This window comes from Streptomyces caeruleatus, from assembly GCF_001514235.1.
Taxonomy (GTDB): Bacteria; Actinomycetota; Actinomycetes; order Streptomycetales; family Streptomycetaceae; genus Streptomyces; species Streptomyces caeruleatus.
Map to the genome: position 1 here is coordinate 225,889 of NZ_KQ948929.1, position 115,343 is coordinate 341,231.

The 115,343-nt window shown below is 72.4% G+C and carries 84 protein-coding genes and 5 pseudogenes (2 of these 89 only partly in view); 43 read left to right on the forward strand and 46 right to left on the reverse strand.

Going from position 1 to position 115,343, the window contains the following annotated elements; all coding sequences use genetic code 11:
* The 4 genes and pseudogenes from AQJ67_RS19335 to AQJ67_RS19350 all read left to right on the forward strand — a co-directional run.
* On the forward strand, positions 1-691 hold the 3' portion of the coding sequence (locus tag AQJ67_RS19335; protein WP_062720248.1) for an HAD family hydrolase. It extends 14 nt beyond the left edge of the window; only the last 691 of its 705 coding nucleotides appear in the window; its start codon lies beyond the left edge, outside the window; its stop codon occupies positions 689-691.
* Positions 692-741: 50 nt separating this feature from the next.
* Positions 742-1,425: pseudogene (locus AQJ67_RS19340) on the forward strand (GAF and ANTAR domain-containing protein); the annotation flags it as partial.
* Between the two features lie 847 nt (positions 1,426-2,272).
* Entirely contained in the window at positions 2,273-3,262 is a 990-nt protein-coding gene (locus tag AQJ67_RS19345; RefSeq protein ID WP_062720249.1) for an esterase/lipase family protein, read from the forward strand.
* An 82-nt stretch (positions 3,263-3,344) separates the two neighbouring features.
* A complete protein-coding gene (locus tag AQJ67_RS19350; protein WP_062720250.1) occupies positions 3,345-3,839 on the forward strand; it encodes a peptidylprolyl isomerase in 495 nt (164 codons plus the stop codon).
* Positions 3,840-3,954: 115 nt separating this feature from the next.
* On the opposite strand, the gene AQJ67_RS19355 is transcribed toward AQJ67_RS19350, so the two are convergent.
* Positions 3,955-5,670: an IlvD/Edd family dehydratase gene (locus AQJ67_RS19355; protein WP_208614997.1), complete on the reverse strand. Its 1,716-nt coding sequence runs from the start codon at positions 5,668-5,670 to the stop codon at positions 3,955-3,957.
* 47 nt (positions 5,671-5,717) lie between these two features.
* On the opposite strand from AQJ67_RS19355, the gene AQJ67_RS19360 reads away from it, so the two are divergent.
* Together AQJ67_RS19360 and AQJ67_RS19365 are read left to right on the forward strand one after the other, a co-directional pair.
* A complete protein-coding gene (locus AQJ67_RS19360) occupies positions 5,718-6,434 on the forward strand; it encodes an IclR family transcriptional regulator (protein ID WP_062720251.1) in 717 nt (238 codons plus the stop codon).
* Between the two features lie 53 nt (positions 6,435-6,487).
* Positions 6,488-7,501 (forward strand): zinc-dependent alcohol dehydrogenase, encoded by a 1,014-nt coding sequence (locus AQJ67_RS19365; protein ID WP_062720252.1) that lies wholly within the window; start codon positions 6,488-6,490, stop codon positions 7,499-7,501.
* Positions 7,502-7,580: 79 nt separating this feature from the next.
* Here the strand turns inward: AQJ67_RS19365 and AQJ67_RS19370 are convergent, their stop codons facing one another.
* On the reverse strand, positions 7,581-8,378 hold the full coding sequence (locus AQJ67_RS19370; RefSeq protein ID WP_208614998.1) for an ABC transporter permease: 798 nt from the start codon (positions 8,376-8,378) through the stop codon (positions 7,581-7,583).
* Positions 8,375-8,980, reverse strand: coding sequence for an ABC transporter ATP-binding protein (locus AQJ67_RS19375; RefSeq protein ID WP_062720253.1), 606 nt, complete (start codon positions 8,978-8,980; stop codon positions 8,375-8,377). The genes AQJ67_RS19370 and AQJ67_RS19375 overlap by 4 nt, the downstream gene beginning before the upstream one ends.
* A gap of 241 nt (positions 8,981-9,221) precedes the next feature.
* Here AQJ67_RS19375 and AQJ67_RS19380 point away from each other — a divergent pair, with 241 nt between their 5' ends.
* The 5 genes from AQJ67_RS19380 (at position 9,222) to AQJ67_RS19400 (ending at position 13,914) form a co-directional block, all read left to right on the forward strand.
* Positions 9,222-10,256 carry a polyprenyl synthetase family protein gene (locus tag AQJ67_RS19380; protein ID WP_159058796.1) on the forward strand — a complete coding sequence of 345 codons (1,035 nt, stop codon included), beginning with the start codon at positions 9,222-9,224 and terminating at the stop codon, positions 10,254-10,256.
* Positions 10,250-10,780, forward strand: a complete 531-nt coding sequence (locus AQJ67_RS19385; RefSeq protein WP_244190518.1) for an NUDIX hydrolase — start codon at positions 10,250-10,252, stop codon at positions 10,778-10,780. Before AQJ67_RS19380 ends, AQJ67_RS19385 begins: the two co-directional genes overlap by 7 nt.
* Positions 10,777-11,187: a hypothetical protein gene (locus tag AQJ67_RS19390; RefSeq protein WP_244190519.1), complete on the forward strand. Its 411-nt coding sequence runs from the start codon at positions 10,777-10,779 to the stop codon at positions 11,185-11,187. Before AQJ67_RS19385 ends, AQJ67_RS19390 begins: the two co-directional genes overlap by 4 nt.
* Positions 11,184-12,323: an NAD(P)-dependent alcohol dehydrogenase gene (locus tag AQJ67_RS19395; RefSeq protein WP_208614999.1), complete on the forward strand. Its 1,140-nt coding sequence runs from the start codon at positions 11,184-11,186 to the stop codon at positions 12,321-12,323. The genes AQJ67_RS19390 and AQJ67_RS19395 overlap by 4 nt, the downstream gene beginning before the upstream one ends.
* Before the next feature lie 79 nt (positions 12,324-12,402).
* Positions 12,403-13,914: an aldehyde dehydrogenase family protein gene (locus AQJ67_RS19400; protein ID WP_244190520.1), complete on the forward strand. Its 1,512-nt coding sequence runs from the start codon at positions 12,403-12,405 to the stop codon at positions 13,912-13,914.
* Here the strand turns inward: AQJ67_RS19400 and AQJ67_RS19405 are convergent.
* Positions 13,885-14,994, reverse strand: coding sequence for a terpene synthase family protein (locus AQJ67_RS19405; protein ID WP_159058797.1), 1,110 nt, complete (start codon positions 14,992-14,994; stop codon positions 13,885-13,887). The two genes, AQJ67_RS19400 and AQJ67_RS19405, sit on opposite strands and share 30 nt — an antisense overlap.
* A gap of 238 nt (positions 14,995-15,232) precedes the next feature.
* On the opposite strand from AQJ67_RS19405, the gene AQJ67_RS19410 reads away from it, so the two are divergent.
* From AQJ67_RS19410 to AQJ67_RS19420, 3 genes are all read left to right on the forward strand, one after another.
* Entirely contained in the window at positions 15,233-17,206 is a 1,974-nt protein-coding gene (locus AQJ67_RS19410; protein WP_062720256.1) for a glycoside hydrolase family 97 protein, read from the forward strand.
* A 72-nt stretch (positions 17,207-17,278) separates the two neighbouring features.
* Positions 17,279-18,241, forward strand: coding sequence for an alpha/beta fold hydrolase (locus AQJ67_RS19415; RefSeq protein ID WP_062720550.1), 963 nt, complete (start codon positions 17,279-17,281; stop codon positions 18,239-18,241).
* A 160-nt stretch (positions 18,242-18,401) separates the two neighbouring features.
* Positions 18,402-19,172, forward strand: a complete 771-nt coding sequence (locus AQJ67_RS19420; RefSeq protein ID WP_062720257.1) for a DUF4328 domain-containing protein — start codon at positions 18,402-18,404, stop codon at positions 19,170-19,172.
* A 51-nt stretch (positions 19,173-19,223) separates the two neighbouring features.
* On the opposite strand, the gene AQJ67_RS19425 is transcribed toward AQJ67_RS19420, so the two are convergent.
* The 4 genes and pseudogenes from AQJ67_RS19425 to AQJ67_RS19440 all read right to left on the reverse strand — a co-directional run.
* Positions 19,224-19,583, reverse strand: coding sequence for an antibiotic biosynthesis monooxygenase family protein (locus AQJ67_RS19425; RefSeq protein WP_062720258.1), 360 nt, complete (start codon positions 19,581-19,583; stop codon positions 19,224-19,226).
* Between the two features lie 76 nt (positions 19,584-19,659).
* Positions 19,660-20,391 (reverse strand): hypothetical protein, encoded by a 732-nt coding sequence (locus AQJ67_RS19430; protein ID WP_159058798.1) that lies wholly within the window; start codon positions 20,389-20,391, stop codon positions 19,660-19,662.
* Positions 20,392-20,476: 85 nt separating this feature from the next.
* Positions 20,477-20,887 carry a hypothetical protein gene (locus AQJ67_RS19435; RefSeq protein WP_062720260.1) on the reverse strand — a complete coding sequence of 137 codons (411 nt, stop codon included), beginning with the start codon at positions 20,885-20,887 and terminating at the stop codon, positions 20,477-20,479.
* Between the two features lie 70 nt (positions 20,888-20,957).
* Positions 20,958-21,341, reverse strand: a pseudogene (locus tag AQJ67_RS19440) (sensor histidine kinase); the annotation flags it as partial.
* A 61-nt stretch (positions 21,342-21,402) separates the two neighbouring features.
* Here AQJ67_RS19440 and AQJ67_RS19445 point away from each other — a divergent pair.
* Positions 21,403-22,449 carry an endonuclease/exonuclease/phosphatase family protein gene (locus tag AQJ67_RS19445; protein ID WP_062720261.1) on the forward strand — a complete coding sequence of 349 codons (1,047 nt, stop codon included), beginning with the start codon at positions 21,403-21,405 and terminating at the stop codon, positions 22,447-22,449.
* Between the two features lie 124 nt (positions 22,450-22,573).
* Positions 22,574-23,149, forward strand: coding sequence for a dihydrofolate reductase family protein (locus tag AQJ67_RS19450; RefSeq protein ID WP_062720262.1), 576 nt, complete (start codon positions 22,574-22,576; stop codon positions 23,147-23,149).
* A 19-nt stretch (positions 23,150-23,168) separates the two neighbouring features.
* On the opposite strand, the gene AQJ67_RS19455 is transcribed toward AQJ67_RS19450, so the two are convergent.
* Both AQJ67_RS19455 and AQJ67_RS19460 read right to left on the reverse strand, forming a co-directional pair.
* Positions 23,169-24,098 carry a hypothetical protein gene (locus AQJ67_RS19455; RefSeq protein ID WP_062720263.1) on the reverse strand — a complete coding sequence of 310 codons (930 nt, stop codon included), beginning with the start codon at positions 24,096-24,098 and terminating at the stop codon, positions 23,169-23,171.
* A 76-nt stretch (positions 24,099-24,174) separates the two neighbouring features.
* A complete protein-coding gene (locus AQJ67_RS19460; RefSeq protein ID WP_062720264.1) occupies positions 24,175-26,007 on the reverse strand; it encodes a glycosyltransferase family 4 protein in 1,833 nt (610 codons plus the stop codon).
* 68 nt (positions 26,008-26,075) lie between these two features.
* Here AQJ67_RS19460 and AQJ67_RS19465 point away from each other — a divergent pair, with 68 nt between their 5' ends.
* Complete coding sequence (locus AQJ67_RS19465; RefSeq protein WP_159058799.1) at positions 26,076-28,625, forward strand: CHAT domain-containing protein; 2,550 nt, start codon at positions 26,076-26,078, stop codon at positions 28,623-28,625.
* A 7-nt stretch (positions 28,626-28,632) separates the two neighbouring features.
* Here AQJ67_RS19465 and AQJ67_RS19470 read toward each other — a convergent pair whose 3' ends face one another.
* From AQJ67_RS19470 to AQJ67_RS19495, 5 genes are all read right to left on the reverse strand, one after another.
* Positions 28,633-29,376 (reverse strand): hypothetical protein, encoded by a 744-nt coding sequence (locus AQJ67_RS19470; RefSeq protein WP_079056043.1) that lies wholly within the window; start codon positions 29,374-29,376, stop codon positions 28,633-28,635.
* Between the two features lie 97 nt (positions 29,377-29,473).
* Positions 29,474-34,324, reverse strand: a complete 4,851-nt coding sequence (locus AQJ67_RS19475) for a TIR domain-containing protein (RefSeq protein ID WP_079056044.1) — start codon at positions 34,322-34,324, stop codon at positions 29,474-29,476.
* Between the two features lie 124 nt (positions 34,325-34,448).
* A complete protein-coding gene (locus tag AQJ67_RS19485; RefSeq protein WP_208615001.1) occupies positions 34,449-34,829 on the reverse strand; it encodes a VOC family protein in 381 nt (126 codons plus the stop codon).
* A 104-nt stretch (positions 34,830-34,933) separates the two neighbouring features.
* Complete coding sequence (locus AQJ67_RS19490; RefSeq protein WP_062720269.1) at positions 34,934-35,941, reverse strand: MerR family transcriptional regulator; 1,008 nt, start codon at positions 35,939-35,941, stop codon at positions 34,934-34,936.
* 3 nt (positions 35,942-35,944) lie between these two features.
* Positions 35,945-36,643, reverse strand: coding sequence for a HEAT repeat domain-containing protein (locus AQJ67_RS19495; RefSeq protein WP_062720270.1), 699 nt, complete (start codon positions 36,641-36,643; stop codon positions 35,945-35,947).
* Between the two features lie 171 nt (positions 36,644-36,814).
* Here AQJ67_RS19495 and AQJ67_RS19500 point away from each other — a divergent pair, with 171 nt between their 5' ends.
* A complete protein-coding gene (locus AQJ67_RS19500; protein ID WP_062720271.1) occupies positions 36,815-37,825 on the forward strand; it encodes an NAD-dependent epimerase/dehydratase family protein in 1,011 nt (336 codons plus the stop codon).
* Between the two features lie 23 nt (positions 37,826-37,848).
* On the opposite strand, the gene AQJ67_RS19505 is transcribed toward AQJ67_RS19500, so the two are convergent.
* Together AQJ67_RS19505 and AQJ67_RS19510 are read right to left on the reverse strand one after the other, a co-directional pair.
* Positions 37,849-38,961 (reverse strand): sensor histidine kinase, encoded by a 1,113-nt coding sequence (locus AQJ67_RS19505; protein WP_062720272.1) that lies wholly within the window; start codon positions 38,959-38,961, stop codon positions 37,849-37,851.
* Positions 38,954-39,700, reverse strand: a complete 747-nt coding sequence (locus AQJ67_RS19510) for a response regulator transcription factor (RefSeq protein ID WP_062720273.1) — start codon at positions 39,698-39,700, stop codon at positions 38,954-38,956. Before AQJ67_RS19510 ends, AQJ67_RS19505 begins: the two co-directional genes overlap by 8 nt.
* A gap of 123 nt (positions 39,701-39,823) precedes the next feature.
* Here AQJ67_RS19510 and AQJ67_RS19515 point away from each other — a divergent pair, with 123 nt between their 5' ends.
* The 3 genes from AQJ67_RS19515 to AQJ67_RS19525 are packed head-to-tail and all read left to right on the forward strand — an operon-like array spanning position 39,824 to position 41,963.
* Positions 39,824-40,519, forward strand: coding sequence for a glycosyltransferase family 2 protein (locus AQJ67_RS19515; RefSeq protein WP_062720274.1), 696 nt, complete (start codon positions 39,824-39,826; stop codon positions 40,517-40,519).
* Positions 40,516-41,202 carry a TIGR04282 family arsenosugar biosynthesis glycosyltransferase gene (locus tag AQJ67_RS19520; protein WP_062720275.1) on the forward strand — a complete coding sequence of 229 codons (687 nt, stop codon included), beginning with the start codon at positions 40,516-40,518 and terminating at the stop codon, positions 41,200-41,202. The genes AQJ67_RS19515 and AQJ67_RS19520 overlap by 4 nt, the downstream gene beginning before the upstream one ends.
* Positions 41,199-41,963, forward strand: a complete 765-nt coding sequence (locus tag AQJ67_RS19525; RefSeq protein ID WP_062720276.1) for a class I SAM-dependent methyltransferase — start codon at positions 41,199-41,201, stop codon at positions 41,961-41,963. Before AQJ67_RS19520 ends, AQJ67_RS19525 begins: the two co-directional genes overlap by 4 nt.
* A gap of 316 nt (positions 41,964-42,279) precedes the next feature.
* Here AQJ67_RS19525 and AQJ67_RS19530 read toward each other — a convergent pair whose 3' ends face one another.
* Complete coding sequence (locus tag AQJ67_RS19530; protein ID WP_062720277.1) at positions 42,280-43,521, reverse strand: molybdopterin-dependent oxidoreductase; 1,242 nt, start codon at positions 43,519-43,521, stop codon at positions 42,280-42,282.
* Between the two features lie 114 nt (positions 43,522-43,635).
* Here AQJ67_RS19530 and AQJ67_RS19535 point away from each other — a divergent pair, with 114 nt between their 5' ends.
* Positions 43,636-44,976 carry a hypothetical protein gene (locus AQJ67_RS19535; RefSeq protein WP_107122929.1) on the forward strand — a complete coding sequence of 447 codons (1,341 nt, stop codon included), beginning with the start codon at positions 43,636-43,638 and terminating at the stop codon, positions 44,974-44,976.
* On the opposite strand, the pseudogene AQJ67_RS45325 reads toward AQJ67_RS19535, so the two are convergent.
* Positions 44,948-45,182, reverse strand: a pseudogene (locus tag AQJ67_RS45325) (histidine kinase); the annotation flags it as partial. The gene AQJ67_RS19535 and the pseudogene AQJ67_RS45325 overlap by 29 nt on opposite strands.
* Before the next feature lie 422 nt (positions 45,183-45,604).
* Between AQJ67_RS45325 and AQJ67_RS46845 the strand changes: the two are divergent.
* A pseudogene (locus AQJ67_RS46845) lies at positions 45,605-45,709 on the forward strand (DNA-binding response regulator); the annotation flags it as partial.
* Positions 45,710-45,875: 166 nt separating this feature from the next.
* On the opposite strand, the gene AQJ67_RS19540 reads toward AQJ67_RS46845, so the two are convergent.
* The gene (locus AQJ67_RS19540; RefSeq protein WP_244190538.1) at positions 45,876-47,012 is read right to left on the reverse strand and encodes a PP2C family protein-serine/threonine phosphatase; all 1,137 of its coding nucleotides are present in this window, start codon (positions 47,010-47,012) and stop codon (positions 45,876-45,878) included.
* Positions 47,013-47,123: 111 nt separating this feature from the next.
* Here AQJ67_RS19540 and AQJ67_RS19545 point away from each other — a divergent pair, with 111 nt between their 5' ends.
* On the forward strand, positions 47,124-49,820 hold the full coding sequence (locus AQJ67_RS19545; protein ID WP_208615002.1) for a SpoIIE family protein phosphatase: 2,697 nt from the start codon (positions 47,124-47,126) through the stop codon (positions 49,818-49,820).
* A 61-nt stretch (positions 49,821-49,881) separates the two neighbouring features.
* Positions 49,882-50,733 (forward strand): phosphotransferase enzyme family protein, encoded by an 852-nt coding sequence (locus tag AQJ67_RS19550; protein ID WP_062720279.1) that lies wholly within the window; start codon positions 49,882-49,884, stop codon positions 50,731-50,733.
* Between the two features lie 58 nt (positions 50,734-50,791).
* Here the strand turns inward: AQJ67_RS19550 and AQJ67_RS19555 are convergent, their stop codons facing one another.
* The 8 genes from AQJ67_RS19555 to AQJ67_RS19590 form a co-directional block, all read right to left on the reverse strand.
* Positions 50,792-52,075 carry a diaminobutyrate--2-oxoglutarate transaminase gene (locus AQJ67_RS19555; protein WP_062720280.1) on the reverse strand — a complete coding sequence of 428 codons (1,284 nt, stop codon included), beginning with the start codon at positions 52,073-52,075 and terminating at the stop codon, positions 50,792-50,794.
* Between the two features lie 65 nt (positions 52,076-52,140).
* On the reverse strand, positions 52,141-53,142 hold the full coding sequence (locus tag AQJ67_RS19560; RefSeq protein WP_062720281.1) for a TauD/TfdA family dioxygenase: 1,002 nt from the start codon (positions 53,140-53,142) through the stop codon (positions 52,141-52,143).
* Positions 53,143-53,174: 32 nt separating this feature from the next.
* A complete protein-coding gene (locus AQJ67_RS19565) occupies positions 53,175-53,384 on the reverse strand; it encodes an MbtH family protein (RefSeq protein WP_062720282.1) in 210 nt (69 codons plus the stop codon).
* A 105-nt stretch (positions 53,385-53,489) separates the two neighbouring features.
* The gene (locus tag AQJ67_RS19570; protein ID WP_062720283.1) at positions 53,490-69,962 is read right to left on the reverse strand and encodes a non-ribosomal peptide synthetase; all 16,473 of its coding nucleotides are present in this window, start codon (positions 69,960-69,962) and stop codon (positions 53,490-53,492) included.
* Positions 69,963-69,964: 2 nt separating this feature from the next.
* A complete protein-coding gene (locus AQJ67_RS19575) occupies positions 69,965-70,249 on the reverse strand; it encodes an acyl carrier protein (protein WP_062720284.1) in 285 nt (94 codons plus the stop codon).
* 119 nt (positions 70,250-70,368) lie between these two features.
* Complete coding sequence (locus AQJ67_RS19580) at positions 70,369-72,081, reverse strand: acyl-CoA dehydrogenase family protein (protein WP_062720285.1); 1,713 nt, start codon at positions 72,079-72,081, stop codon at positions 70,369-70,371.
* Positions 72,078-73,760 (reverse strand): acyl-CoA dehydrogenase family protein, encoded by a 1,683-nt coding sequence (locus AQJ67_RS19585; RefSeq protein ID WP_062720286.1) that lies wholly within the window; start codon positions 73,758-73,760, stop codon positions 72,078-72,080. Before AQJ67_RS19585 ends, AQJ67_RS19580 begins: the two co-directional genes overlap by 4 nt.
* Positions 73,757-75,511 (reverse strand): fatty acyl-AMP ligase, encoded by a 1,755-nt coding sequence (locus AQJ67_RS19590; protein WP_079056046.1) that lies wholly within the window; start codon positions 75,509-75,511, stop codon positions 73,757-73,759. Before AQJ67_RS19590 ends, AQJ67_RS19585 begins: the two co-directional genes overlap by 4 nt.
* Positions 75,512-75,650: 139 nt before the next feature.
* Between AQJ67_RS19590 and AQJ67_RS19595 the strand changes: the two genes are divergently transcribed.
* From AQJ67_RS19595 to AQJ67_RS19630, 8 genes are all read left to right on the forward strand, one after another.
* Positions 75,651-76,610 (forward strand): ABC transporter ATP-binding protein, encoded by a 960-nt coding sequence (locus AQJ67_RS19595; RefSeq protein ID WP_079056047.1) that lies wholly within the window; start codon positions 75,651-75,653, stop codon positions 76,608-76,610.
* Entirely contained in the window at positions 76,607-77,491 is an 885-nt protein-coding gene (locus AQJ67_RS19600; RefSeq protein WP_208615003.1) for an ABC transporter permease, read from the forward strand. The genes AQJ67_RS19595 and AQJ67_RS19600 overlap by 4 nt, the downstream gene beginning before the upstream one ends.
* A gap of 66 nt (positions 77,492-77,557) precedes the next feature.
* Positions 77,558-78,745, forward strand: coding sequence for an LLM class F420-dependent oxidoreductase (locus tag AQJ67_RS19605; protein WP_062720287.1), 1,188 nt, complete (start codon positions 77,558-77,560; stop codon positions 78,743-78,745).
* Complete coding sequence (locus tag AQJ67_RS19610; RefSeq protein WP_062720288.1) at positions 78,732-79,442, forward strand: thioesterase II family protein; 711 nt, start codon at positions 78,732-78,734, stop codon at positions 79,440-79,442. Before AQJ67_RS19605 ends, AQJ67_RS19610 begins: the two co-directional genes overlap by 14 nt.
* A 62-nt stretch (positions 79,443-79,504) precedes the next feature.
* Complete coding sequence (locus AQJ67_RS19615; RefSeq protein WP_062720289.1) at positions 79,505-80,329, forward strand: SDR family oxidoreductase; 825 nt, start codon at positions 79,505-79,507, stop codon at positions 80,327-80,329.
* 74 nt (positions 80,330-80,403) lie between these two features.
* A complete protein-coding gene (locus AQJ67_RS19620) occupies positions 80,404-83,067 on the forward strand; it encodes a non-ribosomal peptide synthetase (RefSeq protein WP_208615004.1) in 2,664 nt (887 codons plus the stop codon).
* A 56-nt stretch (positions 83,068-83,123) separates the two neighbouring features.
* Positions 83,124-83,660: a VOC family protein gene (locus AQJ67_RS19625; RefSeq protein ID WP_062720290.1), complete on the forward strand. Its 537-nt coding sequence runs from the start codon at positions 83,124-83,126 to the stop codon at positions 83,658-83,660.
* On the forward strand, positions 83,653-84,456 hold the full coding sequence (locus AQJ67_RS19630) for a MerR family transcriptional regulator (protein WP_062720291.1): 804 nt from the start codon (positions 83,653-83,655) through the stop codon (positions 84,454-84,456). Before AQJ67_RS19625 ends, AQJ67_RS19630 begins: the two co-directional genes overlap by 8 nt.
* A gap of 13 nt (positions 84,457-84,469) precedes the next feature.
* Here the strand turns inward: AQJ67_RS19630 and AQJ67_RS19635 are convergent, their stop codons facing one another.
* The 8 genes from AQJ67_RS19635 to AQJ67_RS19670 form a co-directional block, all read right to left on the reverse strand.
* Complete coding sequence (locus AQJ67_RS19635) at positions 84,470-85,252, reverse strand: endo alpha-1,4 polygalactosaminidase (RefSeq protein WP_062720292.1); 783 nt, start codon at positions 85,250-85,252, stop codon at positions 84,470-84,472.
* Entirely contained in the window at positions 85,249-85,911 is a 663-nt protein-coding gene (locus AQJ67_RS19640; protein ID WP_062720293.1) for a spherulation-specific family 4 protein, read from the reverse strand. The genes AQJ67_RS19635 and AQJ67_RS19640 overlap by 4 nt, the downstream gene beginning before the upstream one ends.
* Positions 85,908-86,825 (reverse strand): NAD-dependent epimerase/dehydratase family protein, encoded by a 918-nt coding sequence (locus AQJ67_RS19645; protein ID WP_062720294.1) that lies wholly within the window; start codon positions 86,823-86,825, stop codon positions 85,908-85,910. The genes AQJ67_RS19640 and AQJ67_RS19645 overlap by 4 nt, the downstream gene beginning before the upstream one ends.
* A 6-nt stretch (positions 86,826-86,831) precedes the next feature.
* Positions 86,832-87,545, reverse strand: a complete 714-nt coding sequence (locus AQJ67_RS19650; protein WP_062720295.1) for a nucleotidyltransferase family protein — start codon at positions 87,543-87,545, stop codon at positions 86,832-86,834.
* Between the two features lie 31 nt (positions 87,546-87,576).
* Positions 87,577-88,578: a GDP-mannose 4,6-dehydratase gene (locus AQJ67_RS19655; protein WP_062720296.1), complete on the reverse strand. Its 1,002-nt coding sequence runs from the start codon at positions 88,576-88,578 to the stop codon at positions 87,577-87,579.
* 95 nt (positions 88,579-88,673) lie between these two features.
* Positions 88,674-90,089 carry a hypothetical protein gene (locus tag AQJ67_RS19660; protein ID WP_062720297.1) on the reverse strand — a complete coding sequence of 472 codons (1,416 nt, stop codon included), beginning with the start codon at positions 90,087-90,089 and terminating at the stop codon, positions 88,674-88,676.
* Entirely contained in the window at positions 90,086-91,612 is a 1,527-nt protein-coding gene (gene pelF, locus AQJ67_RS19665) for a GT4 family glycosyltransferase PelF (RefSeq protein ID WP_079056048.1), read from the reverse strand. Before pelF ends, AQJ67_RS19660 begins: the two co-directional genes overlap by 4 nt.
* 48 nt (positions 91,613-91,660) lie before the next feature.
* The gene (locus AQJ67_RS19670; protein WP_062720298.1) at positions 91,661-93,784 is read right to left on the reverse strand and encodes a hypothetical protein; all 2,124 of its coding nucleotides are present in this window, start codon (positions 93,782-93,784) and stop codon (positions 91,661-91,663) included.
* A 467-nt stretch (positions 93,785-94,251) separates the two neighbouring features.
* Here AQJ67_RS19670 and AQJ67_RS50720 point away from each other — a divergent pair.
* Positions 94,252-94,431, forward strand: a pseudogene (locus AQJ67_RS50720) (hypothetical protein); the annotation flags it as partial.
* Positions 94,432-94,436: 5 nt separating this feature from the next.
* Here the strand turns inward: AQJ67_RS50720 and AQJ67_RS19675 are convergent.
* The 3 genes from AQJ67_RS19675 to AQJ67_RS19685 form a co-directional block, all read right to left on the reverse strand.
* Complete coding sequence (locus AQJ67_RS19675) at positions 94,437-94,850, reverse strand: cytidine deaminase family protein (protein WP_062720299.1); 414 nt, start codon at positions 94,848-94,850, stop codon at positions 94,437-94,439.
* Between the two features lie 85 nt (positions 94,851-94,935).
* Positions 94,936-96,177, reverse strand: coding sequence for an FAD-dependent monooxygenase (locus AQJ67_RS19680; RefSeq protein WP_062720300.1), 1,242 nt, complete (start codon positions 96,175-96,177; stop codon positions 94,936-94,938).
* Positions 96,174-97,568: an MFS transporter gene (locus tag AQJ67_RS19685; RefSeq protein ID WP_062720301.1), complete on the reverse strand. Its 1,395-nt coding sequence runs from the start codon at positions 97,566-97,568 to the stop codon at positions 96,174-96,176. Before AQJ67_RS19685 ends, AQJ67_RS19680 begins: the two co-directional genes overlap by 4 nt.
* Positions 97,569-97,655: 87 nt before the next feature.
* On the opposite strand from AQJ67_RS19685, the gene AQJ67_RS19690 reads away from it, so the two are divergent.
* The 3 genes from AQJ67_RS19690 to AQJ67_RS19700 all read left to right on the forward strand — a co-directional run bounded on the left by AQJ67_RS19690 (position 97,656) and on the right by AQJ67_RS19700 (position 102,346).
* The gene (locus AQJ67_RS19690) at positions 97,656-98,285 is read left to right on the forward strand and encodes a TetR/AcrR family transcriptional regulator (RefSeq protein WP_062720302.1); all 630 of its coding nucleotides are present in this window, start codon (positions 97,656-97,658) and stop codon (positions 98,283-98,285) included.
* A 74-nt stretch (positions 98,286-98,359) separates the two neighbouring features.
* A complete protein-coding gene (locus AQJ67_RS19695) occupies positions 98,360-99,274 on the forward strand; it encodes an amidohydrolase family protein (RefSeq protein WP_062720558.1) in 915 nt (304 codons plus the stop codon).
* Between the two features lie 120 nt (positions 99,275-99,394).
* Positions 99,395-102,346 (forward strand): type 1 periplasmic-binding domain-containing protein, encoded by a 2,952-nt coding sequence (locus tag AQJ67_RS19700; protein ID WP_062720303.1) that lies wholly within the window; start codon positions 99,395-99,397, stop codon positions 102,344-102,346.
* 132 nt (positions 102,347-102,478) lie between these two features.
* On the opposite strand, the gene AQJ67_RS19705 is transcribed toward AQJ67_RS19700, so the two are convergent.
* Genes AQJ67_RS19705 through AQJ67_RS19720 form a run of 4 tightly spaced genes read right to left on the reverse strand, consistent with a single transcriptional unit; the run spans position 102,479 to position 106,411 of the window.
* The gene (locus AQJ67_RS19705) at positions 102,479-103,693 is read right to left on the reverse strand and encodes a beta-ketoacyl-[acyl-carrier-protein] synthase family protein (RefSeq protein WP_062720304.1); all 1,215 of its coding nucleotides are present in this window, start codon (positions 103,691-103,693) and stop codon (positions 102,479-102,481) included.
* The gene (locus AQJ67_RS19710) at positions 103,690-104,010 is read right to left on the reverse strand and encodes an acyl carrier protein (protein WP_062720305.1); all 321 of its coding nucleotides are present in this window, start codon (positions 104,008-104,010) and stop codon (positions 103,690-103,692) included. The genes AQJ67_RS19705 and AQJ67_RS19710 overlap by 4 nt, the downstream gene beginning before the upstream one ends.
* 41 nt (positions 104,011-104,051) lie before the next feature.
* Positions 104,052-105,641, reverse strand: coding sequence for an MFS transporter (locus tag AQJ67_RS19715; protein WP_244190522.1), 1,590 nt, complete (start codon positions 105,639-105,641; stop codon positions 104,052-104,054).
* A complete protein-coding gene (locus AQJ67_RS19720) occupies positions 105,638-106,411 on the reverse strand; it encodes a thioesterase II family protein (RefSeq protein WP_244190523.1) in 774 nt (257 codons plus the stop codon). Before AQJ67_RS19720 ends, AQJ67_RS19715 begins: the two co-directional genes overlap by 4 nt.
* A 365-nt stretch (positions 106,412-106,776) precedes the next feature.
* Here AQJ67_RS19720 and AQJ67_RS19725 point away from each other — a divergent pair, with 365 nt between their 5' ends.
* The 4 genes from AQJ67_RS19725 (at position 106,777) to AQJ67_RS19740 (ending at position 110,428) form a co-directional block, all read left to right on the forward strand.
* Complete coding sequence (locus AQJ67_RS19725; RefSeq protein WP_062720306.1) at positions 106,777-108,201, forward strand: Gfo/Idh/MocA family protein; 1,425 nt, start codon at positions 106,777-106,779, stop codon at positions 108,199-108,201.
* 73 nt (positions 108,202-108,274) lie between these two features.
* Positions 108,275-109,114, forward strand: a complete 840-nt coding sequence (locus AQJ67_RS19730; RefSeq protein WP_079056049.1) for a DUF1206 domain-containing protein — start codon at positions 108,275-108,277, stop codon at positions 109,112-109,114.
* A 28-nt stretch (positions 109,115-109,142) separates the two neighbouring features.
* On the forward strand, positions 109,143-109,595 hold the full coding sequence (locus tag AQJ67_RS19735) for a hypothetical protein (RefSeq protein ID WP_062720308.1): 453 nt from the start codon (positions 109,143-109,145) through the stop codon (positions 109,593-109,595).
* A gap of 389 nt (positions 109,596-109,984) precedes the next feature.
* Complete coding sequence (locus tag AQJ67_RS19740; RefSeq protein WP_062720309.1) at positions 109,985-110,428, forward strand: subtilase-type protease inhibitor; 444 nt, start codon at positions 109,985-109,987, stop codon at positions 110,426-110,428.
* Positions 110,429-110,481: 53 nt separating this feature from the next.
* Here the strand turns inward: AQJ67_RS19740 and AQJ67_RS19745 are convergent, their stop codons facing one another.
* Both AQJ67_RS19745 and AQJ67_RS19750 read right to left on the reverse strand, forming a co-directional pair.
* The gene (locus AQJ67_RS19745; RefSeq protein ID WP_062720310.1) at positions 110,482-111,126 is read right to left on the reverse strand and encodes a response regulator; all 645 of its coding nucleotides are present in this window, start codon (positions 111,124-111,126) and stop codon (positions 110,482-110,484) included.
* On the reverse strand, positions 111,123-112,346 hold the full coding sequence (locus AQJ67_RS19750; protein ID WP_062720311.1) for a sensor histidine kinase: 1,224 nt from the start codon (positions 112,344-112,346) through the stop codon (positions 111,123-111,125). The genes AQJ67_RS19745 and AQJ67_RS19750 overlap by 4 nt, the downstream gene beginning before the upstream one ends.
* 231 nt (positions 112,347-112,577) lie before the next feature.
* Here AQJ67_RS19750 and AQJ67_RS19755 point away from each other — a divergent pair, with 231 nt between their 5' ends.
* Complete coding sequence (locus AQJ67_RS19755) at positions 112,578-113,147, forward strand: GlcG/HbpS family heme-binding protein (protein WP_208615005.1); 570 nt, start codon at positions 112,578-112,580, stop codon at positions 113,145-113,147.
* A gap of 118 nt (positions 113,148-113,265) precedes the next feature.
* Here AQJ67_RS19755 and AQJ67_RS19760 read toward each other — a convergent pair whose 3' ends face one another.
* On the reverse strand, positions 113,266-113,862 hold the full coding sequence (locus tag AQJ67_RS19760; protein ID WP_244190524.1) for a TetR/AcrR family transcriptional regulator: 597 nt from the start codon (positions 113,860-113,862) through the stop codon (positions 113,266-113,268).
* A 96-nt stretch (positions 113,863-113,958) separates the two neighbouring features.
* Between AQJ67_RS19760 and AQJ67_RS19765 the strand changes: the two genes are divergently transcribed.
* Positions 113,959-115,343, forward strand: the 5' portion of a protein-coding gene (locus AQJ67_RS19765; RefSeq protein ID WP_062720313.1) for an FAD-binding oxidoreductase. The gene runs 205 nt beyond the window's last position; the window shows 1,385 of its 1,590 coding nt (coding positions 1-1,385); the start codon lies at positions 113,959-113,961; the stop codon falls past the right edge of the window.

Below are 115,343 nucleotides of genomic sequence, written 5' to 3' on the forward strand. Positions count from 1 at the left end.
CACCGACGCGGAGGCCGTGGTCTTCGACTGCGACGGTCTCCTGGTCAACACCGAAGACTGCTGGACCGTGGCGGAAACGGCGATCTTCGCCGGACACGGCCTGCCCTTCGGCCCCGTACAGAAGGCCCTGGTCCTCGGCCGCACCCTGGAAGCCGCGGGGCAGGCCATGGCCGACCACTTCGGGCGGCCCGGCGCCGCCGCGGAGATCTGTGCCGAACTCGTCGAAAGGGTGCGCGGCGAGCTCGCCCGGGGCGCCACGGCCCTTCCCGGAGCAGTGGAGTTGGTGCGCGCCTGCCGGACGCGTGTCCCCATAGCGGTGGCCAGCAACAGCCCACGCGAGCTCCTGGACCTCGCCCTCGAATCGGCCGGGCTCATGGACTGCTTCACCCACACGTTCGCCGCCGACGAGGTGCGCTCCCCCAAGCCCGCACCGGACCTCTACCTCACGGCCTGCGCCGCACTCGGCGCCGCCCCGAACCGCTCCGTCGCCTTCGAGGACTCGGCCACCGGCATCACCTCCGCACGCACCGCCGGCCTCCACGTGGCCGTCGTCCCGTCCCTCCCCGGGAGCGACCTCGACCACGACTGGCTGGGCACCAGCCTGGCCGATCCCCAGCTGCTGGGCTGGGCGAGGGGGCTGGGCCGCCGGGACTCCCTGGCCCGCCGGCCACTCGCACCGAGGCTTGCGTGACATGCTGGGTAGACGACTGGACCCGGGCGCACCCAGAGGTGGAGGACGCGATGGACTGGGCTCGGTTCGCGGAGGACATGGCGGCGATGGCGCGGGACCTTCTCGCCCAGGAGTCCGTCGATGCCACCCTGGAACGGATCACCCGCTCGGCGACGGAGCTGGTGGAGGGCTGTGACGCGGCCGGCATCCTGGTCCTGACCGGCGAGAAGGTCCATACGCTGGCCCCCAGCGACGAACTGGTCACGGCGAGTGACCAGCTTCAGGAGCGGTTGAGGGAGGGGCCCTGCTTCGACGCCGCCCGTACCAAGGAGGGCGAGCGGGTCTTCCGTATTCCGGACTTCACCCGGGAGCAGCCGCGCTGGCCGGCCTTCGCCCCGCAGGCCAACCAGCTCGGGGTGGGCAGCATGATGGGTTTCCTGCTGTACACCGCGGACGAGGAACTCGGGGCCCTGAACGTCTACTCCCGCAAGCCGGGCGCGTTCACCGAGGTCAGCGAGCTGGCCGGCTGGCTGCTGGCCTCCCACGCCGCCGTCGCCTTCTCCAGCGCCCGCACCCACTCCCAGATGGAACGGGCGGTCGCCACCCGCCACATCATCGGCGAGGCCATGGGCATCCTCATGGGCAGCCACCACCTCACCGAGCAGCAGGCGTTCGACACGCTGCGCCGGTACTCGCAGGAGAACAACGTCAAGCTCCGTGAGGTCGCCCGCCGGATCTGTGAGTACGGCAGCCTGTCATGGCCCGCGGGCGGCTCCCCCAGCTCGTGGTCTGAACCAGAGGAGCCTGGCCGGGCCGGCCCCCAAGGGGAACGCAGCTCAGCCCGGCCTAACCGCCAAGTCCCCAGCCTCACGGGTTTCACGCGGTCCGACCGCAGGCATTGTCGGCTCCCGGACCGTGCCTCAGCCGTGAGGTGGCTGTCAGCGACGTCTCACCAGGGCGCGCCGGCCCGCTTCTCGGAGGACGAGGTCGGCGGTCTCCTCGGCGGTGAGGGCCGCGCTGTCCGGCCACCATCCGGCGTCGCCGAGCTCGCGCCGCATCCCGGCTTCGAGATCCTCGTAGCCGTCGAAGGCGAACTGCTCGGAGAGGAAGAAGTCCAGCTGCTCTCGGTCGGGGCTCACCCAGTCGATCACGGGGGTGAAGCCCGCGTCGGAGAAGTGTCCGCCAGGCTGCACAGGTTGCGGTTGCAGAGCTCCACCTGCCGCGCCGCCTCCTCGGCGGGTTCCCCGAGGGGCCCGACGCGACCGCTGACGATCAGCCTGCCGACGAGGGCCGGGCCGAGTGCGGCAGGCGTTCGGTGAGGAGCCGGGTCCCCGTCGGCTTCCCCGGCGATCCGCCCGCTGGTCACCGTGCAGAAGGACGTCATGGAGCACCACGGGCAGAAGCTCTTCTACTTCACCGACGCCGACGGCTACGTCATCGCCGTCACACAGAAACAGACCTGGTAGCCCCGCGGCAGAGCCGCACGAATGAAAGCCGCTACTCGGACGGAGGTCTCGGGTGCGGTTCGGCCACGGAGTCGGCCGGCGCTCCCCGAGGATCTTGGTCGTCCGTTCGTGACCGACCCTGACGAGGAGCGGAAGTATGTCCCATCGCCCTGCCCGACCCGTGCCGCGTTCCCGCCTGATCACCTGGTGGGCGACGATCGGGGCCGTCACGGCTCTGGCACTCGGTCTCCCGGGCACCGCGGGCGCGGCTGCCGGCCCGATCCCGCCCCCGGGGGCCGTCGCCGCCCCCGCGGCCCTCATCCGGGGAACCCTCCAGCCGGACACCCCGCCGCCGGGCGCCAACGACTGGACGTGCCGGCCGACCGCCGCGCACCCCCGGCCCGTCGTCCTGCTGCACGCGACCCTGACGAACGCTCACATGAACTGGGGCATGCTGTCGCCCCAGCTCAAGGACGAGGGTTACTGCGTCTTCGCGCCGAACTACGGCGGCAAACCGGGAGTTCCGTTCAAGGCGACCGGCCATGTCCCCGACTCGGCCCGCGAGATCGCCCGCTTCGTCGACCGGGTGCTCAAGGCGACCGGTGCCCGGCAGGTCGACCTGGTGGGGCACTCCCAGGGCGGCGGCGTACTGCCCCGCTGGTACCTGCGCTTCGAAGGCGGTACCAACCCGGCGAAGCCGTCGCGCAACAAAGTACGCAGGCTCGTCGGACTGGCCCCGTCCAACCACGGCGCCTCCGTGTCCGGTCTGGGCACCCTCACCACCGCGCTCGGCCTCAACGCGACCGTGTCCGCCGTGGCGGGGCAGGCGTACGCGGACCAGATGGTGGGGTCCGAGGTGAACAGGAAACTGGACCGGGGCGGCGACACCCAGCCGGGCGTCGACTACACGGTCATCGCGACCCGGTACGACGAAGTGGTCACGCCGTACTCCAACCAGTTCCTCACGGCGGGGCCGGGCGCGAAGGTGCGCAACATCACGATCCAGGACGTCTGTCCCCAGGACCTCTCCGAGCACATCTCGATCGCCTACGACTCCAACGCCATGCGGCTCGTACTCAACGCCCTGGATCCCGCGCACGCCGAGCCCGTGGACTGCCGGCTCTCGGCACCCCTGCTGGGCGGCTGAAACGTCGGCCGCTCACCCGGTTCGCGGCGTGCCACACCCCGCCGGTTCGACCTGGGCCCGCCTCTTGTGGAGAATCAAGGTCATGAGCGAGAACGTCTTCTTCAAGGTTTCGGCTGGTGGCAAGGACCTCGGCCGCATTGTCTTCCGGCTGTTCGACGACGTCGTGCCCAAGACGGCACGCAACTTCCGTGAGCTGGCGACCGGTCAGCACGGCTTCGGGTACAAGGGTGCCCCCTTCCACCGGGTCATCCCGGAGTTCATGCTCCAGGGCGGTGACTTCACCAACGGCAACGGCACCGGTGGCAAGAGCATCTACGGTGAGACGTTCGCGGACGAGAACTTCCAGCTGAAGCACGACAGGCCGTTCCTGCTCAGCATGGCCAACGCGGGCCCGGGCACCAACGGCTCGCAGTTCTTCATCACCACCGTGGTGACGCCGTGGCTGGACGGCAAGCACGTCGTCTTCGGCGAGGTCGTCGAGGGCGAGGACGTGGTCAAGGCCGTCGAGGCGCTGGGCACCCGCTCCGGCTCGACGAGCACGAAGATCGTCATCGACGACTGCGGCGTCGTCGTCTGACCCAGCCGTAGCGCATATCCGGTCCACTCAGGTCCGTCAGGCCCGCACCGCGGGGGCCTGACGGACCTGTTCCTTTCCCGTTCCTCTTCCCGGCCGGTCGGCGGGCCGTCCGGGGTCAGTGCGACTCACGGCTCACCTCCGAACCGCTGGATCCGAGCAGGAAGTCGAGGTCGGCGCCGGTGTCGGCCTGGAGGACGTGGTCGACGTAGAGACGTTCCCAGCCGCGCCGCGGACGGGCGTAGGCGTCGACCGTGGCCGCGCTCGGGCTTCTGCGGGCGAGCTCGTCGGCGGGTACGTCGACGTCGATACGGCGGGCCTCGACGTCCAGGACGACGAAGTCCCCGGTGCGGACGAGGGCCAGCGGTCCGCCCGCCGCCGCTTCCGGCGCCACGTGCAGGACGACCGTGCCGTACGCCGTGCCGCTCATCCGGCCGTCGCAGACGCGGACCATGTCACGGACGCCCTGTTCGAGGAGCTTCTTCGGCAGGGGCATGTTGGAGACCTCGGGCATGCCCGGGTAGCCCTTGGGGCCGCAGCCGCGCAGGACGAGGACGGAGTCGGCGTCGATGTCCAGGTCCGGATCGTCGATGCGGGCGTGGAAGTCCTCGATGGAGTCGAAGACGACGGCCCGGCCGCGGTGGCGCAGCAGGTGCGGGGACGCGGCGGCCGGTTTGACGATCGCGCCGTCCGGGGCGAGGTTGCCGCGCAGGACGGCTATACCGCCCTCGGCGACCAGGGGTTCGGTGCGGGTGCGGATGACGTCCGTGTCCCAGATCGGGGCGTCGTCGAGCGCGTCGACCAGGGGTTTGCCGGTGACGGTGAGGGCGTCGGGGTCGAGCAGGTCGCGGACCTCGCGCAGGACGGCGAGCAGGCCTCCGGCACGGTGGAAGTCCTCCATGAGGAAGCGGCCGGCCGGCTGGAGGTCGACCAGGACCGGGACCCGCGAGCCGATGCGGTCGAAGTCGTCGAGGCACAGGTCGACGCCGAGCCGGCCGGCGATGGCCAGGAGGTGGACGACGGCGTTGGTGGAGCCGCCGACGGCGGCCAGGGCGACGATCGCGTTGTGGAAGGACGCCTTGGTGAGGAAGGAGCCGGGCCGCCGGTCGGCGCCCACCATGTCGACGGCCAGGCGGCCGGTGTGGTGCGCGGCCTCCAGCAGCCGGCTCTCGGGTGCCGGGGTCCCGGCCACACCGGGGACGACCGTGCCGAGGGCCTCGGCGACCAGGGCCATCGTGGAGGCGGTGCCCATGGTGTTGCAGTGGCCCCGGCTGCGGATCATCGCCGACTCGGAGCGGGTGAACTGCTCCTGCGAGAGGGTGCCCGCGCGGACCTCCTCCGACAGTCGCCACACGTCGGTGCCGCAGCCGAGGGGCGTTCCGCGGAACGTCCCGGTCAGCATCGGCCCGCCGGGCACGACGACGGCGGGCAGGTCCACCGAGGCGGCGGCCATCAGCAGTGACGGGATGGTCTTGTCACAGCCGCCCAGCAGGACGACGCCGTCGATGGGGTTGGCCCGCAGCATCTCCTCCGTGGCCATCGCGGCCATGTTGCGCCAGAGCATGGCGGTGGGCCGTACGTTCGTCTCGCCGAGCGAGACCACGGGCAGGTCCAGCGGGATGCCGCCCGCCTCGTACACGCCGTCGCGGACCGAGGAGGCGACCTCGTCGAGATGGGCGTTGCAAGGAGTCAGGTCCGAGGCCGTGTTGGCGATGGCGATCTGCGGCCGGCCGGTGAAGGCGTCGGCGGGTACGCCTCTGCGCATCCACGCGCGGTGGATGTAGGCATTGCGGTCCTGACCCTCGTACCAGTGTGCGCTGCGCAGCCTCACCATGGGACCTCTTCCAGCAGTCGGTACGGAGGTCTACAGTCTGGAACGCCATGGAGCATACGCAGCCGCACGGCGGATCGACAGACCCCGGCGACGGCCCGCCAACTGCCGTCGACGGCAACCGTCTTGTGGGCTCGGACCGGGTGATCGCCGTCCTGAAGGAGCTCGCCCGGTATCCCGGCGGTGTGGGGCTGGAGGAGCTGACGCGGGTCGTCGCCAGCCCCAAGCCGACCGTTCACCGGGCGCTCGGTGCGCTGCGGCGGCCCGTACTGGACGCGCTGGCGCGACGGTTCGGCGAGACCGCGCACTGCGCGGTGCTCGACGGCCGCGAGGTCGTCTACCGCGCCAAGGTGGACCCGCCCACCGGCGCCGTCCGGCTGACGTCGGCGATCGGCGGGCGCAACCCCGCGCACACCACCGCCGTCGGAAAACTGCTGCTCGCCCGGCGGCTTTGCACCGTGGAGCAAGTCGAGGCGTGGATCGGCGGCTCCCCGCTGGAGCGTCGTACAGCACGCTCCCTGTGCACGGCCGCCGCGCTGCACCGCGAACTGACGGCCACGCGCGAGAGGGGCTACGGCATCGACGACCAGGAGAACGAGACCGGCGTCAACTGCCTCGCGCTCGCCGTCTATCCCACCTCGCCCACGGTCCCGGCGGGGGCCGTGAGCGTCAGCGCCCTGGCCTACCGGACCCCGCTGGACGCCCTCGTCGACGCCCGTGACGAGATACGCGCCGTACTCGGCCCGCTCGGCGAACCCGGCTCCTGACCTTGGAGAGCGACCGTCGTGTCCTTCATACGCCGCACCGCGGAGGTCGTCTCATGCGCGCGTTCGTCCTGACCGCCCCCGGCGCATACGAGGTCCAGGAGCTTCCGGCGCCGGTGGCCGGGCCCGGTGAGGTCGTCGTCGACGTCGAGCGGGTCGGCGTGTGCGGCACCGACATGGAGTTCTTCACCGGTGCCATGGCCTATCTGCATCAGGGACACTCCCGCTATCCGATGCGGCCGGGGCACGAGTGGGCCGGGCGGGTGGCGGCGGTCGGCGCCGGTGTCGACGCCGGCTGGACCGGACGCCGTGTCATGGGTGACACGATGCTCGGCTGCGGCAGCTGCCGACGCTGTGTCCGGGGCCGTCAGCACGTGTGCGAGCAGCGCCAGGAGGTCGGGATCCGGGGGGCGCGGGCCGGGGCGCTCGCGGAGCAACTCGCGGTACCGGCAAGGTCGTTGCATGCCCTGCCCGACTCGGTCGACGCCGTACTCGGCGCGCTCGTGGAGCCGGGCGGCAACGCCCTGCGCGCGGCCCGGGCGGCCGCCGCCGGGGCCGGGGACCGTGCTCTCGTCCTGGGGCCCGGGACCATCGGCCTCCTGGTCGCGATGTTCCTGCGGGCCACGGGCGCGGAGGTCCATCTCCTGGACCGTGCCGATGCCTCCCCCATGTTCGCCCGGGAACTGGGATTCGAGCACGTGTGGGACGAGCACTCCCTTCCGGATCTGCCCTTCGACGCGGTCGTCGACGCCTCCAACGCGGCCCATCTGCCGCGGAAAGCCCTGGAGTTGGTCGAGCCGTCCGGCCGTCTCGTCTACATCGGGCTGGCCGGCGAGCCGAGCCGGATCGACACCCGTACGCTCGCGCTGAAGGACGTGACGGCGGTGGGCATCCTCTCCGCCTCCCCCGGCCTGGACGCCACCATCCAGGCCTACGCTTGCGGAACGGTCGATCCCCGCCCCCTCGTCGCGGCCACCGTCGGCCTCGACGAGGCCGGCCCCGTCCTCGCGGGCGCGCGACCGGAGGGCGCCGGTCCCGGCCCCAAGGTCCATGTTGACCCCCGGCTCTGATGTCCACGTCCCGCCGACAGGCGTCCGGCACCGGCACCGGCACCGGCACCGGCACCGGCACCGGCACCGGCAGTGAACGTCACCGGACGAACTCAGCCGCCGTCCACGGCTCCCCCGGTCCGACCCGGGTGCGGACGCGATGGCGGAAGACGAGCAGGCTGGCGAGGGTCGCGCCCGCGAACCAGGTCAGCTGGACACCCAGGTCCTGCAGCGGAACCGCGGTGGAGAATCCCGCGGCGGTGCCGGTCTGCATGGCTCCGTACGAGGGCAGCCAACGGACCAGCGGGCTGTCGGCTTCGGAACTCATGACGGGATTCTGCAGCGCGAGATCGATGATGCTGGTCATCACGATGGCGAACATGCCCTCGACTTCTCGCGTCAGCACGGAGCCGAACCCCACGCCGAGGGCGCCGTAGGTCAGGGCGGCGCAGAACAACGCGGCGAACAGCACCAGGGGTTGCCTGGGTGACAGCGTGAGGAACGTGACCGCGGTGGCGTACGCCGAGACCGCCGCGGCTGCCAGGGCGAGAGCGGCCACTTTGGCGAGGACGAGGTGCGGCCAGGGGTAGCCGGCCAACGCCAGGCGCCGGTCGAAACAACTCCGCTCGAAGGTCGCCGCGAACATCATGAACCCCGCGATCAGGGTGACGGCGTTGAGTGCCCCGCTGATCGCGGTCAGCTCGTTCCCCGCAGGCGTCAACCACTGACCGGTGGCCCGCAGACGCACCGGCGACGGCGTCTCAGGCATCGCCAGATACGTCAGGGACGTCCACAGGGGCAGGAAGACGGCGACGAGCGCCAGGGCGAACCGGTTGCGGGCGTGTTCGATCAGCGCGTATCGAGTCGCGGTGACGAGCAGGGCCAGATGACCCGTCACTGGGCGTCCACCGCCCCCGGCCGGAGCAGCCCGCCGCTCAGCGTCCACAACTCGTCCAGGCGCTCGGTGTCATAGGCCAGATGGGAGACGACGAGGATCGAACGGCCGGCATCCCGCAACCGCGCGGCGAGCTCCCAGAATCTGCGGTAGGTGTCCCAGTCGAAGCCCTGATAGGGCTCGTCCAGCAGCAGCACCTGCGGGTCATGCATGAGGGCCAGGGTGAGATTGAGTTTCTGCCGGGTTCCTCCGCTGAGTTCGCCAGCCCTTTCGTCCACATGGGATGCCAACCCCAGGGCGCTCATGATCCCTTCGGCATGGCGGACATGCGTGAGACGAAAAGCCGCCCTGAAGAAATGGAGGTGCTGTCGGACGGTCAGCGCGTCGTTGAGAACCGCGCGCTGAGGGCAGTAGCCGAAACGGCCCCTGTGGTGGACGGTGCCGTGACCCGGCCGGAGTTCACCGGCGAGAATCTTCATCAACGTGGTCTTTCCCGCGCCGTTCTCCCCGACGATTCCGGCGACGACCCCAGGCCGCAAGTGGAGGTCGACGCCGCGTAGGACGGTACGCCGACGGTAGGAGTGACGTACATCCCTGACCTCCACCAAACGCCTCCAGCTTGCTCAGCTCTCCCGTTCGTTTCTCCTCGCATTCACGCATGTCGTCAATGCGGCGCTCGGTGAACCCGCCGGCCGCCTCTGCCCGGAATTCCGCACCGGCGCACGCCTGACGATTATCCGATTCATGGTCCGTCCAGTTTTGTGCCACTGCCCGGTGAGCATGTCATTTCGCGATGCCTCAGGAGGTCACATGGTCGCGCCGGCAACGGCTTCGCAGCAGCTCGACATGACCGCAATCCGACTCACCGTGGAAGACGCCCTCTTCGCATTCCTCCAGCAGAAGGAATCCGGTCCGGACGGCCCCTTGCTGGGAAAGATGTTCGACGTGCTACGGGAATTCCTCGGGGGCGGCGGCAAGCGGGTACGGCCGCTCTACTGCTGTCTCGGCTGGAGTTCGGTGGCGAACGCTCCGATCGACTCCACGGTGCTTCGGGCAGCCGCGGGTCTTGAGCTGTTCCACACGTTCGCCCTCGTGCACGACGACTTGATCGACGGGTCGGAACGCCGGCACGACCGCCCGACCGCTCACCGCGTCTTCGCGGCGCACGGGCCGCAGGAGCGGGCCGCGTGGTTCGGGGAGAGCGCGGCCGTTCTGCTGGGTGACCTGTGCGAGGTCTGGGCGGCCGAACTGCTGGGCGGTCTGGGGGGCGGGGCGGAACAGGCGGTGGTCCGGGGCATTCTGGATCGCATGCGCGGCGAGCTGGTCCTGGGCCAGTACCTCGATCTGCTCGCCTCGGGTGACGACTGCGGCAGTGTGGACAGCGCGCTGCGGGTGATCCACTACAAGACCACGAAGTACACCGTGGAGCGCCCGATGCAGATCGGTGCCGCGCTGGCGGGCGCCGGCCCGGCTCATCTCGACGCCTGTGCCGCCTACGCCAGGCCGCTGGGCGAGGCCTTCCAGATGTACGACGACCTGGAGGACGTGGTCGTGGGCGGCAGCGGAGCGGGCACGGACGGGGGTGATCTGCGGGAGGGCAAGCACACGGTGGTCCTGGCGCTGGCCATGCGGCATGCCCGGCCGGAGGCGGCGGAACGCCTGCGCAAGCTGGTCGGTGACTCCTCCCTGAGCGAGCAGGACCTGGCGGAGGCACGTGCGTTGATCGCCGCGACGGGAGCGCCGGACATGGTCAAACGGATGGTCCTGGAACGCCGTCAACAGGCCCTGACCATTCTGGAAGGCGCTCCCTTCCACCCTGTCGCCAAGGAGGCCCTCAGACGGCTCACGGACCTCGCCGTGCCCGGGGTCCGGCAGTGGTGAGGCCCCTGGTGGCCGAGGCGGGCGAGCAGGTGGAGCTGGAGCAGGTGGAGCAGGTCGACACCGACGATCGTGTGCTGCGGATCGTGCGGCGTGACGACGCGGTGCGCGAGGGCTGGCTGCACCGCGTGGCCGGTGTGGTGTGCCGGGACGCCCAGGGCCGGGTTCTGGTCAACCGGCGGTCGGCGGACGTCCCTTGGTTCGCGGGCAAGTACGCGCCACTGATCGCCGGAGCGGTGCGGCCCGGGGAGAGCTACGCGCATGCCGCGAGCCGTGAGCTGCGTGAAGAACTCGGTGTCCGGGCCTCGGTGCGGCACTTGTTCAAGTTCATCTGCTCAGGCGCCGTCGGCCCGTACTGGTTCGGGATTCATGAGGCGGTGCTGACCGACGCCGTGGTGCCGGACTCGCGGGAGATCGCGTGGAGCGGCTGGCTGACGCTCGCCGAGTTCCGGAGCGCGGCGACCCACTGGCCGCTCGTGCCGGATGCCGGGGACGCGTTCGAGCGCTACCTCACGAGGGGTGAATGATGCCTTACTTCGACGACGCGTCCGAGGTCTACCAGTACCTGGGCGGGGTCTTCCGGGCGGCGGACTCCCACCCGGAGGTGGGGCCCCGGCTTCGGGCCTCCCGGCTCACCTTCCGTATCGACTACTTTTCTCCGGCGGCCATCCTGACGGTCCGGATGCTGCCGGAGGGGATCGAGGTCGTCGAAGGGGCGACGGACGTACGGCCGGACGTGCGGTTGGCCATGTCCGCCGACAACGGTGACCGCTTCTGGCGCGGCGAGTACAACGCCGCGGTCGGCCTCGCCACGGGCGAGGTCCGTGCCCGGGGGCCAGTGAGCAAGCTTCTCGGTCTGTTGCCCCTGGCCAAGCCGGTCTTCCCGCTCTACCGGGAGATGATCGCCGCCAAGGACCGGAAGGCCGGGCGGTGAAGCAGACCCTGAGTGCGCGTCGGACCGCGACGGCGTCGGTCGCCCTGCAGCACGCACCCGGCGGTCCCTTCTGTCTGGAAACCGTGGAGCTCGGCCCGTTGGCCGCCGACGAGATCCTCGTACGGACGGCCGGGGTGGGCGTGTGCCACACGGACTGGACGGCGGCGGCCGGCACGGTACCGCTGCCGACGCCCTTCGTCCTCGGGCACGAAGGCGCCGGGACCGTGACGGCGGTGGGTGCGCAGGTGAGCACTCTGGCCGTCGGCGACCAGGTCGTGTTGAGCTTCGACGCGTGCCGGTCCTGCCCGCAGTGCACGGCGGGCCATCCCGCCTACTGCGTCCTGTCCGCCGCCCTGAACTACACCGGCACCCGACCGGACGGCACGACGACGATAAGTCTCAAGGGACGTCCCGTGCACGGCAGTTGGTTCGGCCAGTCCTCCTTCGCCACGCACGCCGTCGCCAGCGTCCGCAACGCCGTCAAGGTCCCGCCCGGCCCGGACGGCCTGCCTCTCGACATCCTCGGTCCGCTCGGCTGCGGCCTGCTGACCGGCGCCGGAACCGTCTTCCGCGTACTGCGCCCGAGCCCGGGACAGAGCATCGTTGTCTTCGGGCTCGGCACGGTCGGGCTGAGCGCCGTCATGGCCGCCGCCGTGGCCGGCTGCGATCCCCTCGTCGGCGTCGACCCCAACCCTGTTCGCCGCCACCTGGCGGAGGCTCTGGGGTGCACGCACACCCTCGACCCCGCGGCGTCAGAGGACATCGGGTGGTCCCTCGCGGAGATCACCGGCCTGGGAGCGGACTTCACGGTCGACACGGTCGGCTCCGGGACGGTCGTCCGCCAGGCGCTCGAAGCCCTGCGCACTCCCGGTTCCTGCGCGACGCTCGGCCTCCAGTCCCTGGAGAACGACATCACCATCGATCAGGGCCACCTCCTGATGGGCCGCACCCTGACCGGCGTGATCGAGGGAGACGCGGAGCCGCGCGTACTCATCCCTCACCTCATCGAGCTGTGGCACCAGGGGCGCTTCCCGTTCGACCGGCTCGTCGAGCGTTTCCCGTTCCAACGCGTCGAGGACGCCGTGGACGCGGCCCGCAGCGGGAAGGTCGTCAAGCCCGTGCTCGTCTTCGACTGACCGGACGGGACGGCGTCCGCTCCCCCCTCATCCCGCACCACGACCGTGTCCGCGACCGAACGGGCAGGAGGCCCCGCCAGTGCAGGAAGTTCCGCACGCCCTGATGTACATCGACGGAAAGTGGATCGACAGCCCGGACCGCTACGAGATCCACAACCCGGCGACGGAAGAACTCGTGGCGACCCTCGCCAAAGGCCGTCGTGAGCACGTCGACCAAGCGGTCGCCGCCGCGCGGTCGACGTACGAGGAGAGGACCTGGCGTGCCACACCGCCCGCGGAACGGGCAGCCGTGCTGCGCGAAGCGACCGACCGCCTGGTGCGCCGTTCCGAAGAGCTGGTCCAGACGCAGGTCAGGGAGAACGGCGCTCCTGTGCGGCTGGCCGAGGCACTGCACATCGGGACGTCACTGGCCCATCTCCGCTACCAGGTGTACCTGGTGGAGCGCTACGACTTCGAACGGCCCTCGGCCATGCTCTCGCCCGTGCTGGCGGCCGGGCTGGTCCGGCGCGAGCCCCTCGGTGTCTGCGCCGCCATCGTGCCGTGGAACTTCCCGCTGGTGCACGCGGGCTGGAAGGTCGTCCCCGCACTGGCCGCGGGCAACAGCGTCGTCATCAAACCCGACGAGCGGGCCCCGCTCACCATCGTGGAGCTCGTACGCGAACTCGAAGCCGCGGGCCTCCCACCCGGAGTCCTCAACCTCGTCACGGGCGACGGCCCCGAGGTCGGGGGACGGCTCGTCGAGCACCCGGACGTCCGCAAGATCGGCTTCACCGGTTCCACCCGGGTCGGCCACGACGTACTGCGCCGAGCCTCGGGCGGTTTCAGGCACCTCACGCTGGAGTTGGGAGGCAAGTCGGCCAACATCGTCCTGGAGGACGCCGATGTCACGACCGCCGTGGACGGGGCCCTGTTCGCGTGCATGGCCTTCTCGGGTCAGATCTGCGCGGCCGGAAGCCGGCTGCTGCTCCCCGACTCCCTGCACGACACGTTCGTGGACAAGTTGCTCGAACGAGTCGGGGCCCTGCGCATCTCCGACCCGCTGGACCCGCTGACCGACCTCGGCCCGCTCATCTCGCGGGCCAACCGGGATCACGCGCTGGCCTGTGTGTCCTCCGCCGTCGGCCAAGGCGCCCGCATCGTCCACGGCGGCAAGGTGCCGTCCGGTCCGGGGTTCACTCGCGGGCACTGGATGGAGCCCACCGTCCTCACCGACGTCACCCCGGACATGCGGATCGCCCATGAAGAGGTCTTCGGGCCGGTCCTGGCGGTCATGCGGTACCACACGGTCGAGGAGGCCGTGGAGATCGCCAACGGTACCGAGTACGGTCTGGCCGCCGGTGTCTGGAGCCGCGACAACCAAGCCGCACTCGACATCGCCGAGCGCCTGGAAACCGGTGTCGTGTGGATCAACGACTGGTACGCGCTCCCGCCCCACTTCCCCCTCGGCGGCTGCAAGGAGAGCGGGATCGGCCGGGAGAGCGGCGAGCACGCCCTCGACGAGTACACACAGCCGAAGGCCGTCTCGATCGACCTCTCCGGCGGGGTGGAGGCCAAGCTGTACTCACTGCTGCTCGGTACGCAGTCCCCCTGAGGCCTTCCCGGCCTGGTCCCACCACCACGAGATGCTCGGATACGGCAGCGGATCGGCGTCGTCGCTCGAAGGCCGGTCCGCCCAGCAGCCGGAGAGCGGGGCGACACCACTCGCCGCTGCCGCGTTCGAGGGCGTCCCCGTATGGCGCGGAGCCGTCAGCCCCCATTCCACGTGCCCGCGCAGGGCCTGGCCCAACTGCTCCAGAACGTAGCGAAGCGGCACCGGGGCGCCGACCAGAAGCTGCTCCCGCAGCCTCAGGAACAGCCGCATGACGCGGTCCCGTACCTTCATCGTCTCCTCGACGGCATGCTGGACGGAGAGCCCTCGCGTCACCTGCAGAACGTTGATCAGATTCAGGTCGTGCACGGATTCCTTGCGGTACGAGAACAGGTCGTTGTCGAGGGCACCGACCATTCCGGCGCTCTCCAGGCAGGCCAGCACCGCCGGGGACTGCCACGCGTCGTCCGTCAGCGGCTCGGACCCGCACATTTCGATGAGCACGATGGTGAGGTGGCCGGCCACATCGTCCAGCCGAACGGACATGTACTGGTCCTCGGTGAGGGGGACGGGGCCGTGCAGGGCGTTGATGCCGCGGACGGCGCCCGCGAAGCAGCGCCTCATCTCGTGGGTCAGTCGGCCGACCCGGCCCGGAGTGCTCTCCTTCCTGAGCCGGTTCATCACGTCGACGAGGGCCAGCGTGTACGGGTCGTCCGCCCCGGTGACCCGGTAGCCGGGCGATTCCATGACCCGCATGACGCGTCCCGCCTGCTCGATGATCCCGCCGAAACCGCCTGCCGACGGGGAACCGTCGAACAGCAGGTCCTCCGCGAGCAGCACCAGATGGGCGAAGCACGTCAGCGTCCGGAAAACGTTCTCGTTCTCCGGCTGCGGAACGAGCCAACCCATCAGCCGGTGCACCTCCGCCTCCCGGATCCGGGCGAGGGTCGTCGGGTCGCCACACAGCCCGTGGGACGTCATCCACTCCACGGCGTCAGCCCCTGCCGCTTCGGCCAGCGGGCTGCACGCTGCCGGCAGGGGGCAGTAGAACGGCGGAAGGCTGAACTCGCGTGCATTCTGCATGGCCACAGCGTCCCGTCGCCGGCTCGACGTCGGCAGAGCGCACGGACTCACTTGGTTGAGTAGTGCTACGAACGTGCACCACGGCCGAGTTCAAGAACATCTGCTGAAGCTCGGCGTCTTGACCCCGCCTCGCAACGGCGCGTACAACATCCCCCAGCAGAAAGCGTTTACTACAACATGTCTTCGCCCCGATCGAGCCGCGCACCGCCGCGGCACTCAACGGAGAGGCCCCAGCACGATGAGAACCTCACAGGACCGAGACGAGTCCACGGCCGGCAGAGCGGGCGACTCGGCGGCGCTGTCGCGGCGGAGGATGCTCAAGGGCACGGCCGTCGGCGTCGGGATGGCGGCCGTGGGGGTCGGCGCGGCCGGCCAGGCCCACGCGGTAGAGGCGCGGCGCTCCTGCGACGCGACCGCCCGCATGGCCGGCAACTCCATCACCCTCTCCCTGGTGAACGGCACCCTCCACTGGTCGGCCGAGCGCCACGGCAGGACGGTCGTCGCCACCTCCGCCCTGGGCCTCCGGCTGAGCGACGGGACCGTCCTCGGCGAGGACGTGACGGTGACGGGAAGCCGGAGGGAGAACGTCCACCGCGTCTGGTCGCCCGCGTACGGGCGGGACGCGCGGGCCGTCGACCACTACCAGGAGCAGCGCTGGGACCTGCGGGACAGGCTCTCGGGGATCCGGTTCGGGGTCCGCGTCCGGGCGTACCGGACCGGCGTCGCCCTATGTTACGTACTGTTGGACGAGGGCACGGCGACCATCGCCGACGAGCTGACGACGTTCGTCTTCCCGGACGCCACCACCGTCTACAGCGCCCGCGACGAGAACGCCTACGAGCTGGTCGCGCCCGACGCGATACCCGTCACGGGAGCGTCCGGCACCGACAACGGCCCTCTCACCGACCTGCCGCTCACCGCCACGCTCGCCAACGGGCTCATCGCCTGTGTCTGCGAGTCCTCGCGGGTGAACTTCCCGCGGCTGATGCTGAGTTCGGTGCCGGGGCAGCCCAACACCCTGTCGGCCTTCCTCATGGAGCACACCGCCCGCGGTACCGGCCCCGTCGAGCCGACCACGACCGTCACCACGCCGTTCGCCACGCCCTGGCGCGCGCTCGTCATCGGCTCCACCGACGCCGAACTCGTCGACAACGCCGAGCTGGTGCTCAACCTGGCGCCGGAGAGCGTCCTCGAGGACACCTCGTGGATCAAGCCGGGCAAGGTCTTCCGCTGCGAGCTCAGCACCGCCGCCGGTACGGCGGGCGTCGACTTCGCGGTGGCGCGCGGCCTTCAGTACATCGAGTACGACGCCGGGTGGTACGGCCCGGAGTTCTCCACCCTCGACGCGACGAAGCCCATCGCCGCCATCGATCTGCCGTCGGTGATCTCGTACGCCACGAGCCGGGGCATCGGAGTCTTCCTCTACGTCAACCGGCTCGCCCTGACCGACGCGGACGCGCTGTTCGGCCTGTACAAGAGCTGGGGCGTCGCGGGGATCAAGCTCGGCTTCATCAACGACGGCACGCGGTCGATGACCGACCAGATCGTCGAGTGGGCCGCGAGGGCCGCCAAGTACGAGCTGCTGATCGACATGCACGACGACGTCCGGCCGTTCGGCTTCGAGCGGACCTATCCGAACTACGTCAGCCTGGAAGGCGTCCGGGGCAACGAGCAGTTCCCGTCCGCCACACACAATGTGACGCTGCCCTTCGCCCGCAACGTCGGCGGGCCGATGGACTACACGATCTGCTACGGCCAGTCGCGCAACAAGACGACCAACGCCCACCAGATGGCGATGGCCGCGGTGTACTATCAGCCCCTCAACTTCCTTTTCTGGTACGACAAACCGTCCAAGTACAACAACCCCGCGAACTGGCCCGGGCTGCCCTGGTTCAACGCCGTCCCCACCACCTGGGACGAGAGCCGGACCCTGGCCGGGGCGATCGGCGAGTACGTGGCCGTCGCCCGGCGCGACGGCGGCACCTGGTACCTCGGGGCGATGACGAACGAGACGTCCAGGACCCTGTCGCTCCCGCTGTCCTTCCTCGGCGGCGGAACGTACACGGCGACGATCTACTCTGACGGGACGCCGGGCACCAACCCGTACCAGACGCCCGTCGTGGTCAGCACCCTGAGTGTCACCTCGGAGACCACGCTGGACGTGGCCATGGCCCCGGCCGGCGGCCAGGCGGTCATCATCAGGCCGAACTGAGACTCCGCGGCCTCCTGGCCGGCCTCGTACCTGCTCCCCCGCTCGAAGATCACGACACGTACGCTCGTGTCCATGGTTGAGCATCGGACAGTTGACGTGAACGGCATTCGGCTGCACATCGCCGAGCAGGGCAGCGGACCGCTGGTGGTGCTGTTGCACGGATTCCCGGAGTCGTGGCACTCCTGGCATCACCAGTTCGGTCCGCTGGCCGACGCGGGCTTCCGGGTGGTCGCCCCGGACCAGCGCGGATACGGGCGCAGCGACCACCCCGAGGACGTGGACGCGTACACCATCCTCCATCTGGTCGGCGATGTCGTCGGACTGATCCACGCCCTGGGTGAGGAGAAGGCATACGTGGTCGGGCACGACTGGGGTGCGCCGGTCGCCTGGCACACCGCGCTGCTGCGGCCCGACATGGTGCTCGGGGTGGCCGGGCTGAGCGTGCCGCCGCCGTTCCGGGGGACGCGTCCTCCGCTCGCGACCATGGAGGAGCGGTTCGGCGGCCGGTTCTACTGGAACTACTTCAACCGTCCCGGGGTCGCCGACGCCGAGTTCGCGCGGGACACCCGTACTACCCTGCGGAAGTTCTTCTACTCGGCGTCCGGCGACGCCCCCGGCACCGCCGAGGGCAGGCAGCCGCTGGTCGACCCCGAGCGCGGCTGGCTCGCGGCGATGCCGGATCCCGAAGTGCTGCCGGCGTGGCTCACCGAGGACGACCTCGACGCGCTCACCGAAAGCTTCTCGCAGGGCTTCACCGGAGCCCTCAACTGGTACCGCAACCTCGACCGCAACTGGGAACTGACCGCCGCGTGGCACGGCTCCGTCGTCACCTCACCCGCCCTGTACATCTACGGCGACCGCGACCTGGTCCCCGCCTTCCCCGGCACCCCCGAACTCATCGAGAAGCTCCCCGAACTCATGCCCAACCTCCGGCGCGAGCCCCTGGAGCTGGCGGGCTGCGGGCACTGGACCCAGCAGGAACGCCCGGACGAGGTGAACGCGGCGCTCATCGAGTTTCTCAAGGGTTGCTCGTGACGGATGCTCACAACCGGACGAGGACCACAGGGCGGACCGCAGCTGATTGCGGTGGACGTACGGGGGTGGTGAGCCGTATCTTCCGCATACCGTGCGCGAGGTTCTGGGGAGGACCGCGCACGGTTCTGTTGGATACCTGACACGGGGGGACTACTCCACCATGCTGTGCACGCGATGCCGCCGCTTCGAGGCGGCACCGGACGGGGTCGTCTGCGCCCACTGTGCCGCGGCCGGGGCGCCGCTCATGGCACCGCCGCACGGCCACAACGCCTGGCTGAGCTCGCCCGTCGGCCTCGGCAGGGCCGTCGCCGCACTGCTCGGCCTGGTCATCGCCACCGACCTGTTCGCGGTCTGGGCGGACGTCATGTCGTACGACGTGCTGGGCGCCCTCATGGACGGCGAATACAGCGAGGCCGTGCAGCGCAGGGCCGATCGGGCGGACTCGCTCTACGCGGCGGCCGGTGTCGCACAGACGGTCGCCCTTCTGGCCACAGCGGTCGTCTTCCTGGTCTGGTTCCACCGGGTGCGGGTCAACGCCGAGGTGTTCGATCCGTTCGGGCACCGCAAGAAGCGCGGCTGGGCCGTGGGCGCCTGGTTCGTGCCGTTCGTGAACCTGTGGTTCCCCCGCCGTATCGCGGTGGACATCTGGGATGCCAGCAGCCCCTGGGACAGGGGCCGGCCGCACGGGCTCCTGAACGGCTGGTGGACGGCCTGGGTGATCAGCCTGCTGGCCGGCCGGCTCGCCTCCACCTCGTACCGCAACGCCGAGACGGCTCCGGAGATTCGGCGAGCCATGGGGCAGGTCCTGTTCGCTGACGTGGTCGACATCGTCGCCGCCGTCCTCGCCATCCTCTTCGTCCTCGCGCTGACCAGGATGCAGGACGAGAAAGCCCGCAGCGGTCCGGGCTCGGCCGCGCCCGTCTCCTCCTGACCTCGGGTTCGCCCGACCTCGGGTCGGCTCGGCGCTGGGAGCCGTCGGCAGCTACGAATCCGCCGGGCGGGTAAACCCGTAGGCACGCTCGACCTTGGCCACGTGGAGCGAGAACGAGGCGTACCAGTGCTCGCGTCCGTACGCACGGGCCAAGGCGTGCTCCGCGTGCTCCCGCCAGGCGGAGATCGAGTCCTCGTCCCTCCAGTACGACACCGTGACGCCCAGGCCGTTGGCACCGCGAGCGGCATCGACGCCGAGGAATCCCGGCTGGTCGGCAGCCAGTTTCATCAGGCGCTCGTCCGTGTCCCGATAGCCGTTGTCTCCGGCGGTCCGCACGGCGGTGAAGACCACGGCGTAGTAGGGCGGGTCGGGCAGTGACGCGGGCGTGGGATCGGGCGCGGGATCGGTCACGGGGGTCCTCCAGCCGACCGTTGACGATGTGTACGCCTGGTCCATATATCGACAGGGCGAGGTGCTGACAACACCCTCATCCGCCCACCAGACCACCCAAGTCCTCGTGCCCCACGCCTGGTGCGCTGAGCGCCAGCCAGCCGTGGCCGCGTACCCGGGTGCCGGCGCCGACGCGGTTGGGGTCCAGGGAAAGATGGGAGGAGGCGGTGAGGGCGTCCGCCGTGCCCTCGTCGGGGTGGGCGTCGTCGTGCTCCGGGTCGAAGTCCTCGTCGTCGACGCGCAGGTCTTCCCATGGCAGCGGCTCGCCGACCCACTCGGGGTCGTCCTCACGCGCGTACCGGCGTCGGATGCGGCCCTGCTCTGCGACCGCCCAGATGTTCGAGCCTCCCGCTTCGTCCTCGAAGAACATCTGGGCCGCACCGCAGTGGGCGCTCAGCCGTTCCAGCGCGCTCATCCACTCGTCCCAGTCGACACCGACCGCGACGTCGAGGTTCCCGGTGATCAGCCGCCAGCCGTCCAGTTCCGGTGTGACGAACACCGGATACGCTCCTCGTCTGTTCGGCAGCAGCGCCACGTCCGCTCCTTCCCCGAGCGTGACGGGGAAACGGTCATGCAGGTCCAATGCTGTGAACAGGCCCTCGTAGCGCTCGCCGGGAACCGCGTACCACCAAGTCTCCGAGGAGAGCGGGGCAGGTTCTTCGTAGCAGGCCTTCAGCAGATCCCGGCGGGCGAGCAGCGTCCTGTCGCGCTCGCCCAGACGGTCGGTGAATCCGGCTTCCAGCAAGGCACCAAGCCTGTTCTCGATCATGAGTCAGCAGCATAGAGCGGGTCACTGACAAGGGGTCTCCGCTGGCACGCCACTGACAGCGGAGTCGGAGAGGCGCTTGGCCGGTTCAGCAGGAGCCGACCCATTCGATCTTCTCGACATGGCGCTCGATGAAGCTGGCGCTTTCACCGGGCTCCACGAGGGGACTGTCCGTCTTGTGGTAGGTCAGGCAGTCGGTGTGCTTCGTGTTCGGGGACGACGGATAGTGGAACGTGTACCGGACGTGGTCGGCGCCGGGGTAGCGCTTGCCGTTGTTGAAGACCGCCTGAGTGGAGAACTCGCCTCCGTACCAGTTGCCGGCCGTCTTGAAGACGATGTCCGAGTTGACGCTCGTCGTCCGGTAGAAGCAGACGTAGCCGGACGGGCAGCCGTAGAGCGTCGCGGACGGGCTTGCCTGCGCGGAACCGGTTCCGGCCAGGCCGGCAGCCATGGCGAGCGCGCCTGCTGCGGCGAGGACGCCGAAAGTTCGGTTGGACATGAGTTCCCCCCTCATGGCGGTGGCTGAGTTCGCCCATCGTCCACCGGGCTCGGGCGCGGGGTGAACCTGCCTATTCAGAGGTTCCGGTGCGCGGACGCCGGTGGTAACGCTCAAGGGCGTCGGGCGCGCGCACGCCGGCTTCGGCTGTCGCCGCGAGTTCCACCGTGATGCGGAGCCCGCCCTCGGAGCGTGCGGTGAGGGTGAGGGTTCCGTCGTGTGCGTGGGTGATGGTCCTGACGATCGCCAGGCCGAGGCCGACGCCCGCGTGGTCGGTGTGTACGCGTTCGGTGCCCCGCTGGAAGGGTTCCGTGAGGGTCGAGGCCAGCTCTGGAGTCAGCTTCTCGCCGGTGTTTTCGACCGTGAGCGTCACGGTGTCCGGGCCGGCGCGGGTGGTGACCCGTACGGTGCCGTCTTCGGGCAGGTTGTGGACGACGGCGTTGTGGAGTCGGCGCGTATCGCCGGCGTATCGAAAACCGCATACGTGCCGGCGACGCCGTGCTGCCTTGACTGGCGTTATGACTCGACTCATCCGCCGGGACACCGGCTCCGGTGGCCGGCGTGCGCGCATCAGCCGGGTGGTCCGCAGCGGCTTCCGGCCGGGGCCCTGGAAGCGCGAGCTGGTGCTCGCCGTGCCGGCGCTGCTGCTCGGACTGCTCCTGCTTCTGCACACGCAGGTCACGGACCGCGGGGGCCTCGGCAGCCTGGTGGAGACCTTCCTGCCCTCGTTCGGGCTGTTCGTCCCGGTGCTGCTGGCCGCGGCGTTGTGGCGCCGCTCCGCCTCCGCGGTGGTCGCGCTGCTGCTGCCGGTCCTGGTGTGGCTGCACCTCTTCGGCGGGCTGCTCGGCGACAGGTCGCACTCCGGCGGCGACCTCACGGTCGTCAGTCACAACGTCGGCGCCGACAACCCCGACCCGGCCGGCACCGCCCGTGACCTGGCCGCCTCCGGGGCGGACGTGCTGGCCCTCGAAGAGGTGACCGAGGACGCCAGGGGCGCGTACGAGAAGGTGCTGGCGCAGGCGTACCGGTATCACACGGTGCAGGGCACGGTCGGGCTGTGGAGCAAGTCGCCGTTGTCGGACTCCCGGGCGGTCGACATCGAGCTGGACTACGGGCCGCTGGCGGACACCAAGCCGGCCGACGTCAAGCTGGCCTACGCCCGGGCGCTGCGCACCACGGTGGCCACGCGGAAGGGTCCGCTGGCCGTGTACGTGGCCCATCTGGGGTCGGTACGGGTGTTTCCCCGCAACGGCTTCTGGACGGACAGCCGGGATCGTGGCGCGCAGGCGCTCGGCAAGGCCCTCGCCGAGGAGCGGAACGAGCGGGTGGTGCTGCTCGGCGACCTGAACGGCACGACGGACGACCGGGCGTTCGACGGCCTCACCTCGCAGCTGCGCTCGGCCCAGGAGGAGGCCGGGGACGGCTTCGGCTTCAGCTGGCCGGCGACGTTTCCGGTGGCGCGGATCGACCACATCCTGGTCCGCGGTGTGGAGACCACGAGCTCGTGGGTACTGCAGGCCACGGGAAGCGACCATCTGCCGGTGGCGGCCGGAATCAGCTGGTGAACCGATCAGCTCGACCACGCGGACGGGCCGTTCGGGTGTCGGCGCCGCCTGTACTCCGCGCGGCGATGAGTTTCGGCAGCACCCTGGGTCTACGCAGCGAGGAACCGCTCCCGAGGAGGACGACATGACCGCCACCTACACCTTCGACGTGTTCTCCAGCCTCGACGGCTTCGGCGCCGCGGGCGGCGACTGGACCGGCTACTGGGGCAAGCAAGGGCCCGAGCTGCTCGACCACCGCCTTGCCGTGTACGACGAGGAGCAGCGGATGGTGCTCGGTGCCCACACCTATCGGGCCTTCGCGCGGATGCTGGCCGAGAGCACCGAGGAGTCCGACGTGCGTGACCCCTGGGTCACCCGGATGAGGAATCTGCCGACGACGGTCGTGTCGACGACCCTGGAGGGCCCTCTCGACTGGCCGGACGCGACCCTCGTGAGCGGTGACGCCGTCGATGTCGTCGCCCGGCTCAAGGAGGAGTCCGAAGTACCGTTGCGCTCGCACGGCAGCCTGTCGTTGAACCGGGCGCTGATGGCCGCCGGTCTGGTCGACCGCCTTCAGGTGACGCTCTTCCCCGTGGTCACCGGTCGGACCGGGTTGGACCCGGTCTTCCGGGGCGCGGCCGACTTCGACCTGGAGCTGCTTGAGCACCGGACGCTCGACGGGCACATCCAGGAGCTCGTCTACCGGCCCGTCCTCCATTGACGTCCCGGCTCGGCCGCCCTCACAGCGTGTAGGTGATCTTCTCTTCCCGTATCAGCTCTTCCAGTTCGTCGTCCGACAGCGGGTGCAGAGTGTTCAGGAGTCGACGCAGCCCCGGCTCGTCCAGGCTCTGGCTGGTGACCTCGACCTCCGTGTTCCCGCGGCGGCGGACGAGGGTGACGTCGTGGCCCCCGCCGGGCAGGTCGCGGAGCGTGGCCTTCTCACCCTGTGCGTTCACCGTGCAGGTCACGCCCCGCTCCTCGGGCTCCGGGCATCGCAGCGGTGTCTGCTCGGACGATGAGCGCACCACGAGGCCCACGTAGCCCAGCTCGTAGCCCGCCCGGACGGGGCCGTAGTCCACGAAAAAGGAGGCCGGGCCGACCTCGGCGCGGGACACCTCCATGCCCGGTGGCGTGGCTCCCAGGTACAGCAACTCCGGGTTCTCCCGGTACCGTGCGACCTCCGCGTCGTACTCGCGCTCCCGCGCCTGCGCGGGGCCGACGAAGCCGCCGTAGGCCACCCCGGCCGCGAGCACGGCCAGCGCCCCCAGCCGTACCCCCCGGCTGGGCACGAAGAACGCCGCGGCCACGGCGTACGGCATTCCGGTGAGGGCGATCCGGGTACTGGCGCTTCCCAGGTCGACGTCCGCGCCGTAGGCGGCCAGACCTGCCGCGACGCCTGCCGTGCCGAGGACGAACACCAGTACCGCCCAGCCGAGCCGGCGCGACGCGGAGGCGCACAGCGGGACCAGGGTCCTCGCCGGCAGACCTGCCGCGGCCAGCAGGAGCACGGTCAGCGGTACACCGAGCAGGAAGACCGGCACCGTCGCACCGGCACCCCCGCCCCACGCCGACGCCACCACCCCGAAGCCGAGCACCGGCACCATGGCCGCCGTCATGGCCCAGACCAGGAGGAGGTGCAGGGCCGTCAGCGTCGCTCTACCGCTTGTCATGGCGGGGAGCCTGTCAGCCCGGCGTCCCGGGGAGCATGAGTACTCGTACTCATGTCCTGAGAATGTTCCCCCGCTGTCAGCGCTTGAGTTCTTCCAGCAGCCGGGTGGCCGCCATGGCCCAGGTCCGCTTCTCGGTCAGGGCCGCCCGCACGGTGGCGGCGCCGTCGAACGCGGCGTCCAGATTGCCGAGGACCATCGTGATGGCGATGCGCCAGTCGTCGACGTTGGCGTCCTCGTGCCGCTTTCCGTTCCGCACCGGCACCACGAGCCGGTTGATCATCTCGGGCATGTCCTGGGAGAGCAGTTTCTCCAGCAGCAGGCCCAGACCGCTGGCGCCGCTGATCAGGACGGGGGTGCCTGAGGTGATCGCCTCCAGGCCGGCCAGGCCGAACCCCTCGACCCGTGAGGGCATCAGGACCAGGCTGGAGGTGCGCAGGTCGTCACGGATGGCCTGCAGGTCGTCGGTGAAGTTCCGGGGCAGGACCTTGACCGCCGGGCAGTCGGCGATGTCCTCCAGCCGCTCCTTCAGCGCCCTGCCCTCCCCGGGCTTCGCCCCGCGGACCAGGAGTTCCACCTCACGGTGCGGGCTGCGACCGCGCATGGCCGCGCCGACCGCGCGCGCCGCCAGGTCGACTCCCTTGATCCCTTCGTCGGAGAGCCGGCCGAAGAGCAGGATCCTGGGGGTGCCCGGCGGTCGGGTCCTAGGCGCCCTGCTGAATTCGTCGGGGCCGTCGAAACCGGGGTCGAGCTGGACCGGGGACGGGATCCCCGCCTTCTCGTGCACATGACGGCCGAACCAGTCGTACAGCAGCGGCCCGACACACACCGTCAGCTTCGCGCCCCGTGCCAGCGCTTCCTCCGCCTTCCCGCGTTCCTCGGCCACCGCCGCCTCGTCCACGGTGGTCCCGGGCTCGTGCTGCTTGTGGAACGGGGTGTCGTCGGCGGACATGTGGATGAAGTGCACCCGCTGCGCGTTCGGGAAGTAGCCCTGCATCACGCGCGCGTAGCGGCCGGTGACCCAGCTGTGGCCGACGACGATGTCCGGCTCCACGCCGCGGGGCAGGTCCGGCTTCTGCATCAGGGCTTCGTCGCGGGGCCGCCCCGGGTCCACCGGTGCGGCGACCAGCCGTACGTCGTACGCGTCGGCGTCCGCCGTCTCCTTCGCCGAGGGCTCGGGCACCAGGCAGTACGTCTGCAGTCCCAGGGCGGCGAACGCCTGGCACAGATAGCGGCTGAACGCGCTCAGCCCGCCCTTGGCGGGCAGCCACTCGTCGGCGACCACCAGCACCCGCTGCCCCGAGGAGCCCTTGGCCGCGGCGGTTTCGGACGTGTCCGGCTCCGGCGCCGGGGATTGCGGTGCGGGGGCTCTGGGCGTCGGGGACTTCGGCGTCGCCTGCTCCGGTGGGGCGGCCTGTGCCGGAGCCCCGGTCGGCAGGGGCTCCGGTCCGGCGTCCGCGCCGTCCAGCTCCGTCTCCTCGGTCCACTCCGCCTTGTTCCACACCACGGGCGAGCTCACCCACTCGCTGCCGAGGACGGGGCCCAGCAGCGCGGCGGCCTCGGTGGGGGTCTCGCTGTCGATCCGCGCCACGGCGCCCGTCTCCCGGTTGACCAGTTCGACGCGGACCGAGCCGGCCACCGCGGGCGGAGCCGACGCCAGCCATCGGACGATCTCCTGGGACACCCGGCCGAGTTCGCGCTCGCCGTCCTCCCCCGCCGCGCCGAACGCGTGGACCACGACCGAGGTGACGGCGTGTCCGCCCGCCTGCTCGGGGCCACGGTCGCCCAGGTCGAATCCGGGCGTCGCCGGGAGTCCCGTCTCGCGGAAACGTTCGTAGAGGACTTTGATCTGTTCGCTGATCAGGCCCGAGGCGGACTGGACGATCAGAGACACGAGCACCGGGTCGACCATGCCCTGATGATGTCAGAGAACCACGCTTTCGCCCTCCCTTCGCGGACTCGTCGTGATTGCATGCACACGTGGCATCACGTCCCGGAACCCCGCTCCTGGAAGCCCTGTTGGCACCTCAGGCCGTGTTCCGCGGCATGCCGGGCGAGCCGGCGGACCCCGAGATCTGGGAGCGCGCGGCCCGGGCGGCGAGCGGGCTGCACAGGCTCGGGCGGTGGGGCGAACTCGCCGGGTTCTACGGCGATCTGGCCGACGACGCGTGGCGGGAGGGCCGGTACCGGCGGAGCCTTCGGTTGCTGCTGGCCGCCCGTGTGGTCGCCGTACGGGCGGGCGACGAGGCGAAGGTCGTCTCCGTCACGAGCCTGTTGGCCATGCGCCACCGGCTGCGGGGCGGCTTCGTGGTCGCCGAGACGTGGGATCACGCCCAACTCGCCCTTCCCCTCGACGAGTCGACGGCCAGGGCGCACGCGGTCGCCAGGCGTGAACTGGCCACGCTCCGCGGGCTGACCGGCGAGTACCAGGAGGGCATCGCCTTGTGCGAGCAGGCGCTCCAGGTGTGCCGCGCCTTCGCGGACCGGCCCCAGATGGTCCTGATCCACGTGCAGGTCCTGCTCGAACGCAGCCTGGGCGAACGGTTGTCGGGCCGGCTGGACCTGGCGCTCGCGACGCTGGCCGAGGCGCGGGCCCTGGCCGAGGCGCACGAGGGCGAGGTGAACGATCTGACGCGCGGCATGATCGCCGTACGCGAGGCGCGGCTGCACGTCATGGTCGGAGACCCGCGGACGGGCCTTGCCGCATATCTGCGCGCCGAGGACCTGTTCACCGGGGTGAGTGCGGACAACCTCGTGATCACCCGGATTTCCCGGATCGACTGTCTGCGCGCGCTGGGCCGCACCGAGGACGCCCTGGCGCTGGCCGACGAACTGGCCGAGGAGTGCGAACGGGCCGGTGAGCACTCCCGGCTCGGTCAGATTCTGCTGGAGCGGGCCGACATCCAGTACGCGAGCGGGGACTTCGCCGGAGCGGCCGCCACCGCACGGCGTGCGGGGCGGGGGCAGCGGGACGACGACTCCCTCGAAGGACTGCGCCGACGGCGGCACCTGGCGCGGGCCCTGCTCGCCTCCGGCGGGGACCAGCGTGAGGCGGCAGGCCATCTGGGCGTGATCCTGGAGACCGCCTGCCGCCCGGACCGCCGGGATCTGGCGCGCACCTGGCAGGCGCTCCACGAGGCGCTGTCGATCTCCGACGAGTCGGTGCTGCCCTCCGCCGTCTGGTTCGCCGCCGGGCGGGGCGCGCTCATCGGTGCGGAGCTGCAACGCGACCTGCTGAGCGCCCCTGAGGCCCGCTGGGGTGTGCACGCGGAGCGCGAGGAGGTGTACGCCGCGGCGATCCGGCTGCACGCCGCCGTCGAGGATCACGACGCCGTCGCCCAGGTCATGGAGCTGGGCCGGGCCGATGTGCTCAACCGGGTACTGCTGGACGGGAGTTCGCTGACCCGGCCGCTGACCGACCTGCCGCTGCTTCCCCCGTCGGCCGGCGACGACCGGCTGCAGGACCTGTTCGAGCTGGGCTCGGACGTGGCGCGGGTGCTGGCGGGCGGGAACGCCGACGAGATCGCTGTTCTGCCGCTGCCGGGCGGGCTGCCGTCGCCCGAGGAACTGGACGCGCTCGCGGACGTCGTCGTGATGGTGCAGCTGGGCCACGGCACCGCGGGGTGGTGGTCGTCGACGGCCGTGCGGGAACGGGGCGGCCGTTGGCGCGCGACGGTGGAGCCGGTGCCCGCGCGGCCGGCCCCGTGGATCGGGCGGATGGCCGCCGGTACGCCGCTGCCGCCGCGAGGCGTGGCCCGCGCCGTGTGGCAGGCGCTGGGCGAACTGCTGCTGCCCGCCCCGGAGATCTGGCAGGGCACGCCCGAGGCTCCGAGGTCGGTCGTGATCTGCCCGGATCCCCGGCTGTGGCATGTGCCGTACGGTGCCCTCCTGCGCGGCGACACCGCGCTGGTGGACGTGGCGGAGGTGACGCTGACGCCGAGCCTGCGCACCCTGTGCCTGGTCCACGGCCGGGCCCGGCAGCCTGCTCCTTCGGGGAGTGGTGCGGGGGCGGCGGGCAGCCTTCTGGACGACGCGCTGCCCGCGTACGCGCGGGAGCGGGCGGCGTTGGACACTTGGCCCGGCGGGCACCGGCCGCTCGGCGGCCTGGCCGACGTGGCGGAGCTTTTGGCCCCGGCCCTGCTCTACGTCAGCGGTCATGGCGCCGCCCCGGGCGACACGACGCTGGGCCCGGCCGGGGTGACCCTGGACTCGCTGGCCACTCTGCCGCTGCCCGAACTGCTGCTGCTCGTGGGCTGCTGGAGCGCCACCGCGGCCAGCCGCTACGGGCGGGACCCGTTGAGTCTCGCCGTCGGCGGCCTTCTCGGCGGCGCGCGGACCGTCGTGGCCGGTGTGGGCCGGGTCGGTGAGCAGGCCGCCGCCCGTATCGCCGCGCAGACCCTGCGGTACGTCGCCGAGGGGATGCCGGCGCGGTCGGCGCTGCGGGCGGCCGCGCGGGCGCTGCGTGACCGGCATCCCGAGCTCGGTCCGTACGACTGGGCCGGCATGTGTGTGATGGGGGCCGGAGACTGATTGCGGGTCAGCCGGCCGCGGCGGGACGCAGGCCGGGCCGGGGTTCGAAGGCGGATGCCGAGACGTCCCGGGCGAGCGTGGTCCCCTGCACGCCGTACGTGGCAATCGCGTCGACCCGCAGGATGAGGCAGAAGCGCTCGGTGCTCGCGAGCCGGTCGGACAGTTCCCGGTAGGAGCGGCGCAGGTAGACCATCGCCGCGTGGTTGGTGACGGCGCTCTGGCCGCAGACGACGAACACGGGCCGCGTCGCCGACAGCGGGCGGAACTTGGCGACGAGTACGTGCTCGCACCGCCCGCGGTCCCACGGGAAGGTCTCCTCCCCCACCACGAAGGCCATGGAGTCCGGCCGGTCGCTGAAGGGCCGCACCTCGACGCCGGGGAGGTTGTGCTGCAGATGCCCGGCGGTTCGTACGTTGGAACCGTTCTCGGGGCCGCCGATGCAGAACTCCGCGCACGGTCCGTTGCTGTCGCGGAAGTCGCCGCTGACGCGCATCGACACCGCGCAGTCCAGTTCACGGGCCAGGACGACGGCCTCGACCATGGCCTGCACGTCGTGGTGCGCGGCCACGCCCGGCCGGTCCCACTTGTGGTTCATGACGACGATGCACGTCTCGCCCGGCCGCATCCCGAAGAACCGTGCCTTTCGGTGCAGCGCCCGCGTGTTCCGCCCGCGCTGCCACAGCCAGACGAACCCCGCGCTGAGCATGCTGGTGAGCAGCCCGATCGCCACGTTCAGCGTGACCCCCGCCACCGCCGCCCCCTCCGTCGGTCCACCTTGTGACGTCGTCGTCCGACGTCGTATCGGTGTCACGTCATTCTCCCGGTTCGACCGGGTGTCTTCCAGAGTGCTACAGGTCAGAGTGCTGGAGGTCCCTGAAGAGATGCGGCCAGCCGCCCTCCGAGGCCGCCCGTCGACGCTCGTCGAGGATCTTGTGCACCGCCTTCTGCACCTGGGAGCCGAACCCCGGCTGTGCGGCGACGGCGTCGAGCGCGGTCTGCACCCGGGGGCTGCGGCTGACCGGCACGTAGTGCAGCAGGCGCGCCGCGAACCTGTCCTCCAGGAGCGGCAGTTCGTCGAGGAGGCGCAGGTGTCCGGCGACGCCGCAGCCCGGTACGACGGCCCGCATGGCGGCGCGCCACGCCCGGGCCACCTTCTTGCGGGGCGCCGATCCCAGCCTGCTGTCCTTGAGGCCGTGGCCCATGCGGAACAGCAGGTCGAGAGCCGCGTCGCCGGTGAGCGGGTCTGTCCGGATGCCGCCGACGATCATTTCGGAGATCTCGATGAGGCCGTCCTCGTCGACCGGCTCCGTGAACGCGAGGCGGAGCATCTCCTCGACGTCGTCCACCGTGCCGTGCACGCCGTACCACCACAGGCACCAGCGCCGGGCCCTGCGTCCGTCCTCGCCCACGCAGTCGATGGCGGCGGTGCCTTCGGTGCCTGGGGTGGTGTCGGCGCCGCAGACGCCGCGCAGCAGCCGCAGGGCCTCGTCGGGCGGGTACGCGTCGCGGGTCAGACCGGCGCCGACGAGTTCGACGAGCCAGCCGACGGCGGGGCCGTCGGGGACTCGGCGGATCCAGCCGGACAGTTCGGCCCAGTCGAGCGGGACGGTGGCGCCCGTCCGTGCCACCGCGGCGAGGCGCGAGGTGAGGGATCTCAAACCGGTGCGGGTCTGCTGGTTCATCGTGCGGGGCCGGGTCTCGGGCACCCGGGCCCGCAGGTCGGTGAGAGTGGACCGGGTGAGGCGGTCGAGGGTGCCGACCTCAAGCGTGACGTTCTGGGCGAGCAGGGTGCGCAGCCGGTCGAGTTCGCCGGTCCGCAGCAGGAGGTCGGCCAGCACGCCGGTCTCGTGCGCGGTGGGGGTGTGCCGTCCGAAGGGGTCGGCCCACGTCGTGATGTCGGCGCCGGACACCCGGAAAGCGCCCGGCAGTTCCTGAAGCACCTGAGCGGCCTCCGGGATGCCCGCGGCGGCGCCGCGCACGAGCAGGGGACGCAGACAGTCCCTGATCTGCCAGACCCGCTTCGGATGGACGGTCCCGGCCGTCCACGACCTGGCCGCCCGGCCGGCGACGTCGGCGACGTACGGCAGCGGCAGGTCCAGTTGACCGAGCGCCGTACGGACGACCTTGGCCCGGGCCGCCGCGAGGTTGTCGTCCTCCCCCATCACGAGCATGCCGTCCCGGAGCCACTGCACGGCCAGATCGCGGACGGCGCCGCCGACGGGGGTGTCGGAGCCGAGCAGCCTGACCAGGGCGCCGTGCGACAGGTCGGTGACGTGCTCGCGGCGGGTGATCCGGGCCAGCAGGTCCACGACCGGCGCCGGGTCGGACTCGGCCGGGCCGGCGGTGGCGAGGGCGGTGAGGAGCGCCCCGAGCAGCGAGCGGTCGGCGGCGGTGGGCTCGGTGCCGGACCGGAGGCGGGAGACGAGTTCCGTGAGTCTGCCGACCAGTTCGGGCAGGTCCAGGGTGTGCAGGTGCGGCAGCAGTACGGCCGTGTGCGCCCTGATGAGGACGGTCGAGGTGACGGTGGTGTCCCCGATCATGGCGTTCGCCCAGTCGGCCCACCGGCCGGGGTCGGTGTCGTCCTCGGCCAGGGTCGCCATCCTGGTCAGCATCTGGGCGACGTACTGGAACCCGGAGCGGTCCAGGGCGGCCGCGGCCACCTCGGTCATGAGCGGTGCCGCCTGCTCCGGCTCCCAGCGCAGCAGGGTGACGAGGAACCTGGCCAGTTCGCCGCGGGTCGACAGGAACTCCTCGCCCGCGACGGCGCGTTCGACGAGCTCCAGTGCGGCGACCGTGTCGAGGACCTGCGCCGAGTCCCTGGGCAGCAGTCGTTCCAGGACCTCCAGTGCGGTGATCCAGGCCAGGTCGGAGCGGCGGGAGGCGGTCGTGAGCACGGCGATGTCACGGGGGCCGTAGGGCCGGGCCGGTGAGGGCAGCAGGGCCAGGAACTGGCGCAGGGCGGGCAGCGGCAGCTCGTCGGCCGAGCCGAGGAGACGCAGCAGGTCCGGGGTGTGCTCGTCGGTCAGCAGAGAGCTCTGGGCGCACACGGACAGGACCGCGCGGCGCAGTCCGTAGCGGACGACGGGGCGATCACCGGGCGAGCCCCGCGCGTCGTCGGGGGCCGGGGCGAAGTCCCGCAGCAGTTCCGCCAGCACCTGCCCGGCGGCCGGCGCGGCGCTCTGCGGCCGGTCCGCGCACAGCCACGCCTGTTCGAGGACGGCCAGCAGGAAGTAGTCGTCACCGGGCAGGCCGCGCAGATGGCGCACCAGGGCGCTCAGTCCGGCGCCGCCGTGCCGCTGGACGAGGGCGCGGCTCGCGGCGTACTCGAAGAACGTCTGGTGGAAGAACTGGAAGACGCCGCCCGCGAGTTGGCCCACGCCCCGGCCGACCAGAAGGGCGATGTCCCGGCCGAGGTCCTGGGAGGTCAGGGAGTCGGGCAGGCGCACCCGGTCGACGCGCGCCTCGGGGAGGCCGGTGCGGAGCATCTCCAGGGCCAGGGCCATGGCGGCGGCGCCGAGGTCGCGTTCCTGTTCGCGCTGGTGCGCGTGTTCGTGTTCGGCCCGGCTTCCGGCGCGGTCCCAGGAGCGGCGGTCGCGGGTCACCCGGTGGTCCCAATAGGCCTCGTACAGGCCGGTGGTGTCGACCACGTCGGGTACCCGGGCCGGGGTGTAGATCTCGAACAGCATGCGCAGGGTCAGCGGGCGCAGGCACAGCGGGTTGAGGGAGATGTCCCGGGCCGCGATGCTCAGCATTTCGGTGATCAGATCCTCGCGGATCTCGGGATCGCTGCCGAAGAAGGCGCTGTGGGCCAGGACAGCGCGGTCGAACTCGCTCGTCGCGTACGCGTCCGGCCCGCGCTCGGTCGAGTAGTCGGACAGCTCCCGGTGCCGCCACGACGAGGGCAGTTCCTTCGCCTCCGCCACTCTGGACGTGACGACGACCGCGGCGTCCGCCGCCGCCGACTCCACGACGGTGACCAGCGTGTCCCACGCGGAGTCGCTGTTCACGACGACGTCCACGGTGTCGACCAGAACGGTGACGGTGCGTCCGTCCCGCCGTGCCTGTGCGATCGAGGTGAGGAGCATCTCCTGGTCGACCCGGGTGGCGCCGGTGTCGTCGGGCACCAGCCAGGTCGCCTTGAGGAAGAAGACCTCTCCGCCCTGCTCGCACCGGCGCCCGGCCAGACTCCACAGCAGGCTGGTCTTGCCGCAGCCGGCGTCGCCGGTGACGACGAGCGGGGTGTCGCGGTCGGCGTCGAGCAGTTCGAGCAGTTCCTCCTCCAGGTCTCGGGTGACGTACAGCCCCGCCTCGAACTGGCTGTGCTCGCCGTCGGCGAAGATCGTGCCCGAGACGGTTCCGGCAGCGCGGCGGGCCCGGGCGCTGAGCCGCTGGAGCCGGGGCAGCGGATCGTCGGGCCGGAATGTCAGTACGGCGTCCCGCGCGGTCTCGGCGGTGGCCGGTGAGGTCGGGGCGGGCAGCGGGGCACGTGCCGGAGGCGCGGCGGAGGTGACGCGTGCGGACAGGTCCGGGTCCGGCGTGCCGCGCAGGTCAACGGGTGACAGCAGGGCGACGCTGCCTGTGGCCTCGCCCTCCACCAGCAGGGGTACCAGTCGGCTGCGCGCGGTCGCGTGGTCGAGATCGTGGACGACGAAGTCACGTTCGGCGGTCTTGGCGGAATCGGCCAGATAGGCCGGGCTGACGACGGCGAACACCCGGCCGCCGCCCTCCACATGTTCCCGCACGGTGCGGTGTCCTGGTGTGCCCGAGTCGGGTTCCAGGAAGACCCGGTGGCCGGCCTCGGCGAGAATGGCGTGCACCCGTCTCGCCCAGCTCCTGTCTTCCGGTACCCAGCTCAGCATGATCGCGGGGCCGTGCGTGGGGCCGGGGACGACGGCCGCGAGGTCCGCGATCCAGGGATGCGGCCCGTTCTTCACGGCACTCGCGATCTCGGCCGCGGTGAGGCCCCGGCCGACCGCTCCGGCCATGTCGTCGTGGATGCCGACGAGCCGTCCCTGTACGTCGACGAGGGGCGCCCCACCCGATCCGCGCGCCGTGCGGACGTTCCGGTAGTGGATGTGGGCGCCCCCGGAGTCCGACTGCGTCACCGCCGGGACCGCCGCGCGCAGGCGTGTGCCGAGCGGGTGGTGCAGGAGGAGCAGCGGGAGGCCGGCACGAAGGTCGTAGGGCGCCGGGTCCAGCGCGTAGTGCCCGCGCGGAACGGCAGAGCCCTCGCAGCATTCCGCGGGCGGCACCGGTCGATCGGTCCGCAGCAACGCGAATCCGGCCTCCGTGTCCGGTCCTCCGCCGAGGAGTTCCGTCAGCCGCACCGTAATCCCCGCCCCGCACACCCCCGCCGCCGTACGCCGGTGGAAGTCGAAGCGGGCCACCGCTGAGCCCGTCGGTCTCCCCGACGCAAGGGCGTGGCGCAGCACATGACCGGCGGTCAGGACCACATCGGGCTGGACGAGCACACCCGTGCCGACGGGCCGTCCCTCCACCTCGACGACGGCGACCCGCCGCCGGGCGTCGCCCACGGCCCGGGCCAGCTCCCCCGCATCGACCCGTCCGGCCGACGCCCTGGTGACCGCCTCCAGGTCGGGTACGTCCAGGATCTCGGCGAGCGCTCCCTCGGCGTCCCCACCGGGGACGCTCCGCCCGTCCCCGTCCCCGTCCCCTGAACGAAGGCCCCGATGATCCAAGACGAGCCCTCCGGTCGACGACGTTGGAGCACGCGCTCCTTGCGGGGATCGTACGGAATCCCCAGGCCGTGGGGAGGGAGTTCATGGAGTGCGGCTGCTGTCGCCGGGAGGTCGCGCGGGCGCGCTAGTCACTGCTGCCCTCCTGGTAGAGGCAGAAGGGATGGCCGGCCGGGTCGATCAGCACTCTGACGTTGTCCTGCGGCTGGTGGTCACTCTCCCGTGCGCCGAGTTCGAGCGCGTGCGCCACGGCCTCTCGCAGATCCACGACCTCGAAGTCGAGGTGCATGGTGATCCGTTGAGCGCCTGCCTGGGCCGGCCAGACGGGAGGGACGTATCCGTCCGAGAGTTGGAAGGCGATGTAGGCCACGCCCTCTGGCGGTGCGATGGCCGCCCCCTCCGCGTCTTCCTTGGCGATCTCCCAGCCCAACAGCTCCGAGTAGAAGCGTGCCAGGGCTTGCGGATCGGGCGCTTCGAGCACGATGCCCCACCAGTCGTGTCGGGACATCCGAGGGGTGCTGGGTTCGTGGCTGGGTCGTCCGCGCATGTCGGTGAGTATTCCCGGATGCTTCGCCTTCTGCCCCGGCCGGCAGCAGGTTGAACGGGGCTGCGTCATTGTGCCTCCCGCAGCTGGAGAAGGTACGTCGCGGTCACCGCGACAGCGCGGTCCCCGTCGTGCGACAGCTCCACCAGGGCATGTGACGCCCTCGCCCCCGGGATGCCGGCCAGGGCCTGGGTCAGCCGTCCGCGGGCAGGTGCGTCGGTCGCGTCGTCGGCGAGGCGATCGACGAGGCGGCTCGCGAGCTGGTCCGCCGCCTCGGGGGCGCTCGCGAGCAGGCTGAGTGCGTCGGCCGCGTCGGTGTCGTTCCTTCCCGCCACGATCATGTCGAGGAGTGCGGGGACGGCGTCGGCCGCGCCACGTGTCCCGAGGGCCACGGCCGCATAGCCGCGGACCACGGCGTCGGGGTGCGCGAGGGCGTCCCGCAGGTGCGCGTTCGCCTCCCCGTCCGGCATCTCGACGAGGGCCTGTACGGCGCGTTCGCGCACCGCGGGCGTCGGTGAGCCGAGGGCCTCGGCCAGCAGATCCGCGCCACCGCCGCCGTCCGACCGCGCCAGGGCCCATCGAAGGGCTCCGGCGACGTTCGGCTCGCTCTCGTTCAGTGCCGCCTCGACCAGGGCCTCGACCGGCACCGGAACATCGTCGGCCGCGGAGAGGGCGGCCCGCTGGCGCGCGTGGGCGCTCTGGGACTGAAGTGCCTGGAGGAGTGCGACGACCTGGAGGACGTCCTCCCAGCCGGCGGGGTCCGCGGCATCGATCCGGCGTAGGCGGGTGAGGAGTTCGGTCTCGGCGGCGACGCGTTCGCGGGTCTGGCGGATGAGGTCGCCGACGAGTGCGGAGGGGGTGAAGCCGGGGTCGTCGAGTGCGCGGCCGATCTCGCGCAGCGACAGACCCAGCGACCGCAGGCTCTCGATGTGGAAGATCCGCTGGATGTCCGCCGCGGAATACTCCCGGTAGCCGGAGCCGGTACGGCCCGAAGGACGCACCAGCCCCAGCGACTCGTAATGCCGGAGCATGCGGGCACTGACCCCGGACCGTCGCGCCATCTCACCGATCAACACGCCCTATTGTCCCTCCTGGCCGGACCCGCCCATGGCCACGACCCGCTTCGCCTCCTCGATCGCGTACTCGAATCCGGTGTCCGGGTCGCGCAGCAGCCGTTGTGTGGCGAGCGCGTGCGCGCGTGCGCGTGGGTCGGGCGCCGTCGTCGTCGCGGTGTGCAGGGCCGGCGCGATCACTTCGCCCAGGGCGACCAGTGCCCGGCTGAGGCTCAGCTGGGTTTCCCGGCCACCGCGTCCGAGCTGGGTCGCCAGGACCGTGGCCAGCGCGGGCTCCTCTCCTTCCGGTACGAGGACGACCGCGGCCCGCCAGGCGCTGCGTGCGACCTCGTCGTCGGCGTCGGACAGGAGTGCCGGTGTGATCGCCGGCCACGCCCGCGGGTCCCCGATCTTGGACAGCGTGTGCAGCGCCTGGCTGCGTGCCTGCGCGCGCTCGGCGTGGACTTCGCGGAGCAGCGCCGGAAGTGTCACGGACAGCGGGTGGCGGGTGAGCGCCCAGGTCAGCATGTCCCGGACGAAGAACTCGGGCTCGATCGCGCATCGTTCGACGAGCTTGTCGACGAAGCGCGGGTCGGGTTTCGTGCCGACCGCGAGTGCGGCCCGCAGCCGTACGGACGAGCGGCCGTCCTCCAACTCCTGGAGCGCTCGTACCGCGCCCGCGGCCGTGCCCGTGCCCGTGCCCGCGTCCTGTCCCGTGATCGTCATCTCGACCACCTCCTCGACAGGCAAGTGAAGGCCTTGTCACCGTGTCAAGGTCAAACAGAACCGGCGTCCATGACGGCCCGGCCTGTCCGAACGTCCTCGCATGCCTTACGGAGTCATGACGTACGGGCGTGGAACGGGGGCGCGGCGCCCGTACGGACCTAGCGTGGGCGTATGCGTGTACTGGTCACCGGCGGTGCCGGGTTCATCGGCTCCCATGTGGTCGAGGCACTGGCGGTGCGCGGGCACGAGCCTGTCGTGTTCGATGTGCGGGTCGATCCAGGCGCCGACGTGCGGGACGCGGTCGCCGTCGGTCGCGCTCTGCGCGGCGTGGACGCCGTGTGCCATCAGGCCGCGATGGTGGGGCTCGGCGACGGGGTCGCCGACGCGGCCGAGTACGTCTCGCGCAACGACCTGGGGACCGCCGTACTGCTCGCCGCCATGGCGGAGGCGGGCGTACGGCGTCTCGTGCTGGCCGGGTCGATGGTCGTCTACGGGGAGGGGCGGTACGCGTGCCCGCGGCACGGTGTCGTACGGCCCGGACCGCGTGCCGTCGCCGACCTCGACGCGGGCCGGTTCGAGCCGACGTGCCCGGTGTGCGGGGACGACCTCTCCCCCGGTCTGGTCGGCGAGGACGCCCCGGCCGATCCGCGGAACGTGTACGCGACGACCAAGCTCGCCCAGGAACACCTGGCCGCCGCCTGGGCCCGCTGTACCGACGGATCGGCGGTGTCGTTGCGCTACCACAACGTGTACGGCCCCGGAATGCCCCGCGACACCCCGTACGCCGGTGTCGCCTCCTTCTTCCGTTCGGCGCTCGCCCGGGGCGAGGCACCGCGTGTGTTCGAGGACGGGCGGCAGCGGCGGGACTTCGTGCATGTGCGGGACGTGGCGGCGGCCAACGCGGTGGCGTTGGAGGCGGCGGCCGCCCGGGGTGCGCTCACGGCGTACAACACCGGCAGCGGTGAGCCGCACACCGTCGGAGAGATGGCACGGGCGCTGGCCGTCGCCCACGGCGGGCCCGATCCGGTCGTCACCGGTGAGTACCGGCTCGGGGACGTACGGCACATCACGGCGGACTCGTCGCGGCTGCGGGACGCTCTGGGCTGGAAGCCGGAGATCGGCTTCGAGGAGGGCATGACGGAGTTCGCGCATGTGGGGATGCGCGGGGCCCAGAGCCCCTGATAGACCGGTGGTGCTGCCCGTGTTCAGGAAGCGGCGGCGGGCAGCACCACCTCGAAGCGGCAGCCGCCGGGGATGTTGCGTACGGTGGCCCGGCCCCGGTGTGCCTCCACGATCCCGCGGACGATGGCGAGGCCCAGGCCCGCGCCGGCCGGGGGCGTCCGGGCGTGTGTGCCGCGCCAGCCGGTGTCGAAGACGCGCGGCAGGTCGTCCTCCGGGATGCCGCCGCAGCCGTCCGTCACCGACAGCACCACGCCCTCGGGGGAACGCTCCACCGCGATGGCGACCGTGCCGTCGGCCGGGGTCCGGCGGATGGCGTTGACCAGGAGGTTGCCCAGCACCCGGCTCATCTCCTTGCCGTCCACCTCCACCGGCACCGGCTCGACACGGCCGCCCACCAGCCGCACCCCGTGCTCCCGGGCGAGCGGGTCGGCTCCCGCCAGCGCGTCGCCGACCAGGTCGTACAGGGAGATCCGGGCGAGGGTGAGGGGGAGCGTGCCGGCGTGGATGCGGGAGAGTTCGAAGAGGTCGCCGACCATGTCGTTGAGGCGTTCGACCTCGGTGCGCATCTGCTTCAGATAGCGGTCGGGGTCGGCGGCGACGCCGTCCTCCAGGGCCTCCGACATGGCGCGCAGGCCGGCGAGCGGAGTGCGCAGGTCGTGCGAGATCCAGGCGACGAGTTCCCGCCGGGAGGTCTCCAGCGCGCGTTCCCGCTCCCGGGACTCGGCGAGCCTGGCGCTCGTGGCGGCCAGTTCGCGGCTGAGCGTGTCCAGTTCGGCGGTGGCCGGCTCGGCGGGGGCGGTGAACGCGCCGCCGTCGCCGAAGGAGCGTGCGGCTATGGCGAGTTCGTGGCTGCGGGCGACGACCCAGCGGCCCAGCAGCAGGGCCGTGGCCAGGGAGACGACGGCCGCCATGGCGACGACGGTCGTGACGACGGTCAGGTCGTGCGGGGAGAGGAACATCGCCCAGGCGACGGCCAGTGTGCCCGCGAGCATCGCGACGACGCCGACCGCCGCGATCACGGTGAGGGAGGCGGTGAGCGAGCGGCGCCGGATCAGCCGTAGGACGCCCGCTCCGGTCAGACCGGTGGCGGCCGCGCCGGCGAAGGCGTACAGGGCGATGAGCAGGGTGTCACGCATGATCGGCCTCCCCTCCCGTGGGCTCGAAGCGGTAGCCCACGCCCCACACGGTCTGGATCAGACGGGGCCGGGCCGGGTCGTCCTCGACCTTGCCGCGCAGGCGGCGGACGTGGACCGTGACGGTCGACAGGTCGCCGAAGTCCCAGCCCCACACCTCGCGCATCAGGTCCTCGCGACCGAACGCCCGCCCCGGATGCCGCAGGAAGAAGGAGAGCAGGTCGAACTCCCTGAGGGTGAGGGCGAGTTCGACGCCGTGCTTGGTGGCCCGGCGGGCCGCCGGGTCGAGGGCCAGGCCCGCGGCGCGCAGCCGGTGCCCGGTGTCGGAGGCCGGGCGGCTGCGGCGGAGCACCGACTCCACGCGCAGCACCAGCTCGCGCGGACTGAAGGGTTTGGTGACGTAGTCGTCGGCGCCGACCTCCAGGCCGAGGATGCGGTCGTCCTCGTCTCCGCGGGCGGTGAGCATGATGACCGGCACGGGGCCGTGTCCGCGGATGCGGCGGCACACCTCCAGGCCGTCCATGCCGGGCAGCATCAGGTCGAGGACGACCAGGTCCGGCCGGTGCGCGGCGGCACGGGTGAGGGCGGTCGGACCGTCGTCGGCCCGCTCGACGGCGTAACCGGCGCGGTCCAGGTAACCGGCGACGACCTCGGCGACGGTCGGATCGTCGTCGACGACCAGGATCCGGGGGGCCTCTTCGCGAGCTCGCGCCCCCGCGGGTTCGTACGGCTGTTGCTGCATGCCCCCAGCCTTGCACCGCGCCGCCCGCGATGCCGGGCCCGACCGTCACCTCGGCCTTCGACGTCCGCGTTTCGTAAGGAGCGGGAGTCCGGTATGTCCCCTTCGCGTTCGTAGGGTGAAACCGTGACGACGACACCTTCCGACGTCGATGTGGTGCTGCCCTGCCTGAACGAGGCCGAGGCCCTTCCCTGGGTCCTCGAACGGATCCCGCCGGGCTGGCGCGCACTCGTCGTCGACAACGGTTCCACGGACGGCTCGGCCTCCCTCGCCCACGCGCTCGGCGCGACCGTCGTGCACGAGCCGCGCCGGGGCTTCGGCGCCGCCTGCGACGCCGGGCTGCGGGCCGCCACCGCCGACGTGGTGTGCTTCTGCGACTGCGACGCCTCCCTCGACCCGTCGCTGCTCGTCCCGTTCGTGCGCGAAGTGCGGGGCGGCGACGCCGATCTGGTGCTGGGGCGACGGCGCCCGCAGGGGCGGGGCGCGTGGCCCGCGCACGCCCGTGTCGGCAACCTCGCGCTCGCGCGGATGCTGCGCCGCCGCACCGGACTGCGCCTGCACGACCTCGGTCCGTTGCGCGCCGCCCGCCGGGAGCCGCTGCTCGCTCTCGGGCTGACCGACCGGCGCAGCGGCTATCCGCTCCAGATGGTGGTGCGCGCCGCCGACGCCGGCTGGCGGATCGCGGAGCACGACGTGCCGTATCTGCCGCGCTCCGGGGCCTCGAAGGTGACGGGCACCTGGCGGGGCACGTGGCAGGCCGTACGGGACATGAGTCGCGTGCTGGGCGAGACGCCCGCGCATGGGGGAGGAACCGTCCGTTGAGTGCGTCGACCACGGTGCTCGTCATCGCCAAGGAGCCGCGACCGGGCCGGGTCAAGACCCGGCTCACCCCGCCGTTCACGCCCGAGGAGGCGGCCGGGCTGGCCGAGGCGGCCCTCGCCGACACGCTGCACGCGGTGGCGGCCGTGCCCGCCGCCCGCCGGGTCCTCGTCCTCGCCGGGGCGCCCGGCCCTTGGCTGCCGCCCGGCTTCGACGTCGTACCGCAGTGCGCGGGCGGCCTGGACGAGCGCCTGGCGGACGCCTTCGCACGCTGTGCCGGTCCGGCGCTGCTCGTCGGGATGGACACCCCGCAGGTGACACCCGGCCTGCTCGACGTCGACTTCGCCGACTGCGACGCCTGGTTCGGCCCGGCCGAGGACGGCGGCTTCTGGGCCCTCGGACTGGCCGATCCCGACCCCGGTCTGCTGCGGGGCGTGCCCATGTCGACCGCCGTGACGGGCGCCCTGCAGCGCGATCGGCTGGTCCGCGCGGGGCTGCGGGTGCGCGACCTGCCGCGGCTGCGCGACGTCGACACCGCCGCCGACGCCCACGCCGTGGCCGCGCTGGCCCCGCACAGCCGCTTCGCGGTGCGCCTGGCCCGGTGCATGGCGCTCGTGCCACCCGACTCCCCTCGGGATGCCGGGCCGGCCACGCGGCCGACCACACCCCCGGCCGGCCCTCGATGAGCACCGTGCCCGCCACCGCTGCCGCCTGGGCGACCGCCGACCCCTACGCGGCCGCCCTGCGCCGCGGTCACGGCCCGCTGTTCCTGCGCCGTGCCGACGGCTGGCTGCTGCCGCTGGAGGTGGAGCGCTGGTGCGCCCGGGCCGACGCGGTCGACCGGGAGGTGCTGGACCGGTGCGAGGGCACCGTGCTGGACGTGGGGTGCGGGCCGGGCCGGCTGGTCGCCGAACTCGCCGCCCGGGGCCGGGCCGTTCTCGGCATCGACGTCAGCGCGGCCGCCGTCGACCGCACCGTGCGCCTCGGGGGCCCGGCGCTGCGGCGCTCGGTCTTCGAGCCGCTGCCCGGCGAAGGCCGCTGGGCCACCGTCCTGCTCATGGACGGCAACATCGGCATCGGCGGCGACCCGCGCGCCCTGCTGGACCGGGTGGCCGTGCTCCTGCGCCCCGGCGGCCTGCTCATCGCCGAGACCGCCCTCGTGGACGTCGACGAACGCGCCCAGGTGCAGGTCGTCGGCCCCACCGCCACCGGCGAGGCCGACGCCCACTTCCCCTGGGCCCGACTCGGCACCCGGGCGTTGCTCCGGTACGCCCGGGGCTGGGAGCCGGTCGGTCAGTGGACGACGGGCGGACGGTGCTTCGCCGCCCTGCGCAGCCGCCGCAGTCGCACCGCCAGCAGCAGCGCCGAGGCACCGAAGAGAACGGCGGTGATCAGCAGCCAGCGGGCGAGGAACATGTCCGCCGGCAGCCCCGTGGCGGACCGGTAGCGCCGCTCCACCATGCCGCTGATCAGCGGGAACCACACGAGCAGGAGCAGCCCGGACAGGGCCGCCGGTACGCGCACGTACGGTACCCAGTCCCGGCGCCGGACCGCGCCGAGCCCTCGTACGGCCGCCCGGTCCAGGGCCGCGTACAACGGCAGCAGCACGAGGTCGTGCAGCAGCGCCGCGCCCACGAACCACAGCGCCACGCCGAACCAGTCGTCCGCGAGCAGCCGCACCCCGGCGTAGGCGGCGAGTGCGAACGAGCCGGCGAGCAGCAGGAGTTGGAAGGGGCTTCCGAGAGGGATCGGCGGTCGGCGCATCACAGGTCTCCGAAGGTCATCCGGGCCACCCACTTGGTGTTGAGCACACCGGGTGCGGCGGGCACGATGATCCGCGCCGGGTAGCCGTGGTCGGGGGACAGCTCCTCGCCGTTGACGTACAGGGCGAGCAGGGAGCGCGGGTCGGCCACCTGGTTGGCGCGCAGGGCGGCTTTCCGGAAGGCGCCGCGCCGCTGGAGGGACTCGACGAACAGGTCGGGCGGGTCGTCGTCGTACCCGACGAGCGCCGCGAGGTCACGCAGCCGTACCCCGCGCCACCACTGGTCCGACGTCGACCAGCCCTCGACGCAGGCGATGGGCAACGCCGAGCTGTGCAGGGGGAGTTCGAGGAGTTGGGAGCGGCTCAGGCGGACCGTCCCGGTGCGCCCGGCCACCACGAGCTGCCAGGTGTCCGGGCCCGTCTCCGCCGCGTCGATGCCGGCGTACGCGGCGGTCTTGTTGATCTGGAAGCCGTTCGGCCCGCTGCCGGGTTCACGGCCGCCGTGCGGTGCGAGGAGCGCGGTGCGCCGCAGCGGGCCGTCGAAGTTCTGCCCCGCCGTGGTGGCGAACAGCAGCAGCGAGCCGCCCCCGACGAACCACAGGGCGCCGCGCCGGGAGACGGTCGGGTCGGCGGGGCGCGGTGACACCAGGTCGTTCCCCTCCTCCCGCAGGTGCCGCAGATTGCGCAGCGCGATCGGCATCTTCAGCGCCGCGTGGGCGACGAAGGCGGCGAAGAACACCCAGGCGCCGTAGAAGTGCAGGGGGTAGAAGGAGCCGGGGAAGACGTAGTCGAGCTGGACGTTGAGCACTCCGGTCACGAACTCGAACAGCGCGCCGCCGACCAGGAGCAGCAGGGAGATCCGCTCCAGGGCGTGCGCGAGCGAGCGGGCCGGGGGCAGGGCGAACAGCCTCGGTACGACGGACCACAGCTTGGCGAGCAGGACGGGGATCAGGCTGACGCCGAGGGTGACGTGGACGCCCTGGTTGAGCCGGTACAGCCAGTGCGGGTTCGTGGGCCAGGCGAACAGGTAGAAGCCGAGGATCCCCTTGTCCGGGGTCTTGTCGTTCACCGGCGACAGGCCCGGGTTGTAGGCGGCGTACGAGACCAGGCCCGTCACGAACAGCACGGTGATGCCGACGAGCAGGACCAGGCCCAGCACCGAGGTGAACCAGGGGCCGCGCAGCGGGCTGCGCCAGAAGCCGGGTGAGGAGGGGAACCGCGGATCGCGTGGATCGTCTCGCATGGCCCGACCGTAGGCCCCGGCCACCCCGGGAGCGGGTGCGTGAACGATGACGAAACGCTGACGTCCGGCCCGGACGGCGGTCCGCGCCCGCCCCGTCGGCCTAACGTTCCGGGCGTGACCCGCTCCTCACGCCGTGACCTGTACGCCTCCGTGGCCGCCATGCTCCTGGTGACGGCAGCCGTGCTGCTCGGACGCCGCATTCAGGCGACCAGTCACACGTTGTTCGTCAACTGGCCGCCGCTGCTGGCGACTTGGTACCCCCATATGGGCCCGGGCACTCCGGCGGCCGTCGCCGTGGCGATCGGCACGGTGGCGTACGGGCCCACCCTCGCGGCTCGTCTGCGCTGGCGGAGTCTGCTCCCGCTGGCCTGGGCCACGGCCCTGGCGTGGATCCTCTCCCTCGCCCTGGTCGACGGATGGCACCGCGGCATCGCCGGCCGGCTCACCACCCGCCACGAGTACCTCCAGGTGATCGACCGCTTCGACGACATCCCGGCCACCCTGCGCGGCTTCACCGAGCACATCCTGCTCGGCTCGCCCGACCACTGGCCCGCCCACGTCGCCGGTCACCCGCCCGCCGCCCCGCTCACCTTCGTCCTGCTCGACCGGATCGGGCTGGGCGGCGGGGGCTGGGCCGGGCTGTGGTGCATCGCTGGCGGGGCGACGGCCTGTGTGGCCGTGCTGGTCACGATCCGCGCCCTGGCCGACGAGGCGCTCGCGCGCGGGGCGGCCCCCTTTCTCGTGCTGGCGCCGGCCGCCGTGTGGACGGGAACCTCGGCCGACGCGTACTTCGCGGCGGTGGCGGCGTGGGCGGTGGCACTGCTGGCACTGGCGGTGACCGGACGGTCCTTGTGGTGGGCCGGGGCGTCCGGTCTGCTGTTCGGCCTGGGCTGCTATCTGTCGTACGGCCTCACGCTCGTCGCGCTGATCGGGGCGGCGGCGCTGTGGCTCGGCCGGCACGGGATCCGGCAGCGGCCGGTGCTGCTGGTGGCGCTGTTCGCCGGACTGGCCGTCGTCCCGGCGCTGTTCACGATCGCCGGGTTCGACTGGTGGGAGGCGTACCGCCTCCTGGTGACGCGCTACCACCAGGGCGTGGGCGGCATCCGTCCCTACGGCTACTGGGTGTGGGCCAACCTGGCGTGCGCCGTGCTCATCACGGGCCTGGCGACGGCTGCGGGGCTGCGGCGAACCGGTGCGGTGCTCGTCCGTCCGCGTGCCGGCGGCCCCGGCCGGACCGCCGCGGCCCGCCTCGCTCTCCTCGTGTCCGCCGCCCTGCTCGCCCTGCTGGTCGCCGATCTGTCCGGCATGAGCAAGGCGGAGACGGAACGGATCTGGCTGCCCTTCACCGTGTGGCTGCTACCCGCGTGCGCGTTCCTCACCCGCCCCCGGGCATGGCTCGCCGCCCAGGCCCTGCTCGCGCTGCTCCTCAACCATCTGCTGCTGACCGGTTGGTGACGAGCGGCGCCCACCACACCAGCGTGGTGCCCCCGTCGTCCGGCCTGCTCAGCTCCAGCTCCCCGCCCGCTGCCGCGCCCGCTCCGCCATGTTGCGCAGCCCGCTGCGGCGGCCGTCGGCCGGGATGCCGACGCCGTGTCGGTGACCGTGAGGCGCACCTGGTATGCGTTGGCCGTGAGGGCGACGTCGGCGCCTCGCGGGTGCCGCGGGCCGCGTCCAGCCGGGCCTGGAGCTCCTCCAGCAGCTCGTCCAGCCTCAGCTGCGGCAGCCGTACGCGGGCTTCTGGAGGCTCCTCGGCGCTTCCCACCTGCGTCTCCTCCGGCCCCGTGGGCGGTCCGACACCGGCCGCTCCGGTCCCTTCACGCTACCGGCCGGTGCCACGCGACGGCACGGGGCGGAGACCGGGGCCGAGGGCAGCGACAGCCGCTGAGGCCGTCCGGGCCGGGACCGGGGACCGTCGGCGCTTGGCGTCGACCTCCGCGCGAGGGACAGTGGAGGCAGGAGCGGCACCGATCCCCCGCGGTGTCGCTCCGTCCGTCAGCGGGCCGTCTGCGGTCCGAGCGGTCGGCATCGGGCAAGGTACCCCGTGCGCCCGGTCAACCACGTCCTGGACAGCGGGGACATCGTCATCTCCCGTCTGCCGGCCAAGCCGGGCGTCCAGCGCCGGGTCCGGGCCGCGGTCCTGGCCTCCCATCTGGAGCGGCCGGACAGCGGCGGGCGCCCCGCGGGGTGAGTGCGTGTCGCACTCCGAGCGGGAGCCGGCCGACGTCCAGCGTGAGCACTGGTGCCGGGCACGGTCGTGACACGCTGTTCCTCGCACGCGAGGGGTTCCCGTGCCGGCCACCGACTTCAGCCCGGTTGACCTCATCCAGGTGAGCGGACACCGGCGGCACGGGAGGTCAGCCCTCGGCCCCGACCGCTCCCCGGTCCTGCGCCCCCGCGCACCTCAGCGCGAGCGCGGCGATGTCGTCGTCGAGTCTTCCGCCGCTGTGCCGGAGCAGATCCCGGTGCAGGCGGTCGAGGAGCTCGCGGGGCTGTTCCGCGCCCTGGCGGCGCATCCAGTCGGGCAGGGGGAAGAACTGGCCCGAGTGGTCGCGGGTCTCCGAGACGCCGTCCGTGTAGAGCAGGAGCTGGTCGCCCGGGGTGAAGGAGACCATGTCGACCCAGTAGCGGTCACCGATGAGTGCCGCGAGGTTGAGGGGCGGGGAGGGGGTGCTGGGCTCGACGAGGCGGACCTTCCCGCAGTGGGCGATCAGTGGCGGGGGGTGCCCGCAGTTGAGGAGTCGTATGTGGCCGCCGCCGTGCGGGATCTCGGCGAGGAGGGCGGTGGCGAAGTGCTCGGGCTGGTCCTGGGTGGGAAACGCGTCGCTGTGGCGCGTGATGGTGGTCTCCAGCCGGTGGATGATGCCCTGCAGGTCGGGTTCGTCGTACGCGGCCTCCCTGAAGCAGCTGATCACCGCGGAGGCGGCCCCGACCGCGGACAGCCCCTTGCCCCGTACGTCGCCTATGAGCAGCCGGACGCCGTGCGGAGTGCCGATCGCCTCGTAGAAGTCGCCGCCGATCCGGGCCTGTTCCTGGGCCGCCAGGTAGAGGGACTCGATCTCGACGTCCTCGATGCGGCGCGGCAGCGGGCGCAGCAGCACCTTCTGGGCCGCGTCGGCGACGAGTCGGACCTGGAAGAGGATCTCCTCCCGCTGAAGCCGGACATGGCTGCCGTACGCGGCCGCCAGGGTGACCGCGATGATCGCGGCGGACGTGTACTGCGTCCCCAGGTCGGTGTGGAAGAGACTCAGGACGATCATGAACAGGAAGCAGAACGCCCCCAGCAGGACCGTGGGGAACACCGGCCACATCGCGGCGGCAAGGGCGGGCGCGGCGGGCAGGAGGCGGCTGAAGGCGATCTCCCTGGGCGTCGAGGCCGCCAGGCCGACGATGAGGACGGTCAGGACCACGGGTGCCAGCCGGGCAGCGTCCCATCGGCCGCCGTAGGCAGGACGACGGCGCCACAGCCACCCAGGCTTGATCACAAAATGCATCATATCGACCCAAGCGGACATCGGGCGCGGGGAAATCACGCACCGGTCTCCGGAGCCGAGATCGAGGGCGCGGGCCTGGCCACTTGGGATCACCGGTGTTAAAAAGGTCGCATGGCGAACCGTTTCGCCCGTTTTCCGCACCTCTCGGTGAAGCGCCTGCTCAGCAAGGGCACGCGGAGCGTGGCCGGGCAGGTGTTGATCTTCCAGGTGGCCCTGGTCGTGCTGCTCGTCGCCTGTGGCGTCTTCGCTCTCATCCTCCAGTCGGAACGCGACACCAGCGCCGAGGCCAGGCGCCGCTCCACAGCCGTGGCGCAGACGTTCGCGCACGCACCGGGCGTCGTCGCGGCACTGCAGGCCCCGGATCCGAGCAAGATCCTCCAGCCGCTCACGGAGGCCGCGCGCAAGGCCGCCGGCGTCGACTTCATCGTGGTCATGGACACCGAGGGCATCCGGTACACGCACCCCTTGCCGGACCGCATCGGAAAGCGGTTCGTGGGCGAGATCGGGCCGTCGCTGGAGGGCAGGACCTACGTGGAGAGCGTCAACGGCCCGCTCGGCCGTGAGGTGCAGGCCACGGTCCCGATCGAGAACGCCGACAGCGAGGTGGTGGGCCTCGTCTCGGCCGGGATGAAGGTCAAGAACGTCGAGAGCCAGCTGACCCGGCAACTGCCGATCATCCTGGGCGCCGGGGCCGGAGCGCTGGTGCTGTCCACCGGGGTGACGGCCCTGGTGGGCAGGCGGCTGCGCCGGCAGACGCACAGTCTGGCCCCGGCCGAGATGAGCCTGATGTACGAGCACCACGACACGGTGCTCCACTCCGTCCGGGAAGGGGTGCTGATCGTGGCCGCCGACGGGCGGCTGATCCTGGCGAACGACGAGGCCAGACGGCTGCTGGAGCTGCCCCCGGACGTCGAGGGGCGGCACGCCTCGGAACTGCCGGGCCTCGATCCCGGCACGAAGGAACTGCTGACCTCCGGGCGCGAGGCCACCGACGAGGTGCACCTCGCGGGAGAGCGGTTGCTCGCGATCAACCAGCGGCCCACGGACCGCGAGGGCGACCCCAGGGGAACGGTGGTGACGCTGCGCGACTCCACCGAGCTCCAGGCGGTGACCGGCAGGGCGGAGGTGGCACGGGAGCGGCTCCGGCTGCTGTACGACGCGGGGCTGCACATCGGCACCACCCTGGACGTGCTGCGTACCGCCGGCGAGTTGGCGCAGGTCCCCGTGCCCCGCTTCGCGGACTTCGTCACCGTGGACCTTGCCGACGCCGTCCTGCACGGCGAGGAGCCGGCCCCCACGGCGACGGACATGCGCCGCGCGGCCGTGTACGGCATCCATGACGAGCATCCGCTCTCCGCACAGGGCCGGCTCTTCGACTATCTGCCCTCCACCCCCCAGGCACGCGGCTACGGCAGCGGCAGCTCCCAGCTGGTGAGCGACCTGCCGTCCGCCACGAGCTGGCGCGTGCAGGACCCGGAGCGCGCCAAGGCGATCATCGACTACGGCATCCATTCGCTGATCACCGCGCCCATCCAGGCCCGGGGCGTCGTGCTGGGCATGGCCAACTTCTGGCGGGCCCGACAGCACGAGCGTTTCAACGAGGAGGATCTGTCGTTGGCGGAGGAGCTGGTGGCCCGGGCCGCGATCAGCATCGACAACGCCCGCCGCTACACCCGCGAGCACACCCTGGCGGTCACCCTCCAGCGCAGCCTGCTGCCGCAGGCCATGCCCGCGCAGAACGCCCTCGACATCGCCTACCGGTACCTGCCCGCCCAGTCGGGTGTCGGCGGGGACTGGTTCGACGTGATCCCCCTGCCGGGGAGCCGGGTGGCACTGGCCGTCGGCGATGTGGTCGGTCACGGTCTGCATGCCGCCGCGACGATGGGCCGGCTGCGGACCGCCGTGCACAACTTCTCCGCCCTCGATCTGCCGCCCGACGAACTGCTGAGCCACCTGGACGACCTGGTCGGGAGCATCGACCAGAAGGAGACGGCGGAGAGCGCGGCGGGCGTCGTGGGCGCCACCTGCCTGTACGGGATCTACGACCCCGTGACGCGCCGCTACGTCGTGGCGCGTGCCGGGCATCTGGCGCCCGCGCTGGTCCGGCCCGACGGAACCGTCACCTTCCCGGACGTGCCGGCCGGTCCGCCCCTCGGTCTCGGCGGCATGCCGTTCCAGACCGCGGAGGTGTGCCTCGCGGAGGGAACCCAGCTCGTCCTGTACACCGACGGTCTCATCGAGGACCGCAGACGCGACCTCGACGTGGGGATGGAACTGCTGCGCGAGGCGCTCACCGGCCATCCCGGCCGGCCACCCGAGGAGACCTGCCAGGATGTACTGGACAGTCTCCTCCCCCGGCGCCCGAAGGACGACGTCGCCCTGCTCGTCGCCCGTACCCGGGGGCTGCCGCAGGACCGGATCGCCGAATGGGACGTACCACCGGACCCGGCCGCCGTCTCCGGCATGCGCGACGCCGTGTCCCGGCACCTCGAAGCGTGGGGTCTTTCGGAGTTCGGCTTCACCATGGAGCTCATCCTCAGCGAACTCATCACCAACGCCATCCGCTACGGCACCGCTCCGATCCACGTACGGCTGATCCGCGACCGCACCCTGATCTGCGAGGTCGCCGACGGCAGCAGCACCTCACCCCATCTGCGGTACGCCGCGACGACGGACGAGGGCGGCCGAGGCCTGTTCCTGGTCTCCCAGATGGCCGAACGCTGGGGCACCCGCTACACCCCCCAGGGCAAGGTCATCTGGGCCGAACAGGCCCTTCCTGAGCCGCTCCAGCAGCCCGTGCCCGGATAGGGTGCCCGGGTCGCACCGAAGGTGAGTCGGGGCAGCGCTCAGGGGAGGGAGGCCCGGCACGATGCAGGTGTCAGAGGTGCCGCGAGCGGTGGCCGCGGCCATGTCCGCCGCGTCGTCGGTCGGCCTGCGGGTCGACGACGCGATCCTGCTGCAGGACTCGAACAAGCTCACTCTGCGTCTGCTGCCCTGTGACGTGCTGGCCCGGGTGGCACCCGTCGGGGACCAGGTCGCGCAGTTCGAAGTCGACCTTGCCCAGCGGCTGGTCGGGGCCGGGTGCCCGGTGGCCGCTCTCGATCCTCGGGTCGAGCCACGTGTCCATGAGCGCGACGGGTTCGTGGTCACCCTGTGGACCTACTACGAGCCCGTGGCACCCGGAGAGATCTCAGCAGCCGACTACGCCGATGCGCTCGCCCGGTTGCATGCCGGCATGCGCCAACTCGATGTCCCGACGCAGCACTTCACGGATCGCGTCGAACAGGCGCAGCGGCTGGTGGCCCACCGCGGGCGGACTCCCGCGCTCGCCGACGCGGACCGGGAACTGCTCGGCGACACGTTACGCGGCCTGAAACGAGCCGTCGGCGAGCGCGGTGGCGCCGAGCAACTCCTGCACGGCGAGCCGCACCCGGGCAACCTGATCAGCACGGAGCACGGGCCGCTGTTCATCGACCTCGAGACGTGTTGCCGAGGGCCCGTCGAATTCGACCTCGCCCACGCGCCCGAGGAGATCGGCGCGCATTGTTCCGGCGTCGACCGGGACCTGCTGCGCGACTGCCGGCTCCTCGTGCTGGCGATGATCACGACGTGGCGCTGGGACCGGGGCGACCGACTCCCGGACGGGCGCCGGCTGGGCACGGAATGGCTCGGCCGGATCCGGGCCGCACTCGATCGCAAAGGTCTGAACAGCCATGGCTGACTGCGAGGCAGCCTGACGCGGCCGTCACCCGGCAGGCCGCGTCAGGCCCCTGTGTGGTTCAGGCGGGCCGGCCCACCTCCGATGCCGAGGTGAGGATGCTGTCGCCCACGACGTCCGCCACCTCTTTCCACTCGGTGAGGGACATCGTCAGGGGCGGCAGGAGTTTCAGGACGTGGCCCAGGCCCGAGGTCTCGGCGATGACACCGGCGCGGAACAAGGCCTGCCGGGCGTGCTCGGCGGCGGCGGAGGTGGCGAACCGGAGGCCGCTCATCGCGCCCTTGCCGACGACCTGGGCGGCGCCTGCGGGGAGGGCCTCGGTGATGCTCGTGAGGCTAGGGCGGATCGCGGCGGCGAGTTCGGTGGTGTGGTGGGTGAAGTGCGGGTCGGTCCAGTGGTCCAGGGCCGCGGAGCCCGCGACGAAGGCGAGGTTGTGGCCGCGGAAGGTGCCGTTGTGCTCGCCGGGAGCCCAGTGGTCGAGGTCGGGCCGGATCAGCAGGGCCGCCATCGGCAGACCCATTCCGCTGAGGGACTTGGACAGACAGACCAGGTCGGGGCGGAGTTCGGGGGCGTCCTCGAAGCTGAAGAAGGTGCCGGTGCGTCCGCAGCCCGCCTGGATGTCGTCCACGACGACCAACGCGCCGGTGGCGTCGGCGAGTTCACGGATCCGGGCCAGCCACGCGCGAGGCGCGGCGTGCAGTCCGCCCTCGCCCTGGACCGTCTCCAGCAGGATCGCGGCGGGCGGGAGCGTGGTCGCCTCCGGGCCGAGGGCGTCCTCCAGGGCGGCGAACGGATCGGGCTCGGCCGCGTCGCCGTACGGCAGGATCGTGACGTCGGTCAGGGGCACGCCCGCCGCTCCGCGCAGCAGCGGGGAGGTCGTGGCGGCGAGGGCACCGAGGGACGCGCCGTGGAAGCCTCCGGTGAAGGCGATCACCTCGGTGCGCCCGGTGACCTTGCGGGCCAGCTTCAGCGCGGCCTCGACGGCGAGGGTTCCGGCCGGTCCGGGGAACTGGACGACGTGGTCGCCGAGGCCGCGCGGCTGAAGGACGAGGCTGGTGAACCGCTCCAGGAAGTCGGCCTTGGCCGTGGTGTGCAGGTCCAGCGACTGCACGGGGCCGCCGGCCGTGAGGTAGGCCGTGACCCGTTCGACGATCTCGGGCGGGTTGTGGCCGTAGTTGAGCGAACCGGCCCCGCACAGCAGGTCGACATAACGGCGTCCGGAGGTGTCCCACAGATGGTGTCCGGCGGCCCGTTCGAAGACCACCGGGAAGTCGCGGCAGTAGCTGCGTACGTTCGACTCGTGACGTTCGAACACCGCGAGGGGCGTCCGGTCGGTCTCGGTCATGTCAGCACGTACCTTTCATGTCAACGGTTGTCGTAACGCGTCGCGGCCCGACGTCACTTGAGGTGTCACTTGACCAGCACCGTTCCGTCACCGGGACGGTGGTCGCGGGAACGGCGCAGGTCGCTGAAGGCGAAGGTCCGCTGGAGCCAGCGGTCGCGGCCGTCGTAGCGCGGGGTGAACGCCGAACGGCCGTGCAGGGTGACCCGGTTGTCGACGACGGCGAGGTCGCCGGAGCGCAGCAGCACCCCCGTGTACGTGCGGTGCGCCACCTCGGCGAGTTCGGCGAGGGCCGCCCGCCCCTCGGGGGTCACGGCCTTGGTGGCCGCCTCGTCGAAGCACCAGTCGGGGTCGTCCGGGTCGCCGGTGAGCACCGCGTGCGCGGTGCCGTCACCGGCCGGACCGAAGGACGGCGGCGCCTCGGTGACGTACTCCGGCCTGCTGAGCGCCTCCCGGGCGCCGGGTGTCAGCAGCGGCAGGACGCGTCGGGCGCAGCTGGTGCGCAGTTCGGCCGTGCCCTCGTGGTCGGGGCGCAGGCACAGCAGCATCACGTAGTCGGGGCGGTGGGGATGGAAGGCGTTCTCGGTGTGGAAGGTGAGTTCGACCGAGCCGACGTTGCCCTGGACCGTCTCCTGGCCGGGCACCGGCACGACGTCCTGGACGAGGGCGCCGGACTTCTCCGCCGCGAACGCGGCCGGGTCGCCGAGCCCGGCCGCGAACAGCAGCAGTGTCGCCGCGGGCAGGGACGGGCCGTGCTGGACCGAGCCCTTCACCATGGGGGTGGGCGGCAGGTGCGCGGCTCCGATGGGGAGCCTCCTGAGGACCAGGGCGCCGTCGGGGCCGGAATGCCTGCGGAACTCCCGTACGGTGCGCCGTACTTCGGCGGGGACGTCCTCCCAGGCGTGCCGGGCGAGCGCCACCCATGCCGGGTCGTCGACCCGGTCGCCCGCCTGGTCCAGCAGTTCCGCCGCCACATGGCCGAGCCGGGCCAGGGTGGGGGCGCCGTACCGCACCGTGCCGTCGGCGCTCGCCGGGGCGTACGGTGCCTGCGTCGTGTCGACGCTGCTCACGTGCGTGTTCCCTTCTCTCCGCTGCGTCCGCGTCACTCGCCCATCGCCCGGACGAGGCTGTTGGGGCGCAGGTCGGTCCACTCGCGCTCGACGTACTCCAGGCAGGCGGTGCGGCTGTCCGGGCCGAAGACGGTGGTCCAGCCGGCGGGCACGGCGGTGAAGTCGGGCCACAGCGAGTGCTGGCCCTCGTCGTTGGCCAGGACCCGGTAGGTGCCGTCGGGGTTCTCGAAGGGATTGGTCATGACGGTTCGGTGTTCCTTTCGGGGGCAGGGAGGCGCTTCGCCTCCCTGCTGTGGGGTGGGGTGGGGTGTGGGGAGTGGGGCCGACGGCGGTCCGCGCGGCTCGCGTCAGCGTTCGACGAAGTCCCAGTAGCGGGAGATCGCGGCCAGGTCGATGTCCGGGATCGCGACCGCCAGGTCCCGCAGTCGCTGCAGCGTTTCGTCGTTGTCGAACTCCAGGGTCGGCTGCCCCGGGTCCGGCGCCCTCCTCGCGTGCTCTTCGAGATACGCCTGGTAGGGCAGGATCGGCAGGTCCTGTCCCCGTTCGCTCGCGCTCCGCAGACGCCGCAGCCACTCGGTGAGCGGGACCGCTTCGCAGACCGTCCCGCGCATCCGGTCGTACTCGCTCATGAAGGCACCGGCTCCGACGCTGCGCGGATGGTGGAGGTGGTGCACACGGGTGGTTCCGTCCGCGGTCAGGATGAGCCCCACGACGGCGCGGGCCAGGACGTCGACCGGGAGCAGCGCTTCCTCCAGATCCGGTCCGGTCGGATAGGCGCCGAGCGCGGCGCAACTGGTGAGCAGTCGGGAGAACATGTCGTCCGGGCTGACGGCACCGGTCGAGGTGTGCGCCCAGATGCGGCCGAGCCGGTGGATGCCGCCGGCGGCCCCTCGTTCGAAGGCACGCTCCACCATGCGGTCGGCGACCCACTTGCTCGCCGCGTACCCGTTCCCGAACGGGTGCTTCTCACCGTCGATCGGTGAATCCTCCCTGACCAGCCGGGAGTTCTGGCCGAGCCCGAACACACCGAGGGTCGAGAGGTGGTGGAACGCCTTCGGCCGGCCTTCGGCGGCCAGGCGCAGCAGGGTTCGGGTGCCCTCCACGTTGGCCGGCTTCAGTCGGTCGTACGGCGAGAGGTGATGGACGTGTGCCCCGCTGTGCACGATCGTGTCGACCCGCTCGCGCAGCCCCGCCCAGTCCAAGGGGTCCAGGCCGAGGTCCGCTGCCGCCAGGTCCCCCCGGACGACATTCAGCCGCGTTTCGTCCGACGCGGGCCCGAGGTCGATGCCGTAGCGCCGCATGGCGTCGGCCAGTCGCTCGCCCGCCTCGGCGTCGGTCCGCGCACGGACGAGGCAGTGCACCCGCGCCGATGTCCCGTGCAGCAGCTCGGCCAGGAGGAAGGCTCCGACGAACCCTGTGGCCCCGGTGAGCAGGATCTCCCGTGGACCGCCGGCATGCGGTACGTCGGGTGAACCGGCAGGGGATGCGCCGGATGTGAAGCGCAGGGCGGGACTCAGCTCGGCTTCCGAGTCCGGCACCCACGACGCGGCGTGCGGGCCGCCGTCGGTGAGGTGGCGGGCCAGTCCCGCCGGGGTGGGTGCTTCGAGCAGCGCCGACAGGCTGAAGCGGATCGCCAGAGCCTCACCGATGCGGCTCGCCAGTCGGGTGGCGAGCAGGGAGTGACCGCCCAGCGCGAAGAAGTCGTCGTCGGCGGAGACCTCGGACATCCCCAGCACCTCGGCGAACAGAGCGCACAGCAGGGCCTCCCGTTCGGTCCTCGGCGCCCGTCCGGTACCGGCCACGGTGTCCGGCGGGGCGGGCAGCGCCCTGCGGTCGAGCTTGCCGTTGGAGTTCAGCGGGATCGTGTCGACCTCGACGAACGCGGACGGTACGAGGTGGGCGGGCAGCGTGGCGGAGAGTTGGGCCCGCAGGTCGTCGGGGTCGAGCAGCACCGCCCGCTTCGCCGGACGCGCAGAGCGTTCACCGCGGGCCAGTGGGGGCTGGTCGCGCAGTTCCCCGCGCCCCTTACGGGGCGCGCTATCGCGCCCGCCTTCGCAGAGGCCGCTCATGGAGGCCTGACGCGGCACGACGTACGCCACCAGCCGCTGGTCGCCCGGACGGTCCTCGCGGGCGATCACGGCGGCCCGGGCCACCCCGTCGAGTGCCGTCAGCGCGGTCTCGATCTCGCCGGGCTCGATCCGGTAGCCCCGGATCTTGACCTGGTCGTCCACGCGACCGGCGTACTCCAGGACCCCGGCCCGGTTCCAGCGGGCCCGGTCCCCCACCCGGTACATACGGGTGCCGGGCGGGCCGTACGGGTCGGCGACGAAGCGCTCCGCGCTCTGGCCGGGCCGTCCGGCGTAACCGCGGGCGAGGCCGGCGCCGGCGAGGTACAGCTCGCCCCACACTCCGTCGGGGACGGGCTGGAGGTGGTCGTCGAGCACGTAGACCCGCGCTCCCCCGATGGGGCGGCCGATGGGCACCGGCCCCGCGGCGAGGTCGTCGTCCGGTTCGAGCCGGTGGACGACACAGCCGACGGTCGCCTCCGTGGGGCCGTACTCGTTGATCACCACGGCCTTGGGGTGCCGCTCGCGCCACTCCTGCAGGGCGGTGCCGTCGAGGGCCTCGCCGCCGATGACCAGGTTGCGGGCGTCGCTGACGCGGTCGGGCAGTGACTCCAGCAGCCGCAGATGGCTCGGGGTGACCTTGAGCAGGTCGGGGGTGGGTGTGTCCTCGTCCAGTTCCCCGAACCGCACCCGGCCGCCCGTGATGAGCGGGGTGAACAGCGTGGTCACCGGCATGTCGAAGGCGAGGGAGGTGTGGACCAGGGACTCGCCCGTCGCGGCCGGGTACATCGCCGCGGCCTCGTTCAGGTAGGCGGCGAGCGAACCGTGTTCGACGACGACTCCCTTCGGGCGGCCCGTCGATCCGGAGGTGTAGATCAGGTAGGCGGCCTGGCGTGGGTGGACCTGGACCCTCAAGTCACCGTCACCGTCACCCTCGGCGCCGGTGGACGGGGCGGCGGCGAGGGCGTCCTCGTCCAGCACGATCGTCGCGCCCGCGTCCGCCACCAGGGCCTCGATCCGCGCCCTCGGGTTCGCCGGGTCGATCGGCAGGTAGGCGGCCCCGGTCTTCAGGACCGCGAGCAGCGCCACGACCACCTCCGGGCGGCGCGGCAGCACCACGGCGACGACGGTCTCCGGTCCGGCCCCGAGGGCTGCGAGGTGCCGGGCGAGCCGGTTCGCGCTGCGGTTCAGCTCGTCGTACGTCAGCTCCGTACCGTCCGCGACGACGGCCACGGCGTGCGCGGTGCGCGCCACCTGGGCCTCGAACAGCGACGGCAGCGACGGCAGCGACGGCAGCGACGCCTCGGGCAGCGGCCGGGCGGTGTCGTTGCGGCGGACGAGCGCGTCCTCGCGTTCGGCGGGGGTGAGCAGAGGCAGGGCGTGCAGGGCACGGGCCGGGTCGGCGGTCACCTCCTGGAGCAGGCGCAGATAGCGAGCGGCGACGCTCTCGGCGGTGGCCCGGTCGAACAGGTCCGAGGCGTACTCGACCCATCCGGACCAGCCGCCCTCGCCGGTCTCGGCGAGCATCAGCGACAGGTCGAACTTGGCGCGGTCGCCCTCCACGTCCCCGACGGTGACCTCGAGTCCGGGCAGTGTGGGTGCGACTGCCCGCTGGTTCACCGTCAGCATCACCTGGAACAGCGGGTGCCGGGCGCGTGAGCGTGCCGGGTTGAGGACCTCGACGAGCTGCTCGAACGGCACGTCGGTGTGGTCGTAGGCCGCCACGTCCGCCGCGCGCACCCGGTCGAGCAGTTCCTCGAACGTGGGGTCGCCGGAGGCGTCGGTCCGCAGCACCAGTGTGTTGGCGAACAGCCCGACGAGGTCTTCGAGCGCGCTGTCCGGGCGGCCCTCCACGGGCGTTCCGACGACGATGTCGTCGCCGGCGCCCAGCCGGTTCAGCAGGGTGACGAGCGCGGCGTGCAGCACCATGAAGGCGCTGGCGCCGCGGTCCCGGCCGAGCGCGTCGATCCGGCCGCGCAGGGCGGCAGGCACCGTGAAGGGCACCGTGCCTCCGCGCTGGGACGCGACGGCCGGCCGGGGCCGGTCGGTGGGCAGCTCGATCTGGTCGGGGATCCCGGCCAGCTCCCGCGTCCAGAAGTCGACCCGGTCGGACGGCAGTTCGCCTTCCCACAGCGCGTAGTCGGCGTACTGGACCGGCAGCGGGGCCCAGTCGGGGGTGCGGCCGGCCAGGCGGGCCTCGTAGGCCGTGGAGAGGTCCTCGGCGAGGGGCCGCATGGAGGCGCCGTCGCCCGCGATGTGGTGCAGGTGCAGCAGCAGGGCGTGTTCACGGTCGCCGTCGGTGAACAGCACGGCGCGGATGGGCAGTTGGTGGTCCAGGGAGAACGGCGTCCGGGCGGCCTCGGCGATCCCCGCGTCGAAGTCGGCCGGGTCGCAGGACCGGGTCGTGAAGCACGGTTCCGTGTCGACGACGACCTGGTGCGGTCCCTCCGGGCCCTCGGCGATCACCGTGCGCAGCACTTCGTGCCGTCCGACGAGGTCGCCGAAGGCGTCCCGCAGGGCGTCCCGGTCGAGGGTGCCGGTCATCCGCAGCACGACGGGGATGGTGTACGTCCGCGCCTGGCCGTCGAGCCGGTCGAGGAACCACATCCGGCGCTGCGCCGCCGACAGGGGCACCCGCTCGGGCCGTTCCCGGCGGACCAACGCGGGCCGCGCGGCCTTCGTGGGCCGACCGGACAGCAGCTCGGCGAGTCCGGCGACCGTCGCGTGCTCGAAGACCTCCCGGATGGACAGCTCGGCGCCGAGGTCGGCCCGGACGCGGTTGACCAGCCGTGCGACGAGCAGGGAGTGGCCGCCGAGGCGGAAGAAGTCGTCGTCGGCGCCGACGTCGGGCACGCCGAGGACGGCCGCGAAGACGTCCGCCACACGCCGCTCCATGCCCTCGGCGGGCCGTCGACCCGAGCCCTCGGTGCTCAGGTCCGGAGCGGGCAGCGCCTTGCGGGCGATCTTGCCGTTGGCGGTCAGCGGCAGGGTCTCCAGGACGACGAAGGCGGCGGGGACCATGTAGTCGGGAAGGGCCTGTGCGGCGGCGGCGCGCAGGGCGGCCGGGTCCGCCGAACAGTCTGTCTCCGGTACGACGTAGGCGACGAGGCGCTTGTCGCCGGGGGTGTCCTCGCGGACGACCACGGCGGCCGCGTCGATGCCGGGCTGGGCGGTGAGGACGGCCTCCACCTCACCGAGTTCGATACGGAACCCGCGGATCTTGACCTGGTCGTCGACGCGGCTGACGAACTCCAGCAGTCCGGCGGCCGTCCAGCGGGCCAGGTCACCGGTGCGGTACATCCGGGATCCGGGCGGGCCGTACGGGTTGGCGACGAAGCGTCCGGCGGTCAGGCCGGGGCGGCCGTGGTAGCCGCGGGTGACGAGGTCGCCCGCGACGTACAGCTCGCCCGCGGTGCCGACGGGCGCCGGGCGCAGCAGGGCGTCCAGCACGTACATCTGGGTGTTCCAGGCGGGTGTGCCGATGGTGATGACGCCGGGCGGCACGGGGTCGCCGGGTTCGATGCGGAAGAGGCTGCAGCCGATGGTGGTCTCGGTGGGGCCGTACTCGTTGAGGACGGTCACCCCGGGGTGGCGGGCGCGCCAGGCGTCCAGTACGTCGCCGAGCAACGACTCGCCGCCGAGGACGAGTTGGCCCCCGGGCGAGTACTCCTCGGGCACCGCGCCGAGCAGGTGCAGATGGCTGGGGGTGGCCTTGACGAAGTCGGGCCGGGTGACGTGGGCGTCCGGGTCGGGTCCGCTGGACGTCCAGCGGACCAGTTCCACGGTGCCGCCGGAGATCAGCGGGCCGAACATGCCGGTGGCGGTGAGGTCGAAGGAGACCGGCGAGTGCACCAGGACGCGGCGGCGCAGGCTCGCGTACTCGGCCGTCGCCCACGCCAGGTAGGCGACGAGCGAGCGGTGTTCGACGACGACCGCCTTGGGCCGCCCGGTCGAGCCCGAGGTGAAGATGACGAACGCGGCGTGCTCGGGCCGACGGACCGCTCCGGTGAGCGGGGCGGACGACTGTTCGGCGAGCGTCGGGTCGTCCGTCAGGACGACTGGGGCTGCGGTCAACGGCCGTACGGTATCGGCCAGTTCGGCCGTGGTGACGACCGCGACCGGTGCGATGTCCTCCAGCATGAAGGCGAGCCGGTCGGCCGGGTGCGCCGGGTCCAGCGGCAGATAGCCGGCCCCCGTCTTCAGAGCGGCCAGCAGCGTCACCGGGATGTCCTCGCAGACCGGCATCAGTACGGCGACGTACCGCTCGGGACCGGCGCCGAGGGCGGACAGGTGCCGGGCCAGCCGGTTGGCCCGGGCGTCGAGTTCGGCGTAGGACAGCTCGGTGGTGCCGAAGACGACGGCGGGGGCGTGCGGGGTACGGACCGTCTGGGCTTCGATCAGGTCGGTGAGGGTCTGTGACGGCACCTCGTGGCCGGTGGCGTTCCAGTCGGCGAGCAGCAGGCGCCGCTCGCCGGCGTCCACGACGTCGAACTCCCCCACGGGGCGGCCGGGTTCGGCGACGACGTCGGTGAGGAGCCGGGTGAATCGCTCCGCGATCCGCGCGGCCGAGTCGCGGTCGAACAGGTCGGTGGCGAACTCCAGGAGCCCGCTCACCCCGCCCTCGGGCCGCTCGGTGAGGAAGAACGACAGGTCGAACTTGGCGGCCGGCGAGGCCACCGGCTGCACGCGCGCCGACAGTCCGGGCAGTTCGACGGCGAGGTCGAGCGCCGTCTGCTGGTCGGCGTTGTTGAAGTTCAGGCCGGTCTGGAACAGGGGGTGCCGGGCGGTGGAGCGCACCGGGTTGACCGCTTCCACGAGCCGCTCGAACGGCACGTCCTGGTGGGCGTAGGCGGCCAGGTCGGCGGCCCGCACCCGGCGCAGCACCTCGGTGAAGTCGGGGTCACCGGTGAGGTCGGTGCGCAGGACGAGGTTGTTGGCGAAGTAGCCGACCAGGGGCGTCAGGGCGTCGTCCGTGCGGCCCGCGACGGGCGAGCCGATGACGATGTCGTCGCCGGCGCCGAGCCGGTGCAGCAGGGTGGCCAGGACCGCGTGCACGACCATGAAGACGGTCGTGTGGTGCGCGCGGGCGAGCCGTACCAGAGCCTCGTGGACCTCGGGTCCGACGGCGAAGGGCACCGTGTCGCCGCGGTGGGTGGGGACGGCGGGCCGGGGCCGGTCGAAGGGCAGCTCCATCTGCTCGGGCAGCCCGGCGAGCGCGCCCCGCCAGTAATCGAGCTGCCGGGACAGGACACCGTCCGCGTCGTCGGACTCCCCCAGGGTCTGCCGCTGCCATACCGCGAAGTCGGCGTACTGGACCGGCAGTTGAGCCCAGCCGGGTTCCTCGCCCTCGGTCCGGGCCGCGTAGGCGGTGGCGAGGTCGCGGGCGAGCGGGGCCATCGAGGCGCCGTCGCCGGCGATGTGGTGCAGGACGAGGAGCAGGACATACGCGCTCTCGCCGAGGTCGAACAGGGTGGCCCGCAGCGGAGGTTGGGTGGTGAGGTCGAACGGGGTGCGGACGGCTTCGGCCAGTCGCGCGGCGAGTCCCTCCTCGTCGACGCCCACCACGTTCAGCGGCGGCACCGACGGCAGCACGACCTGGTGGGGGCCGTGTCCGTCCTCGGCGAAGACCGTGCGCAGGGCCTCGTGCCGCGCCGCCAGGTCGTCCAGGGCGGCGGTGAGCGCGGCCACGTCGAGGTCGCCGGTCAGGCGTAGCGCGACGGGCAGGTTGTACGTCGGGGACGGGCCCTCGAAGCGGTGCAGGAACCACAGCCGTTCCTGGGCGTACGACAGCGGCAGGCGCCCCTCGCGCGGCTGGGCCGTGACGCCGGTGCGGCGCGGTCCGCTCCCGGCCAGCCGGGCCGCGAGCTTCGCCACGGTCGTCGCCTCGAACAGCACCGACAGTTCGATGTCGACGTCGAGGGCGGCGCGGATGCGGCTCGCCAGCCGCGTCACCAACAGGGAGTGGCCGCCGAGCGAGAAGAAGTCGTCGTCGATCGACACCTCGGGCACACCGAGCACCTCGGCGAACAGGCCGCACAGGATCTCCTCCTGCGGGGTGCGCGGCGCGCGTCCGGTGGTGTGCGTGAGGTCCGGGGCGGGCAGGGCCTTACGGTCGAGCTTGCCGTTCGGGGTGAGGGGCAGCTCCTCCAGGGTGACGATCTGGGCCGGGACCATGTACTCGGGCAGCCGGGCGGCGAGCCGGTCGCGGATGTCGTCGGCGGCGTCGAGCGGGGCGCCCGGGTCAGCGGGGACGACGTATCCGACGAGCCACTGGCCGTGGACGGCCGCGGCGGCCTGCGCGACGGCCGGGTGGTCGGCCAGCGCGTCCTCGATCTCACCGAGTTCGACCCGGAAGCCGCGCAGCTTGACCTGGTTGTCGGCGCGGCCCAGGTACTCCAGTTCGCCGTCCGCCGTCCAGCGGGCCACGTCGCCCGTGCGGTACATGCGGGATCCGGGCGGCCCGTAGGGGCTCGCGACGAACCGTTCGGCGGTCAGGGCGGGCCGGTCGAGGTAGCCGCGGGCGAGCTGGACGCCCTCGACGTACAGCTCGCCGGGCACGCCGGCCGCGACCGGCGCCAGCGTCGCGTCGAGGACGTACGCGCGGGTGTTGGCGATGGGGCCGCCGATCAGCACGGTCTCGGTGTCGGGCGGCGCGGCCCAGGCGGTGACGTCGACGGCGGCCTCGGTCGGACCGTAGGCGTTGAGCAGCACGGCGCCGGAGTCGTCGTGGAAGCGGCGGACCAGCTCGGCGGGCAGGGCCTCGTCTCCGGAGACGACCAGGCGCACGGAGCTCGGCAGCCGGGTCTCGGCCAGGTAGGCGCCGAGCATGGACGCGCTGAGGTGGACGACGCCGACGGACTCCTCGCTCATCAGCCGCTCCAGGTAGAGCGGGTCGCGGTGGCCGTCGGGCCGGGCCACGACGAGGGTGCCGCCGTACATCAGGGTCCAGAAGACCTCCCACACCGACACGTCGAAGCTGACCGGCGTGGACTGCAGCACCCGCTCGCCCGTCGCGAGCCGGTGGTCGCGCTGCATCCACCACAGCCGGTTCGCCATGCCCGCGTACGTGTTGACCGTGCCCTTGGGCCGGCCGGTGGAGCCCGAGGTGTAGATGACGTACGCGGCGTTGTCGCCGTGGGCCCTCACCCCGGGGTTCTCCACGGGCCCCTCGGCGTCGGGTGCGATGCGCTCGAAGCCGTCCGCGTCCCGGTCGGAGATCAGCAGCCGGGCGCCGGAGTCGTCGAGGATGTACGCGATGCGGTCGGCAGGGTAGCCGGTGTCGATCGGCACGTACGCGGCGCCCGCCTTGATCACCGCCCACAGTGCCACCATCAGGTCGACCGAGCGCGGCAGCATCACGGCGACCCGTGACTCGGGTCCGACGCCCCGCGCGCGCAGGGCGTGTGCGAGCCGGTTCACCCGGGCGTTGAACTCGCCGTACGTGACCCGGTCGCCTTCGAAGAGGACCGCCTCGGCGTCCGGGTCCCGCAGCGCGTGCGCCTCGAACAGCTCGACCGCCGAGCCCTCGCCGTCGAACGCCACGGCGGTGTCGTTCCAGCCGTGCAGGACGAGGGCGCGGTCGTCGGCGCCGAGCACGTCCACCTGGGACAGCCGCTGTCCGGGGTCGGCGGTGACGCCCTGGAGGACGCGTACGAAGCGGGCCGCGAAGCTCTGCGCCGTGCGGCGGTCGTACAGGTCGGTGGCGTACTCCAGACGGCACAGCAGCCCGCCGTCCTCGTGGACGTGGCAGTCGAAGTGCACGTCGAACTTGGCGGTGCCGCTGGTCACCGGGCCGGGGTCGGCGGTGACGCCGGGCAGGTCGAAGCGGGCCTCGGTGAGGTCGAGCCAGGCCAGCATGACCTGGAAGAAGGCGTGCCGGGAGCGGGAGCGCTCGGGGTTGAGCTCCTCCACGAGGCGTTCGAACGGCACGCCCTGGTGGGCGTACGCGGCCAGGCCCGTCTCGCGGACGCGGACCAGCAGTTCCTCGAAGGTCGGGTCGCCGGAGGTGTCCATGCGGTAGACGAGGGTGTTGATGAAGACGCCGACCACGTCGTCGAGCACCGAGTCGGGCCGGTCGGCGATCACACCGCCGAGCGGGATGTCCTCCCCCGCGCCGAGCCGGGTCAGCAGCAGGGACACGGCGGCTTGGAGAATCATGAACGGGGTCGTGCGGGTACGGCCGGCCAGGTCCAGCATCCGCTGGTAGAGCTCCGCGTCGACGGGGAACTCCACGTGGTCGCCGCGGTGGGTGGCCACGGCCGGGCGCGGCCGGTCGCCGGGGAAGGTGACCTCGGGCGGGAGGCCGTCGAGGTGCTCCTTCCAGTAGTCGATCTGGCGCGGCAGGTCCGCGGCGAGTGTCTCGCGCTGCCAGATCGCGAAGTCCGGGTACTGGACCGTGAGTTCGGGGAATCCGGAGGCGTGACCGCTGCTCCGGGCGCGGTAGGCGGAGGTGATGTCCTCGGCCATCGGGCGCATCGAGGCGCCGTCCGCCGCGATGTGGTGCACGACCAGCAGCAGGACGTGGGTGTCGGGGCCGGTCTCGTACAGCGTCGTCCGCAGCGGCACGTCGCAGGTCAGGTCGAAGGGGCGGGCGGCGTCGGCGGCGAGGTCCGGGGCGGCGTCCCGTACGAACTGCGTGCTGTAGGGCGTCTCGGGCGGCAGGACGACCTGGTGCGGACCGTCGGCGTCCTCCGGGTAGACGGTGCGCAGCGCCTCGTGGCGGGCGACGAGGTCGGCCAGGGCGCCGGCGAGGGCGTCGGTGTCGAGGGCGCCGGTCAGCCGGATCTGGAGGGGGATGTTGTACGTCCCCGAGGCGCCCTGGAGTTGCTGGAGGAACCACATGCGTTCCTGGGCGAACGACAGCGGGACGCGGCCGGGCCGCTCCTCGGCCGTGATGCGCTTGGCCTGCGGGGCCAGCCGGGTCAGCCGTTCGGCGACGCCGGCGACGGTCGGCCCGGCGAAGACGTCCCGCAGGGACAGGTCGACGCCGAACTCGTCGCGGACGCGGTGGACGAGGCGGATCATCAGGATCGAGGTGCCGCCGAGCGCGAAGAACTCGTCGTGCACGCCGACTCGTTCGACGCCGAGCACGTCGGCGACGATGGCGCAGAGCTTCTCCTCTTCGGGCGAACGGGGATCGCCGCCCGTGACGGTGGCGGCCGCGGTCGGCGCGGGTGCGTCGGCCGTGCGGACGCCGGTGACCAGCAGCCGGTCCTCCTCGCTCACGGCGGTCAACTCACCGGCCTTGACGTCGAGTCCGGCCGCCGCGCCGCCGAGCAGGCCGGCGAGGTGGTCGGCGACGCGGGCGACGGCCGACGCGTCGAAGGCGCCGGCGAGGTAGGAGAAGCGCAGCCGCAGCCGGTCGCCGGGGAAGACGGACAGGCTGACCGGGTAGTGGGTGCGCTCGACGAGGCCGGCGTGGGCCAGGCGCAGTCCGCCGGCCTCGATGCCGTCGTCCATCGGGTAGTTCTCGAAGGCGACGATGGTGTCGAACAGCGCGTCGAAGCCCGACGCGCGCGTCAGCTCCGCCAGCGAGGCGTGCTGGTGGGCGTCGAGGGAACGCTGCTCGTGCTGGACCCGGGCCAGCAGCGCGGCCAGCGGCTCGTCAGGGTCGATCCGTACGCGGACCGGCAGGGTGTTGACGAACAGCCCGACCATCGTCTCCGCGCCGGGCAGCTCGGGCGGGCGCCCGGAGACGGTCGCGCCGAACACGACGTCGGCACGGTCGGTGAAGCCGCTCAGCAGCAGGGCCCACAAGCCCTGGACGACGGTGTTGAGGGTGAGCCGGTGCGCACGGGCGGTCGCCGACAGCGTGTCGGTCAGCGCCTCGGGCAGCACCAGTTCGTGGACGTCGTGGCCGTCGGAGGTGCGGTCGGCGGGGGCGAGCAGGGTGGGTGCGGCCAGGCCGGCGAGGTGGGCGCGCCACGCCTCGGCGGCGGCCTCGTGGTCCTGTCCGCGCTGCCAGGCCAGGTAGTCGCGGTACGGGACGGCCGGGGGCAGGTCGGCGCCGCCGTACAGGCTGAACAGGTCACGCACCAGCACCGGCAGGGACCAGCCGTCCAGCAGCAGGTGATGGTGGGTCAGGACAAGGCGGTTCCCGAGGGCGGTGAAGCGCAGCAGGGGCGGCCGTACGACGCTGAAGCCGCGCGCCCGGTCGCGGGCGAGGAACGCCTCCACGTCGTCCTCGTCCCGCTCCTCCCAGGGCACCTTGACGTCGGCGGGGACGACCTGGACGGGGGCGCCGGCCGAGCGGCTGCGGAAGGCGGCGCGCAGGTTGGGGTGGCGGTGCAGCAGCGCGGTGGCGGCGTTCCTCATCCGCTCGGTGTCGAAGCCGCCGTCGATCTCCAGGACGAGCTGGCCGACGTACGGGTCGTCGGGCTCGTACAGCGCGAGGAAGAGCAGGCCCTCCTGGAGCGGGGAGAGCGGCAGCACGTCGGTGGCGCCGCGGAACCGGTCCAGTTCGTCCTGGGTGATCCGGACGAGGGGTACGTCGGAGACGGTGAGTCCGCCTCGCGTGTGGACGGCGAGTTCGGCGAGGGCCGCGGTCCAGGCCTCGGCGAGGGCGCGGACGTCGGTCTCGGTGAGGACACCGGAAGGGTAGGTCCACTCGGCGGTGAGCTCGCCGTCGCGGACGTAGGCGTCGATCTGGAGGGCGTGGGTGAGCGCGAGGCCGTCGTCGGCGAGGAGTTCCACGGCCGTCGCGTCGTCGGCGAGGCGCCAGCCGCCGAGGTCGGTCGCGTCCAGGCGGCCCAGGTAGTTGAAGGAGATCTGGGGTGCGGACAGGCCGGTGAGGCGGTCGCGGAGCAGGTCGTGGCCGCGGCCGCCGTGCGGGACGGCGCGCAGCTCCTCCTTGGTCCGCTTGAGCAGGGCGGGGCCGGTCTCGGTGCCGGCGGCGAGGCGGACCGAGTGGATACGGGTGAACCAGCCGACGGTGGTGGACAGGTCCATGCCGTCGGGGAGGTGGTCGCGTCCGTGGCCCTCCAGGTCGACCAGGACCGCCCCCTCGCCCCGGTGGCGCTGTACGGCGGCCGAGAGCGCGGCGAGGAGGATGTCGTCGGGGGTCGCCCGGTAGGCGGCCGGCAGCGTGGTCAGCAGGGTGCCGGTGAGGGCCGGCGGGACGGTGACGGTGATCGAGCGGGCGGTGCCGTGGACGTCCTGGGCGGGGTCGAGGGGGCGGGCGCCGAGGACGGGTTCGGTGGTGGACAACAGGTCGGTCCACAGCGGGAGTTCGTCGTCGGGAGCCTGGAGGTGGGCGGCCCAGCGGCGCAGGGAGGTTCCGGCCGGGGACAGCTCGCCGTCCGCGAGGGCCTCGGCGAGGTCGGTCAGCAGGATGCGCCAGGACACGCCGTCCACGACCAAGTGGTGGAGGACGAGCAGCAGTCGGCCGGACTCGAACCACACGGCCCGGACCATCTCGCCGTCGTCGGGCGACAGTGCGCGCCGGGCGGCCTCCTTGTACGCGGCCACGTCCTCGTCCTGGGCGCGGGTCAGGCAGTCCTCGGCCCGTACGGCGCCCACGGGCCGGATGTTCCGGCCTCGCATGCGCAGGGCGTCGTGGCGGTCGAGGACACGTTGCAGGGCCGCGTGGAGGCGGTCGTAGGACAGGCCGGGCCCGGCGGTCAGGAGGAGGGACTGGGCGAACCCGGCGGTGGGGCCGCCGCGTTCGGCGAGGCGCCGGGCCATCGGTGTCTCGGGGAGTTCGCCGACCGGGTCGTCCTCGACGGGCGTGGACGCCGGTGCCGTGGTCGCCGCGGTGGCGAGGCGGGCGACGGTCGGGTGGTCGAAGACGTCCTGGGGGGTGAGGTGGAGGCCCTGGCGGCGGGCGCGGCTGACGAGCTGGATGGCGTGGATGCTGTCCGCGCCGAGGGCGAACAGGTCGTCGTCCACGCCCAGTTCGGGCCGGTTCAGCAGGTCGGCGGCGAGGGCGTGCAGGGTGTGCTCGGTGGGGGTGCCGGGCGCGCGTCCGCTGACCGGCTGGGCCGGGGCGGGCAGGGCCCGGCGGTCGACCTTGCCGTTGGGGGTGACCGGGATCGACGGCAGGACGTGGACGCCGACGGGCACCATGTGGGCGGGCAGCAGGGTCGCCAGGTGGGCCCGGGGGTCGGTCCGCGGGGTGCCGGTCACATAGCCGACGAGCTGCCGGGCGCCCGCCGCCGAGTCATGGACGAGGACCACGGCCTGTTCGACGCCGGGCACCGCGGCCAGCACGGCCTCGACCTCGGCCGGTTCGACCCGCTGGCCGTTGATCTTGATCTGGTCGTCGGCGCGTCCGACGAACTCCAGGTCTCCGTCGGCCCGTCGGCGCACCAGATCGCCGGTGCGGTACATACGGGTGCCGGCCAGGCCGTGCGGGTCGGCGACGAACCGCTCGGCGGTCGGGCCGGGGCGGTCGAAGTAGCCGCGGGCGAGCTGGACGCCCGCCAGGTACAGCTCGCCGGTGACGCCGTCCGGGACCGGTTGCAGCGCCGGGTCGAGCACGTAGGCGCGGGAGTTGTGGGTGGGGGTGCCGATCGTGACCGGCACGCCGGGGGCGCAGGCGTGGGAGGTGGCGGTCACCGAGAACTCGGTGGGGCCGTAGGAGTTGTGGAGCTCGGCGCCGCATTCGCGGTGGAAGCGCTCGGCGAGCCCGGCGGGCAGGGCCTCGCCGCCGCAGCTGACCATGCGCAGCGAGTCGACCGGCACGTACTCGTCGAGGAACGGGCCGAGCATCGCCGGGACGAAGTGGATGACGGTGACCCGCTCGTCGCGGACCAGCCGGGCCAGGTAGGCCGGGTCGCGGTGGCCGTCGGGGCGGGCGACGACGAGGGTCGCGCCGCGGGTGAGGGTCCAGAACACCTCCCACACCGACACGTCGAACCCGACCGGCGTCTTGTGCACGACCCGGTCCGCCGGGGTCAGCCGGTACTCGTCCTGCATCCAGGCCAGCATGTTGGCGATGCCGGCGTGGGTGACGACGGTGCCCTTGGGACGGCCGGTGGTGCCCGAGGTGTGGATGACGTACGCGGCGTGGTCCCCCCGCAGGGCGACGCCGGGGTCGGTCTCGGGCTCGCCCTCGCCGAGGGTCCGTACGTTCGCCTCGTCGATGACGAAGGACGTACGGGAGTCGGCGAGGACATAGGCGATCCGGTCAGCCGGGTAGCCGGTCTCGACCGGCACGTAGGCGGCGCCGGTCTTCAGCACCGCCCACAGCGCGACGATCAGGTCGAGCGAGCGCGGCAGTCGCACGGCCACCCGCGACTCCGGTCCCACGCCGCGTCCGCGCAGGGCGTGCGCGAGGCGGTTCACTCGGGCGCCCAGCTCGCCGTACGTCAGCCGCTCGCCCTCGAAGACGACGGCCTCGGCGGCCGGGTCCTGGGCCACGCACGTCTCGAACAGCTCCACCAGCGAGCGCGGGTCAGCGGCTCGGTCGGTGGTGTGGTGGGCGTGGAAGCGCTCCCGGTCCGTGTCGGAGAGCAGGTCGAGGGCGCCGATGGGCAGTTCCGGGTGCTCGGTGGCGGTGGTGAGGAGGCGGGCGTAGCGGTCGCGGTGGGCGGCGGCCGTCTCGGGGGTGAAGCGGCCGGGATGGGCGTTGACGGTGAGCTCGATGCCGTCGCCGGCCTCGGGGTCGCCCCACGCGTGCAGGGCGAGGTCGCGGACCGGGCCGGAGGCCAGCTGGTGCGCCTCGGCCTGGAAGGGCCCGAAGGGCAGGCGGGCGGCGGCGAAGGAGAGGACGTTCAGGGACGGGCCGTTCAGGGTGCCCGGGTGGGCGGTGGCGGCGAGGTCGCGGCGGAGTTCGTCGTGCGGGTAACGCTGGTGGCGGGTCGCCTCGGCCAGTCGGGTGGCGACCCGGTCGAGCAGTTCGGTGAAGGTCGTCGCTCCGTCGACGGGGATCCTGAGCGGGACGTCATTGACGAGCATGGCGGGCGTCGCCAGGGCGTGCGGGCTGAGGCGGGCGGCCATGAACACGCGGACGAGGACGTCGTGGGCGCCGGTGACGCGGTGGGTGTGCGCGGCCATGGCGGCGATCACGGGCAGGGACCAGCGGGACCCGGCGAGGCCGCGCACACGCAGAGCGGTCTCCTCGGGCAGCCGGAGGTTCACGCCGGGCAGGCTGGGTGCGAGTCCCGTGGCGCCGGACCCCAGCTCGGTGGACTCGGGCAGGTCGGCGAACTCCCGCTGCCAGTAGGCGCCGTCGCGCTCGTGGCGGGCGGAGCCGAGGTAGGCGTTCTCCTCGGCCAGGACCTCGCTGAGGGTGCCGAAGCCGCTCGCGGGTGGCTGCTCGCCCGCCGCGAGGGCCGTGTAGACCTCCAGTACGCGGCGGCAGTGCAGGACCTGTCCGTAGCCGTCGAGGAGGATGTGGTGGTAGCGGAAGTGGAACCAGTGCCGGTCGGGGCCGAGGCGCAGCAGGGTGTGGCGGAACAGCCGGTCACCGGTGAGCGGGACGGGCCGGGCCTGGTCGGCGTCGATCCAGGCGCGGGCGGCACCGGCCGGGTCGGGCTCGCCGCTGAGGTCGAGATACCCCAACTCCCCCGTGACGGACGGGTCGACGACCTGTCGGGCCGCTTCCCCGCCCTCTTCTCCGTCGTCGTGGAAGCGGACCCGCAGCGCCTCGGTCTCGGCCACGGCCTGCTCGACGGCGCGGCTCAGCAGGGCGCGGTCCACGGGGCCGGGGACGTCGTAGTAGATGCCGCAGGTGTACTGAGGGCTGTCGGGGGCGAGGTGCTGGGCGACCCACACCCCTCGCTGGGCGGCGGTGAGCGGTAGCGAAGTGTTCATGGTCAGGCCTGCTTCTCGCTCGTGCGTGCCGCCTCGGGCTGCCCGCCGAGCAGCCCGGACAGGGCCTCGCTCAGCGCGTCGACCGTCGGGTGGTCCCAGGTCAGGGCGTCGTCGACGGTCACCTCGAACTCGTCCTCGATGTCGGCGGTGATGGCCAGCGCCGTCAGGGAGTCCAGGCCGTAGTCGGCCAGCGGCACGGACGTGTCGATGTCCTGCGGCGAGCGGCGCAGATAGGTCGCCACGCGCTCGGTCAGCCAGGTGTGCACGTCACGGTTGCCAGCGGTCATGAGGGGGGTTCACTTTCTTGAGCGGAGGATGAGAAGCAGTTCGGGGCGCGGGGCGGCAGGGCGCGCGTGAGGGCGAGCGGGTGCCGGACCGCGTACGGGCCCGAGGTGGCCGGTGGGCCTCAGACAGCGAGTGGTCTTGCGGTCAGGCCGAAGGAGCGGCCGGTGTCGCGGCGGTCCAGGAGTTCGGTGAGGAGCGTGTCCTCGACCTGGGCGGGCAGCGGACCCGGCCGGTGCGCTCCTCGGGCCGAGCGGTGCAGGACCGCGCGCAGCCAGGCGGGGTCGGCGAGGAAGTTCCCCGGCTCGGCGTGCCGCCAGACCTGGACGCAGGCGGTCCGGGACAGCAGGCGGACGTACCGGGTGACGAGGTCGTAGTACTCGGGGCGGGCGTCGACACCGAGCTCCACCGGCGACAACCGGACGCACACGCCCGCCAGTTCGGCCAGTTCGGCACGATCGGCAGCGACGAGGTCCCGCAGGTCGGTGTGCTCGGGCGCCCAGGGCGCGTCGGGCAGGGTGTGCAGCGAGCCGGCGATCGGGTCGCGGCCGGCCGCGTGCAGGGCCAGTCGGTCGTACGGCAGCGGCGGCAGCGGCTCCGCGAGGGCGTACAGGTCGGCGGGTGCCTCCGTGCCGGGCCGGTCCCAGGTGCGGCGGGCCAGCAGGGGAAGCTGCGGGAGCAGGCTCATCTGGCAGGCGGCGCGCGCGATGTGCCCGAAGCCGACGGGGGCGAGGTCGCGCAGCAGCTTCTGGAACAGCGCGGTCGGGCCCTCGCGCAGATAGAAGTGGGCGCCGAGGACTTCCGCGAGCCGGTCCATGGCCTCCAGCAGCAGCCGGGACACCTCGAACTTGACCGCGGAGGCGTAGACGCTCGCCGCGCCGGGCACCAGGTGCAGCGCACGGGCACCGACCGCGCCGAGCGCCTCGGCGCGCAGCAGGTCGGCGAAGACGCCGGCCAGCACCGAGCGGACGTGCGGGAGGGCGGTGGCGGGGCCGCCGTAGAGCTTGCGCCGGGTCAGGTGGTCGACGGTGAGGCGCAGGCCGGTGTCGAGGATGCCGGTGGCCATCGCGGGGAGGACGGTGCGGGTGATCTGGAGGGCCTTCAGGGCGGTCTCCAGTCCGGAGCCGACCGGGCCGAGGACGGCGGAGGCGGGCACGGGCAGCTCGTCGAAGCGCAGCCCGCCGAGCTGGACGCCGCGCATGCCCACGGTGCCGAAGCGCGGCAGATCGGTCAGGCGGGCGGGGTCGGCGCTCGCACGGTCGACGAGGGCCAGGGAGTGGCTGCGCGGGCCGGGGCGCGGGTCGGTACGGGCGAGGACGACCATGGCATCGGCGCGCGCGATGTTGGTGACGACCTCCTTACGGCCGCTCAAGTGCAGGCCGTCCGGTGTGGCCGTGGCTTCGAACTCCGTGCCTGCCATGTCGTTGCCGTGCGCGAGCTCGTGGAACGCGATGGCGATACGGCGGCCGTCCAGGAGCAGGCGGGCGGCGTGCTCCTTCTGGGGTGCGGCGCCTGCGGTCCACAGGGTTACCCCTGCGATGAGCGAGCTGGCGCCGTAGCCGAGGCCGAGCGCGGGGTCGCGGCGGTAGAGGGAGCGCATCACCTCGGCGAGGTGGTCGGCCCGTTCGAGGCGCCCGCCGAGCTCGGGCGGGACGAACTCGGCGTTCAGTCCGTAGGAGTGCAGCAGGGCTTCTCCGGCGGCGAGCATCTCCGCGCGTTCGTCGGCGGCGAGTATCGCTGTGGCGCCCGTGGGGTTGGCCGGGTCGGAGAGGCCGCCGAGGAGGTGTTCGAGTTCGTCGGCGCGCTTGGGGGCGAGGCCGGTCGTGGCGGTGGTCATGCGGCACCTCCCCAGAGGGTGAACTCCGTCGCGGGTGTGGTGAGTACTACGTCGGCCAGGGCGTCGAAGACGGTGCCGGCATCGTTGTCGTGGGTGTCGGCGGTGTCGTCGGTGCCGGCCTCGCCCAGCAGCGCCGTCAGGCAGGCCCGCAGCCACAGCCCGTCCGCCCCGAGCCGGCCCGTGCGCAGGGGCGGGTTCTCCAGCCACAGCAGCAGACAGGCCGCGGCGGCGTAGGCGCGTTCGTAGGCCTCGGCCAGGCCGAAGGCCGTGCTGGGCAGTCCGCCCGCGACCGGCACGAAGTCGGCCGACTCGCTTTCCAGACGGGCGAGTTGGGCGAGCAGCCGGTCGATGAGAGGGGCCGCCTGTGGTGGTCCTTGGGCGCGGATGCGCGCCGCCAGCTCGGGCAGGGCCTGCACCGCGCTGCATCCCGTGACCGACAGCATCGTCAGACGGCCCGGGTCGAACGGCGGCAGGGGTGCGGTGAGGTCGGCGGCTGCTCGCAGGCCTTCGGCGGCGGTGCGGCGGCGGGTCAACTGGCGTGTCAGGCGGGGCATCTGGTTGAGGAGGGCGGCACGGTTGACGACCGTGCTGCCGTCGAAGATCGCGCAGATGCGGTGGTCGCGTTCCAGCTTGGCGAAGCCGCCGCCCGGCGGTGAGGTGAGGAAGCCGCGCACGCCGAGGAGTTCACCGAGGGAGGTGAGGGTCTCCTGGGTGAGGGTGGGGACGTATGCCTTGGTGAGGGCCGAGATCGCGCTCAGTTCGCCGGGCAGGGTGTGCACCGAGCGGGCGGAGAGCACGCTCACGGCCTCGACGGTCAGTGCGGCGGCGGCCGCCCGGCCGAGGATGCGCCGTACGTGCGGGACGTCGGCGAGACGGCGGCCGTACAGCTCGCGTCCGGTCGCGAAGTCGCGGGCCAGCCGCAGGGCGTGGTCCGCGGCGCCGAGGGAGAGCGCGGTGCAGGCGATACGGGTGAGCTGGAGCGTCTTGAGGACGACGGCGATCCCGTCGCCCTGCTCACCGACGAGCGCGTCGGCCGGCACCGGGGCGCCGTCGAGGGCGAAACCGCTGATGTCGGCGCCGCGGATGCCGTGCGTGCGGACCTTCGGCAGGTTGCGCCAACTGCCTTGCGGGAGCTGCCCCTTGTCCACGAGGAAGAGGCTGAAGCCGCGTCCGCCGCCCACGGGGTCGGTGCGGGCGAGGACGCAGGCGAGGGTGGAGCGGGTGGCGTTGTTGATGAGCCACTTCTCGCCGGTGAGCCGCCAGCCGTCCCCGTCCGTGTCGGCCACCGCCGCGAACTCGCTCGCCAGCAGGTCGGCCCCGTGGTCGCGCTCGGTCAGCCCCCAGCAGACCGCCTCGCCGGCCCGTACGCGCTCGGCGAGCCGGGCGGCCTGCTCCGGAGTGCCGGCCACCCACACCGGAGCGGCCCCGAGGAACGTCTTGCCGTGCGCGATGGCCACCGTCAGGTCGCGGCGGGCGACGGAGCGCAGCAGCCGTACCGTCCGGCTGAAGTCGCCGTCCGGGGTGAGGACGTAGTGGGCGGGCAGCCCGGCGTCGTCGAGGAGGCGGACGGCGCCGTCGGGGAACTCCTCGCGGTCGTCGAGTTCGGCGAGCGCGCCGGGGGCGAGGACGTCGTCGTCGTGGGTGGCGAGCAGGGTCTCCAGGTCGGCCGTGGTGGTCATCGTGCGGTCACCCGCCGGTGTTCCGTGAGGGCGGCGGTGAGCAGGGGGTCCTCGGCGAGGTGCAGGGTGTCCAGTTCGCCGGCGAGGTAGAGGGCGCGCATCGCGGAGCGCTGCACCTTGCCGCTGGTGGTGCGCCGTACGCCGGCGGGCCTGACGAGAGCGACGGCCGCGACCGGTACGCCGAACTCGCGGGCGACGGTCTGCTTCATGTCGACGGCGATCTCGCCGAGCCGTTCGGCGCCCCAGTGGGCGCGGATCTCGTGCACGGCGACGATCGCGGGGGCGGTGTCCACGCCGTCGTCGTGCCCGACCATGAAGGCGGCCCCGTGCAGACCCTCCAACTCCTCGTGCTGGGAGCGAAGTTCGTACTCGATGTCCGAGGGGTGCAGATTACGTCCGTGCAGGACGAGGACGTCCTTGCGGCGGCCGGTGATGTACAGGTCGCCGTCGAGCAGAGCGCCCAGGTCGCCGGTGCGCAGGAACGGGCCGCGTCCATCGCTCGTGCGGGCGTGGAACGTGGCGTCGGTGACGGTGTCGTTCTCCCAGTAACCGGCCGTGACACAGGGGCCGTCGAGCCAGATCTCGCCGATGCGGCCGTCGGGCAGAGGCTCGCCGCTGTCGGGGTCGACGATCAGTGCGTCGGACCCGCTCGGCGCCCCGCATCCGACGAGGACGCGGGCGGGGTGCGTGCCGGTGGCGGGCCGCAGGTCCCGGTTCTCCAGGGCGGCGGCGTCGACCTCGGTGCACAGGGGTGGCCGCCCGGAGGTGCCGGAGGCCATGAGCGTCGCCTCCGCCAGGCCGTACACGGGGATGAGCGCCTCGGGCCGCAGTCCGGCGGCGGCGAACCGCTCGGTGAAGGCGGTGACCACGTCGGCGCGGACGGGCTCGGAGCCGTTGGCCGCCTTGAGCCGGGACAGGTCGAGCGTGGCGAGCTGCTCGTCGGTGACCCGGCGTACGCACATCTCGTATCCGAAGTCGGGTGCGGCGGTGAAGTTGACGTCGCAGGCGTCCAGCATGCGCAGCCAGTGGTAGGGGCGGCGAAGGAAGGACATCGGGTCCATCTGGACGTAACCGCTCCCGCACAGGAGGCCCGGCAGCATCAGGCCGATCAGCCCCATGTCGTGGTACAGGGGTATCCAGCCGCCGTACGTCGTGTCGCTGTCGTTGCCGAACATGCGGACCATGCGGTCCACGTTGGCGACCAGGTTGCCGTGGGTGACCATGACGCCCTTGGGGTCGCCGGTCGAGCCCGAGGTGTACTGGAGCAAGGCCAGGGTGTCGGACGACACCTCGGGAGCGGTCCAGGCGTCCGGGTCTCCGTCACCGGCGTCGGTCGGGTGGCAGACCGCGCCGACGACGCCTTCCTCGGCGATCCACTTCTCGACGTCCGGGAGATCGCCCTGCTGTGTCAGGATGGCGCGCACGCCGGCGTCACGGGCGATGGCGGCGAGCCTGCGGCGCTCGTGGCGGTAGCGGCCCGGGAGCGGAGCCGGCACCGCGATGACGCCGGCGTAGACACAGGCGGAGAACGCGGTGGTGAATTCGATCCCCGGGGAGTAGAGGAGCAGTGCCCGGTCCCCGGGGGAGAGCCGCTCCTGGAGCCAGGAGGCGATGCGCCGGGAGTGCATGTCGAGTTGTGCGCGGTCGCGCACCGTACGGCTGATTTCGCTGAAATCCGAAACAAATGTCACGGCAGGCTGCTGCGGATTACGCGCTGCCTGTTCCCTCAGCGTCGTGAGTAATTCTGGCACGACAGGAACCGTACGTAATGGCGGCCCCCGAACCAGTCCTGAAACATTCAAGCAACGTTCAAGTAACCCCATCGAACGCACAAGAAACCTTGAACGTTCCATGATCGACTTCGATCTCCGACGGACGTAGAACGGAACTGTGCATAACCCAACCGCGTCGGCCATCGCCGTACAGGGACTACACAAGAAATACAAGGAAAGTCATGCCTTACGTGGCGTTGACCTCCAGGTGAACCCGGGTGAAGTCCTGGGGCTCCTGGGCCCGAACGGAGCTGGAAAAACCACGCTGGTAAAGATCCTCACGACCCTCCTCCAGCCGGATTCCGGCCGCGCCTTCGTGAATGGCTGGAATGTGACGGCCGAACCGGAGAAAGTGCGCTCCACGATCGGTATGGCCGGCCAGTATTCGACGGTCGACGCCCTGCTGACCGGCTTCGAGAACCTGTACCTCGTCGCGAAACTGCGCGGTGTGGGACGCCGTACGGCCCGCCGTCTCGCGGATGACCTGCTGTCCCGGTTCCGGCTCACCGACGTGGCGGGGCGCCCGGCCGGCACCTACTCGGGCGGCATGCGCCGACGGCTGGATCTGGCCGCCGCGCTCGTCGGTTCCCCACCCCTGGTCGTCCTGGACGAGCCGACGACCGGGCTCGACCCCGAGAGCCGGCTCGACACCTGGGAGGCGGTCGGTGAACTGGCCGCCGACGGCATCACCGTCCTGCTGACGACCCAGTACCTGGAGGAGGCGGACCGCCTCGCGGACCGGATCACCGTGATCGACCGGGGACAGGTCGTGGCGGAGGGCACCAGCGACGAACTGAAGGCGGCCGCCGGCAACCGGCTCGTCGTCTGTGTCGCCGAGGACCACCAGCTCGACGCGGCGGCACGCGCCGCGCACCGCGCCACCGGCGCCGTCCCGACGGTGGACCGCCGAGCCCGGCGCGTGGAGGCGGCCGCCGCCGACGGCCGGGCCGCACTGGGCCGCGCCCTGACCGCACTTGAGGGCGAGCGGGTCGAGGTGCTGGAGATCGGGCTCAGCCGCTGCACCCTCGACGACGTGTTCCTCGGTCTGACCAGCCGCGCCCGGCGGGAGGCGGCATGATGACGGCGACCACCGAGGTGCGCGGCACCCGCGCCCCGCTTCGACCGGCGGCGACCGGCCCCTCCCCCACCCGCGCCCGGCGCAATCCCGTCCTGCGTGTGCTCGCCGAGAGCGCCGACCTCGCCCTGCGCAACCTGCTGCACCTGCGGCGCACTCCGGGGCTGCTGATCACCTGTCTGGTCGAGCCGGTCGTCTACGCCATGCTCATCGGGTACGTCTTCGGCAACAGCCTGGGCGGCCCCGCCTACCGCTCGTACATGGTGGCCGGGCTGCTCGCGCAGACGGTGGCCTTCACCACCACGTTCACCACGGTCGGGCTCGCCAGGGACCTGGAGCAGGGCATGGTCGACCGCTTCCGCGCGCTGCCGGTCTCCCGGGTGGCGCTGCTGCTCGGCCGCACCACGTCCGACCTCGCCGCCTGTGGGGCGAGCGTCGCCGTCACCACGGCCTGCGGTCTGCTGATGGGCTGGCGGCCGCACACCGGCCCGTTCGAGGTCGCCGCCGGGGTCCTGCTGGCGCTGCTGTTCTCCTTCGCGATGTCCTGGATCGGCGTGTTCGTCGCCCTCGTCGCGCCCAACACCCAGGTGGCCGGAAGCCTCGGCCTGATCTGGCTGTTCCCGGCGACGTTCGTGTCCTCCGCGTTCGTCTCCGGATCCTCCCTGCCCGGCCCGCTGTCCACCCTGGCCGCCTGGAACCCGATCACCTCGCTGGCGGGCGCGCTGCGTCAGCTCTTCGGCAACACGCCACCGCCCGGCTTCCGGGTCCAGCACGACTGGCCCGCCCAGCACCCCGCGCTGTACACGTCAGCGTGCTCGGTGCTGCTCATCGCCGTCTTCGTCACGCTGTCGACCTGGCGCTACCACACCCGCACGAGCCGCTGACCGCGACCGTCCGCGCGCCACGACCGGGCCGGGCCGACTCCGCGCCCGCCCGCACAGGAGCCCCCCATGACCGTCCCCACCCTGCGCCTCGGCCTCAACCTCGGCTACTGGGTCGGCGGCAACGACGCCTCCAACCTCCCGCTCGCCTCCCTCGCCGAGGACCTCGGCTACTCGGCGGTGTGGGTCTCGGAGGCCTACGGATCCGACGCCGTCACCCTGCTGTCCTGGATCGCCGCCCGCACCTCCCGCATCGACGTCGGCAGCGCGGTCCTGCAGATCCCGGCCCGCTCGCCCGCCATGACGGCGATGACCGCCGCCACCCTCGACACCCTGTCCGGCGGACGGCTCAGGCTCGGCCTCGGCGTGTCCGGACCCCAGGTCTCCGAGGGCTGGCACGGCGTCAGATTCGGCTCACCGCTGGGCCGTACGCGGGAATACGTCGATCTGGTGCGCCGCGCGCTGCGCCGCGAGCCCCTGGAGTACGCGGGCCGGCACTTCACGCTGCCGCTGCCGGACGGCCCGGGCAAGGCACTCGCCCTGACCATCCGGCCGCAGCGCGAACGGATCCCCGTCTACCTCGCCGCGCTCGGCCCGAAGAACCTGGAGCTGGCCGGGGAGATCGCCGACGGCTGGCTTCCGGTGTTCTTCTCCCCCGCCCACGCCGACCGGCAGTTGGCGCCGCTCAAGGCCGGCCTCGCGAAGTCGGGGCGCACCCTCGACGGGTTCGACATCGCCCCCGGCGTCCCCCTGGTGACCGGACCCGACTGGCGGGCCTGCGCACGCCGGGTGCGGGGGTACGCCGCGCTGTACCTGGGCGGCATGGGCGGGCGGGAGGACAACCACTACACCCAACTGGCCGAGCGCATGGGGTACGGCACCGAGGCCCGTGCCGTCCAGGAGCGGTTCCTGGCCGGTGACTACCCGGGCGCCATGGCCGCCGTACCGCTGGAATTCCTCGACGCCACCTCGCTGCTCGGGCCGCGGGAGCGGATCGCCGAGCGGATGACGGCGTTCGCCGAGGCCGGGGCCACCACGCTCAACGTCATGCCGGTCGGCCCCGGTCTGCCCGGCCCGGACCGCGCCGCCGGGGCGCTGCGCACCGCCGTCGAGGCGGCGGAGCTGGCCGGCCTGCTCGCGTCCGGCCCGCGCCCCGAAGCTCCGGCGTCCGACCCGCGCCCCGGAATTCCTCGCCCACAAGGCACGCACGAAGCACCCCACTCACAAGGAGAGACCCGCACCCATGACCACGCATGACACGACCAAGCTGATCTGCCTGCCGTACGCCGGGGCGGGCGCCTCCTTCTACCGGCCCTGGACGGCGCTGGCCGGGGACGCGGTGGAGATCGTTCCGCTGCAACTGCCGGGCCGCGAACGGCTGATCGACGAGGAGCCCTACCGGGACGCGCACCAGGCGGTCGACGGTCTCCTGGCCGAGCTGCGGGAGCGGCTCGGCGACGACGGGGGCAGGGTGGCCCTGTTCGGGCACAGCCTCGGCGCTGTGCTCGCCTACGAACTCGCCCACCGGCTGGCCGCCGAGCCCGGCGTCGAGCTGGTCCACCTGTTCGTCAGCGGGTCGCCGGAACCGGCCCGGGGCCGCGAGCGGCGGGCCACCGGCCTGTCCGACGAGCAGTTCCTCGCCCAGGTCGGCGAGTTCGCCGGCTACCACCACCCCGCGCTGGACGACCCGGAGATGCGCGAGATGATCCTGCCCGCCCTGCGCGCGGACGTCGAGATGCACGAGAACTACACGCCCTCCACCGCCCTCCCGCTGGACGCCCCGCTCACGGTCGTCCGCGGCGAGGACGACGACCTCGTCGGCTACGACGACGCCGAGTCCTGGAGCAAGGTCGCGGGCCGGGACTTCGAGCACGTCGAGGTCCCCGGCGGCCACATGTACCTCACCGACGCCGCGCCCGCGCTGGTCCGGCTGATCGTCTCGACGGTCCTCTAGCCGCCGCCCGCCATCCCCCTCCTCCCTTCCCCCAACACACCAGATTCTTCAAGGAGTTCCCGATGCGTCTGCACGGCAAGTCGGTCCTCGTCACCGGCGCCGCCCGCGGACTCGGCAGGGCCACCGCGCTCGCCTGTGCCGCCGAGGGCGCCGATCTCACCCTGCTGGACATCTGCGCCGACCTGCCCGGTGTGCCCTATCCGCTGGGCACCCCGGGTCAGTTGGCGCACACGGCCGCGCTGTGCCGGGAGGCGGGCGCGGCCGTCCTCACCGCCGAGGCCGACATCCGTGACCTGCGGGCCGTACGGGAGGCCGTGACCCGGGCCGAGGACCGGTTCGGCCGGATCGACGTCGCCGTGAACAACGCGGGCATCGCCGCGCCCTCGGGCAAGCCGGTGCACGAGATCGACGAGGACGAGTGGTCCCTGATGATCGACGTGGACCTCTCCGGCGCCTGGCGGGTGATCCGCGAGGTCGGCAAGGCGATGAGCGCCCGGCGCACCGGCAGCATCGTCAACGTCGCCTCCACCGCGGGCCTCGTGGGCTACCGGCACTTCGCCGGGTACGTCGCCGCCAAGCACGCCGTCGTCGGACTGACCAAGGCGGCGGCGCTCGACTACGCGCCGACCAAGGTTCGGGTGAACGCGGTGTGTCCCGGCTCGGTGCGCGACGACGCGCAGGCCGAGGGACGGATGCTGGCCGAGATCGCCAGAGCGCTCGAAGTGCCGGTGCACGAACACGAGAAGACCTTCGTGGAGGCGCAGCCGATGAACGCGCTGATCGAGCCCGAGGACGTCGCCGCCGCGGTGGTCTTCCTCGCCTCGGACGAGTCCCGCCAGATCACCGGCTCGGTCCTGACCGTGGACGGCGGTTTCAGCATCCGCTGAGCCCACGCCCCGCGTCCGCCCTTCCCGCCTCCCCGAACAACTCCCCCCGGACCACCCCAGCAAGGAGTACTTCCGTGTCAGGCCCCCTCCACCCCGCGGCCCGCTGCCACGCGGTCCGCGTCCGCTCGGACCGCTCGCCGTATCCGACGGCCCCTTCGGGCCTGTGGATCGAGGACGTGCCCGTGCCGGCGACGGACCCGCTCGCCGAACGCCGCCGCGCCGCCGAACTCGCCCGCCCGGCCGAGGGACTGCGCAGGGTGCTGCTGCGCTATGCCGACGGCTCCTGCGATCTGGTCCTGGTGGCCGCGCGGGACCAGTGGGACCGGGCGGCCCTCGGACGGCTGGCGGCCGGCGCGTCCGTCGCCCCGGAGGCCGGTGCGTCCGTCGGTACGCAAGCGGGCCGGACCGCCACCACCGCCCCCGCACCCACGGCGTCCACACCCGCACCAGCTCCCGCCTGGGGTCTGGCTGACGAAGGTCCCGCCCTCCCGCACCTCTTCGCCCTCGACGACGGCGGCGACGAGGCAAGCTGGCTCGCCGCCCTCGCCGTGACCCTGCGCCGCCACGACCCCGAGACCACCCCGGTCATCGGCACCGACCACGGCACCTACACGGTGCCGGAGGCCGCCACGCTCGGTGAGCTGAAGCCGTCCCCCGCGGACGGTCCCGCCCTCGCCGGTCTGCTCTTCGACGAGGCGGAACTGCCCGGCGCGTACGTGCCCTGCCTCGCACCGCCGTTCCCGCTCACCCTGTCGGTCTTCAGGGACGCCGACGGCTGGCGGCTGCGCTGCGACCACCTCAGCGGCCATGTCTCCACCGAGATCGCCGCGCAGTTCGCCCGGTACCTGGTGCGGGTGCACCGCATGATCCTCACCTCTCCCGGGACCGCGGTCGACGAGGTCGATCTGCTGGACGAGGCCGAACGCGACCGTGTGGCAGTGCTCGGCCGCCCGTCCCGCCCGCTGGTCACCACCCCGGTGACCGTGCCCGAGGCGTTCGCGCGGATCGCGGCGGCGACACCGCAGCGCATCGCCCTCACCGAGGGCGCGGCCGGTCTCACCTACGGCGAAGTGGACGAGCGGTCGACCCGGTTGGCGCACGGCCTGCGGGAGCGCGGCGTCACGGCCGGCGACCGCGTGGGCGTCTGCCTGGAGCGCACCGCCGAACTCGTCGTCACCCTGCTCGCCGTACTGAAGGCCGGCGCGACCTACGTACCCGTCGACCCGGCCTACCCGGCGGACCGCATCGCCCACACGGCACGGGACGCGGGACTGCGCGTGGTGGTCACCCGGCTGCCGGAGTTCCCGGACGTCGCGGGCTGTGTGCCGGTGTCACCGGACGAACTGCTCGACGCGGCGGCGCAGTTGGCGGGTACGCCGCTTCCACCGACGGCGACCACGCCCGACAGCGCGGCCTACGTCATCTACACGTCCGGCTCCACCGGCCGCCCCAAGGGCGTCGAGGTGCCGCACCGGAACGTGATCGCGCTGCTCGACGCGACCCGCCAGGAGTACGGCTTCGGCACCGACGACGTCTGGACCTGGTTCCACTCCGCCGCCTTCGACTTCTCGGTGTGGGAGATCTGGGGCTGTCTGCTGACCGGCGGGCGGCTGGTCGTGGTGCCGTACTTCGTCTCGCGGGAACCCGACCGCTTCCGCGATCTGCTGGTGGCCGAGCAGGTCACCGTGCTCAGCCAGACCCCGTCGGCCTTCGCCCAGTTGCTGGACGTCGACCACACGCGGGTCGCGGTCCGTCTGGTGGTCTTCGGCGGTGAGCCGCTCGACGCGCGCATGCTGCTGCCGTGGTTCGACCGGCATCCCGAGTCGAACTGCCGGATGGTGAACATGTTCGGCATCACCGAGACGACGGTCCACGTCACCGAACAGACCCTCACCCGCCGACTGGCACTCGCCGCCAGCCGCTCCGTCGGGCGCGCCCTGCCCGGCTGGCACCTGTATGTGACGGACCCGGCCGGACGGCTGCTGCCGCCCGGAGTGGCGGGCGAGATCTGCGTCGGCGGCGCCGGGGTCGCGCTCGGCTACCTCGGCCAGGAGGAACTGACCGCCCGGCGTTTCGTCCCCGACCCCTTCACCGGCGGCACCATGTACCGCAGCGGCGACCTGGGGCGCCTGCGCCCGGACGGCCGCCTGGAACACCTCGGCCGGATCGACAGCCAGGTCAAGATCCGCGGCTTCCGGATCGAGCTGGACGAGATCCGCTCGGTGCTGCTGGAGGACCCGGACGTGCGGACAGCGGCCGTGGTGGTCCGCCGCGACGACCCGGCCGACGCCGCCACCGCGAGGATCGACGCCTACGTGGTCCTCGCCACCTGCGACCCCGCCGCCGTCCGCCGGCGGGCCGCGGGCATCCTGCCCGACTACATGCTCCCCGCCACGGTCACCGCCCTGGACACCCTCCCGCTCACGGCCAACGGCAAACTCGACACGGCACGCCTGCCCGCCCCCGCCGCGCCGGCCCGGGAAGACGGGCCCGTCGCGGCCGACGACGATCTCACCGGTCAACTGCGGGCGATCTGGAGCGAGGTGCTCGGCCGGCCGGTCGACGTGGACGACGACTTCTTCGACCTGGGCGGCAACTCCCTCTTCGCCGTCCGCATCGGAGCCGCCCTGCGCGCACGTGGCCTGCCGTCACTGCGACTGCGGGAGCTGTACCGGCATCCGACGATCCGCGCGACCGTCAGGAGCCTCACCGCGGCGGAGGCCAAAGGTGGTTCCTGAGGTTGCCGCCCGTTCGACTTGACCCTCACCCTGCGTGAGGCTGAATCGTGAGGTGCATGAGCGACTACTACAACGCGTTCGAGATGAGCCCCGTGCCCACCCCCGGCCCGGACGCGGTCCCGCCGGAGCCGTTCCGCGGCATCTACGGAATGCCGGCGTTCGCGACCATTCCCACGACTGACCTGGCCGCGTCGGTGGACTTCTGGACTCGGGGGCTCGGGTTCTTCGAACTGTTCGCCATTCCCGGCACGGTGGTGCATCTGCGCCGGTGGGCGTTCCAGGACGTGCTCCTCGTCAAGGCGGACAGCGTCCCGGAGCAGGCCCCGGCGCTGAGCCTCAGCTTCGCGTGCGTGCTGAGCGAGGTCGAGTCCGTCGTCGAGGCCTGTCGCGCGGTGCGACCGGGCTCGGTCGACGGCCCCCGGGACACCCCCTGGACCACCCGTGACGTGGAGGTGATCACCCCCGAGAACGCACGGATCGTCCTCACCGCGGCGAAGCCCTTCGATCCGGCCAGTCAGGAGGCCAAGGACCTTGCGGCCGTAGGGATCACCCCGCCGGCCGCCGGGGGCGGCGACAATGAGGATCATGTCTGATGCCACCGCCACCGACGGCCTGACCGTCGGTCAGGTCTCGGCGCGTCTGGGCGTGACGGTCCGCGCGCTGCACCATTGGGACGAGATCGGGCTGGCGCGGCCGTCGCTGCGCACGGCTGCCGGATACCGGCTCTACACCGCCGGTGACCTGGAACGCCTGCACCGCATCGTCGTCTACCGTGAGATCGGCCTCGGCCTGGACAGGATCGGGGCCATCCTGGACGACTCGACCGCGGACGTGGCCGGTGCGCTGCGCGCGCAGCGCACCCAGGTCGCCGAACGGATCGAGCGCCTGCAGCGGCTCGGCGCCGGGCTGGACCGGATGATCGAGGCCCACGAGCGCGGCCTGCTGCTGACCGCAGAGCAGCAGGCCGCGATCTTCGGCCCCCGGTGGAACCCGGGCTCTCCCGCCGAGGCCCGTAAGCGCTACGGGGACACCAGGCAATGGCAGCAGTACGCCGAACTCTCGGCCGCTCGCGGCCCGGAGGAATGGCAGGCCGTCGCCGACGCCGTGGCCGCCCTCGACCGCGCCCTCGGGGACGCGATGGACTCCGGTGTCGCACCGGGTAGCCCGGAAGCCGGTCAACTCGTCGAGCGGCACCGCGAGGTGTTCGCCTCGTACTTTCCTCTCACCCGGCGGATGCAGGTCTGTCTCGGCCGGATGTACGAGGCCGATCGGGGTTTCGCCGCCCACTACGACGGCATTCGCCCCGGCCTCGCCGCCTGGTTCCGTCGGATCGTCGACGCCAGTGCGCGCGCCCACGGCATCGACCCGGACACCGCGACCTGGCAGTGACGGGCGCTGTTCCTCAGCACGGTCTGCGCCAGGTGTCCAGTTCCGGGTTCTTCCGCATCGACGACAGTCGCAGCTTGCGGGCCGTCGGGCAGAACCGGGCCGTGGGCTGCGCGTACTCCACGTGGAAGACGGCCTTGCCCGCCGAGATGAACGGTTCGAGCAGCGCGCACTCGTCGTACTGGGCGCACTCCTCGTTGACCGCGAAGTCGAAGTCGTCGAGCAGGTGCGGGATCTGGGCCAGGTCGTTCTTCAGGCCGACGGCGAGGCCGCGCTCGTGGGCGATGGCGGCGATCATGCGGTTGTAGCGGAGCTGGTCGCGTGCCGTGAGCGGGAAGCCGGTGTCGTTGCCGTAGCCCTCGACCAGGTCCGGTTCCACCGCGTCGAAGCCCTTGTCCCGGCACATGTCGAACCGGCGTTCCATCAGGGGCCGCAGGAGCGCGAGCCGGCGGATGTCCAGCCAGCGTTCGCCGTGCCAGCCGTTGGGCTTGCCGAGGACGGAGCGGGGGAAGGCACGTCGGTCGGGGCGGAAGTCCTCCCAGGCGCCGACGTTGACGTAGCAGATCACCTTGCGGCCGTCGCGGTGCAGGCGTGCCACGTCGTCGGCGGTGTTCTCGAATCCGTCGATGTCGTAGACGGGTACGTCGACGGACGGGTCGACCTTGCCGTCGAGCTGCCACTGCCACGCCAGCCCGGGGCGCGGCTGCCACCGCGTGTCGGGGGCGGGCTCGTCGGAGCAGGCGGCCAGGGTGGTCAGGGTCAGCAGGGTGGCTACGACGGCCGAGGCCAACCGCCTCACCGGTCCGCCTCCGCCAGTGCGGGCGTCAGCTGCGACCAGGGGTTGGGCAGGTCGCCCGTGACCGGTCCGCACACTCCCGCACCCCGTTCCCCCGCCGTTCGCAGGGCGAGCGGCACGAGCGGTTCCGGTACGCCGTAGACCAGGTGGCACAGCCGCTCGGCGGGCAGCCGCTCGGTCCAGGTGGGGCGGCTGAAGTCCGACACGTATCGCGACCAGGGGCCTTCAAAGGTGACTGTCAGGTCAGCGAGCCGGGCGTAGCCGGGCGCGGGGTGGACGCCGGGGTTGAGAACGACCGTGGCGGCGCCGAGCCTGCGCGCGGCGCGGACCAGGCGACGGCAGTCGGGCAGTCCGTGCGGTGCCGCCGGCACCTGGTCCAGGAAGCAGCCGTCGACGGCGTACCACTCCCGGTGCCGGCGCAGATCCTCGGTGACATGTGCGGGGTCACGGGCGCCGTAGTCCGTATCGACGTAACCCAGCACACGGGCTCCCGCTGTGCGCAGTGCCCTGGCGGCCGTGGCGAACGCCTGGTCCGGGGCGTCGCCGGGGCCGTTCGCCGGGTTCAGTACGACGGCGTAGGTGCGGGCGGCACAGGTGATGAGTCGGTGCCAGGCACCGGGGTCCTCGGCCGGATGCACGTACAGCGGGATCAGCAGGCTCACCGCGCCCGTACCCCCTCGACCGGGCGGGCGGCCGCCCACAGATCCGCCACCGACGCGTCAAGGGTGCGCGTCGGCGTCCAGCCGAGGGCGTCCCGCGCGGCGGTGATGTCCGAGCACTGCCAGGCCACTTGGGCGGACCGGGCGGATCCGGCTGCCCCCGCCGCCTCGACGATCCGGCCCTGGAAGCGGGCCGCGTCCGCGAGGGCGCGGATCAGGTTGCGGACCGGGCGGGCGTCGCCGCCGCCGATGTTCAGCACGGGCGGCAGCGGTGCGGCTGCCGCGACCGCCAGTTGGACAGCCCACGCCAGGTCGCGCGCGTCCACGAAGTCACGGTGCGCGGACAGGTCGCCGAGCCGCAGCTCCGCGTCCGGGTCGTCGCCGGCGTCGGCGAGCAGGCGCGCGACCCGGCCGGGCAGCCCGGTGGGCGGGGCGCCCGGGCCGACCGGGTTCCCCACCCGCAGCACCACCGCGTCCAGCCCGGACGCGGTCACCGCCGCCGTGCCCGCCAGCTTGGTCGCGCCGTACGGGCCGGCCGGCCGGGTCGGCGCCGACTCCGTCACCCGTACGCCGGGTTCGGTGGGCCCGTACTCGGCGGCCGAGCCCAGATGGACCAGGCGGGCCCCGGGCGCCGCCTCCCGCAGGGCCGCGCACAGCACGGCGGGGCCGCGGGCGTTCACCTCCGCGAGGGTGACGGCGTCGCCGCCGGTCGCGCCCGCGCAGTTGACGACGGCGTCGGGCGCGGCCTCGGCGAGCGCCGCCGCAAGGTCCCGCGGTTGATCGGCGGCCAGGTCCACGGTGACGTCGGCGGCGGGCGAGCGGCCGGCGACGAGGACCCGCGCGTCCGGCTGGGCGCGCAGGTGCTCGGCGATGTGCGTGCCCAGGTAGCCGGTGGCGCCGAGTACGAGGATGCGCATGGCCGCTCAGGCCCCCTTGAGCAGCAGCGACTTGCGGCTGGTGAACTCGGCGTTGGCCCGGTCGTAGTCGTCGGGGCGGCCGATGTCGAGCCAGTAACCGTCGAACTCGTAGGCGTGCGGCGGGCGTTCGGCGGCGAGCAGGTCCATCACCAGTTCGTCGAAGCCCAGCGGCAGCCCCGGTGTGTAGTCGTCGAGGGTGGTCCGGGAGACGCCGTAGACGCCCATGGACACGCGGTAGTCGATGCTGGGCTTCTCGGTGAAGGCGACCACGCGGCTGGCGTCGGTGGTCAGCACGCCGAAGTCGATGTGGACCTTGCGGGCGTATGTGGCGATGGTCAGAGGTGTGCCCGACGCCTGGTGGGTGCGCAGGACGTCGGCGTAGTCGAGGTCGGTGAGGACGTCGCCGTTCATGACGAGGAAGTGTTCGGGCAGCCGGTCGCGCAGGGTGAGCAGCGGGCCCATGGTGCCGAGCGGGCTCTCCTCGGTGGCGTAGTCGACTTTCAGGCCCCACTGGGTGCCGTCGCCCACGTAGGCGCGGATGATCTCGCCCAGGTGGCCGATGGCGATGGTGCAGTGGGTGAAACCCGCGGTGGACAGCTGGCGCAGCACGATCTCCAGGATCGCGTGCTGGTCGCCGATGGGGACGAGCGGCTTGGGCAGCGCGGTGGTGTACGGCCGTAGCCGGACGCCCTTTCCACCGGCCAGGATCACTGCGTGCATGGCGTACCTCCTGCGATACGTGCCGGTCGGGTCAGATGTTGTAGATGCCGGTCTTGTAGCGGGCCAGGTTGGCCGGATCGGTGAACCACCGCGCGGTCCGTGCGAGGCCTTCCTCCAGGGTGCTGCCGGGCCGCCAGCCGGTCGCCGTGGTCAGCCGGGTGGCGTCGGCGACGAGCCGCATCACCTCGGAGGCCGCGGGCCGCAGCCGCGCGGAGTCCTCCTGGACGTCGAGCGGGGCGTCCATCACCTTGCCGATCAGCGCGACCAGGTCGCCGACGGAGATCTCCCCGCCGGTCCCGGCGTTGAAGGTGCGGCCGACGACCCGTTCGGCGTCCGCCGTGCCGACCGCGAGGAAGGCCTGCGCGGTGTCCTCGACGAAGGTGAAGTCCCGGGTGGGCCGCAGGTCGCCGAGGGTGATGGTGCGCTGTCCGGCCGCCACCTGGCCGATGACGGTGGGGATGACGGCGCGCATCGACTGCCGGGGGCCGAAGGTGTTGAACGGCCGCAGCGTCACCACGGGGGTGCCGAAGCTGGCGTGGTAGCTGTCGGCGAGCCGGTCACCGCCGGCCTTCGAAGCGGCGTACGGCGACTGGGTGTTGATGGGGTGGTCCTCGGTGATCGGCACGGTCCGCGCGGTGCCGTACGTCTCGCTGGTCGAGGTGTGCACCAGCCGCGGGGTCCCGAGCGCGCGCACCGCCTCCAGCACGTTGAGCGTGCCGGTGACGTTGGTGTCCACGTAGCTGTGCGGGGCCTGGTAGGAGTACGGGATCGCGATGAGCGCGGCCAGGTGGTAGGCGCAGTCGGCGCCGTCGAGCAGGCCGCGGACCGAGCCGGGGTCGCGCACGTCCCCGAGGACGATCTCCACCTGGTCCAGGACGTCGGCGGGCAGTGTCTCCAGCCAGCCGTAGGAGGAGAAGGAGTTGTACTGGGCCATGGCCCTGACGCGGTGGCCGGAGGCGACCAGCGCCTCGGTGAGGTGCGAGCCGATGAAGCCCTCGGCTCCGGTGACGGCGGCGAGCGGTGCGGAGGTCAACTCTTGGTCCTTTCGTCGTGGTCGTCGGACGGGGGACCCGGCGCGGACGGGCGCGGGTCTGCGGTCCGATGGGGTCGTGCGGTTCGTTCGCGTGGTCAGGAGTGCGGGGAGGGCCGGCCGAGCAGGCGTATCGCGCAGGCCGCGAGACAGACGGCGGTCACGCCGCAGGCCCAGGGCAGTACGACCGGGCCTGGCGGCAGGCCCAGGAGGAGCACCGCCCCGGCCGGGCCGGCGGCGGCCAGGCAGAGCGCGGCCGGCGGCCAGGCCACCCCGAACGCCTGAAGCAGCAGGGCGGTCCACAGGGCGGCCGCGAGCAGGAGCAGGGTGGCCGGGTCGGAGCCAGTGAGCAGGGCCGCGGGCAGCAGCAGGGACAGATAGCCGGTCAGGCACAGGCCGAGGACGGCGGTCGAACGCAGCAGGAATCCGGCGGGAGTCGCGCTCACCCGCAGCGCGGCGACCGACCAGCCGCGGTAGCGGTACAGCAGCCACTCGGCCGGGCCCATGCTGAGCGTCAGGGCGATCACCGCGTACGGCTGCCGTCGGCCCTCCAGCATGACGAGCACGGCGGCGGCGAGCCCGAACAGTCCGTACGGCAGGGACGCGCGAAGCGCCGGCCGTACGGCGTCGGAGGCGGCCGGGCCGGCGCGCCCCGCCCACAGGACCCGGCCGGCGGCCCCCAGCGTGGCCAGCAGCGCCAACAGCGGCAGTCCGACCCGCAGTTCCGGTCCGGGCTCCCCCCACGGCAGCACCGCGGCGCCCACGATCAGCGGGCTGAGCGCGGCCAGCAGCAGCCGCTCCCGGGCCAGGACCAGCAGGACGCTCGCGCCGGCCAGGTACAGCGACTGGGCGGCCGCCACCGTGAGAGCCAGTGCCCCGGCCCCGGGGAGCGCCGCGAGTGCCGTGGCCGCGGCGGCGCCCACGAGGGACCCGGTCAGCAGCGTGCCGGATGCCTCCCGGCGTCCGGTGACCAGGCGCAGATGCGCGCGGTGGCCCAGTGCCTGCCCCCACGCCCAGGAGGCGATGCCCGCCACGATCAGCACGGGGGCGTGCCCGTCGACGGCCCACAGGGGCGCGGTGAGCAGGTAGGCAAGGGCCGGCAGCGCGAACAGCACGCCGCGCAGGAGGCAGCGCAGGGTGTCGGGTCGCCACGGGTCGGCCGCGCGGGGCGGCTCGGGGAACGTCCGGGGCACCCGCTCGTACAGGGCCGTCGCCAGGGAGAAGAGGTTCGGGTGGCCGTACCGCTCCTTGATCACCGTGGCGGACAGGCCCTCGGCCTCCAGCAGGGCCGCCACCTCGTAGGGATGGACGGCGGGTCCGATGGCGTCGGCGAGTTCGGCGGCGAGTGTGCTGACCGCCTCCTCGTCGGGACCGTGCCGGGGCAGCCGGATCGCGAGCGTGGCGTCGTCCAGGGCCCAGCGCGGGCGGCGGCGCGGCGGGCGGGGTTCGGCCAGCCGCAGCGCGAGGGTGTCCTGTCCCGCGTCGCCGGGTTCGAGGGATATCGGACCGCTCATCCGGTCAGACTCCCTGTACCGGTGACCGCCGGGCCGGTGACCGCCGGTGTGGGCAGCACGACTCTGGCGGGCAACTCCGCCTTCCCTGCGGCCAGTTCGTGGTAGATGGCGCGGAAGGTGTCGATGGTCTGGCGCAGGGTGAACTGTTCGATGACCCGCAGCCGGGCGGCCTCGCCCATCGCCCGGCGCCGGACGGGATCGCCGAGGAGCTCCAGCGCGGCGGCGGCCATCGCGGCCGGGTCGCGCGGCGGCACGACAAGCCCGGTGTCGCCGACGGCCTCGCGGACGCCGCCGACGTCGGTGGAGACGGTCGCCCGGCCGCACGACATGGCCTCGATCAGCGTGAACGGGAAGCCCTCGCTGATGCTGGACAGCATCACCACGTTCCCGGCGGCGTAGGCGTCCTTGATGTCGTCGACGCGGCCTTCGAAGGTCACCGCGTCGCCGTGTCCCAGTTCGGCGGCGAGGGCCTCGCAGCGTTCCCGGTACGCCTCGCCGCCCCGGGGTGTGCCGCCGAACAACCGCAGGCGTACCTCCGGCAGTCGGTCCCGTACGAGGGCGAAGGCGCGGATCAGGGTCTCCAGGTCCTTGATCGGGTCGACCCTCCCGGCCCAGCTCAGGGTGAGCGTCTCCGGCTCCGGTCCGGCCGGCGGGAAGGCGGCGGGGTCGACGCCGTTGTAGACGGTGCGGATCGACTCGGGGTCGGCGCCGCCCTGCTCCTCCCACAGGCGGTTGTAGCGGTTGCCCGGGGTGATCAGTGCCGCCTGGCGGTAGCTCTCCTCCGCCAGCAGCCGGAAGAAGCCCAGGATCACCGCCTTCACCGGCCAGCGGTAGGGCGCGGTGCGATAGCCGAGGTAGCGCTCGCGCAGGTAGACGCCGTGCTCGGTGAGCAGCAGCGGAACTCCGTGCCGCTCGCGTGCGGCCAGCCCCGGCAGGACGGCGACGCCTCCGCTGACGGCGTGTGCGACGCCGTGCCGCGGTGGTGGCGCGGCCAGTGGGCGCAGCGCGTGTTCGAGCAGGGCGGTGGCGGTGAGCGCGTCGTGCAGGGTGGGCCGCGCCTCGCGCACGGCCAGCCCGGGACGCGTCCATACGGCGGTCAGGATGCTGATCGTCGTGTCGCCCCGGAGGAACGCGCTGAGTTCGCCGCTTCCCGCGGCCCGCGCCAGGGTGTGCAGCGCGGGTGCGAAGCCGTTCTCGGCGCCGGGGTCGACGAGCGCGGTCAGGAACCGCTCGTAGGCGTCGGCGAGCCGCCTGCGGGTCCGGCCGCGGGGCGCGCGGCCCTCGGGTGCGGCGCCCCACATGGGGACGGACACGACGCCGCGGACATGGTCGGGCAGGTCCCACACGATCGGCTCCCGTCCGGTGCCGGTGACGGCGATGACGTCGAACTCGATGTCGGGCATGCCGGTGACGAGCTGGTCGCACCAGACGCTCACACCGCCATGGCTGTGCGGGTAGGTGCCTTCGGTGAGCAGGGTGACGCGCGCGGTGTCGTCGTGTCGCGCGCCGTGGTGAACGTGCATGGATGTGCTCCACGGCCGAGGTGTGGGCGGGGGTGCCGGTCGAGCCGGTCAGCTCCCCGTGGGAGAGACGGGCTCGGCCACGCCCTCGGGCACGCGGGCGTCCGGTGCCGGGGCGGTGACCGGCGCGGAGGCGTCCGTGCCGGTGACCGTGGCGGGGGCCGCGGACCGCGGCAGGGTGAGGGTGAGCGGCGTGGCGGTCGCGGCGGTCCACGCGGAGCGTTCACCGGCGTACGCCTCGCCGAAGGCGGAGCCGTCCCGTGCGGTGCCCTCGGGCATCGTGGCGGGGACGTCGACGCCTGCGGGGCTCTCGACGGTGACGGTGTCGCCGATCCGGTAGGCGGTGACCTGACCGTCGGCCACCGCGGTCCGCCACGAGGCGCGCCGCTTCAGCTCGCTGCCGATGTCCTTCATTCTCAGGTTGACCAGCGGGGTGTTCTGCGCGAACAGCGTGCCGTAGGTGTCGAGGACGCCGTCCAGGACCGGGTAGGCGATGCGGTCCTCGGCCAGGTTGGACTGGTGGATGAAGTGCGGCTTGGGGTCGTTGCCGAGGACGTGGCCGAGGGCGATCTGCCGCTCCAGGGGCACGATGTGCCGGTCGTAGCCGGTCGCGGTGTCGAGCGGCTCGGACAGGCAGGTCGTGGTGGCCGGGTTGTCCTCGCAGATGCCGCTGCCGCCCTGGGCGCGGCTGGTGTAGATCCAGTTGTACTCGTCGACCTGCTCGGCGGCGCGGCCCGCGTTGTAGAAGATGTTCATCGGGTAGCGGGGCACGGTCGTGGCGGGGCCGACCTGCCGCTGGCCGGGTTCGCGGGAGTTGTCCGAGGCGAGCCAGGCGATGCCGGTGTCGGCGAGGGCGAGCGCCAGGTTGGGGTTGTCGGCCGGCTGCTGCGGCAGCACCTTGAGTCCGGAGTGCTCGCCTGTCACCAACTCGTCGTCGTCCAGCGGGAGTTGGGCCGACCGGCCCCAGGCGCTGTTGTGGGCGATCTCGTCGGCGACGTCGGCGCGGCTGACCCATTTGGTGCTGCCGTCGGCGTTGGTGGCGCAGCGCCAGGGCACGACCGAGGTGTCCTGTTCGCAGCCGAGGAAGGCGTGCGTGTAGGTGTGGTTGATCCAGCGGAACTCGGCCCGGTCGGTGACGAGCCGGTCGGCCAGCGGGTCGGCTCCGTTGTTGTCCTCGCGGTGGTCGACGCTGCCGGCGCCGTTGTAGGCGAGGTCGAGGGTGAGGCCGCGCTCGCGCTGCCAGGTGACGGCGTGGTCGACGTCGGCGGGCGTCATCCTGATCGGGTCGGGCGTGGCGTTCGGGTCCGTGCAGTCCACGTCGCCGGGTGTGCAGTTGAGGGTGGAGTTCCAGCGGTCGTCGGCCGCGAACACGTCGTCGACGTGGACGGCGAAGTAGTTGCGGGACGCGCCCAGGTGCACCCCGCCGGTCATCCACTCGACGATGCCGCGGGCGAGCAGCCGGAACTGCTGCTGGTACTCGTTGTAGACGAAGGTGACGACGAGTTCACGCCGCCCGTCGTGCCGGTACTCCCCCACCAGCGAGCCCTGCTTGGCGGTGCCCGGGATCGGCGCCTGCACATAGGGGGTGAAGTCGGCGCCGGCCGTCGGAGTCGACAGATAGGCATAACTCTCGCCGACGGTCGGCGAGTTGTCCTCGAACGGCACCGGCCCGTCGAGGTAGCCGAACGCCCCCGCCCGCCCGGCCTCCGTCACCTGGGCCCGCACCCCGTCGACGCTGCCCGCGTAGCCGCCGTACACCGGGTACTGGAGGCCGGTCTCGGGGCGGGCGTAGGTGTAGGCGTCGACCTGCGGGATGTCGTAGGCCTGCTCGTATGCCGCGAGGGCGGCCATCTCCGGCGAGTTCGCCGGGAACGGGTTGTCGTTGGGCAGCACGACCGCCTGGAACTTGGCGCGGTCCCGGCCGTCCACGGTGTCCGCGAGGTAACCGGCGTCGATCACCGGGCGGTCGGACCGCGTGAGGTCGATCTCCGTGTACGGCGTTCCCGCGGTGTCCAGTTCGGCGGCGATGGCGTCGGTGGCCGGGCCGCCGTCGCTGACGACGAGCACCCGCAGATCGATGCGGGGCGGCGGGGTCGCCGCGTGTGCGGCCGGCGCGCCGAGCGCCGATATGAGCGCGCCCGTCGTGAGCAAGGTGGTGCCTAAGGTCCGCTTCATGCGGTGCTGTCCCCTCCCAGGGCAGGGGTGACTACTGCTCCGCTGAGCGGACGCACCCCCGCGCGTGACGCCGGCTTCCCCCTCAGTCGCCGGTCGTCGACCCATCCGTCGCGTCAAATAGTGAGGTATCTGTGGAGCTTTCGTGCTCTTGCTGCGGAACCTGACGGAAAAACGCAGGTGCGGGACGGGGGGTCGCTCCGCCCGGACCGTGTGCTCGACCGGGGATCACGGCCGCCCGCGGGGGTGGCTTCGGCCTCTGCCGCGCAGGTGGGAGGGGTGTTCACCGCATCCGCGGACGGTCGGGGAACACCGGTGCGACTGCCACTGGTATGGACCGGTGTGCCGGTCGGCCCCGCGCCGGTTTCAGGTCACCCGCATTACTCTGCTGGTCCTGTTCGTGATCGGGGACATCCCCGGCACCGGCATCTACGCCACCACCGGTCAGGTCGCCGGCGAGGTCGGCGGCGCGCCGGGACCGGGTCGAGCACCCACACTTCCGTACGCCGACCGTCCTGCCGGTGCTCGGCGCGATCACCTCGCTCATCCTGGCGAGCCCTCGGCCCGGTCAGGCGGTCGTCCAGGGCCGGAGCTCCTCGGGGTTGAGCAGCGCCCAGATCCGCGCGACGTGCTCGGGGGCTGGGGCGTGAGCGGCCTACCCGGCGTCGATCTGGTGGTCGGCCCAGACATAGCTCGCGGGCAGCAGGTCGGTGACGAGGACGGTTCGGACGCGGTCGCCTTCGCCGACGATGACCTTGAGGTCGGGGAAGTAGTCGAGAAGTGCCTGGCGGCACCGGCCGCACGGGGGAACGACGCCGCGGTCGCGGTCGCCCACGGCGACGATGGTGTCCAGGTCGTAGACGCCCTGGGCGGCTGCCGCACCGATGAGGACCAGCTCGGCGCACGGCCCTCCGGTGAAGTGGTAGGCGTTCACCGCGGTGACGATGCGCCCGTCCCCGGCGCGGGCCGCGGCCGCCATGGTGTGGTTGTCGCCCCGGCACCGCGTGCGCGCGACGTCGGCCGCGGCCTGGATCAGCTCGTGGTCGACGTCCTGGATCTGCGTGGTCATGCTCTCTGCCTTCGTCCGGTGTCAGACGACGTTGACCCGCCCGACCCTGATGCGCAACCGAGTATCCGCGGTTCCTGCTTACTGCTCATCCCGGTTGGCCCGGCCTCGGTGGCGGCAGGGTGAGGGCCGCATGGGCGGGCCGCGCCTCCGCGGAGGGCACGGTTGCGGCCCTGAGGCCGCGCAGCATGTCGTTGCGCCGCTGCAGACCCCGGGCGGTGGTGGGGAAGAGTGGGGCGTCGCCCTCGCCGATCTGGTCCTGGTTCAGCGTCACGAAGCCACGGGTGCCGTGTTCGTAGGCGGCGAAGCCCGCGGCGGCGTCCCGGTCGGCGAGGGAAGCGGCGAGCATGTACGCGCCGACGAGCGCGAGGCTGGAGCCCTGACCGGTAAGGAAGGAAGGTGCGTACGCGGCGTCGCCGAGCAGCGCGACCCTGCCGCTGGACCAGCGAGGCATACGGATCTGGCTGACCACGTCGGTGAACAGGTCGTCCGCGTCGCGCAGGGCGGCGAGCATGCCCGGGACCTCCCATCCCGCGTCGGCGAACGTCGCGGCGACCAGGTCCCGTTGGGCCCGGGGATCACGGAACGCGCCGAACGAGTCGGGGGCTTCCGGCTGGGCGAAGGTCAGGAGGGCGTGCACCTCGTCGCTGTCCCCCACGGCGTAGAGAGCCGCGGCTCTGCCCGGGGTGTTCCACATCATGACCTCGTGGGAGAGACCGAAGGTGTTGCGCAGGGTGAAGCCGGCGAAGCAGTACCCGAGGTAGCGGTGGAACTGCTCTTCGGGGCCGAACAGCGACTCCCGGGTACGCGAGTGCAGACCGTCCGCGCCGAACACCATGTCGAACGTACGCCGGCCGCCCCCGCGGAAGGTGACGTCGACCCCGTGGCCGGACTGGTCGAGGGTCTCGACACAGTCGTCGAACAAGAACTCCACGTCGTCACGGACCGCCCCGTACAAAGCCTCCGTCAGATCCCCGCGCCGCACCTCCAGGTCCTGGCCCGCGACACTGCCGGCCACGGCGTGCGGGTCGACCGAGGCCACCGTGCCGCCGTCCGCGTCGAGGAAGGTCAGCCGACGCAAGTCGACGTGCGCGTCGCGCAGTTGGGGCAGGATCCCCATCCTGCGGACGACCTCCAGTGCGGTGCCGCGTACGTCGACGGGGTAGCCGCCGCTGCGTAATGCGGCCGCCTTCTCGACCACGGTGACGGCGTATCCGTAGCGGTTCAGCCAGAAGGCGAGTGCGGGACCCGCGATGCTTGCGCCCGATATCAGGACCTCGCGTCTCCGGGCCGGGGTACGGGCAGCCGTCAACGGGTGGGTGCTGGTCATTTCCTGACTCCTTTGCTCATGGTGCGAACGGCGAGGAGGGACAGCGCCGTGACGGCGCCGGCGATGACGAAGCCGGTGACGAAGGCCGATTCGGCCGGGTCGTCCGTACCTGGACGGGTTCCGGCGGCGAGGAAGGCGCCGCTGACCTGTGCGCCGGCGGCGAAGCCGATCACGCGCGTCACCAGGACCAGGCTGGTGGCGGTGCCGGTGTTGCCGTGGTCGACGGAGGTGGCGGTCCTGACGACCATGGCCGTGATGCAGACACCGCTGGCCAGGGCGACCAGTGCCTTGCCGACGACGAGGTGCCAGACCGCGGTGTGCAGGACCGCCATGGCGAGCAAGGTGGCCGTCATGGTGCCGATTCCGGCGGTGACCACGGCAGTCGAGCCGAAACGCCGCGCCGCGGCCCCGCCGAGCGGCCCGCTGACGGCCCCCGCGACGGCCCCCGGCAGGAGGTACCGGCCGATGTCGGTGGAGTCGGCCCCGAAGCCGTACCCGTCGGCGGACACCGCGAACAGCTGCGGCACGAGGAACATCGACACCGCGGTCCCTACGCACACGGCGAAGGTGATCGCGTACGAGCTCCATGTCTGCGGCTTCGCCGCCAGGCGCAGATCGACCATCGGCGAGGGCGAACGGCGTTCGACGCGGATCCATCCGGCGGCCAGCAGCGCCAGGAGCACGAGGAGGGCGCCCAGTACGAGTGGCCGGGCCCCGAGTTCGGGTGCCATCGAGAGGCCGAGCATGAGCGTCAGCAGGATGCCGCTCAGGAGAGCCAGGCCGGGCCAGTCGATCCTGGCGTCCGGCCGGGTCGGCGGATCGTCCGGCATCAGCCGGTGGACGAACAGGGTCGCCACGACGATCGCGATCGTGGGTATCGCGAACATCCAGTGCCGGGACAGCCCTTCCGCGACGGGCCCGGCCATCAGCGTGCCCAGCATGCCGCCGCCCACGAACAGCCCGCTGACCACCCCGATGGCCACCTGGGACTCTCCCGTCGGGAGGTGCCTGCGTACCAGGATGAACGACAGGGGCATCGCACCCACCATCGCGCCCTCCAGTACCTGGCCGAGCAGCAGCACCGGCAGGTTCGGCGCCAGCGAGGACACCAGGCCGCCGGCCGAGACGACCGCCATCAGCCGGAGCATGACCCGTCTCCCGCCGTAGCGGTCACCGAGGTTGCCCGCGACGGGCGTGACGAGAGCGCCGGTGATGAGCAGGGTGATGCTGAGTAACGCCCCTTGGGCGGGGCTGATCGACAACTCGCGTTGCAGCAGCGGGAGCGTCGGTGTCACCACCGACTCCAGTGCCCCGGTGGCGACTGCCAGCATGCCGAGAGCCCCGACGGCGGCCCTCCCGGCGCGGACCGGGGGAGCCAGGGTCGTGGTCATGAACGTCCTTTCCTTCGGTGCCGGGTACATCCAGGAACTACCGGGACTACACTACACCGTGCAGTGTAATCAGGTTAGGATGCGACCATGCCGACCACGAAGACACTGCGCGAGGGCTCCACGCGGAAGCGGGCAGCCATCCTCACCGCGGCCCGGGAACTGTTCCTCGCCGACGGCTTCGACCGGACCAGCGTCGACGCGGTCGCCGCCCGGGCCGGGGTGTCCAAGCGGACGGTCTACGACTACTTCGGCGACAAGCGGACGCTGCTGCAGGCAGTCGTCGACGGCGTCGGCCAGTCCCTGATCACCACGATCCGGCGCATCCTCGACGACACGCTGGCCGATCCCGCCGAGGCCGCCGACCTCGAGGACGTCCTGGTCACGTTCTCGACGCGGATCGCGACCGACATGCTCGGCTCGGCGGAGTACGCGACGCTGCAACGACTGGTCCGCGCGCAGTCCGGACTCGGTGAGGGCGGCGAGAACTCCCTGGCCGACGCCCCGGACGAGGCACTGGCCGAGCGGTTCGCCGCCTTCGCCGAGGCCGGCCTCCTCGACGTCCCCGACCCCCGGCTCGCGGCCGACCAGTTCATCGCGCTGACCTTCAGCGTCGCGCTCAACAGGTTCGGTTCCGCGAACGCCGCGGAGGACGACCGCGTCCGGCCACTCCTCGTGGAGGGCGTACGGACCTTCCTCCGGGCGTACCGGGCCAAGTAGGGGCGAGTGATCCCTCCCGCATCCCCGCTCAGGGGAATGGACCCGCCGCCACACGAGGGGCGATCGTGAACGGCATGAACGATCACCACACGTCGTCCGTCGCCCCCGACCCCCACCCCGGGTCCGCCGCGATCCGTCGTTTCTGGGGGCGGCTGGGCCTTCCCGGCCTGGTCGACGTGCACACGCACTTCATGCCGGAGCGCGTGCTGCGCAAGGTCTGGGGCTACTTCGACGCGCTCGGACCGCTGACCGGCGGGCTGGAGTGGCCGATCACCTACCGCGCCGAGGAGGCGGAACGGACCGCGCTGCTGCGGGAGTTCGGCGTACGGGCCTTCACCTCGATGCTCTACCCGCACAAGCCCGGCATGGCGCCCTGGCTGAACGGCTGGGCAGCGGACTTCGCCCGCCGCACCCCCGACTGCCTGCACACCGCCACCCTCTACCCGGAGCCGGGCGTCGAGGCCTACGTCCGCGAGGCCGTCGAGGCGGGTGCGCGGGTCTTCAAGGCGCATGTGCAGGTGGGGGCGTACGACCCGGCCGACGAACTCCTCGACTCCGCCTGGGGGTTGCTGGCCGAGGCCGGGATCCCCGTGGTGATCCACTGCGGCTCCGGGCCGGCGCCCGGCAAGCACACCGGCCCCGAGCCGATCGCGCACGTGCTGGCACGGCATCCCCGGCTGCGGCTGGTCGTCGCACATCTCGGCATGCCCGAGTACGAGGAGTTTTTCGGGCTCGCCGAGCAGTACCGGGAGGTGCGGCTGGACACGACGATGGCGTTCACGGACTTCACCGAGGGGCTCATGCCGTTCCCCCGCAGGGCCCTGCCCCGGCTGGCCGACCTCGGCGACCGCGTCCTGCTCGGCTCCGACTTCCCCAACATCCCCTATCCGTACGTCCATCAACTGCACGCCCTGGAACGGCTGGGGCTCGGGGACGAGTGGCTGCGGGCGGTCTGCCACGACAACGCCGTAGAACTGTTCGGGCTGTGACGCCCACCTTGGGCACGCTCGTGAGAATCCGACGTCTGTGCGGTGCAGCGTGTTTCGGTGTGGGTATCAGCATCGGATCCGGCAGTGCCGGTTCGGGCGGATGCGACGGGGGCGGAGCGAGTGGCGAGAGAGGCGTGGAGCGGCAGCGCCGGGATAGAGGCGGCGGACGCGGTCTTCGAGTTGATGAGGCGGCTCATCGACAACTTCCGGGACAACCCGCCGGTGACGCCGCTGGTGGTCCTTCAGGCCGGTGAGGAGGACGACAGCGGAACCCTGGACCGACGGGTCGCGCAGGTCGTGGAGTTCGTCCGGCAGGGCCATCAGCCGCGGGGGCTGATCGCCAAGCGGCTGGACGGCGGGGGCGGCGCGGACGCGTACTCCTCGGCGATCGACATGGTGCGCCAGCTGTGCGAACACCCCTGGGACAACCAGAACCAGTCGCAGTACAAGGGTTTCAGCTTTCCGCGCTCGCGGCTGCTGCGGGCCATCGAGCAGGCCGCGCCGGAGGTCGGCGGGGATGTGAGCACGGTGTGGTCCGCCGCGCAGCGGCGCGAACGGCTGATGCGGCGGCTGGCCGAGCTGCGCTGGCGGCCGGGGCGTGATCCGGACGGCGCCGACGAGGAGAGACGTGTAACGGCGCTGTCGGACACCTTCGGTGCGGTGGTGAACCCGTCAGGTTTCGTGGGCGCGATGTTCATCGCCTGTCTGAGCGTGCTGCTGGGCGAGGGCGGCTGGCAGACGGCCGTGTGGGGCGGCGCCCTGGCGCTGGCGGCGTTCGGCGTGGTGCACCTGCTGGCGCGCAGTGCGCCGCCGCTGCTGTGGCTGCGCCGGGCCAGCCGCTGGTTCGCGACCACCACGTTCCTGGCGCCTTCGAGTGACCGGCCGGAGGCCGCCGAATGGTCCCGGTGGCGGCCGACGAAGTCCTGGGAGACCATCCGCGGCCGTGCCTTCGCCGTCGCCCAGCAGGTGGTGGCAGCCCAGGCCGGTGATATGACGGCTCGTCAGTTCCATTTGGAGCTACGGGTGCTGGCGCTGCTGGAGGACCTGCGCGAGAACTTCCGGCCGCGGACGGTGGACCTGCGCCGCCGCAAGCGCACGGTTCCACCGGTGGTGTATCTGCCGTGTGCCACCGAGGACGACGGCGGCCTGCTGTTGCTGCGGGCGATCAGCAATGTACGCACCCGCCGCAGCGAGGTCGACCCGCTGCTGGTGCTGGCCGCGATCCCCGCGGCGGAGCGGCTGCGGCCGCCGGGATCCGAGGACCCGGGGCAGCTCACCGCACCGCGGCCCAACGGGCCCGGACCGGACGATCCGGAGCCTGCCTTCGCGGCGGACGCCCGGTACCAGGAGTGGGTGACCGGTCTCAACGTCGGCCAGTCCCCCGGGCGCTCGGCCGCCCTGCCGTGGATCCTGTGGATACCGCTGTCCGCCGAAGAGCTGCGCCGCCGGCACTCCGCGCAGCACTCCACCACCCGGATCCGGCGTACCGCCGCCTGGCTGCTGTGGTCCCGGCCCTGTCTCGCGGTGGTCCTCGCCATCGCCCTCGGCCTGGGCTTCCTGGGCAACCGGTGGATGGCCCAGCGCTACTGCCAGGGCCGGCTGGTCGGTTCCAACACGGACTCCGTTCTGATGGGCGGCGAGTGCGTGGGCGTCGCGACCGGGGACGTACGGCTGGCCGAGGGCAACGGGCTGGAACTGTACGGGGCCGGCAAGGGCGTCACCTTCGACGCCGTGGAGCAGGCGATCAGGGCCGAGAACGCGAAGATCGGCCCCACGGACAAGTACGTGACGATCGTCTACGCCGGCCCGGTCACCGCGACGGAGGAGTCCGACACCCGCAAGGGCCTGGAGGAGATCACGGGTGTCTACCTCTACCAGCACTACGCCAACGTCAGCACCCATCAGCCGACGAAGATAAGGGTGCTGCTCGCCAACGCCGGCCAGAACATGCTCCAGGTGCTGCCCATGGCCCGGCACATAGCGGAGCTCGCCCGGCGCGACCGGTCGGTCGTCGGTGTCGTCGGCCTCGGACGGGACACCACCGAGAGCGACGACGCCGTGGCGATCCTCAAGGGCGCGGGCCTGCCCGTGGTGAGCACCACCAACTCCGGCAGCCATCTGGCGCGGAAGCTGTCGAACTGGTTCGGGCTGGCCGCCACCGACGAGGAGGAGGCCGACGCGCTGCTCGTCGTCGCCCGCCAACTCGCCCGGCGCGAGGAGGGTGCCCGGGCCGTGGTGCTGGCCCGCAGAGTCGGCAGCGAGAAGGACTTCTACACGACCGAGCAGGCCAGAGTGGGCAAGGGGATGCTGGACCGGGCCGGCTTCGAGCCGCTGCCCTCCCACTCCTACCGGCTGAGCCCCAACGGCGAGCCGGAACTGACCGACCCGGTGGAGGACATCTGCGCGAGCGACCCGGTGCCCAGGGCCCTGTACTTCGCGGGCCGGGTGGAGGACGTACCCAACCTGATGTCCCAGCTGGGCTCCACGCCCGGCTGCTCCGGCCGGCACATCACCGTGTTCACCGGCGACGACCTGGCGAAGAGCAACTACGACGAGGGCGAGAGTCTGCGCATCCCCCCGGAGGTCACGCTCTACCACTTCGCGCTGGCCCCGATGGACCTGGTCGGCGCGGCCGGCTTCTACGAGGACGCCCACCGCGTGCTCGGCGACCTGCACCCCACCGGCACCGCGGCGACCGCGCTGGCCGACCCCGCGAAGCCCTGGGACGACGCGCTCTTCTCCAGCGGCCAGGCCGTACTGGCCTACAGCGCCACCGCGGTGCTGTACCGGGCCTCGAAGAACGGCGACGACCCCCAGACGGCTCCGGAGACCTGGGCCGACCTGCGCTGGCGCCCCAACCCGAACCTGCCGGTCGGCACGGTGAGTTTCGCCGGCAGCCAGCCCTACGCCGACCAGCGGGGCCACGGCTACAAGATCGTGCGGGTGACCTACCGAGGCCACAAGGTGCGGTCGGTCACCGTATGCGGTCGGCCCGCCGGAAGCGACGAACCGCTCTCCGCGCCGCCGGGCCGCAAGGGCGCCGACCCGGACACGGTGTGCCGCGAGGAGTGATCGCGCGGCCCGACCTCGTCCTGTCCGCCCTCGCCGGGGGCGTGAGTTCGCGGGGCGTCGTCCGCTATGTCGCACCGTTCGGTATCCGACCCGCCTGACGCAGGGCGCGTCACAGCACCGGCGTGCCGTCGCTCAGCAGGTCGTGAGGACCAGGGCGGCGTTCTGGCCTCCGAAGCCGTAGGAGGTACTGACGGCGGCGGTGGCGCGCGTGGTGCGGGGGGCCTTGGCGACGACGTCGAGGTCGATGTCGAGGGCGGTGTCCTCGTGGTTGGCCGTCGGCGGGATCAACCCGTGCTGGAGGGTCAGGACGGTGACGGCCGCCTCGATCGCGCCCGCGGCGCCGATCGCGTGGCCGATCGCCCCCTTGAGGGACGTGACAGGTGGCGGCGCGGTGAAAACGGTGGTGAGTGCGCGGGCTTCGGCGAGGTCGTTGAGACGGGTGGCGGTGCCGTGGGCGTTGACGTGTCCGATGTCGGCCGGTTCCAGGGCGGCGTCGGCGAGTGCGGCGGTGAGCGCCTCAGCGGCGCCCCGGCCCTGGGGGTGGGGGGCCGCGTAGTGGTGGGCGTCGCAGGTGGCCGCGTATCCGGCGAGGTAGCCGCGTGGTGGGTGGCGGCGGGCGCGGGCGTGGTCAGGGCGTTCGAGGACGAGGACGGCCGCGCCTTCGGACAGGACGAACCCGTCGCGGGCGGAATCGAAGGGGCGGCTGGCCCGGGCCGGGTCGTCGGTGCGCTGGGAGAGCGCGCCCATGCGGTGGAAGCAGGCGGCGGGGATGGGGTGGCGTACGGACTCCGCGCCGCCCGCGAGCACGACGTCGCACGTCCCGGCGCGCAGCAGGTCACGGGCGATGCCGAGCGCGGTGGCTCCGGACGCGCAGGCCGTGGACACGGTGAGGTTCGGTCCGCGGGCGCCGGTGTCGAGGCCGATCTCGGCGGCGGACATGTTCGGCACGCTGCGCGGGATGGCGAGCGGGGAGATGTCCAGGGGCCGGTCGTCGGCGAGTTTGGCGAATTCGTGGTCGTAGCGTTCCATGCTGGCGGTGCCCGAGCCGATCACGACGCCGACCCGGAGCGGTTCCCAGGTCCGTGGGTCCAGGCGGGCGTCCGCGAGGGCCTCGCGGGCGGCGAGGAGGCCCATGGCCGTGAACCGGTCCAGCCGCCAGGCGGACGGACCGACCAGCCGACGGGCGTCGAAGTCGGGTACCTGGCAGGAGATGTCGACCGGCAGCCCGCCCAGTTGTTCGTCACGCCGCGCGGTCGAGGTGCCCGTCAGGAGGGTCTGCCAGGTGCTCTCCGCGTCGAGGCCGGCCGGACTGACGATGCCCAGGCCGGTGATCGCGACACGGGTCATGCGCTGTTGTCCGTGGCGGCAAGGGCCGGGGCGGCCGGCGCGGTGTCGGCCTGTGCGCTGTCGGCCTGTGCGCTGTCGGTCTGTGCGGTGTCGGGTCGTGCGGTGTCCAGCAGGGTGACCAGTTGACCGACCGTCTTCGGCAGTTCCGTGTCGTTGAGCGTGATGCCGGTGCTCTCCTGGACCGCGAGGCCCATCTCCAGCAGCGCCAGCGAGTCGAGGCCGAGGTCCTCGAAGGTGCGTTCGGGGGTGATGTCGGCGGCGTCGATCGGGAAGGTCTCCGTGAGCACCTGGGTGATGGTCTCCAGGGTCGTCGCCATGCGTGCCTCCAGAACTGTGGGCGGGTGGGCGGTGTGGGTGGTCAGTCGGAGAGGGGCGTCCCCGCTTCCGGCAGCGGTCCTGGTCGGGTGTGCGGTGCCGGCAGCGGTGCGGTGCGGGGGGCGAGCCAGCGGGCCGCGGCCGCCGCGGTGAGCAGCACCACCGCCGCCGCGGTCGTCGCGGTGAGCGTCATGGCGTCGATGAACGCGTCACGGGCGGCCGAGAGCACGGCGATCCGCTCGGCCGGCGGCAGGAGGCCGGCCTGGTCCGGTACGGAGAGGAGGCTGTGTCGTGCGGCGTCGGCCACCTCGGGCACGGTGGCCGTCACGGCGGGAGCCTCGACGAAGCGGGCGGTGAACACGGCCGTCAGGAGGGAGCCCTGCACGGCCACGCCGAGAGCGGAACCCACCTGCCGTGTCGCGTCGTTGATGGCGGATCCCAGGCCGGCCTGCTCGGTGGGCACCGACTCCATCACCGATTCGGTGCCCGCCGCCGCCACGAGCCCGGCGCCCACGCCCGCGATCGTCTGGAACAGCGCGCAGTGCCCGTAGCCGGACTGGACGGTGGTGGTGGCCCAGACGCCGAGCGCGACGGTGACCACGAGCAGCCCGCTCACCACGGTGGCCCTGGTCCCCAGGTGGCGCTGGACGGCGACGGCCGCCGCCGCGCCCACGGCCAGCCCGGCCGGCAGCGGCAGGGTGCGCACCCCTGCCTCGACCGGGCTGTAGCCGAGGACGCCCTGCAGGTACAGGGTGAGGACGAACAGGGCGCCGAACAGGGCGAAGGACATCAGCGCCAGGGCCGCGGCGGCGACGCCGATGCCGGGCCTGGCCAGCAGGTGCAACGGCAGCATCGGCGCCCGCGCATGGCGCTCCCGGAGGAGGAACGCGGCCAGGATCAGCCCGGCGAGCGTGAAGCCCGTGACGACCTGCGCGCTGGTCCAGCCCTTGTGCGGGCCTTCGATGATCGCCCAGACCAGGGCCAGCAGGCCCGCGGTGGACAGCAGCGCCCCGGCGGCGTCGAAGGCGGCCGACCGTGGTGCGCGCGACTCGGGGACGAGCAGGCAGGACGCCGTGATGATCACCAGGGTCAGCGGCAGGTTGATCCAGAACGCGGCCCGCCACGAGGCGTGTTCGACCAGCCAGCCGCCGATCACCGGCCCGCTCAGCCCGCCGAGTCCCCCGACCGCCGCCCACACGGCGATGGCGCGACGCCGCAACTCCGGCTCGGGGAACATGTGGTGCAGGGCCCCGAGGGTGGCCGGCATCAGCAGCGCCGCCCCGGCTCCCATGCCGCACCGCGAGGCGATCACCTGCCAGGGCTCCCCGGCCAGCGCCCCGCCGACCGAGGACGCGCCGCACACGGCCACGCCCAGGACGAAGCAGCGCCGGCGCCCCCATCGGTCGGTCACCGCTCCGACCGCCAGGACGCTGCCGCCCAGCATCAGCGCATACCCGTCGACGATCCACTGCACCTGCGCCGTGGTGGCGTCCAGGGCTTCGCGCAGCTGCGGCACGGCCACGTTGAGGACGGTCAGGTCCATGCCGAGCATGAACAGCCCGAGGCACACCACCCCGGCCGCCCAGCCCCGTCGGAGCCCGGCATCCGCCTCCCGGCCGGGGTGCGCCGTCATACGGCGGGCACCGCCTCGTGGACCACCGCGCCGAGGTCGGCCGCCACCTGCCGTACCAGGGTCTCGGTCTGTCCGTGCATGTACATGTGGCCGCCCTCGAACAGCCGCGGCCGGGCCGCCGTGCTGAACAGCTCGTTCCATTCGAGCAGTTGCCGCTCGCTGGTGGTCGGGTCCTGCGCGCCTCCGTACAGCGCCAGCGGTACCTCCAGGGGAGGCTCGTCGCGGTGGCGATGGTGCAACAGCAGCAGACAGTCGGCCAGCAGCGGCGTGCACGCCACGGCCATCAACACCGGATCCTTCAGCAGTCGGTGCGGGATCGGCCCGCCCACCAGCTGGCCGACCCCCTCCAGTCCTCCCATCAGCAGCGGCAGCAGACCCCTCGCGTACGCGCCGTCCTGTGGCCCGCGCAGCGACGACACGCCCACCCACAGCGGAAGCCGGCCGCCCGAGGCCCGCAGGGTTCGTACGGCCTCGAAGGCCACGAGAGCGCCCACGCTGTGCCCGAACAGGGCGAACGGCCGGGGATCGGCGCCGTCATCCACGATCTCCGCGACCAGCGCGGCCACGGCAGCCGTGTCCGTGAGTGACGGCTCCTCCGCGCGGCTCCCCCGGCCCGGCAGGCTCACGGAGCACATCTCCGCCCACGCCGGCAGCAGCTCCACCCACGGCGCGAAGAACCCCGCTCCGGCTCCGGCCGGGGGCAGGCAGTACAGGCGCACCGCCGCCTCGGGGCGCTCCTGCAGTACAACCCGTGTCAGTCCGCCAGTCACGCAAACCGCCCACATCCGCTCGCCGTACACGCGTGGTCTCCAGGCAGCCCCCGGCGCCGCGGCTGGGGGTCGGGAGTCGGGGTTCATCGTTTCGCCTGCCGTCCGCCGAGGGGGGATCAGCACGCCGCAGGCCGGCCGACATTCACTGAAATGAGGCATCAACAGGCGTCAAGGCGGTGGGGCGACCGGCTCCTGACAAGCAGTCACCCGACCCCGCTGATGCTCGATCCTGCTCGTAACTGCTTTCTATCGAGCACATATTGACATGCACTCGTGAAGCCCGCAGAGTCATGCCCCGACAGACCCCACCGTCCCGACAGTGCACCGGCAGTGATGCAAGCCACCTCACGAGGAGTGTTGTCGTCATGTCCGAAACCCCCGCTGTCTCACGCCGACTGCTCCTGGGCGGAGCCGTCGCCACCGGAGCGCTCGCGGCCGGGATGACCGCCGCGGCACCGGCCGCGTCCGCCGCGACCGGACCGGCGCCCGGCCGGCGTCCCGGGCAGAAGTCGATGATCGGCGTGCCGTTCGAGGTCCACAGAACCGTCCGCGTCGGTGTCATCGGCCTGGGCAACCGTGGCGGCGGCATGATCACGGGCTGGGCGGCCGTACCCGGCTGCACCGTGACCGCCGTCTGCGACATCCGCGCCGACCGCGCACGAAGCGCCGCCGACCGGCTGCAGAGCAAGGGCGAGCCCCGACCCGCCGAGTACGGCGGGTCGGCCGACTCCTACGCCCGGATGCTCGGGCGCGACGACATCGACCTGGTGTACGTAGCCACTCCGTGGGAGTTCCACTACGAGCACGGCCGGGCCGCGCTGCTGAGCGGCAGACACGCCGTGGTGGAGCTGCCCGTCGCCACCGAACTGCGCCAGCTCTGGGATCTCGTCGACACCTCCGAGCGCACCCGCAGGCACCTGTTCCTCTCCGAGAACTGCAGCTACGGCCGCAACGAGCTGGCCATGCTGCGGATGGCGCACGCCGGCCTGTTCGGGGACATCACCAACGGGCACGGCGGCTACTGCCACGACCTGCGCGAACTCCTCTTCTCCGACACGTACTACACCGACTCCTGGCGGCGGCTGTGGCACACCCGCAGCACCGCGTCCCTGTACCCCATGCACGGCCTGGCCCCGATCGCGGCGGCCATGGACATCAACCGCGGCGACCGGATGGCCACCCTGCGCGCCACCGCGACCGCCCCGAAGGGCCTGGCGGACTACCGCGAGCGCTTCATGCCCCGGGACCATCCGTCCTGGAAGGAGACGTACATCAACGGCGACCTGGTCACCTGCCTCGTGGAGACGGCGCGGGGCAGGGTCATCCGGGCCGAGCACGAGGTGAGTTCGCCCCGCCCCTACAGCAGGATCAACACGCTCGCCGGCAGCCGCGGCATCGTTGAGGACTACGCCGGGCCCTCCCCGACCGGCGCGCGCGTCTATCTGGAACCCGACCACGCCGGTCACACCTGGCGCGACTTCGCCGACTACCGCAAGGAGTACGACCACTGGCTGTGGCGGAAGGTCGGCGACGACGCCGCGAACAACGGCGGGCACGGCGGCATGGACTACGTCCTGCAGTGGCGCACCGTCCAGCTGATGCGGGCCGGGCTGGTCCCCGACATCGACGTGTACGACTCGGCCGCCTGGTGTGCGGCGGTCCCGCTGAGCGCCGCGTCCCTGGCGCGGGACGGCCGCCCGGTGGAGATCCCCGACTTCACCCGGGGCGCCTGGGCCACGAAACGCCCCGGACTCGACTCCAGCCCCACGGACATGCCGCCCGTCGGCTGAGTGGCACCGCGCCCGAGCAGGGCCGGGGTGTGCGGCGGTCCAGCCGGGGCATCCGGATGTCCGGGAGGTCTCGATGGACACGAGTGCGTTGGCACGGACCGGACGTTTTCGGGCGCGACGGGTGGCGCGGGGTTCGGTCGTCGAGGGAGCGGCCAGGGCCGGTCTCGCCGCCCGGGGTGTGATCTATCTGCTGGTCGGCGCGCTGGCGCTGCAGGTCGCCTTCGGCGACACGAGCCGGCAGGCCGACCGTGGCGGGGCACTGGAGGAACTGGCGCAGAAGCCGTTCGGCGCGGTGCTGCTGTGGGCGCTGGGCATCGGGCTGGTCGGTATGGCCCTGTGGCGGTTGTCCGAGGCGGTCTTCGGCTCCGTCGGGCAGGACGGCCGCAGTGCGCGCAAGCGGCTGCTGGCGGTGGCCCGGTTCGCGTTCTACGTCGTCGTCGCCTGCTCCGTGCTGTCGTTCGCGGCGAGCCGGAACCACGGCGGCGGTGGGTCCAGTGACCGGCAGTCCCGGGATGCCACCGCCAGGGCGCTGGAGATCCCCGCCGGCCAGTGGCTGGTCGGCGCGGCGGGGATCGCCGTCGTCGTGGCCGGCGGCTGGATCGCCGTACGGGCGGTCCTGCGCAAGTACCACGACGAGCTCCGGCTCGGGCGGATGAGCCGCAGGACCCGGCAGCTGGTGGACGTCACCGGCGTGGTCGGCGGCGCCGCCCGCGGGCTGGTGTTCGCCGTGGCCGGCGTCTTCGCCGTCCGCGCGGCCGTCGCCTACGAACCCGAACAGGCCAAGGGGCTGGACGACACCCTGCGCATCTTCGCCGACACGCCTCTCGGCCCCTGGCTGCTGGTCTGCGTAGCGGCCGGGCTGGTGCTGTTCGGGGTGTTCTCCTTCGCCATGGCCCGGTGGCGGCACGTCTGAATCGCCGCTGGTGGGGAACACGAAGCGGATGAGCGATTCCGAGATTCCGCATGGCGACGGCCGGGCGCATGGTGACGGCCGGGCCGTGGACGTGTACCTGGACCTCCTGCGCATCCGGATGGACACGGAGGACTACCGCCTCCTGCTGCGCGCCGTGGAACCGGTCCTGCAGGCGATCGAGGAGGAACGCCTCTCCAGCGACGACCTCGCGCTCGACGCGGGGGCGGCCGACGAGCTGCCCCAGGAGGTCCGCGACGAGGCCGCCCTCGTCATCGCCACCGCCGTCACCGGCCGCCTGGACAACGAAGTGGTCGAGATCGACGTCGAGGAGACCGGCCCGGTCAGGATCGTCACCGACGCGACCACGGCCTCCGACCCCGCCCGCCTCGGCGAGATCGCCGACTACATCAGAGAACGGCACCGGCAGACGGAGGAGCTCCGGGGCATCGCCGAGGTGAGCGGACTGCCCACCGACTTCTGACCGCCGACGAGCCTGCTCCGTACGACCTCCGTACAACCTCCGTCCATCACCGATCCCGAGGCCGCCAGGACGAACATCGCCTGGCGGCCTCTCGGCGTGTCCGCGCGACGCGGCTGTCCCGCCCTCCTTCGGGCCGAAAACACACTCACAGTTTTCCGGCCATTTCATAGCACAGCCACATCGGCCACTCCTTCAGCCGACGACCCGAATGAAATTCCCCTCACCTCCTCACCCTCGGGAACCGGTCGAACAATCACGCCACTGATTGAATAGGCAATAGGGTCCGAATTCCTGCGACGGTACGGAATTCGGCTCCAGCCTCCTGAGACGACAGGGGCAGGGCGGGTACTTCGAGGCATCGAACACCGCGAACAGAAGGGAGTTACACCATGCGTCCCATGACGCGCTGGGCAATGACAGGAGCGCTGCTGAGCACGGCGGTCGCGGGTCCTCTGAGCGTGCCCGCGCACAGCGCGCCCGCCGCGCCCGCCTCGCTGTACGCCCCGTCGGCGCTGGTCATGACCACCGGTCACGGGGAGAAGGCCGCCACCACGACGCCGGAGCGCGCCGTGACGGTGAACTGTGCGTACACCACCTCGGGAACGCACCCCGACCCGCGGCAGGCCTGTGCGGACCTGGACCGGGTGAACGGTGACCTCGACCGTCTGGCCACCCTCCGCGGGAGTGCCGCGGGGCGGCCCTGCACCAGGGAATACCGCCCCATTGTCGTGACGGTGCAAGGGGTATGGCGTGGTACACGGATAAACTACGAGCACACCTTCGCCAATCCTTGTATCAAGGAAACTCAGGGGGCGGCGGCATTCGCCTTCTGAGCGGTAACGGGCGGGCGGGGCGCACCCTTGCGGTGCGGCCCGCCCTTTCATGGTCACGGCAGCAGACGTCGCTCTTTCGCGACCGCCACGGCGCCCGCGCGCGTGTCGACGCCGAGCTTGTCGTAGACGCGCCGCAGGTGGGTCTTGACCGTGGCCTCGCTGATGTACAGCGCGCGGGCGATGTCGCGGTTGCCGATGCCGCGGGCGAGCTGGGCGAGGATGTCGCGTTCGCGGTCGGTGAGGGCGGGCCGCGGCCGGCGCAGGTTGGCCATGACCCGGCCGGCGACCGGTGCCGACAGGGCGGTGCGTCCCTCGGCGGCGGCGTGGATCGCGGCGAAGAGCTCGTCGGGACGTTCGGCCTTGAGCAGATAGCCGGTGGCGCCGGCCTCGATGGCGCGGGTGATGTCGGCGTCGGTGTCGTAGGTGGTCAGGACCAGGACGTGGGTACGGGATCCGGGGCTGGAGGCGAGCCGGCGGGTGGTCTCCACGCCGTCGATGCCCTCGCCGAGTTGCAGGTCCATCAGGACGACGTCCGGAGTGAGCTTCGCGGCCAGCGCGAGCGCCTCTTCGCCGGTGCCGGCCTCGCCGACGACCTCGATGTCCGGGGCGCTGTCGAGCAGGGCGAGCAGCCCGGCCCGGACGACGGCGTGGTCGTCGCAGACCAGGATCCGTACGGGGGCAGCGCGGTCGGGGGTCATCGGGGTGCCTCCAGGGGGACGGCGGCGGACAGGACGGTGCCCTCGCCGGGAGCGGACTCGACGGTCAGGGTGCCGCCGAGGGCGCGCAGCCGGGCCCGCATCGCGGGCAGCCCGTGGCCGCGTTCCGCGCCGGGCGCGTCGGGCAGAGCGGCGGGGTCGAAGCCGTCGCCGTCGTCCGTGACATCGAGTACGACGGTGTCTTCGAGGAGCGTGAGGGTGAGCGCGGCGTGGTCGGCGGCGGCGTGGTCGCGGACGTTGGCGAGGGCGCCCTGGGCGATGCGCAGCAGGGCGGACTGGACCCGGTCGGGCAGGTCAGGGAGCCGGCCGTCGTCGTCGATGTGGACGCGTACGGCGAGATGCGCGCCGGTGTGGGGTTCGGAGCCGGTCTCCCGGGCGGCCAGGGCGCGCAGGGCCTGCGCGAGGCCGCCGCCGCGGGCGAGGTCGGCGGGGGCCAGGTCGTGCACGAAGCGCCGGGCCTCGGTGAGGTTGTGCTCGGCGACGGACGCGGCGGTGCGGACGTGGGCGCGGGCCTTGCCGGGCTCGGTGTCCCACACCCGGTCCGCCGCCTGGAGCAGCATCCGCTGGCTGGACAGGCCCTGGGCGAGCGTGTCGTGGATCTCCATGGACAGCCGCTGCCGTTCGGCGAGGGTGCCCTCGCGGCGTTCGGCGGCGGCGAGCTCGTGGCGGGTGCGGATGAGGTCGTCGATCAGGACGCGCTGGCGTGCGGTGTGCCGTTCCATCTGGAGGAACACGGCGGTGGCGAGGGCGGCGACGGCGGGCGGGGCGAGGACCAGGTTGGGGTCGAAACGGCCCGACAGCTGTACCTGCGCGGCGACGACGAACACGGTCAGCAGCGCCACGAGGGCGAGGGCCGCGCGCTGCGGCAGTGTGCGCAGGCCGGTGTAGAACAGGGGCACCGCGCACCAGGCGAAGCTGGGGGCGAGCACGACCAGGACCATCCACACCACGACGACCAGCGCCAGCCAGGTCGTGCGGCGCCGGTCGGGTCGGGGGCCCGAGTCGCCGGCCTTGGGGCCCAGCAGATGCAGGACGGTGAGGACGGCGCACAGCGCGATGATCCACGGCGTGCGCGGTTCGCCGGGGTGGCGCAGCAGGAAGCGGGCGAGCGCTCCGCCGAGCAGCAGGAAGAACGCCACGTGCATCACGGCGCCGAGCCACCGGGTGTCCACGGTGTCCGGCTCGTACGACCGGTTTCCCATGCGGGTCGCCTCCCTTCCCTCCCGTGGGGCGCTGAACTGGGCAAACACCTCCATTGTGGCCCGGCCCCGGGGCTGGGCAGGTCAACCGATCGGATGACCCCGGTGTCGTCCGTCGCGCGATCGGGAGGGAGCCGGAACGCCGACCGTCGGGGCCTGGTTCCGGGCCGAGGGTGGAGAGCGGACGAGGGGCGGCAACCGGGCCGCCCGCCCACCGAAGGAGTCGACCGACCCATGAACCGAGTGCACAAGAACCTCTCCCGCCGTGCCCGTGTCGCCACCGGCGGTGCCGTGCTCGCCGTCGTCGCCCTCGCGGGCTTCGGCGCGGTCTCCGCGAACGCCTCGGCGCCCGCCACCACGGCCACCGCCGCCGCGTCGGCCGTCGCCCCGGACCGGGCCACCACCACCTCCACCCACCTGACGATCGACGCCGCCACCAAGGCCGCGCAGGCCGCGCTCGACGCCGCCGAGAAGGAGAACCAGCGCGTCACCGTCGCCGTCGTCGACCGCAACGGCAACACCCTCGTCACCCTGCGCGGCGACGGCGCCGGCCCGCAGTCCTACGAGTCCGCCGAGCGCAAGGCGTTCACCGCGGTCGCCTGGAACGCCGCCACCTCCCAGTTGGCCGAGCGCCTGGAGCAGGCCCCGAACCTCAAGGACATTCCGGGCACCCTGTTCCTGGCGGGCGGCGTACCCGTGGCCGCCGACAAGGCACCGATCGCCGGTATCGGTGTCGCGGGCGCCCCGTCCGGCGCGCTGGACGAGAAGTTCGCGCAGGCGGGCGCCAACGCGATCACCCGCTAGTCACCCGGCGTCACGGGCTGCCGCCTTCGGCCCTGCCGGACGGGCCGCGTTCCCCCGACGCGGCCCGTCGTGGACGTACCGGAACCGACGCGTGGCTCACGAGTCCGGCGCGCCCGGGTCAGCCGGTTCCCAGCGCCGTGAGGAGGCGGGCGCAACGGGCCGTCATCTCGGCCGTGCTCTGGTCCGGGTGCTCGAACCACCAGCGCATGACGGCTGTGACGGCGTGCTGCCATACGTGGTTGAGCAGGTCGTGGTCGAGCGGGTCGTCGTCCCCGGCGCCGGCCAGCAACTGAGCCGCACCGGCTGCGCCCATGGCGGACAGGCGCTCGCGGTAGAGGTTCACGGCGTCGCGCATCTCGCCGGCCGGTGGGAGGGCGGGGTCGTAGAGGACGGCCCAGGCGTACCGGCAGTGCTCGACCGTGGTGAAGATCGCCGTGAGGGTGTCGACGGCGTGAGCGGTCGATCCGCTGCGGGACCGGGCGGCGGCCACCGAGTCCGCCAGCAGGGCGCCGACGTGGTGGACGCAGGCGACGTACAGCCCGTCCTTGGAGTCGAAGTAGCTGTAGATCAGCGGCTTGGAGATGCCCGCGCGCGCGGCGACGGCGGCGACGGACACGCGCGCGTAGCCGTGTCTGCCGAACTCCTCCACGGCCACGTCGATGATCTGCCGCTCCCGGTCGACACGGGAGACGCCCTTGGTTCCGGCCTTGCCCATGAGACGCATCCTAGCCAATCATGTGACCGGTAGGTAATTTACCCATCGGTCAATTCAACCGGTGCGACTAGGGCGACGGATGGGAGAGCGGGCGCAATGACGCGATCGTGGTGGGGATGGGGCAACGTCGAGGACGCGGTGGGCGGTGCTGAGCTGGACGCGCTGCTGGGGCGGGTGCGGGCGGTGATGCCGGGCGAGCTGACGGATCACGAGCCGCCGAGCGTCGCCTCGCTCGGTCTGCCCGACCCGCGGACCACTCCCCCGGCCTCTCTCGCCGACCTGTGCTCCGCCGACCCGGCCGACCGGGCCGCGCACGCGCACGGCAAGGCGTTCCGGGACGTCGTACGCAATCTGGAGGGGGACCTGCGGCACGTACCGGACCTGGTCGCCCGGCCCCGCGACGAGCGCGACGTGACCGACCTGCTCGACTGGTGCACCCGCGAGGGCATCGCGGTGGTCCCGTTCGGCGGCGGCAGTTCGGTGGTCGGCGGTGTCGAGGCGCGGTGCGAGGACCACCCCGCCGTGGTCACCGTCGACCTCGGGCGCCTGAACCGGGTCCTGGAGATCGACACCACCAGCCGGGCCGCGCGGATCCAGGCGGGCGTGTACGGCCCGCACCTGGAGGACCAGCTGCGGCCGCACGGCCTGACCTTGCGCCACTTCCCGCAGTCCTTCGAGTTCTCCACCCTGGGCGGCTGGCTCGCCACCCGGGCGGGCGGGCACTACGCGACGCTCTGCACGCACATCGACGACCTGCTCGAATCGATGCGCGTGGTGACGCCCGTCGGGATCAGCGAGTCACGGCGGCTGCCGGGCTCGGGCGCCGGACCGTCACCGGACCGGCTCTTCCTGGGCAGTGAGGGGACACTGGGGATCATCACCGAGGCGTGGATGCGACTGCGGGAGCGCCCGCGTCAGCGCGCCGGCACCTCCGTGCGGTTCGGCGACTACGCGTCTGCGGTGGCGGCCACCCGGGCCGTCGCGCAGAGCGGACTGAACCCGGCGAACTGCCGTCTGCTCGACGCCACCGAAGTGCTGATCAACGCGGGCGTGAGCGTCGGCGGCGGCCTCCTCGTCCTCGCCTTCGAGTCGGCGGACCACCCGGTGCGGTCGAGCCTGGAGCGCGCGGTGGAACTCTGCCGGGACCACGGCGGCGAACCGGCCGACGCCGACACCACCGGCGGATCCGACGGCGACGCGCGCGGCGGGCCCGCCGCCGAGACATGGCGTTCGTCGTTTCTGCGGATGCCGTACCAGCGGGACGCGCTGGTACGCCACTCGGTGATCGCCGAGACCTTCGAGACGGCCTGCACCTGGGACGGCTTCGGCGCCCTGCACCACGCGGTCACGGAGGCGGCGCGGCGGGCCATGGCCGAGGTCGCCGGGGCCGGGGTGATCGCGTGCCGGTTCACCCACGTCTACCCGGACGGCCCGGCGCCGTACTTCAGCGTGTACGCGCCCGGCCGCTGGGGCAGCCTCGT

Excerpts from the sequence above, each read along its gene's own strand:
- AQJ67_RS19415 (WP_062720550.1), top strand. The coding sequence starts at position 17,279 with ATGGTTGAGCATCGGACAGTTGACGTGAACGGCATTCGGCTGCACATC.
- AQJ67_RS19495 (WP_062720270.1), bottom strand. The coding sequence starts at position 36,643 with ATGACGATCACGGGACAGGACGCGGGCACGGGCACGGGCACGGCCGCG.
- AQJ67_RS19420 (WP_062720257.1), top strand. The coding sequence starts at position 18,402 with ATGCTGTGCACGCGATGCCGCCGCTTCGAGGCGGCACCGGACGGGGTC.
- AQJ67_RS19645 (WP_062720294.1), bottom strand. The coding sequence starts at position 86,825 with ATGCGCATCCTCGTACTCGGCGCCACCGGCTACCTGGGCACGCACATC.
- AQJ67_RS19610 (WP_062720288.1), top strand. The coding sequence starts at position 78,732 with ATGACCACGCATGACACGACCAAGCTGATCTGCCTGCCGTACGCCGGG.
- AQJ67_RS19755 (WP_208615005.1), top strand. The coding sequence starts at position 112,578 with ATGAACCGAGTGCACAAGAACCTCTCCCGCCGTGCCCGTGTCGCCACC.
- AQJ67_RS19675 (WP_062720299.1), bottom strand. The coding sequence starts at position 94,850 with ATGACCACGCAGATCCAGGACGTCGACCACGAGCTGATCCAGGCCGCG.
- AQJ67_RS19715 (WP_244190522.1), bottom strand. The coding sequence starts at position 105,641 with ATGACGGCGCACCCCGGCCGGGAGGCGGATGCCGGGCTCCGACGGGGC.
- AQJ67_RS19430 (WP_159058798.1), bottom strand. The coding sequence starts at position 20,391 with ATGATCGAGAACAGGCTTGGTGCCTTGCTGGAAGCCGGATTCACCGAC.
- AQJ67_RS19555 (WP_062720280.1), bottom strand. The coding sequence starts at position 52,075 with ATGACCGAGACCGACCGGACGCCCCTCGCGGTGTTCGAACGTCACGAG.
- AQJ67_RS19455 (WP_062720263.1), bottom strand. The coding sequence starts at position 24,098 with ATGACAAGCGGTAGAGCGACGCTGACGGCCCTGCACCTCCTCCTGGTC.
- AQJ67_RS19390 (WP_244190519.1), top strand. The coding sequence starts at position 10,777 with ATGATGCCTTACTTCGACGACGCGTCCGAGGTCTACCAGTACCTGGGC.
- AQJ67_RS19680 (WP_062720300.1), bottom strand. The coding sequence starts at position 96,177 with ATGACCAGCACCCACCCGTTGACGGCTGCCCGTACCCCGGCCCGGAGA.
- AQJ67_RS19380 (WP_159058796.1), top strand. The coding sequence starts at position 9,222 with ATGACCGCAATCCGACTCACCGTGGAAGACGCCCTCTTCGCATTCCTC.
- AQJ67_RS19760 (WP_244190524.1), bottom strand. The coding sequence starts at position 113,862 with ATGGGCAAGGCCGGAACCAAGGGCGTCTCCCGTGTCGACCGGGAGCGG.
- AQJ67_RS19690 (WP_062720302.1), top strand. The coding sequence starts at position 97,656 with ATGCCGACCACGAAGACACTGCGCGAGGGCTCCACGCGGAAGCGGGCA.
- AQJ67_RS19740 (WP_062720309.1), top strand. The coding sequence starts at position 109,985 with ATGCGTCCCATGACGCGCTGGGCAATGACAGGAGCGCTGCTGAGCACG.
- AQJ67_RS19365 (WP_062720252.1), top strand. The coding sequence starts at position 6,488 with ATGCGCGCGTTCGTCCTGACCGCCCCCGGCGCATACGAGGTCCAGGAG.
- AQJ67_RS19360 (WP_062720251.1), top strand. The coding sequence starts at position 5,718 with ATGGAGCATACGCAGCCGCACGGCGGATCGACAGACCCCGGCGACGGC.
- AQJ67_RS19530 (WP_062720277.1), bottom strand. The coding sequence starts at position 43,521 with ATGCGAGACGATCCACGCGATCCGCGGTTCCCCTCCTCACCCGGCTTC.
- AQJ67_RS19350 (WP_062720250.1), top strand. The coding sequence starts at position 3,345 with ATGAGCGAGAACGTCTTCTTCAAGGTTTCGGCTGGTGGCAAGGACCTC.
- pelF (WP_079056048.1), bottom strand. The coding sequence starts at position 91,612 with ATGCACGTTCACCACGGCGCGCGACACGACGACACCGCGCGCGTCACC.
- AQJ67_RS19615 (WP_062720289.1), top strand. The coding sequence starts at position 79,505 with ATGCGTCTGCACGGCAAGTCGGTCCTCGTCACCGGCGCCGCCCGCGGA.
- AQJ67_RS19625 (WP_062720290.1), top strand. The coding sequence starts at position 83,124 with ATGAGCGACTACTACAACGCGTTCGAGATGAGCCCCGTGCCCACCCCC.
- AQJ67_RS19600 (WP_208615003.1), top strand. The coding sequence starts at position 76,607 with ATGATGACGGCGACCACCGAGGTGCGCGGCACCCGCGCCCCGCTTCGA.
- AQJ67_RS19540 (WP_244190538.1), bottom strand. The coding sequence starts at position 47,012 with ATGCATTTTGTGATCAAGCCTGGGTGGCTGTGGCGCCGTCGTCCTGCC.
- AQJ67_RS19460 (WP_062720264.1), bottom strand. The coding sequence starts at position 26,007 with ATGGTCGACCCGGTGCTCGTGTCTCTGATCGTCCAGTCCGCCTCGGGC.
- AQJ67_RS19605 (WP_062720287.1), top strand. The coding sequence starts at position 77,558 with ATGACCGTCCCCACCCTGCGCCTCGGCCTCAACCTCGGCTACTGGGTC.
- AQJ67_RS19730 (WP_079056049.1), top strand. The coding sequence starts at position 108,275 with ATGGACACGAGTGCGTTGGCACGGACCGGACGTTTTCGGGCGCGACGG.
- AQJ67_RS19355 (WP_208614997.1), bottom strand. The coding sequence starts at position 5,670 with ATGGTGAGGCTGCGCAGCGCACACTGGTACGAGGGTCAGGACCGCAAT.
- AQJ67_RS19565 (WP_062720282.1), bottom strand. The coding sequence starts at position 53,384 with ATGACCAATCCCTTCGAGAACCCCGACGGCACCTACCGGGTCCTGGCC.
- AQJ67_RS19725 (WP_062720306.1), top strand. The coding sequence starts at position 106,777 with ATGTCCGAAACCCCCGCTGTCTCACGCCGACTGCTCCTGGGCGGAGCC.
- AQJ67_RS19410 (WP_062720256.1), top strand. The coding sequence starts at position 15,233 with ATGAGAACCTCACAGGACCGAGACGAGTCCACGGCCGGCAGAGCGGGC.
- AQJ67_RS19550 (WP_062720279.1), top strand. The coding sequence starts at position 49,882 with ATGCAGGTGTCAGAGGTGCCGCGAGCGGTGGCCGCGGCCATGTCCGCC.
- AQJ67_RS19710 (WP_062720305.1), bottom strand. The coding sequence starts at position 104,010 with ATGGCGACGACCCTGGAGACCATCACCCAGGTGCTCACGGAGACCTTC.
- AQJ67_RS19450 (WP_062720262.1), top strand. The coding sequence starts at position 22,574 with ATGACCGCCACCTACACCTTCGACGTGTTCTCCAGCCTCGACGGCTTC.
- AQJ67_RS19505 (WP_062720272.1), bottom strand. The coding sequence starts at position 38,961 with ATGCGTGACACCCTGCTCATCGCCCTGTACGCCTTCGCCGGCGCGGCC.
- AQJ67_RS19745 (WP_062720310.1), bottom strand. The coding sequence starts at position 111,126 with ATGACCCCCGACCGCGCTGCCCCCGTACGGATCCTGGTCTGCGACGAC.
- AQJ67_RS19630 (WP_062720291.1), top strand. The coding sequence starts at position 83,653 with ATGTCTGATGCCACCGCCACCGACGGCCTGACCGTCGGTCAGGTCTCG.
- AQJ67_RS19570 (WP_062720283.1), bottom strand. The coding sequence starts at position 69,962 with ATGAACACTTCGCTACCGCTCACCGCCGCCCAGCGAGGGGTGTGGGTC.
- AQJ67_RS19580 (WP_062720285.1), bottom strand. The coding sequence starts at position 72,081 with ATGACCACCGCCACGACCGGCCTCGCCCCCAAGCGCGCCGACGAACTC.
- AQJ67_RS19750 (WP_062720311.1), bottom strand. The coding sequence starts at position 112,346 with ATGGGAAACCGGTCGTACGAGCCGGACACCGTGGACACCCGGTGGCTC.
- AQJ67_RS19705 (WP_062720304.1), bottom strand. The coding sequence starts at position 103,693 with ATGACCCGTGTCGCGATCACCGGCCTGGGCATCGTCAGTCCGGCCGGC.
- AQJ67_RS19650 (WP_062720295.1), bottom strand. The coding sequence starts at position 87,545 with ATGCACGCAGTGATCCTGGCCGGTGGAAAGGGCGTCCGGCTACGGCCG.
- AQJ67_RS19660 (WP_062720297.1), bottom strand. The coding sequence starts at position 90,089 with ATGAGCGGTCCGATATCCCTCGAACCCGGCGACGCGGGACAGGACACC.
- AQJ67_RS19545 (WP_208615002.1), top strand. The coding sequence starts at position 47,124 with ATGGCGAACCGTTTCGCCCGTTTTCCGCACCTCTCGGTGAAGCGCCTG.
- AQJ67_RS19525 (WP_062720276.1), top strand. The coding sequence starts at position 41,199 with ATGAGCACCGTGCCCGCCACCGCTGCCGCCTGGGCGACCGCCGACCCC.
- AQJ67_RS19435 (WP_062720260.1), bottom strand. The coding sequence starts at position 20,887 with ATGTCCAACCGAACTTTCGGCGTCCTCGCCGCAGCAGGCGCGCTCGCC.
- AQJ67_RS19445 (WP_062720261.1), top strand. The coding sequence starts at position 21,403 with ATGACTCGACTCATCCGCCGGGACACCGGCTCCGGTGGCCGGCGTGCG.
- AQJ67_RS19485 (WP_208615001.1), bottom strand. The coding sequence starts at position 34,829 with ATGTCCCGACACGACTGGTGGGGCATCGTGCTCGAAGCGCCCGATCCG.
- AQJ67_RS19670 (WP_062720298.1), bottom strand. The coding sequence starts at position 93,784 with ATGAAGCGGACCTTAGGCACCACCTTGCTCACGACGGGCGCGCTCATA.
- AQJ67_RS19500 (WP_062720271.1), top strand. The coding sequence starts at position 36,815 with ATGCGTGTACTGGTCACCGGCGGTGCCGGGTTCATCGGCTCCCATGTG.
- AQJ67_RS19510 (WP_062720273.1), bottom strand. The coding sequence starts at position 39,700 with ATGCAGCAACAGCCGTACGAACCCGCGGGGGCGCGAGCTCGCGAAGAG.
- AQJ67_RS19405 (WP_159058797.1), bottom strand. The coding sequence starts at position 14,994 with ATGCAGAATGCACGCGAGTTCAGCCTTCCGCCGTTCTACTGCCCCCTG.
- AQJ67_RS19575 (WP_062720284.1), bottom strand. The coding sequence starts at position 70,249 with ATGACCGCTGGCAACCGTGACGTGCACACCTGGCTGACCGAGCGCGTG.
- AQJ67_RS19585 (WP_062720286.1), bottom strand. The coding sequence starts at position 73,760 with ATGACCACCACGGCCGACCTGGAGACCCTGCTCGCCACCCACGACGAC.
- AQJ67_RS19735 (WP_062720308.1), top strand. The coding sequence starts at position 109,143 with ATGAGCGATTCCGAGATTCCGCATGGCGACGGCCGGGCGCATGGTGAC.
- AQJ67_RS19345 (WP_062720249.1), top strand. The coding sequence starts at position 2,273 with ATGTCCCATCGCCCTGCCCGACCCGTGCCGCGTTCCCGCCTGATCACC.
- AQJ67_RS19695 (WP_062720558.1), top strand. The coding sequence starts at position 98,360 with ATGAACGATCACCACACGTCGTCCGTCGCCCCCGACCCCCACCCCGGG.
- AQJ67_RS19685 (WP_062720301.1), bottom strand. The coding sequence starts at position 97,568 with ATGACCACGACCCTGGCTCCCCCGGTCCGCGCCGGGAGGGCCGCCGTC.